Source organism: Mesorhizobium sp. CNPSo 4661, assembly GCF_057784215.1.
The window spans coordinates 57,002-164,456 of sequence record NZ_JBWGIO010000005.1; the positions used below are offsets into that span (position 1 = coordinate 57,002).

Below are 107,455 nucleotides of genomic sequence, written 5' to 3' on the forward strand. Positions count from 1 at the left end.
CCATCTTGCGGCCGGGGCGTGACTCGGCCTTGCCGTAGAGATGCAGCATCAGATCGGGCTCGTTAAGCAGCGCCGGCACCTTCAGCATGTCGTCGCCGATCAGGTTTTCCATCACGCAGTCAAAATGCCGGGCGGGCGAGCCCAGCGGCAGGCCGGCGACGGCGCGGATATGCTGCTCGAACTGCGAGATGACGCAGGCGGCTTCCGTCCAGTGGCCGGAATTGTGCACGCGCGGCGCCAGCTCGTTGGCCAGAAGCGAACCGTCGGCAAGCACGAAGAACTCGACGCCGATGACGCCGACATAGTCGAGCGCGGACAGGATTTTCGCGGCCGCGTCCTTGGCGGCGGCCGCCGTTTCCGGGCGGATGGCGGCCGGCAAGGTCGAGCTGCGCAATATGCCTTCGCTGTGGACGTTTTCGGCCGGATCGAAGGCGGCAACGGTTCCGTCGAGGCCGCGCGCGGCGATCACCGAAATCTCGCGCTCGAAAGCGACGAGCGATTCCAGGATGAGCGGCACATTGCCCATCGCATCACAGACGCCGGCAAAGCCGGCCGTTTCCATGTTGCGGAAGACGCGCTGGCCCTTGCCGTCATAACCCATGCGGCGGGTTTTCAGCACGCCGCTGCCATTGAACACCTTGAGGGCCTCGGTCAGCTGATCGTCATTGTCGATCGGGCGGAATGCCGCCGTGGGAATGCCAATGCCGTTGAGGAAGCTCTTCTCGGTGACGCGATCCTGCGCCACTTCGAGCGCGCGTGCCGGCGGATAGACCGGAACCTTTGCCGCGAGCGTTTCGGCGGCGGCGACCGGGACATTCTCGAATTCATAGGTGACGACGGCGCTGGCGGCGGCCAGGTCGGCGAGCGCTGCCGGATCGTCATAGGCGGCGACGATCTGGCGGTTGGCGACCTGTGCGGCCGGGCAGTCGGCCTGCGGTTCCAACACGACGATACGGTAGCCGAGACGCGCTGCGGCCATCGCCAGCATGCGGCCGAGTTGGCCGCCGCCGATGATGCCGATGGTCGAACCCGGAGCCAGGCTCACGGCGCGTCCGTCGGCTCGGTGGCGACCTTGGCGGTTTGCGCCGAACGCCAGGCGTCGAGCCGAGCGGCGAGCTTGTCGTCGTTCAGCGCCAGCACGGCGGCGGCGAGAAGGGCGGCGTTGGCTGCACCCGCCTTGCCGATGGCCAAAGTGCCGACCGGGATGCCGGCCGGCATCTGCACGATGGAGAGAAGCGAGTCCTGGCCCGACAGCGCCTTGGACTCGACCGGAACGCCGAACACGGGCAGCGGCGTCATCGCCGCCGTCATGCCGGGCAGATGCGCCGCGCCGCCGGCGCCGGCGATGATGACCTTGAAGCCTGCGGCCTTGGCGCCCTTGGCGAACTCATAGAGGCGGTCGGGCGTGCGGTGCGCGGAGACGATCAGCCTCTTGTGCGGGATGCCCAGCGCTTCAAGCGTTTCCGCCGCCTGGCGCATCGTCGCCCAGTCGGACTGGCTGCCCATGATGATGGCGACGTCGGCACGCTGATCGGTCAAGGGTTCGCTCCCGGCGGCAAAGGCGCGCCTTAGCGGAATTCGCTGGCAGCCGCAAGGATTGTCGACGCCGCGAACCTAGTCCGGCCAGCGCAGCGAGCCCGCCGAATCCTTGCGGGCGATCTTCATCGCATCGGCGGGACGCTCCTTGGCCGTCAGCACGGCCCGCAGCTGCTCGGCGACGATTTCGGCCTCGCCCGGATGCAGGTTGCAGGGGTCGAGGAAGAAATGGCCGCGCTCGACCTCGTGGTTGCGCACAATGACCGGCGGCGAGCCGGCGGCCAGTGCCGATGCGAGGCCGGCGGCGGTGAAGCGGCTTTCCGGCCGCACGAAGACCTGCAGGCGGTCGAGCGGATTGCTGGTCGGGTCGGGAATGATCTCAGCACCGACGCCGGGAATGCCTTGCAGGGCATCCTTCCAGAGATTGAGCGCCGCCTCCTCGCGCCGGCGGATGCCGGCGTGGTCGCGTTTCTCCCAGGCGTCGAGCGCGGCCATGGTGCCGGCAATGCTTTCCTTGCCGACCTTCATGGCGCGCGCCACGCCGCGGTTCTGCAGATAGGCTGCGCGCACCAGGTCTTTCCGGCCGGTGACGATGCCGCTGGTCGGGCCTGAAAGGAATTTGTGGCCGCTATAGACGACGATGTCGGCGCCGCGCGCCAGGAAGCTGCGCAGATCGTATTCCGAAGCCGCGTCGACGATCACCGGCACGCCCTTGGCGTGGCAGATCTCGCAAAATTCCTCCAGCGAAAGCATGCCGTATTGCACCGTGTGATGCGCGACGACATAGAGGGCTGCCGCCGTGCGCTCGTTGATCGCCTCGCGCACGTGATAGTCCTGGGTGACGCTGACCGTTCCCGACGGAATGACCTTGGCGCCGGCGACACGGATCGACTGGTCGATCGGCGCACCATAGTTGACGATATGGCCGAGCTGGATGACAACTTCCGACTTCAGCCCTTCGGTGTCGTCCGGCAGCCGCTCGATCGCCAGCAGGTTGGTGCCGGTCATCGCGCCGGCGATCGCCATGGTGATGCCCGAGGCGCAGCAAGCGGTGATGAAACCGGCCTCGCCGCCGGTGAGGCGTGCGACGACCGCGCTCGCGGCGCGCTGCAGATCGTCCATCTCCACCCATTGCGAAGCGATCTCGGCCATGGCGCTGATCGCCTCGGGAACGATGATCGAAGCGCCCAGCGTCGTCATTGTGCCGGAGACGTTGATGATCGGTCTCAGGCCGAGGCGCTCGCGGATCGTGGTGTTGGAGCCGGCGTCAGAATAGGTTTTCATGTGAATGGACTCCGTTAAATCAGGCCGCGATCTCGACGACCGCTTCGATTTCGACAGTGATGTTGCGTGGCAGTGAGCCGACGCCGATCGCCGAGCGGGCATGGCCGCCGATGTTGTCGAAGACGTCGGCGAAGAGGTCGGAGCAGCCATTGACCACTTTGGGGTGTTCGCTGAAGGTCGGGGTCGCGTTGACGAAGCCGAGCAGTTTCACCACGCGCACGATGCGGCCGAGATCGCCTGCCGCCGCATGCATGACGGCGAGCAGATTGAGGCCGGTGAGGCGGGCATGCTCATAGGCCTGCTCGACGGTGACGTCGTCGCCGACCTTGCCGGTGCAGAGCGTGCCGTCGGCGCGCAGCGGGCCCTGTCCTGAAAGAAAGATCAGCCGGCCGCTTTCGGCATGGGTAACGAAATTGGCGATCGGCATCGGCGGCTCCGGCAGTGTCAGGCCGAGTTCGGCGAGCCGTATGTAAGGCGACATGGAAGGGTACTCCTTGGATGGCTTAAGGCCATCCGCTTTCAGAAATGCGAGGCGCGGAAGCGCGCCAGAAATGTGCGGAGGCGCTCATTGGTGGTCTCCGCGGCAAGGACTTCCTTCGGCGGTCCAACGGCCGAAACGCCGCCATCGGCCATGAAGACGATGCGGCTCGACGCATCGCGGGCGAAGGCCATCTCGTGCGTCACCATCACCATGGTCATGCCGTCCTCGGCGAGGCTGCGCACCACCGCCAGCACCTCGCCGACGAGCTCCGGGTCGAGCGCCGAGGTGATCTCGTCCAGCAGCAGGATCTTCGGTTCCATGGCGACCGCGCGGGCAATGCCGACGCGCTGCTGCTGGCCGCCGGACAATTCGGCCGGCAGGCTGTCGGCCTTGTGGGCGAGGCCGACGCGGCCCAGCCAATGCTCGGCGATCGAGCGCGCCTCCGTGCTGCTCTTGCCGCGCACCTTGGTGAGGCCGAGCATGATGTTGCCGGCCGCCGTCAGATGCGGGAAAAGATTGAAGCTCTGGAACACCATGCCGGTTTCGGCGCGCATCGCGGCCAGGTCGCGCTCGCTGCGCCGCTGGCGCGTGCCGGAGTCGCGAGCAGGGCCGGGGCGAAAACCGACTTCCTTGCCGTCGATGCGGATCGAGCCGCTGTCATAGCTCTCAAGGAAGTTGACGCAGCGCAGCAGCGTGGTCTTGCCGCTGCCGGACGGGCCGATGACGGTGACCACCTCGCCCTTCGCAACTTGCAGGCTGACCGAGCGCAGCACCTCGACCGAGCCGAAGGATTTCGAGACCTCGGCAATATCCAGAAGTGCTGGGCTGTCGTTCGAACTTTTGGCCATCGCGTTAGTCCCGGATGAAAGCGAAGCGCCGTTCCAGCCGCCGGCTGGCGTATGAAAGCGCGTAGTTGACGGCGAAATAGATCAGGGCGCCGAGGATATAGAGCGGCATCGCCTCATAGGTGCGGCCGATGACCTGGTTGATCGCCTGCATCAGATCGGTGATGCCGAGAAGCGACACCAGGGCGCTGCCCTTCACCGCGTCGGTGACGCCGTTGATCCAGGGCGGCAGGAAGCGTCGGAAGGCCTGCGGGAAGATGACGTAGGCAAGGCGCTGGCGGAAGGTAAGGCCGATCGCCATCGCCGCCTCCGACTGGCCCTTCGGGATGGAAGCGACGGCGCCGCGCAGATATTCGACGACCTGGGCGGTCTTGAACAGCGTCAGCGCCAGCACGGCGGCCCAGAAGGACTGGAGGTGCACGCCGATCGCCGGCAGGCCGTAATAGACGAAGAACATCAGCACCAGGATCGGAATGCCGCGGATGGTGTCGCTGAAGATGCGCACCGCCCAGCGCACCGGCGCGGGGCCATAGACGAGGCCAACGCCGAGGATGACGCCGGCGATCAGCGACAGCACCACGACGAGGAGGGATACCCACAGCGTCAGCGCGAAGCCTTCGGCGAGGAACGGCAGGGCATAGGCGATCTGGCCGAGCATCTCAGCGTGCCGTCCTGAACCGACGCTCGACGAGGCGGAGCGCAAAGAGAAGAGCGTAGCCCGTGACCAGATACATCGCCGTCGTCACCAGGTAGACCTCGACGATGCGGAATGTGTTGAAGTTGATCCACTGGGCGCCGTAGGTGAGCTCGGGCACCGAGATGACCGAGGCAATCGAGGTGTCCTTGAACAGCGAGATGAAGGTGTTGGACAGCGCCGGCAGCGTGATGCGCAACATCGTCGGCAGGCGCACATGGATCAGCCGCTGCCATGGGGTAAGACCGATCGCCTTGCCGGCGTCGAGCTGGCCGCGCGGCACGGCCTCCAGGCCGGAGCGGAACACCTCGACCAGATAGGCGCCGCTATAGACCGATAGCGTGACGACAAACGAGGTCTGCGCGCTATAGGCAAGGTCGACGACGGTCGGCAGGCCGTAGAAGACCAGATAGACCAGCAGGATCAGCGGCACGTTGCGGATGAACTCGACGTAAGCGGCGATGATGGCGCGCACGACGCGCCCGGCCGAGACATACCAGACTGCCAGCACCAGGCCGATGACGATGCCGATGGCGATCGAGATGACGGCAAGCTCGAGGCTGAGCAGCAGGCCGCCCCACAGCTTGTCGAAATGCCGCCAGATCAGGTTGAAATTGAGCGTATAGCCCATGCGTCCATCTCAATGGCTCGCGGTGACGAACGATCTCTTTGTTCGACGCAATTTCAGACGGAAAACCGCTTCACACTTTTCCTGAAATTGCTCTTCGTCATCCGCATGGCCGGTGTCGAGGAGAAACAGGCGGAAGAGCGCTTTTCCGCGCGCTTCCGCCGGCCTGGTCAGATGACCGGGAAGCCCGGATGGCGTGGCGGCGGCTCCTGGCCGAAATACTCCTTGAAGGCGGCGTCGTAGAGCGCCGTCTCATGGCCGAACATCGCAATGGTGAAGGTCTGGTTGACGAAGGTCAGCCAGTCGAGATCGCCCTGTCGGACGGCAGCGCCGTACAGCATCGAGTACCAGCTCTTGCCGGCGTCGAAATATTTGTCCGGATTGCGCGAGGCGAGCCAGCGCACCGTCGACAGATCGACCGCAGCGGCGTCGGCGCGTTTCGATTCCAGCGCCTGCAATACGTTGGCCTGGGTGTCGATCTGCAGCACCTGCGCCTGCGGCAGGGCGAAGTGCACCGAGCTCTCGGCGTCGACATTCTGCAGGATCGAGATGCGGGTGGCGGCGCCGTTCGCCAGGAGCTTGTCGAACGTCTTGTTCTCGGAGCCAGGCAGCGTGAGCAGCGCGACGCCTTCGACATAGTAAGGCCGCGAGAAATGGATCAGCTGCGAGCGCTGCGCCGTCATGGTCATGAACTGGATGGTGATGTCGACCTTGTTGGTCGTCACGTTCGGGATGCGCTGCGCCGGATCCTGGGTGACGAACTCGACCTTGGTCGGGTCGTCGAAGAGGCCCTTGGCGAGGATGCGGCCCATGGTGATGTCCATGCCGACCAGCTCTCCGGCATCGTTCTCGAAGTGCCACGGCGCATTGGTGCTGCCGGTGCCGACGATCAGCTTGCCGCGATCGAGCGCGGTGCGCAGCACGCTGTCGGACGCAGCCTGCGCCGCCGCCTTCTCGGCGCCGACTGCGGTGAGCGCACCGGCGGTGGCCAGCCCCGCCATACCCAATTTCAGAAAATCACGTCTTCCGGATGTGTCGTTCACGGCGACCTCCTTTCGTGTTGTGTTCCCCTTGTGAATACACGCGCCGGTAATCGACAAAGTATTTGTCTCTTACAAGAGACGTGTGTATCCTGTACAGGACAGATACTAACACCAGGAATGAGCAATGCAAGATAGTGAAACGTTGACCGGGTGGCCGGGCGAAGGCGCGGACGAAGAGCGGCCGGCGGGCTCGCGCGAGAAGGGCCTCAACAGAGTCTTGAACATGCTGGAATTCCTGCATGCCAACCAGCGCGCGATCGGCATCGGCGAGCTGGCCAGGGGGCTGAATGCCCCGCGCTCGACGACCTACACGCTGGTGCGCGAACTGGTCGAAGCCGGGCTCCTGGAAATGGCCGGCGACGGCAACCGCGTCTATTTCGGCAAGAAGCTCTACCTCTATGGAATGGCCTATATGCGGGGCAATGATCTGCTCAGGCGCGGCCGTCAGGAGGTCGACACGCTGTCGCGCGAGACCGGCGAGACGTCGGAACTCTGCATGCTGCAGAGCGGCCGTTACACGATCATCCATTCGAGCCCGGGCACAAGGCCGTTCCGCATCAGCTCGGCCACCGGCCTGCAGATCCCGCTGCCCTGGACAGCCTCCGGCCGACTGCTGCTTGCCGGCCTCGACCGAAGCCGGATCGAAGCGATGGTCTCTGAAGACGATCTCGTGCTGCCCGACGGCCGCAAGCTCCTGCTCGACGATTTCATCGACGACATCGCGCGGGCCCGCGTCACCGGCTATTGCGTCACGTCAGGCCTGGTCGATGCCTACACCAAATGCCTTGCGGCGCCGGTGTTCTCGGCCCCTGGCACGGTCGAGGCGACGATGTGCCTGGTGGTGCCGATCGACACATCCGGGGAGCGGACCGACGAACTCGTTGCCGTGCTGCGCGAGCGCGCGGCCAGGCTTTCGATCTCTTAGTGAGTGAGCTTTGCTCTAGGGCATTTCACCGTTTCACGGAAACGGCGAAATGCCCTATCTCTTTGTTTTTACGCAATTCCGGGCGGAAAACCGCTCACACTTTTCCCGGAATTGCTCTAGGCGATGATGTCGGGAATGATGCGGTCTTCCAGCGCCGACAACCGGTCTTTCAGCAGCAGCTTCTTCTTTTTCATGCGCTGGATCTGAAGCGGGTCGCAGCCCGTGGCGATCATCGCGTTGATGGCGGCGTCGAAATCGGCGTGTTCTTGTTTGAGCCGGGAATATTCGAGGCGTATTTCAGCCTGTTCCTGTTCGGACATTATCTACCGTTTAGCGTATGCATCGCCCAATCGGGCTGTTTGGGCGGGACCGGTTGGGTTGTCTGTTGTGGCCGGCGCGCGGCTCATATCACATTTCACTTTGCCGTGGAATGCTACCACGTGGCATTCGACATCGAGATCGCTTGGTGGCAAACTGTCATTGTGCCGTCACAGTCGCAACCTGCGGTGGAGGCGTCCGCGATGGCTGCAATCGAGGAAACCATGAAAGGGAGAACCAATCATGTCTCTTGCGTCCCATCTTGATGAGTTGCAGCGGAAACACGGTGACATCGAGCGCGAGCTCACCGATGCGATGAACCATCCTTCGGTCGACGACCTCGAAATCGTGAATCTCAAGCGACGCAAGCTGGCAATCAAGGACGAGATTGAAAAGCTGAAGGGTAGCCCAACGACACACTGAAGCTCTTCCAGGCACCATCACCGCAACCCGCCGCGGTGAGACTGCCGGTGGCAAGAAATGCCACCGGCGTGGTGCTTTTTAACTGAAATCGATGGAAAGTTCGGTCGCAGATCTTGCGATCGGCAGAGTCGGCGTTTTTCGCACGGCTGCAGCCGATTTGCCGGCCTTGCCCGCCGCTTGCCATTGACAAGCCATCTTTGCTCCGCCACCTCATGCCCGGAACTCCCAGATGAAGGCGGCCGGCATGACCGGATATTTTTCCTCTCCCTTCCCGCGGCGCACGTCGGTCGGCGTATCGGTCGGCGGCGTGATCGTCGGCGGCGGCGCGCCGGTCGTCGTGCAGTCGATGACCAACACCGACACCGCCGACGTCGACCAGACCGTCGCCCAGGTCGCGGCGCTGCATCGCGCAGGCTCGGAAATCGTGCGCATCACGGTCGACCGCGACGAGAGCGCGGCGGCGGTTCCACGCATCCATGAGCGGCTGCTGAGGCTCGGCATCGACGTGCCGCTGGTCGGCGACTTCCACTATATCGGCCACAAGCTTCTGGCCGATCATCCGGCTTGCGCCGAGGCGCTGGCCAAATACCGCATCAATCCCGGCAATGTCGGCTTCAAGGACAAGAAGGACCGGCAGTTCGCGGCGATCGTCGGGATGGCGATCAGATATGACAAGCCGGTTCGCATCGGCGTCAACTGGGGCTCGCTCGACCAGGAGCTTTTGACCCGGCTGATGGACGACAACCAGGCTAAGGGCTTTCCGCTTACCGCGCAGGAAGTGACGCGCGAGGCGATCGTGCAGTCTGCGATCCTGTCGGCCGAGATGGCGGAAGAGATCGGGCTTGGTCGCGACAAGATCATCCTGTCGGCCAAGGTCAGCGGCGTGCAGGACCTGATCGCCGTCTACACCGAGCTCGCCACCCGCTCCGACCATGCGCTGCATCTGGGTCTCACCGAAGCCGGCATGGGCACCAAGGGCATTGTCGCCTCTTCCGCGGCGATGGGCATCCTGTTGCAGCAGGGCATAGGCGACACGATCCGAATCTCGCTGACGCCGGAGCCGAATGGCGACCGCACCCGGGAGGTGCAGGTGTCGCAGGAATTGCTGCAGACCATGGGCTTCCGGCAGTTCGTGCCGATCGTCGCGGCCTGCCCCGGCTGCGGGCGAACGACGTCAACCGTATTCCAGGAACTCGCCCAGAGCATCCAGGCCGATATCCGCAAGAACATGCCGGTGTGGCGCGAGAAATATCCGGGCGTCGAGAACCTCAAGGTCGCGGTGATGGGCTGCATCGTCAACGGTCCGGGCGAATCCAAGCATGCCGATATCGGCATATCCTTGCCCGGCACCGGCGAGACGCCGACGGCGCCCGTCTTCATCGACGGCAAGAAGGCGGCGACGCTGCGCGGTCCGTCGATCGCGCAGGATTTCGAGAAGATGGTCGGCGACTATATCGAGCAGCGCTACGGACACGGCAAGGCAGCGGCCGAGTAGGCCGATGCCGCTTTTGCCGCGCGCGACGCTGATCCTGATCTGCGTGCTGATCCTTGCCGCTCAAGCGCTGGCGGACCCGCCGCAGTCGCGGTCCGCCGGCAAACGGCTGATCAACCGTGTCTGCGATCTGATCGAGACCCAGGCCCTGGAGAGCGGACTGCCCAGGGATTTCTTCGCCCGGCTGATCTGGAAGGAAAGCCGCTTCGATCCGAACGCGGTCAGCCCGGTCGGCGCCGAAGGCATCGCGCAATTCATGCCGGGCACCGCCAAGATGCGCGGTCTTGCCGATCCCTTTGACATCGAGCAGGCCATTCCGGCTTCGGCGAAATATCTCGCCGAGATGAAGGCCGGCTACGGCAATCTCGGGCTTGCCGCCGCAGCCTACAATGCCGGCGAGAACCGCGTGTCGCGCTGGCTGAGTTCGGGCGGCTTCCTGCCGATGGAGACGGAAAGCTATGTCTTCGACGTCATGGGCGAGCCCGTCGACAAGTTCTCGGACAAGTCCTATGCCGGGACCGTCCAGCCGCTCGATCCCAAGATGAGCTTCGCGGTTGCCTGCCGCCGGTTGCCAGTGATCATGTCGCGAACCGTCGCCATGGCCTCGATCAACGTCAAGCCGTGGGGCGTGCAGGTGGCGGGCAATTTCCGCCGCTCCGCGGCGATCGGCCAATGGCTGAAGGTCAGGGGCCGGTTCCCGGCCTTGCTCGCCAGCCATGACCCGGTGGTGAGCCGGGTGCGCACGCCGATCGGCCGGCGCGGCATCTACGCAGTCAGGATCGGCGCCAACTCGCGCGGCGAGGCCGACGGCATCTGCAACAAGCTGCAAAGCGTCGGCGGCGCCTGCGTGGTGTTGCGCAACCGTTGATGCCGGGGCGTGCGCGCGCCACATCCAGCAGACATTCAGCTTGTAGCGACATGCATTCCTTGCAGGGGCTCGAGCTTCCCCTGCCGCCAACAACGCCGGTAGCCAATTGCTAATGTTGCGACGAGAATCTGCTTGTCAGGGCGGCGGCGGTTAAATCTTAATGCGCTTTGCGGTAGTAAGGGCGGGGTCAGTTATTTCCGCGCGTATTTTTATTCGCGGTCTTACAAGGGAGGCATCATGCCGGAGGGGAATTTCCTTAAAAGGGTTGTCGGCGAGCTCGAAACGCCGCGCACCAAGCGACCGTTCGGCTCCGGTTGGCTGTCCGGCTCGATCGCATTGCTCGCCGGTATCACCGCCCTCCTGATGGTCATCGTGTTGCGCTACCCGACGCTGACCTCGATGCCGGACCTGGCGCCCATCCACCAGATGCTGTTCTTCAAGCCGGTCCTCTATTTCGTGCTTATCTCCGGCTACATCCTGGCCATCCTGAGCATGATGCTGCGAAGGGAAAAGACGCTCGGCGCGGCGGCGATGGTCACCGTGCTCCTGGCCTCGCTCATCGGCATGCTGCCGGCGCGTCACGAGCTGCGGATCGAAGGGGTCTTCTTCGGCCTCGACTTCTTCATCCTGAACGCCCTGTTCATGGGGGTCCTGTTCGTTCCGCTGGAGCGCATTTTCGCCCGCAACAGGGCTCAGACAGTGTTCCGCGACGAATGGCGCGAAGACCTGTTCTACTATCTGGTCTCGTCGCTGCTGGTGCAGATACTGACCTACCTGACGCTCGCGCCGTCCAATTTCGTCAACGCGCAAGGCGGCCTCGGTTCGGTGCGTGCCTGGGTCCACGACCTGCCCTGGATCGTGCAACTGCTGGCGGTGATGTTCCTGACCGATCTTGCCCAATATTGGGTGCATAGGGCTTTCCATCGCATCCCGTTCCTGTGGAATTTCCATGCCGTGCATCATTCGGCCAAGTCGATGGACTGGATTGCCGGCGCGCGGATGCATTTCCTGGAAATCATCGTGCTGCGCAGCCTGACGGCCACGCCGATGTTCGTGCTCGGCTTCGATGAATCGGCGATCCAGACCTATATCCTGATCGTCTACGTCTATTCGTCCTTCATCCATTCCAACATCGGAACCAGTTTCGGCCCGGTCGAAAAGGTGCTGGTGTCGCCGCGCTTCCATCACTGGCATCACGGCCTCGAGAAGGAGGCGATCGACGTCAACTTCGCCATCCATTTCCCGTTGCTCGATCGGCTGTTCGGCACCTATCACCTGCCCGAGGGACGCTGGCCAAAGGGCTATGGCATTCATGGCCATCCGGTGCCGAAAGGATATTGGCGGCAATTCCTCTATCCGTTCCGGCGCGCGTAGAAGCTCGAAAACAAATATTCAGAGTCGGCGGGACAGCACCCCCCTGTCCTGCCGGACATCTCCCCCGCAAGGGGGGAGATCAGATGTCGCGCCGGCCTTCGCCGATCGCCAACGTTGCAAGGCCGGGCGAAGCGCCGAAACTGCCAATCTCCCCCCTTGCGGGGGAGATGGCCGGCAGGCCAGAGGGGGGTTGGCGGGAACTCGGCAGTCGATCCTATCGAGAGCCGCCCTTGTTCGGCAGAACGCTCAAGCCGTCTTCGCCGCCACGGTCTCGCTGAGCCAGGTGCCGATCTTGGCGCCGAGGCGGTCGGGTGAGACAGGCTTCGGCAGATAGTCGTCCATGCCGGCCTCGATGCATTTTTCGCGGTCGCCCTTGAGCGCATGCGCGGTGACGCCGATGATCGGCGTGCGATTGCCGTTCTGCTGTTCGATCGCGCGGATGGCGCGGGTCGCCTCATAGCCGTTCATCTCCGGCATGGAGACGTCCATCAGCACCAGGCGGGGGCGCAGCGAGCGGTACATCTCGACCGCGGTGCGGCCATTGCCGGCGATGCGGTAGCTGAGACCGAAACCGTTGAGGATCTGGCCGAAGACCAGCTGGTTCACGTCATTGTCCTCGGCGATCAGGATGTCGATCGGGCCGCTCGGCGCCACCGTCGATTCCGGCGTGGCGGGCATAGGCACCGCCGGGCCGCGGATGACGGTGAATGCCGGCGGGGCCGCCTGGGCCGCGACCGGCTCGCGCACGAAATGCGCCTTCGCGCCCTGCGTGCGCGCCTTCTGGATGGCGGAGATCACCGTGCCCAGCAGCACCGCCGAGCGCGCCGGCTTGGTGAGATGTGCGACGATGCCGAAATCGATCACCATCCTGCCGAAATCGACCTGGTCGACCGAGGTCAGCAGCACCACCGGGATGGAGGAGAGGCGGCTGTCGGCGGCGATGGCCCTGGCGACATCGGCGCCGTTCATGCCGGGCATCTGGTAATCGAGGATGATGCAGTCGACAGAGGCGCCGAGCTGGCAGGCGCGGTCGAGGAAGGCGAGGCCGACCGCGCCGCTTTCGGCGGCCGCGCAGTCGAAGCTCCAGCTTCTGAGCTGCTCCAGCAGGATGTCGCGGTTGACAGGGTTGTCGTCGATGACCAGCACCCGGGCGCCGGTGACGTCGACCGGCACGAGCTCGTCGCGCGACTGCTGGTCGTGCGCCGGCAGCGGCACGGCGAACCAGAAGACGGAACCGCGGCCGATCTCGCTTTCGACGCCGATCTTGCCGCCCATCAGGTCGACAAGCCGCGCGCCGATCGCCAGGCCAAGCCCGGTGCCTTCGTGGCGGCGGGTAGAGGAGCCGTCGACCTGGGCGAATTTCTCGAACACGCTTTGCAGTTTCTCGGCCGGAATGCCGATGCCGGTGTCCTCGACGCGGACCTTGAGCTGGACCACGCCGTCGACGACGTCGCCGCCGACATCGACCAGGACATGGCCCTTCTCGGTGAACTTGACGGCGTTGCCGAGCAGGTTGGTGACGATCTGGCGGAAGCGCCCGGCATCGCCGACGACGAAGGCCGGCAGGCGCGGGTCGACGCGCACGATGAGTTCGAGGTTCTTTTCGGCGACACGCGCCGACACCAGCGTCGCCACGTCCTCGACCGCTTCCGCCAGGCGGAAGGGGGCGGGGTCGAGGGTCAGCTGGCCGGCATTGATCTTCGAGAAATCGAGGATGTCGTTGATGATGGTGAGCAGCGCGTTGCCGGATTTGACGATGACGTCGGTGAAAGTCTTCTGGCGCGGCGTCAGCTCCGTCTTGGCAAGCAGCTCGGCCATGCCGAGCACGCCGTTCATCGGCGTGCGGATCTCATGGCTCATATTGGCGAGGAATTCGGATTTGGCGCGGTCGGCGGCCTCGGCCTTGAACAAGGATGCGGCGGTCTCGGCGAAGGCGCGCCGGATCGCATTCTCCATCGGCCGGAAGATCAGAGCCGCCGCGATGGCGAGCACGGCGAACAAAAGGCCGCTCGCCCATAGCAGCAGCCGGTCGTTTGAAGCATCGGCGAGGCGGCGCTCCTCGTCGAATGCGGTGCGCACCTTCACCAGCATCGGCTGAGCGAAGAGGTCGTTCTGGTTGCGGATCTCGCGGTAGCTCCACTCGTCGACCTTCTGGGCGACCGCCATCAGGTTGAAGTTGCGCACCATATCGCGCGCCGACCAGAACAGGTCGTCATTGACCGAAGCGGTGTCCAATGCGTTGAGAGTGTTCGTCGACAGGCGCGGCCTTATCGCGGCAAGCTGGGCGTTCAGGATGCCGATCTCGGCCATCAGGCGTTCGGAATGGCCGCGCGCGGCGGTCGCCAACGCGTCGCGTGTCTCGCTGCGCCAGGCGGTGCCGGTCGTCTCGGCGAAATTGGTGGCGTTGCGCAGGTCGCGGGCAAAGATGACGAAATTGCCGCTGAGGGCATCGACCTCGTGACGGTACGAATTCACACGGTTGAGCGCGAACATGACGGCGGCCGAGGCCAGCGCGAAGACAAGCAGTCCCGAAATGTAGCGGATCCGGATCGACCGGATGAAGGAAGAATATTCCGGCATGCGCAACCCCAACACATACGCACAATTTTAATGGTCGGGATTACGCTTGATTTACATTAAGATTTCGTTGGTGGGACAAGATCACCAGCATTGACCGATCAAGTCGGGCGGGTCGCCCTGCAAGCGGCCCGCCCAGCTCAAATCAGACCCCTATCCAAATCAGCCTCTATCCTGGGCGCGGTAGGCGTCGGGAAGAACGAAGACTTCGTCGGCGCGGCCGTAGCCGCCGTCGCGAACTTCCTCGATCAGCACCATGGTGTAAGGGCGCACGCCTTCGCCGAAATAGTCGACGAACATCTGCGTGGTCTTGTGGATGAGCTCTTCCTTCTGCGCCTTTGTCAGGGCGGCTTCGGGCGTCTTGAAGTTGGCGAAGGGCATTTCGGGGTCCTTTCGGGCTGGTTGTTCTACAGCGATGGGTGGAGAAGATCGGCGAGACCGATGCGCTCGAGAAGCTGCGCCCGGACGCGGTCGGCGACGCCGTTGACGATGGTCGCGCCGTCATCCGACGGATCGATGTGGACGCGGAACGGCCGGCGGCCATGCGCCATGGCGACAAGGTCGACGATGGCCTCGGCGACTTTCGAGGGATCGGCATCGGCCGGCTCCAGACCGGCAAGGCCCTTCAGCGCTTGGCCGTCGACGCCGGCATAGGGTCCCGACCAATAGGCGTCGACGCGCCCGGTGTCGGCCGGCTTGCCGGAATGGGCGAAATGCTCGGTGCCTTTGGTGAACGCGCCGGGCACGACGATGGTCGTCTCGATGCCGAAACGGGCAAGCTCCAGCGCGTAGCTCTGCGCCAGCGCGTCCATGCCCGCCTTGGCGGCGAAGTAGGGCGCCAGGAATGGCGGCGTGCCGCCGCGCGTGCTGCTCGATCCGACCCAGATCATCAGGGCTCGACCGAGCCCGCGCATATGCGGAAGCACCGCCCGGTTAACACGTTGGGTGCCCAGCACATTGACGTCGTAGAGCGCCGCCAATTGCTCCGGCGTGAAGGCTTCGGTCGGTCCGAACATCATGTGGCCGGCATTGTGGATGACGACGTCGATGCGGCCGGCTTCGTCGAGGATGGTTTTGACGGCCGCCTCGATCGAGGGTTCCGACAGCACGTCGAGCGCAATGGCGCGGATCGCCAGTTTCTCCTCGCGCGCCAGCCTTTCGACTTCGGCCGCTGCGGCGCCGCCGCGCGCCTGCGGGTCGCGCATCGAGGCATAGACCCGATGACCCGCCCTGGCGAGCGCTTTGGACGTCATGGCGCCGAAGCCGCTCGATGCGCCGGTGATGAGTATCGTCTGCTGCATGATCGCCTCCTTGTTCGAAAATCAGATTGCGCCGCCATTGGCGCGGATGACCTGGCCGTTGACCCACTGGCTGGCGGGACCGGCGAGGAAGGCGACGAGCCCGGCGATGTCGTCGGGCTGGCCGAGGCGGCCGAGCGGGATCAATCTCGTTATCGCTTCGATCTGCTGGGCGCTCTTGCCGTCGGTGAAGAGTTCCGTGTCGACCGGGCCGGGCGCGACGGCGTTGACCGTGATGCGGCGCGGGCCGAGCTCCTTGGCCAGGATATGCGTCATGGCTTCGACGCCGGCCTTGGTCGCGGCATAGACGCCATAGGCGGGCTGGTAGAAGCCGACGACACTTGAAGAAAAGTTGATGATGCGACCGCCATCCTTCAGGCGTCTTGCAGCTTCGCGCATGCCGCGGAACGGGCCGCCGAGATTGATCGCGACCTGGCGTTCGAACGCGGCGTCGTCGGTTTCGGCGACCGGCGAAAGCCTCATCATGCCGGCGTTGTTGACGAGAATGTCAACGCCGCTGAAAGCCTTCTCTGCCGCATCGAACAACGCGGCCATGCCGGCCGGTTCGCCGATATCGGCCTGGACGGCCACGGCAGTGCCGCCGGCGGCTTGAATGGCCGAGACGACCGCGTCGGCCGCGTCCTTGCCGCGCGCGTAGTTGACGATGACGGCGATGCCGTCCTCAGCGAGCCGTTTGGCGATTGCCGCGCCGATGCCTCTCGAGGCGCCGGTCACGATCGCTGTTCTTGTCTTCTGCATGATCGATCTCCGTTCGGTGTTGTGAGGCGGATATAGATCGCCGAGCCAGCCGGATAATCAGCCCTCCATTGACAGCAGTATTCGGATTAGGCGAACAATCGCGCATGGATCGACTCGACAGGATGCGGCTCTTCGTTCGCGTGGTGGAGCGGCGCAGTTTCACGGCCGCGGCGGCGGATCTCGGCCTGCCGCGCTCGACCGCAACCGAAGCGGTCAAGCAGTTGGAAGACCATCTGGGCGCGCGGCTGCTGGACCGGACCACGCGCCACGTCGCTACCACGCTCGATGGCCAGGCCTATTACGAGCGTTGCCTTTCGATCCTGGGCGAGGTGGAGGACGCCGAGGCCGGCTTTCGCAGCGCCGAACCGCGCGGCCTGCTGCGCATCGACGCGCATCCGCTGCTGACGCAGAGGTTCCTGCTGCCGCAATTGCCAGCGTTCCTCGACCGCTATCCCGAGATCGATCTGCATATCGGCCAGGGCGACCGGCTGGTCGACCTGGTGCGCGAGGGCGTCGATTGCGTCATCCGCGCCGGCGAGCTGCAGGACAGCGGCATGATCATGCGGCGGCTGGCGACGATCGAAGAAATCACCTGCGCCAGCCCGGACTATCTGAAGCGGCATGGCGTGCCGGCATCACCGGAAGCGCTGGAAGGCCACCAAGCAGTCGGCTTCGTCTCCTCGCGCACGGGCGAGGTGCTGCCGCTGGAATTCACGATCGGCGCAACGGTGCGCCAGGTCACGTTGCCGGGCCGGGTTCGGGTCAACAATTCCGACACCGCGGCCGATCTGGCGCGGCTGGGTTTCGGGCTTCTGCAGGCGCCACGCTACCGGCTGGAAAAAGATATCGCGGATGGCTCGCTCATCGAGGTTCTCAAGGATTTCCCGCCGACGCCGACGCCGCTGTCGGCGCTCTATCCGCAGAACCGGCAGCTCGCGCCGCGGCTGCGCGTCTTTCTGGAATGGGCATCGCGCATTTTCGCCGAGGCGAGGCTGTGAGGATCATCGATGCCTGGTGCCGCAGCTATCGCCGACGGTCGGTTGGCTCGACCGCACCGGCTCGCCGTCCAGACGTCGGACGCACGATCTCGAGCCGGCATATCGGCCGCTCTCGGTTGCACCCGGTCGCGCGTGACCGTTGACAAGCATGCGCCTGCTCGTGTTCTATTTCGCTAGCGCATATTTTCCAGCGTAACAAATCGCGTCCGGCAAGGCCGGGCAAAGGGCAGCATGGCCCCGCCGCGTCTCATGGAAGCATGGGGTGCGTGCGGGGCCTTTGTTTTTGAGGTCCGGGTGAAGACGTTCAGGGTCGGGATCCTATATTCGACCACCGGTCCCTACGGGGCGATCGGCCGCGACTGCCGCGCCGGCGCCGAGCTTGCCATCGAGGAGCTGGAGAAAGCCGGCAGCCCCGTGCGCATCGAGCCGGTCTTCGGCGATCCCGGCGAGGGCGCCCCACCTATCCGCTTTATAGAACCTTAACTGTTCGGCAACCGCCAGATGAAATCGAGAGACCGTTACGAATTCTGCGCATAGTGTCGGTGTCCCGCGCCGTCTGTCCTTGGCGTGACGACCTGCTGCGTCGCCTGCGACTGCACGGTTTGGAATGCGATGCTCCCTTCCTTCCCGATCGATTTCTTCTTAGTAGCGAGCCAGCAAATCATCCCCGCCCATGTGCGCTTTTTGGAAGCCGGTATTGCTTCCGGTCTGGCCGGTACGGGTGATAATGAAACGCTCGATCGGGCGGCGTCATCACGGCTTTGGTATCTCCCGGCATGGCTCAGACCTCCGGATGCTCTGCCGAGAGCATGCCCGTAATCCCAGCCGCCTTGGCGGCTTCCACGAAGGTAGAGGAGGCATAGAAGTTCTGATGCACAAGCAAATGAGGGTTGACCCACAGATGCATGTCACCAATTTTCTCTTTCGAGAAAAAAAGCTTTGAGTCGGGGTGGGCTCTATCATCCCAGAAGCCCGTTACGCCTGAGTAGTCGGTGATCCATTCAAATTTCGATCGGACAGGATCGACACAATCTTTCCGACGGCACACATTCAACCAATAGCGGCGCGAGAAGGTCGTCCCACCCACCTTGTCGTAAATATCGACGGGAATAAATTGGTGGACGCCCGGCTCATAATTCTCGACAAGCAGCCTGAATTTCTCGCTGACGACGGTTTGCCCCAGAACCGACGCAATATCAGTAATTGCATACTCGGCCCCCCGCTCCTGCCATAAAGCTTTTTTAGGGGCGTGATCCGTTATGACCCGGTAGCCGTGGCCGATCGTATACTTATGCTCTTTCTCCGGCGCGGTAAGCTTCACCTCATCAGGGTTAGCATAGGGCAAATTGTCGAACGGCTGATCGATATCAGCGTCAAGGAAGGCGCGCTTCGCGTGTGCCCCCCACGCCATCGTCGCATCAGTCATAAAGTAAGCCATTGCCTAGCCTCCCGATCATTCATGGCCGGTGCACGGCCGCTCGACTTTGTCATTATCTTGTAAATCCGGTGCATGCGACTAACGGCGCTTGTTCGACCCGCGACCGGGAGCTCACTGGCGTTCTTGACCGATCTCCAAACGCTTCACTCAGAATATCCGAGCGTCGAATGCGCTCATCAATGCCTATTTGGTTTTCGGACCTGCCTCAGATTCACTAACCGGCCGCACCTTCATCTTCTCAAGCACCGCGGGATCGACGAGTTGGCTGACGATCGGATGGATTCGGACGGGCTTGTCCTTGACGACCTGCTTGAAGCTCGCGAGCACGGCGGTGGCGACCTTCTGCGAGGGCGCCACGTCACTACCACGCTCGATGGCCAGGCCTATTACGAGCGTTGCCTTTCGATCCTGGGCGAGTCGGAGGACGCCGAGGCCGGCTTTCGCAGCGCCGAACCGCGCGGCCTGCTGCGCATCGACGCGCATCCGCTGCTGACGCAGAGGTTCCTGCTGCCGCAATTGCCCGCGTTCCTCGACCGCTATCCCGAGATCGATCTGCATATCGGCCAAGGCGACCGGCTGGTCGACCTGGTGCGCGAGGGCGTCGATTGCGTCATCCGCGCCGGCGAGCTGCAGGACAGCGGCATGATCATGCGGCTCCTGGCGACGATCGAAGAAATCACCTGCGCCAGCCCGAGCTATCTGAAGCGGCATGGCGTGCCGGCATCACCGGAAGCGCTGGAAGGCCACCAAGCAGTCGGCTTCGTCTCCTCGCGCACAGGCGAGGTGCCGCCGCTGCGCGGGCCCCTTGATTTCGGCAAGACGCGTGCGGTGCCTCCGCATCGGCCGGGCTGACGAAGGGATTCAATTTCCGGCCAGGGGAAACTCGTTTGCGATAGTGACGTGGTGGTGGATTCGGCCTTCGAAATACTTGGCCAATACCGCCTCGGTCGCGGCCCGCGATTCGGCGCGGGCCGGGCTCGCGAGCGCTGCTTCGACCGCGGCCATGTCGCGGTAGTTGATTGCCAGGATCATCGGGTACTCAGGTGCGCCGTCGTCGCGCTTCTCGGCAAAGCTGACACGCACGTCGAGCGCGCCGGGGAACGCCTTCCATTTCGGCAGAACGGTCCTGATCACGTCCTCGCGGAACGCTTGGGTCTGGCCGTCCTTCACCTTGCCTTCAAACAGCGCATAGCGTGTGATCATGTCCCGGGCTCCTCGTCCTTGCGTCGGAAAAATTCCATCAGTGCGGCCTGATCCTCGCCGCCAAGTCCGGCGGCCGTCAGCAGCCGGTGCACCTCGGCGCAGACGGCCGTCAGCGGCATTGCGGTGTGCGTGCGCCGCGCCAGATCCTGCGCAGCGTTGAGATCCTTCACCATGTTGTCGATGCGGCCGGTGCGCCGGTAGTCGCGGGTGGCGAAGCGCGGCAGGTATTCCTGCAAGATCGCGCTGTCGGCGCGGCCGCCCTTCAGCGCCTGAGGGATCTTGAGCGCGTCCACGCCGGCGTCGAGCGCCAGCCGCGTCGCTTCAGCCACGGCCATGAAGTTCAGAGCGCACAGCACCTGGTTGATCAGCTTGGTCGTCTGGCCCGCGCCGGCCGGGCCCATATGGGTGTAGTTGGTAGCGACGTCGCGCAGCAGCTCGTGAGCATCCGCGACGTCGTCCGGCTCACCGCCCGCCATCAGCGTCAGCTCGCCGACGAGCGCCTTCGGCGCACCGCCGGAAAGCGGGCTGTCGACCCAGCGCAATCCCTTGTCGCGGGCGTCGGCCGCCAGCTGGCGGGTCGCTTCGGGGTCGATCGACGACATGTCGATGAGCAGCGTGCCAGGTCTTGCCCCGGCCGCGACGCCACCGTCGCCGAACACGGCGCGACGCACGATCGCCGCCGAATTGAGGCTGAGGATGACGTAGTCCGCTGCGCCGGCTGCCTCGGCCGCGCTGGGCGCGGCGCTGGCGCCTTTGGCGACCAGCGTCTCCACCTTGGCCTTGTCGAGATCGAACACAAAGAGGGCGTTGCCGGTGGCAAGCAGGCGTTCGCCGATCGCTCCGCCCATGGCGCCGGCGCCGATCAGTGCGACTATGCGGATCATGACTGTCGCTCCTCAAATGTGGCTGTTATGTCCGAGACGATCTTCTCCAGCGGCGCGTCGATCGCCACCACCACTGCGTTCTCGTCCTTTCCCGGCACTTCCAGCGTCTCGAATTGGCTGTAGAGCAGGCTGGTCGGCATGAAGTGGCCGGTGCGCTCGCGCATGCGCCGGGAAATCAGGTCGCGCGACCCATCGAGATAGATGAACAGCACGGGCGCGCCGGCCTGTTCGGCGATGAAATCGCGATACGCGCGCTTCAGCGCCGAGCAGCCGACTATGATCGGCGTGCTCTCCTGCCTCAGCGTTTCGCCGACTTTTGCCAGCCACGGCCACCTGTCGGCGTCGTCGAGCGGAATGCCCGCGCTCATCTTGGCGATGTTGGCCTCGGGGTGCAGCTTGTCGCCATCCACATATGTTGCGTGGATCGCATGGGCCAGCGCCTCGCCGACCGTCGTCTTGCCCGAACCGGTGACGCCCATGACGACCATGCGCCGTGGCGGGTCAGATCGAAGCTGTGATGCCGCCATCGACATAGAGGACATGACCGTTAACAAAAGAGGAGGCGTCGGACGCCAGGAAGATGCAGGCGCCGACCAGTTCTTCGACCTTGCCCCACCGGCCGGCAGGCGTGCGCTTTTCGAGCCAGGCGCTGAAGGCCGGGTCGGCGACGAGGGCTGCGTTGAGCGGCGTGTCGAAATAGCCGGGCGCGATCGCGTTGCATTGCAGGCCGTGCCGGGCCCAATCGGTCGCCATGCCCTTGGTCAGGTTGCCGACCGCGCCCTTGGTCGCCGTGTAGGGTGCGATGCCGGGGCGGGCGAGTGCAGTCTGCACGCTGGCGATGTTGATGATCTTGCCGTGGCCGCGCCTGATCATGTGGCGCGCGACGGCTTGGCCGACATGGAAGACGCTGGCGACGTTGGTCTGCAACAGGCGCTCGAACGCATCGGCGGGGAAATCCTCGAGCGGCGTGCGGAACTGCATACCGGCATTGTTGACAAGGATGTCGATCGGCCCGTGGGCCTGCTCGAAAGCATCGATCGCGGCGCGCACGGCGCCGTGGTCAGTCGCATCGAAGGCGAGCGTCGCGGCGCCGGGAATCTGCGCAGCCGCGGCGCCGAGCTTTGCCTCGTCGCGGCCGTTGAGCACCACTTTGGCGCCTGCTTCGGCCAGCCCTCTGGCCAAGGCAAATCCAATGCCTTGCGAAGAGCCGGTGACGAGCGCGGTGCGCCCGGTGAGATCGAACAAGGTGGACGACATTTTCCCGATTGCCTCTCGTCGCTGCCCGCTTTATGTTATCGATAACATCTGCTGTCAAGTCAAGTGGAGCAAAACCGATGCAGCGGCCTCACATCCTTCAGGTTGGACCCTATCCCGCATGGGACGAGGAGTTGCTCAACGAAGCCTTCGTGGTGCATCGCTATTTCGCGGCGGACGACAAGCCGTCCTTTCTCACCGAGGTCGGGCCGCACGTGCGCGCCATCGCCACGCGCGGCGAGCTCGGCGCCAGCCGCGCCATGATCGAGGCTTGCCCGGCGCTCGAGGTCGTCTCCGTCTACGGCGTCGGCTTCGACGCGGTCGATCTCGCGGCGTGCCGGGAGCGCGGTGTGCGTGTCACCAATACCCCGGACGTGCTGACCAACGACGTCGCCGATCTCGGCATCGCCATGATGCTGTGCCTGTCGCGCGGCATGATCGGCGCCGAGCGCTGGGTGCGTGACGGCAGTTGGGCGGCCAAGGGCCTCTACCCGCTCAAGCGCCGCGTCTGGGGTCGGCGGGCCGGTGTGCTGGGCCTCGGCCGTATCGGCTATGAGGTGGCCAAGCGTCTCGCCGGCTTCGGTATGGACATCGCCTACAGCGACGTTGCGCCGAAGGATTTCGCCGCGGATTGGACGTTCGTCGCCGACCCCATCGCGCTGGCCCGTCGTTCGGATTTCCTGTTCGTCACGCTCGCCGCGTCGGCCGCCACGCGCCACATCGTCGACAAGGATGTGATCGCGGCGCTCGGCGAGGACGGCATGCTGATCAACATTTCGCGCGCTTCCAACATCGACGAGGACGCGCTGCTCGACGCGCTCGAAAAGAAGGTGATGGGGTCCGCCGCGCTCGACGTCTTCGAAGGCGAACCGAAGCTCAATCCGCGGTTCCTGGCGCTCGACAATGTGCTTCTGCAGCCGCACCACGCGTCGGGCACCATCGAAACGCGCAAAGCGATGGGCAAGCTGGTGCGCGACAACCTTGCTGCTCATTTTGCCGGCCAGCCGCTGCTGACGCCGGTGCTCTGAAACTGTTTCGCGCAATTTTTCACGGGAAGCCGTTGCTTGCCTGAACCGCAAGAGGAGTTCGCCTGCCATGAAGTCGATCGTCATACACGCCGCCAAGGACCTGCGCATCGAGGACCACCCGGTCGAGGAGCCAGGTCCAGGCCAGGTGCTGCTCCGTCTTGCCGCCGGCGGCATCTGCGGCAGCGACCTGCACTACTACAATCATGGCGGCTTCGGAACGGTGCGTCTGAAGGAGCCGATGATCCTTGGCCACGAAGTCTCCGGCGTAATCGAGAAGCTCGGGCCGGGTGTCGGTGGACTGGAAGCGGGACAACTCGTCGCCGTCTCGCCGTCGCGGCCCTGCTACAGCTGCCGTTACTGCCGCGAAGGCATGCACAACCAGTGCCTCAACATGCGCTTCTATGGCAGCGCCATGCCGTTTCCGCATATCCAGGGCGCGTTCCGCGAAATGCTGGTGGCGGACGCAACACAATGCGTGCCGGCCGACGGGTTGAGCGCAGGGGAAGCCGCGATGGCCGAACCGCTGGCGGTTTGTCTGCACGCGACGCGTCGGGCCGGAGAGATGCTTGGCAAGCGGGTGCTGGTCACAGGCTGCGGACCGATCGGCCTGCTGTCGATCATCAGCGCGCGGCGCGCCGGCGCCGCCGAAATCGTCGCCGTCGACATCGCCGATTTCACGCTGTCGATGGCGATGCGCGTCGGCGCCGACAGGACAATCAACACCCGAAGCGACCCGGAGGGGTTGGCGCCCTATTTTGCAGACAAGGGAAGCTTCGACATCCTTTATGAATGCTCCGGCGCCGCGGCGGCGCTGGCGCAAGGCATTGCGGCGCTGCGCCCGCGCGGCGCCATCGTCCAACTCGGCCTCGGCGGTGCCGAGATGGCGCTGCCGATGACGGCGATCACCACCAAGGAACTGTCGATCAACGGCTCGTTCCGCTTCCATCCCGAATTCGCCGTCGGGGTCGAATTGATGCGCAAGGGGCTGATCGACGTGAAGCCGCTGATCACCCACACCGTGGCCTGCGACGAGGTTCTATCGGGCTTCGATCTCGCCAATGACCGCAGCCGAGCGATGAAGGTTCAGATCGCCTTCGCATAAGCCGCGAGGGCGCGTTGCATTCCGTTGTGATATCGATAACGTACGGATATGCAATCTTCGCCAAAACGCCCGACCATGGCCGATGTAGCGCATCGCGCCAACGTCTCGACGATGACAGTGTCGCGTGCCTTCAAGCGCGACGCCTCGGTCAGCGCCGACACGCGCGACCGGATACTCAAGGCGGCGGAGGAGCTCGGCTACGTCTTTGACAGCATCGCCGCAAATCTGTCGTCGCGGCGCTCCGGTTTCGTGGCGGCGACGATCCCCTCGATCAACAACGCCAATTTCGCCGACACCGTGCGTGGCATGACCGAGGGCCTGCGCGACAGCGGGCTGGAGATCCTGCTCGGCTTCACCGACTACAATGTCGAGGAGGAAGAGCGTCTGGTTGGTCAGCTGCTGCAGCGACGGCCGGAAGCAATCATCGTCACCGGCGGCCGGCATACGCCGCGCTGCCGCAAGATGCTGGCCAATGCCGGCGTCCCGGTGGTGGAGACCTGGGACCTGCCGGCCGATCCGATCGGCCATGTCGTCGGCTTCTCCAACGCGGACGCCGGGCGCTTGATGGTCGATCATTTCGTCGAACGCGGCTACTTGAGGCTCGGTTTCATCGGCGGCGACACCTCGCGCGACACGCGCGGCCTGGACCGGCGGCGCGGCTTCGTCGCCGCATTGCAGGACCGCGGCCTCGATGCTTCGCGCGTCATCGCTTCCGGCGTGCCGCCGATCTCGATGCGCGAGGGTGCTGCCGCCATGATCGAGATGATCTCGCGCTGGCCCGACACACAGGCGGTGATGTGCGTGTCGGACCTTTCCGCCTTCGGCGCGCTGATGGAGTGCGTACGGCGCGGCATCCGCGTTCCCGATGACGTCGCGATCGCCGGCTTCGGCGCCTATGACCTTGCCGAGCAGTCGGTGCCCTCGATCACGACGATCGACGTCGGGGCGCACGAGATCGGCATCCGCGTCGCCGAACTGGTGCTCGACCTGCTCAACGGGCGGCGAGCGCCCGACGACCGGGTCGTCCTCGGCATGACGCCCAAGGTGATCGTTCGCCGCACGGCCTGATCGGTTCGGAGAAAACAAACGGCCGGCGGGATGATCGCCGGCCGCTTGCCTGTCCTGATCCTGTAGTGCTTACTTGCCCCAGACCTTCTTGTACTCGTCGCGGTAGCCGTTACCGGGATCGAAACGGTTGTCCGGGCCGCCGTCGAATTCGACATTGTCCGACGTCACCACATGCAGCGGCGAGATGTAGCCCGACCACTTCTCGCCGGCCATGGCGCGGTTGAGCTCGTCGACGAGCTGCCAGCCCTGCAGGTTCAACGGTTCGGCCACCGTCACCTTCTGGAACTGGCTCGAGCGGATGCGCTGGTAGGCCGATTCCGAGCCGTCGCCCGCCGCCACGTTGATCGGCGCGTCGGTGCCGGACTTGCCGGCCGCCGCCAGCGACGGTCCCATGAAGTCGAAATAGAGATCGTTGATCGCCAGGGAGTGGGTCCACGCATCGCCGTATTTCTGCAGGAGCGAGGTGGTGAGCTGCGGCATGCGCTGCGAGGTCTCGGCAATCGGCGTATCGACATATTCGAGCACCTTGCCTCCGAGATCCTCGATCTCCTTCTTCATCCGGTCCGCCTTGGCGATGGCGATCTGGTAGGTGGAATCAGTGAAGATGATGACGCCGGGCTTGCCCTTGGCGTCGACGAAGGCCCAGTCGGCGGCCGCCTTCGACACTTCCATCGGATCGGTCGAGACATTGGCGACGATGCCGAGATCGTCGATGGGCCCGACCGTCGGCGCGGCATGCCATGCCACCATGGGGATCTTGGCGGCCTTGGCCTGTTCCATCGCCGGCTTCTGCTCGACCGCGTCGAAGCCGTTGATGATGATGCCGTCGGGATTGAGCGCCAGCGCCTGGCCGAAGGCCGCCGTGCGGCCGCCGATGGAGCCTGCGCCATCAAGGGTCTTGACCGTCCAGCCGAGTGCCGCCGCGGCTTCCTCCACACCCTTGGTGACGCCGAGGATGCCGCCATTCTTCATGTCGGCGCCGAGCACGACGATGGTCTTGCCGGCAGCGCCCTTCGGCCCTGTCGTCGGGCCGTCCCACTTCTCGACCTTGCTGGCGTATTTGTCGACGACCGCCTTGGCGGCGGCCATGGGGTCGGCCAGGGTCGGCGAGGCGATGCCAAACGCCAGGCAGGCGACGCCGAGCTGGAGGAATGTTCTGCGCTGCATATCGTTTCTCCCATTAAGCATTGTCGGTTGTCTTTGTTGGTTGGCTGGTGGGTGGTTGATCAGTCGGTGCTCGGGGCGGCACGACCGCGCCGCGGCGGCGCTGCGCGTAGCCGGCGATGCCGATCGCCACGAGCAGGGTGACGCCGTTGAACAGCGGCTCGACCCAGAACGAGCCGCCGAACTGCTGGATGCCGGAAATGCCGACTGCAAGGATGACGACGCCGACGATCGTGCCCCAGACATTGACCCGACCGGGCTTGATGGTGGTCGATCCGAGGAAGGCGCCGACCAGCGCCGGCAGGAGGTATTCGAGGCCGACGCTGGCTTGGCCGATCCGCAGCTTCGAGGCGAGCAGCACGCCGCCGAGCGCGGTCAGCGCGCCGGAGGCGACGAAGGCGCCCATGACGAATTTCTGCACCGGAATGCCGTTGAGCGCGGCCGCCTTCGGGTTGGCGCCGATGGCGTAGAGGTAGCGGCCGATCGGCAGATATTCGAGCACCAGCCACATCGCCAGCGCCAGGATAATCACGTAGTAGCCGGTGATCGGCAGGCCGAACAGCATCGTGCCGTTGAGCGCAAGGAAGCCGTCAGGCAGCACGCCGACGACCTGGCGGCCGCCGGTGTACCACATGGCTAAAGCATAGAGCACGGTGCCGGTGCCGAGCGTTGCGATGAAGGAATCGATGCGCGCCACCTCGACCAGCAGGCCGTTGATGAAGCCGGTGAGGACGCCGAGCGCGATGACGATCAGCACCGCGATCGGCCACGGAATGCCGAAGGCGGTCTGCAGGCTGATCGCAAGGATGTGCCACAGCACGATTCCGTAGCCGACGGTGAGGTCGATGCGGCCCGCGGCCATCGGGATCATGGCGGCCAGCGACAGGATGGCGATGATCGCCTTGTCGGAGACGATCGAGCGCAGGTTGAGCAGCGTCGGAAACGTTCGCGGCAGGAGCAGCGAGAACAGCACGATCAGAAGCAGCATCAGGATCGGCAGGCCGTAGACCGGCAGATAGCGCGCCGCCTTCTGGGCAGGGCTCAATCCGGAGAGTTCCGAACGGGTCGGCTCCAGCGCCGTCGACTTGATCGAGTTCATGGATTCTCCTCAGGCGGCTTCGGACACGGAGGCGGCGCTGATCAGCGCCGCCGTCGTCAGGGCATCGCCGGCCAGCTCGCGCACGATGCGGTTATGTGAGAAGACGAGCGCGCGGTGGCAGATATGGGCGACCTCCTCGAAATCGGTCGACACGACGATGACCGCCAGCCCGGCTTCGACGGCGGTTGCGATCAGCCGGTAGATCTCGGCCTTGGCGCCGACATCGACGCCGGCCGTCGGATCCTCGGCGATCAAAAGCTTGCGGCCCGTCGCCAGCCAGCGGCCGACGACCACCTTCTGCTGGTTGCCGCCGGACAGCGCCTCGATGGGCAAATGCGGGTCGTTGGGGCGCAGCCCCAGCCGGGCGCCGAGCTCCCGGGTAAGCTCGCTTTCCCGCGCCGGCTTCATGAAGGAGAAAAGCCCGCGGCCGACGGCCGACGGATTGAGATACATGTTCTCGCGCACGGAGAGCGACAGCGCCACAGACTCCTCGGTGCGGTCGCGGGCGATCAGCCCGACGCCCGCGGCAAGGGCGGCGCCGACCGAGGACAGGTCGAGGCGCTTGCCGTCGAGCAGCACCGTGCCGTCGAAACGCTCGGCGCCGAACAGCGCGCGCCCGACGGCTTCCTGGCCGGCACCGCGCAGGCCGACCAGTCCGAGCAATTCACCCGAGCGCGCCTCGAAACCTACTGGGCCGACATTGCCGCTGGTAAGCTTTTCGACCTTGAGCCGCTCCGCCCCATCCTGCCAGCGCGACTTGGCGAACATCTGGTGCGCCGGCCGGCCGACGATGAGATCGACCAGTTCCTGCGGCGTGGTCTCGTCGACCGGCTTGACCGCGACCATTCGGCCGTCGCGCATGACCGCGACGCGGTCGGCGATGCGGAACACCTCGTCCAGCCGGTGCGAGACGTAGATCATTCCGACCCCGCGCTGGCGCAGCGGCCGCAGCGCCTCGAACAGGCGCTCGACCTCGTCCGCAGGCAGGCTTGCCGTCGGCTCGTCGAGCACCAGGACGTCGGCCTCGGTGGCCAAGGCGCGCGCAATGGCCACCAGTGACTTTTCGGTTCGTGACAGGTCCTGGACGCGCGTCGCCGGATCGAAGGCGCAGCCGACCAATGCCAGCGCGCGCTCGGCGCGACGCTCGGTGTCGCGCCAGTCGATCAGACCGGAACGCCGAGAAAAACCCTGCGCCATGCCGACATTTTCGGCCACCGTCATCCATTCGATCAGACCGAGGTCCTGATGGATGAAGGCGACTTTCTGCGGCTGGTTCGGACGCGGCGGGCGATGATGGTAGTCCTCGCCGCGGAAGCGGATCGTCCCCTGGTCGCGCTTGTGGATGCCGGCGAGCGTCTTGATGAGCGTCGACTTGCCCGCGCCATTCTCGCCGAGCAGAGCGACGATCTCGCCCTCGTGGATGTCGAGCGAGACCGACTTCAACGCCAAGGTGCCGCCGAAGCGCTTGGAGATGTCGATGAATTCGATGAGCTTGGGCCGCATTTTTTGGCCTCCTCCCAAGCCAAGCAAACGACTGAATTGCGATTGATGTTATCGCTAACATTTTTGCAGGTCAAGTCTTGAAAGCTGCGCGCCGCGAAGGCTATCGATGAGCCGGTTTTCGCGGAGAAGTGGTCATGTTCGGAGACATTGAAGGTGCCGGGTTCGAAGTTCTCGACGAGCGTTTCGAGAGCTGTTTCGTCGGTCACGTGGCGGTAGAGCGGCTGTGGACGGGCGGACGCTGGCTAGAGGGGCCGGCCTGGTTCGCGGCCGGCCGCTACCTGGTGTTCTCCGACATCCCGAACGACCGCATCATGCGCTATGACGACACCAATGGCGAGGTCTCGGTCTTCCGCGCGCCGTCCAACAACGCCAACGGGCATACGGTCGACACGCAGGGACGGCTGGTTACATGCGAGCACCGAACGCGGCGTGTCACGCGCACCGAGCACGACGGCTCGATCACGGTGATCGCCGATCGCTTCGAAGGCAAGCGCTTGAACTCGCCGAACGATGTCGTGGTGCGCTCGGACGGCACGGTGTGGTTTTCCGATCCGCCCTACGGCATCGCGACCGACTATGAGGGCGATCGCGCCGAGCAGGAGATCGACGGCTGCCATGTCTACCGCGCCGACCCCGTGAGCGGCGAGGTGGTGCGTGTTATCTCCACCATGGCCAAGCCCAACGGGCTCGCGTTCTCGCCGGACGAGAGCATTCTTTATGTGGGCGACACCGGCGTCACGCATCAGAAGGACGGGCCGAGGCACATCCGCAAATTCGCCGTGGCAGGCGGCGCGCTGCGCGAGCTTGGCGTGTTCGCAACTTGCACGGTCGGTTTGTTCGACGGGTTCAGGGTGGACACGGCCGGCCGCGTCTGGGCAGGCGCCGGCGACGGCGTCCACTGCTTCGACCCAGACGGCACGCTGATCGGCAAGATACGCATTGCGGAGACGGTGGCCAACCTCACCTTCGGCGGCCCCAAACGCAATCGCCTTTTCATCACGGCGCGGCAGTCGCTCTACGCGGTGTTCGTTGTCGCGAATGCGGCGGCAAGGGGATGAGATCCAGCCCTTGGGTCTGTTGCTATTTGGGGCAGCGTCAGCTGCTGCGCGTCGCCACGAAGGTCGCGGCTTCCTTGAGCAACTCAGCCGCTTCGCCATAGGGCTCGAGCAGCGCATGCGCCTGGTCGATCAGGCCGTGCAGCTGGTCGCGCGCCCAGTCGGGTCCGTGCAGCGCGGCAAGCGTCGCCTTGCCGGCGGCGGCGTCCTTGTTCGTCGCCTTGCCCATCTGCTTGGCGTCCGCCGTCAGGTCGAGCAGGTCGTCGGCGAGCTGGAAGGCAAGGCCGATCGCCGAGCCGAACTCGGCCAGTCTCTCGCGGTCCGCTGGCGGTGCGCCAGCAACGATCGCGCCGGCCTCGCAGGCGAAGCGGATCAGCGCGCCGGTCTTCATCGCCTGCAAGGTGATGATGCCGGCCTCGTCCGGCCGCTTGCGCTCGGCCTCGAGGTCCAGCATCTGGCCGCCGACCATGCCGCCGGCGCCGGCCGCGCGGGCAAGTGCGAGAACGAGGGTGGCGCGGCGCTCGGCCGACAGCGCGGTCGCTTCGTCGGCGATGATGTCGAAGGCCAAAGTCAGCAGCGCGTCGCCGGCAAGGATCGCAGTCGCCTCGTCGAAGGCCTTGTGCACCGTCGGCTGGCCGCGCCGCAAATCGTCGTCGTCCATGGCCGGCAGATCGTCATGGATGAGCGAATAGCAATGCACGCATTCCAGCGCCGCCGCGACGCGCAGCGCCGCGTCATTGTCGGCCGAAAACAGCGCAGCGCTTTCCAGGACCAGAAAAGGACGCAGCCGCTTGCCGCCGTTGAGCACGCCGTGGCGCATGGCCGCCATCAGGCGATCGGGTCGCGCGATCTCGCCCGAAAGCGGACGCGCGTCGAGGATCCGCCGCAGCTCAGTCTCGACCGCGGCGGCGCGCATGAAAAGCACGGATTCGAAGGCGATCTGGTCGTCTTTGCTCATGGTCGGGAGCGGTAGCCGACACACAGACATTGCGCAAGAAGCCTTGCGCCTTTATGCCGGAGGGGGCGAGGCACGGGTTGGGCGGCTTGACGGAACCGATCGTCGAATATGAAAGCGAAGGGCTGGACATGGCGCGACGTCGGCGCCTGAACCGCGCCGGTGTGGCGCGCATCGCCCGGCGCTGCCTGGTCGTGGCGCTAGCGCTGGCGGCCATCCCGGTCGTGCTCACCTTCCTTTACCTGCCGCCCTTCGTGCATCCGGTCTCGACGCTGATGCTGAAGGACCTCGTGACGTTTTCCGGCTACGACCGGCGCTGGGTGTCGATCGACGATGTGGCGCCGGTGCTGGCGCATTCGGTGATCATGTCGGAAGACGGGCAGTTCTGTTTCCACCGCGGCGTCGATCTCGGCGAGTTGCGCGGCGTGGTCGATGACGCACTGGCCGGCGAGGCGACGCGCGGCGCTTCGACCATCACCATGCAGACGGTGAAGAACCTTTTTCTGTGGTCACGGCCGCTGGGCAGCGTGCGCAAGGTGGTCGAGCTGCCTTTGGCCGTCTACTTCGATGCGGTGATGTCGAAGCGGCGGATCATGGAGATCTATCTCAACATCGCCGAATGGGGACCGGGCATCTACGGCATCGAGGCTGCCGCCCAACACCATTTCGGCGTCTCGGCCAAGCAATTGTCGCGAAGGCAGGCGGCGTTGCTGGCCGTCAGCCTGCCCAACCCGATCGCGCGCAATCCGGCCAAGCCGGGGCCGGGCTTACGACGTCTTGCGAGCTTGATCGAACGCCGTGCGAGCCGGTCCGGCGCCTATGTCGGTTGCCTTGACTAAAGGCCGTTGACGTTCATTCGCTCAAGGGGGATTCTTGCGGCGCTGACGGAGTGGCATAACGAACCTCGTGTCAGCCTTATCCGCGATCAGAAGGAGCGGATCGATGAATCCCACCAATGATCTCGAACAAGTCGTCGAGCAATACCACCGGGCGCTCGGCGCGTTCATGCGGGGAGATTACGAGCCCGCCAAGCGGCTGTTCTCTGAACAAGACGATGTCACCCTCGGCAACCCCTTCGGACCTTTCGCGCGCGGATTGACGCAGGTCGTCGAGACCATGAAGCGTGCGGCATCGAATTACCGGGATGGCGATGCGATCGGCTTCGACGCCATATCGAAATACGTAACCCCCGGTCTCGCCTACATCGTCGAGGTGGAGCGGCTCGAATCCAAGGTCGGCGGGCGCAAGGATGTCACCCCAGTGCATCTTCGGGCTACGAGCATCTTTCGCCACGAGGAAGGCGGCTGGAAGCTCATCCATCGGCACGCCGATCCGATAACCGCCGCGCAGCCAGCGGACTCTGTCCTGCGGAAGGGTTAGGGCGAAGCGGCGCCGGCTCAAAAAAATTCGCGGCCACCGCTGGCCAAAACTGCGCAAGGCGTGTATAGGCACCCGACTTTCTCAGATTATGGCCTCGATGCGGCCCTTTCGCGAGGGTTGCCGGGGCATTTTGACCATGTAGTGGAGCATATCCATGGCCGTTCCAAAAAGAAAAACCTCTCCGTCGAAGCGCGGCATGCGCCGCTCGGCCGACGCCCTCAAGGCCCCGACCTATGTCGAGGACAAGAATTCCGGCGAAATGCGCCGTCCGCATCACATCGACCTGAAGACCGGCATGTATCGCGGCCGCCAGGTTCTGGAGCCGAAGGAAAGCTGAGAAGCTTCCATAGGTTTGTGACGTTTTCAAAAGACCGGCCCCTGGCCGGTCTTTTTGTTTTGGCGACAGGGCTGCTGTGGCGTGTGGCGGCCATACCTGGCCGGCTTTGCCGAAAGCATGACAACCGGCTGACACCGTTATTTCATTAGGTCTTAGAGCGTGTTCGCCGTCGCCGGCGAAAACCCTTGACGGCGCGCCGGCGGCGGATTTTACAAAAGGGTGCCCCATTGGAGTCGCCCAGATGTTCGGTGCCATCCCGCTGCTGATCGTGCCTTTCGTCCTCTACAATCTCGGCCTGCTCGGATTGTTCGGCGGCGGCGACGATCCCTGGATGACCGAGATGTTCTCCTTCCGCATGATGTCGGGCGGCGTGTTCTCGATGACGCTCGGCGACCTTATGGTGCTGATCGGGCTGATCTTCCTCTTCATCGAGATCTCGAAATCGGTGCGCACGACCAATGCCTCGATCCTGGATCATCTTTTGTCGACGCTGGTCTTCATCGCCTTCCTGGTCGAATTCCTGCTGGTGAAGGGCGCGGCGCACTCCGTCTTCTTCACGCTGATGGTCATCGCGCTGTTCGACGTTCTGGCCGGCTTCTCGGTGTCGATGCGGTCGGCGAGCCGGGATATCAATCTGAACTGAGATACGGCATAGAATTTCTGATCGTATGACTTCGCGATTGGCGAAGCACATTGATCGCATCGTCATTCTATCGTCTGCGCGCGTCGCTTCGCTCCTGCTTCGCCCTGGAATGACGAAATTTCTTCGCCCCGCCTCAACCTGCCGTCGTTTCAGCCTTTCGCGCGACCACGGCATCGTAGGCAGCGCGCAATTGCTGGCGCACGGTCGGCGCGCCCTGCGGCGTCTTCGACGGTGCGCCGAGATGCTCGTGGCGCAACTCGTCCATGAACTGCTCCCATAGCGGCGGGCCGCCCTTTTCGAGCAGTTCGGCGCGGATCGACAATTCTTCCGTGACCGGCAGCCAGACGCGTCCCCATGCGCCGAGCTGCGCCATGATCGGCACCAGCGTGATCGCCATCTCGGTCAGGCTGTAGATCGCCTTCTGCTTGTGGCTGGGGTCGTCGGCCTTGGTCAGCAGCCCGAGCTCCATCAGCCGCTTCAGCCGGTCGGCCAGGATGTTGGAGGCGATGCCTTCCAGCGAGCCGTTGAGCAGCTCGCGAAAATGGCGCCGGCCGCCAAAGATCATGTCGCGCAGGATGATCAGGCTCCAGCGGTCGCCGAACACCTCGAGCGACAGATTGATCGGGCAGCCGGACCGACGGTCGATGCTCATGGCAGTCCCTCCAGAAAAACCAGTTGCATTATGATATCAGTTTGATTATCGTGCAACTGATTGCAAAATGCAATCGGATTGGAGGAGCAGATGACCGCCGCAGCACAGCGCCCCGACATCGTTTCGGAGACTTTCGGCAGCCCGAAAGATCCAGCGATCCTTTTGATCATGGGCGCCATGGCCTCTATGCAATGGTGGCCCGAAGCCTTCTGCCGGCAACTCGCCGAGCGCGGCCGCTTTGTCATCCGCTACGACAACCGCGACACCGGCCTTTCGAGCAAATATCCGCCTGGAGCGCCGACCTACACGTTCGAGGACATGGTGGACGATGCCATGCGCGTGCTCGACGACCATGGCGTCGCCAAGGCGCATGTCGTCGGCATGTCGATGGGCGGCATGCTGGCGCAGAGCGTGGCGCTGAAATATCCCGAACGCGTCGGCGCGCTCACCGTGATCTCCTCTTCGCCGCTCGGCGTCGATACATCCGGCCTGCCGGGAATGACCGAAGCCTATAAGGAACATTCTGCCGAGGGCGCCAATGTCGACTGGTCGAAGCGGGGGCAGGTACTCGACTTCATGCTCAAGGACGCCCGCGCGATTGCCAGCACGCGCCATCCGTTCGACGAGGAACAGACGCGCGCGATGATCGAGGCGGATTACGATCGCTCCTGCGGCCTCGCCAGCGCGACCAACCATTTCCTGCTCGAAAGCGGCGGTCCGCAGCGTACGATACGGGAGCTGACCGTGCCGCTGCTCGTCATCCACGGCGGCGCCGATCCGCTCTTCCCGATCGAGCATGGCGAAGCGCTGGCAAGTGCGGTTCCCGGCGCAAGGCTGGTCAAGGTCGAGGGCGGCGGTCACGAACTGCATCGCGACGACTGGCCGCAAATCGTCGACGCCATCGCCGCACATCATTAGGCGTGGAGGTTCCGGCTTGACTCAACGGGTTTACGGAAATAGTGAAGCAGTTACTTCAGTATTACCCGATAGCCGAACGCGAAGAGAGCGCGAGAATGTCCCTGACGCTGCATTTCCACCCGCTGGCTTCGTTCTGCTGGAAGCCGCTGATCGCGTTCTACGAGAACGGCACGCCGTTCGAACCGGTGATCGTCGACCTTGGCGACGAAGCTTCGCGCGCGGCCTTCCTGAAGGTATCGCCGACCGGCAAGATGCCGGCGCTGCATGACGATGCGCGGGACCGCACGGTGCTGGAATCGACCATCGTCGTCGAATATCTCGCCGCGCATTATCCGGGGCCGGTCGAGCTCGTTCCCGCCGACGTTGATCTCGCCCTCAAGGTCCGCCAAGCCGACCGCTTCTATGATTTCTACGTGCAGCATCCGATGCATAAGATCGTCGGCGACAGGCTGCGGCCAAGGGACAAGACCGATCCGTTCGGCGTCGAGGAGGCCCGCGCGCAGCTGCGCAACTCCTACGCCATCATAGAAGAGGAGATGCAGGGCAAGACCTGGGCTGTAGGCGAGACCTTCACCATGGCTGACTGCGCCGCATCGCCGGCACTGTTTTATGCCAACAAGGTCGAGCCGTTCGGCGACAAGTTCCCGGCGGTGAAACGCTACCACGACCGGTTGCTCGCGCGTGCGTCCTTCGCCCGCGTCATCGAGGAAGCGGGACCTTACTTCAAGCTCTTTCCGTACAATAACGGCTAGCCGGCATGCTGCACGATCCCGCCCAGCTCGACCTGATGTTCCAAGCGCTCGCCGATCCAGCCCGGCGCAGCATGGTGGAACGGTTGTCGCGCGGGCCGGCATCGGTCAGCCAGCTGGCGGAACCGCTGGCGATGTCATTGTCGGCCGTCGTCCAGCATCTCAACGTGCTCGAGGCGAGCGGCCTGGTCAGGACGGAAAAGCTCGGCCGGGTGCGGACCTGCCAGATCGAGCCGCAGGCGCTTCGGGCTGCCGAGTATTGGATCAACGAGCGGCGGCTCGCCTGGGAGGGCCGGCTCGACCGTCTCGGCGATTTCCTCGCTGAAACCAAGGATGAAACCTGAAGGAGCCCGCCATGAGCGAACGATCCGTCGTCCATTCCACCTTCGTCATCGAGCGCGTCTATCCGGTGGAGCCCCAGAAGGTCTTTTTCGCGCTGAGCGATCCGGCCGCCAAAAAGCGCTGGTTCTTCGACCCCGACAACCCCATGCCCAGCCGGCATGAGATGGATTTTCGCGTCGGCGGCAAGGAGGTGAATGCCGGCTGCCCCAGCGATGGGCAGATGCATTTCTACAACGCCGTCTATCAGGACATCGTGCCCAACCGGCGCATCGTCTACAGCTACGAGCTCTTGTTCGGCGAAACCCGGGTCTCGGTTTCGCTCGCGACGATCGAGCTGATCGCCGAAGGCAACGGGACGCGGCTTATCCTCACGGAGCAGGGGGCCTTCTTCGACGGCATCGACACGCCGGCTACCCGCGAGCATGGGACCGGCGAACTGCTCGACGCGCTCGGCGCAGCCCTGGCGGCGAACTAAGGCCCGGTGTCCAAGACACGATCACCTTCTCGCGCGCCTGCGGCTCGGCGCCCTCAAGTCATTCCCCCGGCGCCGTTTCCCAGAACTGGTCGAGCCAGATGTTGAGCCTGAGGAAGCCGGCGCTGCTGACGGCATAGACGCGCCTCGTGCCTTCGGCCCTGGCATTGACCAGGCCGGCGTCAAGCAGGACCTTCAGATGCTGGGAAACCGCAGGGCGTGAGACGGGCAGCCCGGCCGCCAGTTCGTTCACCGTCTTCGGGCCGCGCCGGAGTTCTTCCAAGAGATAGCGCCGGTTGGGATCGGCTATCGCCACGAAGGCGTCAGAAAACATCATGCCTTTATTTGTGAGGCAAAGTCTTCAGAATCTCAACTATTGGTTTCAATCTTTCTGCGCGGATCGAGCCGCGTGGCCTCGGGCGTGACCGCGCGGTCCGCGGGCTGCGTCTTGAAGGCATCGCGGTTCTCGATCGGCACCGGCGCGCGGGCGCGGATACGCAGCAGCGTGTAGCCGGCAAGGCTGAGATGTGCGAGCGCGGTTGCAAGGAAAAGCCCCTCTGGACGCACCGAGCCCATCAGCGCCGCGGCCAAAAGCGGGCCGATCATCGTGCCGAAGCCGTAGAGCAAGAGCAGGCCGCCGGAAACCTTGACGAAGTCCTCGGAGCGGGCGTGATCGTTGGCATGCGCGACGGCGATCGAATAGAGCGTATAGGCGAAAGCGCCATAGGCGGCGGTCATCACGATGACGAAGACACCCGAACGCGGCGCGATCAGGAAGATCAGCACCGCGACCAGGGCCGCGCCGAAGGCCGCGCCGGCCAGCACGAAGCGGCGGTCGGTTGTATCCGACAGGCGTCCGGCCGGAAGCTGCATGGCGGCGCCGGCGACGACGACAAGGCTCATCATCAGCGCGATCTCGGCGGTCGATATGCCGATACGCGCGCCATAGACGGCGCCAAGCGTGCCCCAGGCGCCGTTGGCGATGCCGATCAGGACGCAGGCCACCGCCGACACCGGCGAATTGGCGTACAGGCCTTTGACGTCGAGCTTGACGTCCTGCAGGGGCTTGGGATGCGACTGCGTCGACACCGCCGTCGGAATGAGCGACAGGCAAAACAGGATGCCGGTGATCATGAACAGCGAGGCCGACCGCACGTCGCCGCCGGCGACGATCATCTGGCCGCCCATGATCGAGGCATAGGTGACCATCATGTAGAGGCCGAAGACGGTGCCGCGGTTTTCGTTGGTCGCCTTCTCGTTCAGCCAGCTTTCGATGACCATGAACGCGCCGGCCATGGTGAAGCCGGTGAACGCGCGCAAAAGGATCCAGAAATACTCGTCGATTATGAGGCCGGTGAGCAGCGCGATGATAGCGCCCGACGCGGCGAAGGCGCCGAAAGCCCTGACATGGCCGGCGCGGCGCACGAGCCGCGGCGCGAAGAAGCAGCCGGTAACGAAGCCGCCCGCCCAGGCCGTGCCCATGAGGCCGAGCGATGCCGTCGAAAAACCCTCCACCTGGCCGCGCAGCGGCAGGAGCAGGCCGTGCAGGCCGGATGCTGCGAGCAGGAAGGCCGTGCCGCGCAGCAGCGAGAGTATCGGTCGATAGGTTGCAAACATCGCTTGATCCGGGTTCGAGACGCAGGGTCTGAAGACAGATGCATTCGGGCTTTTCGGCGGCGAGCGAGCACGCCGAAAAATTTATCCGCGGCGGAACAGCGACTCGGCGGCGGATTTGGTGGCGCCTTTGGCGGTGCGCTCGGCTTCCAGCCTGGCGATCTCGTCGCGCAGCAATGCGATGCGCTCTGACAATTCGTCCACGGAAAGCAGCGACAGGTCCTGGCCGATCTCGTGCGGGCGCGGCTTCTTCCTGGGTTCGTCGTCGAAGATCGCCATCCGTCGCTCCTCCCTTACTTGGCCATTTGCCTGATTTGGCAATCAGCATACATAGGGCAGGGGCGCCGATGCAAACCACGAGCGACGACACGCATCCGAGGAGACGAGAAAGCCATGGCAAACGGACAGAAGATACCGGCCACGATGACGGCCATCGCGATCTCGCAACCCGGCGGGCCAAAGGTGCTCAAGCCGGAAACCCGTGACATGCCCGTACCCGGCCCCGGCGAAGTGTTGATCCGGGTGCACGCGGCCGGCGTCAACCGGCCGGACGTCCAACAGCGCAACGGCGCCTATCCGCCGCCGCCCGGCGCCTCCGACCTGCCCGGCCTCGAGGTGGGCGGCGAAATCGCGGCGCTCGGCGACGAGATATCGCGCTGGCGCATCGGCGACCGGGTCTGCGCGCTGACGCCGGGCGGCGGTTATGCTGAATATGTCAAGGTGCATGCCGGCAGCGTGCTGCCGATCCCGGCCGGCTTCACCTATTCGGAGGCCGCCGCGGTTCCGGAAAACTACTTCACCGTCTGGCACAATGTGTTCGAGCGCGGCGGCCTGAAGAAGGGCGAGACGCTGCTTGTCCATGGCGGCTCGTCGGGCATAGGCACCACCGCCATCCAGCTTGCCTCGGCCTTCGGTGCCTATGTGATCACCACCGCCGGCAGCAAGGAGAAATGCGACGCCTGCCTGAAGCTCGGCGCCGACCGGGCCATCAACTACCGCGAGGAGGATTTCGTCGCCGCGGTGAAGGACGCGACCGGCGGCAAGGGCGCGGACGTCATCCTCGACATGGTCGGTGGCGATTATGTCGCGCGCAACTACGATGCCGCGGCCGTCGAGGGGCGCATCGTGCAGATTGCCGTGCAGGCCGGCGCTGTCGCAAGCACCAATTTCGCAACGCTCATGGTCAAGCGCCTGACCCATACCGGCTCGACGCTCAGGCCGCGCACCGTCGAGTTCAAGGCGGCCATCGCCGCCGCGCTTGAGGCCCAGGTGTGGCCGCTGCTCGGCACGCGCAAGGTTGCCCCCGTCATGGACATGATCTTTCCGCTGACCGAAGCCTGGCGCGCGCATGAGCGCATGGAAGAGGGCGAGCACATAGGCAAGATCGTCCTCGACGTCGGGTGAGATGTATCGAGTTTCAGGTGAGGCCGGTCTGCAAATGCCGGTCTTCTGCGCTTCTGGTGCTCACGTACTTTAAGTACGCTCCGCTCCGGTTCTCGAAGCCCACCATTTTCGACTCGGCCTGACCTGAAACTCGATACATCTCGGCCCTCGCGCGTCCCCGGTTCCAAGCTGAACGAAGGCTTAATGGTGCAATGCACAAAACGCATTGCGGCCATGCAAAAGCGTCCGTTCATTTCTTGGGCAGTCATGCCTATTTACACGGCATCAAACGATTTCATCAAACGACTGGAGAAATTCAAATGAACCCGATCCGTGCTTTCCGTAAGTGGCGCATGTACAACGAGACCGTGCGCGAGCTGAACAAGCTCAATTCCCGCCAGCTGAGCGATCTCGGCATCAACCGCGCCGACATCGAGCGCATCGCCCGCCAGGCGGTGTAATCAGACACGGCCCGACCGCAAGGCCGGGCTGGACATGCAAGCCAGAGCCGTCGAGACGCTTGCTTTGTTTCCGGTTCCAAGCCCGCTGGACCTCGTCCAGCGGGTTTTGTCTTTTTCGGGCCTTAAAGCGCGTCGCGCCGAAACGGATTCGGGCGACGCGCTTTAAGACTTTGTTTTGTGCACGTCGTTCTCCCAAAACCGCCGAACACTTTTTGGGCGACATGCATTGGACCAGCCCTTTCCCAAAAACATTGCGAAAATTTGAGGGAGCGTTTATACAGGCCGCGAATTTCCCATTTTGGTGGCTCTAAAACCACCGCCCGCGCGGGAACGCGGGCGAACGAGAAGGATTTTTGATATGGCCAATTCGCTGCTGATGCCCAAGGCGACCGCCGTCTGGCTGGTCGACAACACCGCGCTCTCCTTCGAGCAGATCGCGCAGTTCTGCGGGCTGCATCCGCTTGAGGTCAAGGCGATCGCCGACGGCGAGTCGGCGCAGGGCATCAAGGGCATGGACCCGATCATCACCGGCCAGCTGACGCGCGACGAGATCGCGCGCGGCGAGAAGGACATCAACCATCGGCTGAAGCTGTCGGACCCGAAGGTGCGGGTGCCGGAATCGAAGCGCAAGGGCCCGCGCTACACGCCGCTGTCGAAGCGCCAGGACCGGCCGAACGCCATCCTGTGGCTAGTGCGCAACCATCCCGAGCTCAAGGACGCGCAGATCTCGCGTCTTGTCGGCACCACCAAGTCGACGATCGAGCAGATCCGCGAGCGCAAGCACTGGAACTCGGCCAATCTGCAGCCGATGGATCCGGTGACGCTCGGCCTCACCTCGCAGATCGACCTCGACCTCGAAGTCAACCGCGCCTCGCGTGGCCGCGAGCCGGCGCAGCCCGTCGGCGATACGCTGCTGCCCGCCGCGCTCACCGAACGGCTGGTGCCGGCGCCGGAGAAGCCGAAGGACGAGGATCAGGAGCTCGACGCCAATGCCGTCTTTGCCAAGCTTTCGGCACTCAAGTCGAAGGACAAGGACGAAGACGACCAGGAGTAAGCCTTCCCGGCGCTCAACAAAAAAGCCCGCTTCGAGCGGGCTTTTCTGTTGGACAATGGCTTGGGAGGAAGTCACGTCCGCGCGGCGCGGTCGGGCGCCATGCCGTAATCCTCGCTGCGCTCGACTGCGCGATAGAAATCGGCGAGCTGCTTGCCGCGCTCCGGCTTGAAGATGCGGCCGGCAATGACGACCGAGGCGATGCGGTCGATGCGGAAGGCGCGGAAGTCGTCGCGCATCTCGCACCAGGCGACCAGGGTCCAGACCTTGCCCCAGAACCACAGGCCCAAAGGCCTGATGTCGCGAGCGGTGCCGCGGCCGGCCTCGTCGGAATAGTCGATGGTCAGCACCTGGCGTTTCTCGACGGCGCGCTCGATGAGGTCGATGGCCTCGCGCGCGGCGTCGCTCACCACCCACATCGGCGTGTGGATCTCGGTGCGGGCGATGCGGTCCTTCTCGGTGTCGGGCAGCACGGCGCCGATCTTGACCAGCGCCTCGTCAGCGGCCCTTGCCATTGCGGCGCCGCCGAAGGCGCGCACCATGCGGGCGCCGGCAACCAGCGCCACGATCTCGTCACGTGTGAACATCAGGGGCGGAAGGTCGAAACCCTCCCTCATCATGTAGCCGACGCCCGCTTCGCCGTCGATCGGCACGCCGGTCGACTGCAGGTCGGCTATGTCGCGGTAAATGGTACGTTCGGAAACCTCGAGCCACGCGCCGAGCTTCTGCGCGGTGACCAGCCGGCCGCCCCGCAAATGCTGCACGATCTGAAAAAGCCTGTCGGCACGACGCATCGATAGATCCCCCGGGGTTTATGGCTTCAGCCCTTCGCGCTTGCGCTGCGCGGCAACGAATTTCGCGCCGAAGGACAATCTGCCCGTGGTTGGCGTCTCGGCATCCAGTACACGCCAGAACGGCGCGATGTCGCTCAGCGCCATGCCGTGCTCTAGATCCTCGTGAGCAGCCTCGGCAACCGTGCGCAGATGATAGCCGATCGTCACCGGGCATGTCACTTCGGCGCCGTGCTCGATGGCCAAAGCGGTACGCAGCGCGCGCACATCCATCTCGACCCCTTCTGGGATCGAGCGGATGAAGTCGTCGACCTGGCGCGCGGTCGGCACCAGCATCGGCTGGCCTTCGACGACATCGCCGACCGTGCGCGGCGACGGCTTGATGCCGTTGATGCCCGCTGTGTTCAGCTTGTCGTTCCAGCTTTTCACCATGCGCGGATTACTCCGGATCGTCGGATCATGTTCGTTGCTGTCAGGATCGAAGCTGTTCCAATTACCGCATTCCTCCTGACAACATACTGTCAGGAGGCTGCGGCGAAACTACCGGCAGACAAAGGCTTCTTCCTGAACTCAACATCACTGGCCGCCATTACATCTGGGCGCGGTGCCGCCACAATCCAAGTCGCGGGCGGCAAAATTTCAGTTTTCGCGGACGCGGCCGGTGTAAAGGTCCGGCCAGCCGATGTCCTTGCGGATGTCCGCCGGCAAGGTGTTCAGGAAACGCTGGGTGCGGATCTCGTTGCGCACGGTGCGAATCCTGCCGACATAATGCTGCACGCTACGCAGAATGGTAAAACCGTTCATGACCTGACTCCTCTCTGTTTGATGAGGAGAGTATCTCACACCCCTCCTGACAGCAGTCTGTCAGGAGGTTGGCAGGGTGCCGAAGAAGGCGATGCGGTGCCGCTTCGGGGGTTCGAGCGAGCCCGATTCCTGTCAGGAGTGTTCCGCCCGAAAGGCGCCTTAAGAACGGCTTTGACAGCCGCCATCGATGCTGGTCAAAGGCGGCATGACGAAACTGCTCGCCCTAGTCATCTGCGGCATCATGCTGATCCAGGTCATCAAGCCGCTGGGATGGCCGGGACTGAAGCGGCGCGGCGATTTCTGGAAGCTGGCGCTGCTTGCGATGGCCGCGATCTCACTGGCGGCGGTGCTTGGGCACTGGGCTTAGTCCCTTAACGCAGAAGTTTTGACCGGTTGGGTAGTGTGCCTTGGCAGATCCCAGGCCTTGGCGATTGGCCGAGACGCCTATCGCGGTCGTCATCCACGGGCGGAGCAAGGAGCGTAGCGACGCGCGCAGACCCGAGGATCCATGCCGCGACTTGGAAGCGCCGCGGCGGTCCAGAATTCTGCACCGTTGCACGCTTCGGTCTCGGTAACGGAATGGATTCCAGGGTCTGCGCGCGTCGCTACGCTCCTTGCTCCGCCCTAGAATGACGAGGTTCAGGAGCCTTCAGCTCGTCACCAGCGTTTGCGCTGACTATCCCAAACGGACGTTGATAGCCTTGCCCGACAAACCGACAATCTCGGAAGCCGCAATTCTCGGCTCGCCCTGACCTGAATCTCAACGTACCTCAGCGCAGTTGGCCCAGCACGAAATCCAGCAGATGCTCCGCCCAGGCGCGATAGCCTGCTTCGGAGGCGTGGAAGCCGTCGGAGGCGAAACCGGCCTCGGGATTGGTGATCGGCAGGCGCGCGGCGGCAATGGCGCCGCGCTCGTTGCAGAGCCGCACGCCCATGCGGTTCATTTCCGTGGCGCGTATATCGAGGATCCTGCCGAGCAATGGCGGCATTGCCGGCGCGCGGGTGAACTCCAGCACCGGCGACCACACGACACGCGCTTCCGGCCATTTGGCGCGCAGCGCGTAGAGCAGGCCGCCGAACTCCTTCTTGAAGCGCGGCACGGAGTGAAAATTCTTGGTGTCGTTGGTGCCGATGGCAAGCACGATATGCGTCCAGGGATCGGCCGAAAGGTTGGGCAGGACATGGTCGCGGATCTGGCCGGAGGTCGCCGAATTGAAGCCGGCGGCGCGCCAGCGCACGGCGCTGCCGGTGCGTTCAGCGATCAGGCCGGCAAGCTGCGCGGCAAGCCCGTATTCGGATTGCTCGATGCCGACCGACGCCGCCGAGGAGTCGCCCAGGACCAGCAACGCGACCGGTGGCGCCTCGCCCGGTATTTCGTGCAGGACCGGGCCTCGCGCCGGCAGCATGCGGCTGGTGCGCCGGCGCACGCCGAGGCCCTGCCAGACATAGACCGGGAAAGCGAGCCAGGTGAGAAGGGCAAGCAGACGCTGCATGGCGGTTCCGTTACCGTAAAGACAAAGCCATTAGATCGTGATGGCGTTTCGTTGAATCGCCATCACGATCTAACTCTTTGTTGGAGCATGATCTTCTCCGAAAACCGGTTCCCACTTTTCGGGATCATGCTCTAGCGCATGTTTCGGCTGAGGTGAACGAGGCCGATTACCCGCAGCAGTCTGGTCGCTCTCCACTCTTGTCCAGGTATTCGTCGTGGAGATGCACCCAGTCCATCAGGTTGTGATACGGGCCGGTCTCGTTGCGGCCCTTCGGCGTCATGTCGAGATAATGATAGGCGCCGATCAGCGCGTCGCCGCCGCGAGCGCGCGACAGGAAGGTGAGGAAGATGTCGCCGCACTCGCTGCGATAGAAGATGCTGGTGCCGGGCAGGTCTTTCGAGCGCAGCGGTCGCTTCTCGAAGTTGTAGGTGGTTTCGCCGCTAGCGATCTGCTTGTCGGTGAAGGAGACCTGCAGGTCGAAGTTGAAGTCGGACGCGTAGGACGACACCCAGTCGAACTTCCAGCCCATGCGCTGCCTGTAAGGCAGGATCTCGGCCAGCGGCGCGCGCGAGACAACGACCAGCGATACGTCATAATGCTTCAGATGCTGGTCGGCGCCGTCGATATGGTCGGCGAGGAACGAACAGCCCTGGCAGCGGTGATCGCAGCCCGGCGCCATCATGAAATGGTAGACGATGAGCTGGCTCTTGCCGGCGAACAGGTCGCCAAAGCGCCTCGGCCCTGCTTCGGTTTCGAAGACGTAGTCCTTGCGCAGCTTGAACCAGGGCAACTGCCGCCGTTCGGCGGCGATAAGGTCTCGGAACCGTGTCAGTTCCTTCTCGCGCTCGAGGTGCTTGCGATGCGCCTCAAACCAGTCCTCCCGCGAAACCACGGCATTGCGATGCATGACCATCTCCTGTCCTCTCCTGCCAAGGACGTTCGACATCGGCGCGATCCGACATGGTCGATAGCGGTCGCAGCCCCACAAGTGGGAACGCGGCTCGCAAAAAGCAAAACCCGGGCCATCGGCCCGGGTTTCTTAAGCGCTGCGAAGGGATAGCGTCAGGCGGCTTTCTCCAGCGCCGGCTTCCATTTCCCGAGTGCCGCCAGATGGTTCATGTGGGCGCGGTGGGTGAAGGCGGCCTGGCCGGCGGCGACGTTCGAGGCCTTGCCGCTCCATGCCTTCTGCGGCGCGGCCTGCAGCGCGCGGCCATAGGAGAAGGTCAGTTTCCACGGATGCGGCCCGATGGCGTTGATGGCGTTGAGGTTGGCGGTCGCCTCCTCGTCCTCCTGCCCGCCGGAGAGGAAGGCGATTCCCGGCACGGCGGCCGGCACCACTTCGCGGAACAGTTTTATCGTCTTCTCGGCGATTTCCTCGGGGCTGTCGGTCCTGCCCGACTTCTTGCCGGAGATGACCATGTTGGGCTTCAGGATCGAGCCTTCCAGGACGACGCGCGCCGCGTAAAGCTCGTCGTAGAGCTTGACCAGTGTCGCCTTCGAGACGTCGTAGCAGGTGTCGATCGAATGGGCGCCGTCCATCAGCACCTCCGGCTCGACGATCGGCACGATGCCGGCCTCCTGGCAAAGCGCGGCGTAGCGGGCCAGCGCGTGGGTGTTCGAGGCGATCGAATTGGCCGAAGGCACGCCCTTGCCGGTGTCGATATCGATCACCGCGCGCCATTTGGCGAAGCGGGCGCCGAGCTTGTAATAGTCGGCAAGCCGCTCGCGCAGCCCGTCCAGGCCCTCGGTGATGGTGTCGCCCGGGAAACCGGCCAGCGGCTTGGCGCCGGCGTCGACCTTGATGCCCGGGATCGAGCCGGCGGCCTTGATGATATCGACCAGCGGCGTGCCGTCGGCGGCCTTCTGGCGGATGGTCTCGTCATAGAGAATGACGCCGGAAATGTACTTCGTCATCGCGTCGGAGGCGCGGAACATCATCTCGCGGTAGTCGCGCCGATTGTCGGCGGTCGACTCGACGCCGATGACGTCGAAGCGCTTCTTGATGGTGCCGGAGCTTTCATCGGCGGCCAAAAGGCCTTTGCCATCGGCCACGATCGCGGCGGCGATATCTTCGAGACGTTCGCTCATGGGGCTTCTCCTACGGTGCGTTTGTTCCGCGCTAGCAGAACACTACTGCCAAAGGAATGATCCCGAAAAGCTCGAATCGATTGAAAGTCCTCGATCGCTGTGCCCGCTCGCCAAGTCTTGACGGCTCAGCGCTTCAGCACCTCGACGCCGGGCAGCGGCTTGCCTTCCATCCATTCGAGGAAAGCGCCGCCGGCGGTCGAGACATAGGTGAAGTCGTCGGCGACGCCGGCATGGTTGAGCGCGGCCACCGTGTCGCCGCCGCCGGCGACCGACACAAGCTTGCCCGCCTTGGTGCGGGCCGCCGCATGTTTTGCCGCCGCCACCGTGGCGCGGTCGAAGGGCTCGATCTCGAAGGCGCCGAGCGGCCCGTTCCAGACCAGCGTCGCGGCGCGGTCGATCCAGTCGTTGACGCTCTGCACGGTCTTTGCGCCGACATCGAGGATCATGCTGTCGGCGGGCACGTCCGAGATGGCGACGGTCTCGCTGGCGGCACCCGCCTTGAATTCCTTGGCCACCACGCCGTCGGCGGGCAGGATGATGGCGCAGCCGGCTTCGGCCGCCTCGATCATGATCTGCTTGGCGGTGCCGGCGAGGTCATGCTCGCAGAGCGACTTGCCTACATCGGTGCCGCGCGCTGCCAGGAAGGTGTTGGCCATGCCGCCGCCGATCACCAGCGCGTCGACCTTCTTCACGAGGTTCATCAAAAGGTCGATCTTGCTCGAGACCTTGGCGCCGCCGACGATGGCCACCACCGGGCGGACCGGATTGCCGAGACCTTTTTCCAGCGCGTCGAGCTCGGCCTGCATGGTGCGGCCGGCATAGGCCGGCAAATGACGCGCCAGGCCTTCGGTCGAGGCATGCGCGCGGTGCGCGGCGGAAAAGGCGTCGTTGACATAGATGTCGCCATTGGCGGCGAGCTTTTCGGTGAAGCCCGGCTCGTTCTTCTCCTCGGCCTTGTAGAAGCGGGTGTTTTCGAGCAGCAGCACGTCGCCGTCCTTCATGGCGGCGACGGCATCCGCAGCCTTGTCGCCGACGCAGTCGGCGGCGAAGCCGACCGGGCGGCCGAGAACGTCAGCCGCGGCCCTGGCGATCGGCTCGAGCGAGAACTCGGCAGAGGGGCCGTCCTTGGGGCGGCCGAAATGGGCAAGCAGGATCACCTTGGCGCCCTTTTTCGAGAGCTCGGCGATGGTTGGCGCGATGCGCTCGATGCGGGTGGCGTCGGTCACCTTGCCGTCGGCGACGGGAACGTTGAGGTCGACGCGCACCAGGACGCGCTTGCCGCTGACGGCGCCGATATCGTCGAGTGTCTTGAAGCCGGCCATGGTCGTTCCTTCTTAGTGCGTTTGACGCAATTCCAGACGGAAAATCGCCTACACTTTTCCTGGAATTGCTCTAGCGAAAACGCGGCGACCATACCCGGCGCGAAGGACGATGCAAGGGTCGCGTTGACGGCGCACGCGCAAAAATGATGTCGCCGTGAGACATCAGCCTTCGCCGGTTGCCTTCCGCCCGTCCGGCCCGGACGCCACGGTCTCGATTGGCAGGTCCTCGACCGCCTGTTCTTCCGCCGGCCTGCGCCAGTTGCGGATGATGGCCGCGATGCGGTCGCCGATCTCGCCGGCGCTCATGAAAACCGGCACGCGCGCCACCGGCGCGGTCGGCTCGAAGGATAGGCCAAGCCCGGTGATCCTGCCTTTTTCATCGACATCGCGCACGATCAGCTCGATCGGGCCGATCACCACGCGGTCGGCATATTCGGGATGGCCGCCGAGCCGGTCCGAAACCAGCGCGGCGACGGTGAGCTTCTGCTCGGCTTCGGTCAGGCCTGGCCCATAGGCTGCTTCCAGTTCGGCTGCCGAGCGGGCCGGATCGAGGGCGAAGGCGCCGAAGAAATCGGCATCCTCGGGGTCGACCACGGCGCGGCTGGCGAAAAGCTTGTCGAGCAGACGCGGATAGCGATCCGGCACGAAGATGTAGACCTGATCGCCGGCCGCCAGCCGGCCCATGTCCTGGAAGCGCATCGAGCGGCCGTCGCGTAGCACCAGGGAGGGCCTGGCCCAGCGCGGGATGCGCTCGCCGCGCGCCACCGGGCTGCCGGGCGCGACGCGATAGGCGAGCAGCTCATGATGCGCCGAGCCCGGCAATTCGAGCTCCACCTTGTCCAGCGGCCCGAGACGCGCCGGCACGATCAGGCCAAGGCGGCGCGCCAGCGGACCGACCGTCCAGCCCTGCACCACCAGCGACACGAGCACGATGATGAAGGCGGCGTTGAAGATCAGGCGGCCATGTTCGAGGCCGCCAAGCAAGGGCGTGATGGCAAGCAGGATCGAGACCGCGCCGCGCAGGCCGACCCAGGAGACGAAGGCGACCTCCGGCCGCGGCAGGCGAAACGGGACCAGGCAGAGCCACACCGCCACCGGGCGCGCCACGAAGATCAGGAACAGGCCGAGCAGTACCGCGGGCACCAGGATTGCCGGGAATTGCGAGGGCGTGGCGAACAGGCCGAGGATCAGGAACATGATGATCTGCGCCAGCCACGACATGCCGTCCTGGAAACGCTTCAGGATGGTGACGGCGCGGATGTCGGAATTGCCGGCGATCAGCCCGGCAAGGTAGACGGCAAGGAAGCCCGAGCCGCCGATGGCGCCGGCTGCCGCGAACACCATCAGCGACAGCGTCAGCACGAAGATCGGCAGCAGGCCGTGGTCGAGATTGAGCCGCTCGACAAGCCGCACGATGCCGAAGCCGCCGAGGACGCCGATGACGGCGCCGAGCCCCATATTGGCGAGGAAGCCGAGCAAAAGGTTGGTGGCCAGCACATTGGCTTCGGGGTTGGCATGCGCGGCGATGATCTCGACCAGGGTGATGGTGAGGAAGATGGCGATCGGGTCGTTGGTGCCGGATTCCACTTCGAGCGTCGCACGCACGCGCTCGCGCAGATGGATTTCGCCGGCGCGCAGCAGGAAGAACACGGCGGCCGCGTCGGTGGAGGCGACCGCGGCGCCGAGCAGGGAGGATTCCAGCCAGCTGAGCTTGAAAACATAGGAGGCGGCGGTGCTGAAGATGGCTGTGGTCAGGATAACGCCGATCGTCGCCAGCGACAGCGCCGGCCCGGCCGCTTGCCTGAGCGCGTTGAGCGGCGTGCCGAAACCGGAATCGAACAGGATGACGGCCAAGGCCAGTGAGCCGGCAAAATAAGCCAGCCGGGCATTGTCAAATTCGATACCGAGGCCGTCGACGCCGGTGGCAAGCCCGATGCAGAGGAAGAGCAGCAGCAGGGGAGCGCCGAAGCGGAAGGCGATCAGGCTCGAAAACGCGGCGGCGACAATGAGCGCCGTACCGACCAGCGTCACGAGATAGATCGCATGCTCCATCCGCTATTGCCCCTCCAGAATCCCTCTATCCGTGGCTTTGCGGGAGAGTGGGGCGAAGACGTGACCAGTGCAAGGCAACAGCGTGGTTTTTCGCCTTATGCCGCTGATTTTCGGTAAGTTTAGCGGTCGGGGCCGTACAAACGAAAACGCCCGGCCGAAGCCGGGCGCTTTGAACTGTAAATTGACGGCAGCGATCAGGCGATGGTCTTGCCGAAGGCGACGGCGGTGTCGCCCATGCGGTTCGAGAAGCCCCATTCGTTGTCGTACCAGGACAGCACCGAAACGAAGTTTCCGTCCATCACCTTGGTCTGGTCGAGCGCGACGATCGAGGAATGCGGATCGTGGTTGAAGTCGATCGACACGTTCGGGTGATGGGTGACGGACAGAACACCCTTCAGCTTGCCCTTGGAGGCGGCGATGACCGCCTCGTTGATTTCCTGCGCGGTGGTCGAGCGCTTGGCGATGAACTTGAAGTCGACGACCGAGACGTTCGGGGTCGGCACGCGGATCGAAATGCCGTCGAGCTTGCCCTTGAGCTCGGGCAGCACGAGGCCGATCGCCTTGGCAGCACCGGTCGAGGTCGGGATCTGCGAGAGCGCAGCGGCGCGGGCGCGGTAGAGGTCCTTGTGCATGGTGTCCAGCGTCGGCTGGTCGCCGGTATAGGAGTGGATCGTCGTCATCATGCCCTTCTCGATGCCGACGGTCTCGTGCAGCACCGCCGCCAGCGGCGCCAGGCAGTTGGTGGTGCAGGACGCGTTCGAGATGACGATGTGGTCCTTGGTCAGCTTGTCGTGGTTGATGCCGTAGACGACGGTGAGGTCGGCGCCTTCGGCCGGAGCCGAAACGAGGACGCGCTTGGCGCCGGCGGTCAGATGCGCGGCGGCCTTGTCGCGGGCGGTGAAGATGCCCGTGCATTCGAGCGCGATGTCGACGCCGAGCTCCTTCCACGGCAGCTGGGTCGGATCCTTGATCGCGGTGACCTTGAACTTCTCCTTGCCGACCGAGATCTGGTCGCCATCGACACTCACCTCATGCGGGAAGCGGCCATGCACGCTGTCGTAGCGCAACAGGTGCGCGTTGGTCTCGACCGGGCCGAGGTCGTTGACGGCGACCACGTCTATATCCTTGCGGCCGGATTCATGGATGGCGCGCAGGATGTTGCGGCCGATGCGGCCAAATCCGTTGATGGCAACTCTGACGGTCATTGTTCTCTCCCTTGGGGCTGGAAAGCGGATGGGTCCGCAGCTTCATAACGGCGGAAGGCCCAAGAATCCAGCCGCAGAACGTCGCATTTAAATCGATTAGGTTGGTCCAGCCCGGCAAAACCGTCTATCGGCGCTGCCGGGCCCGAGGCAATTCCTACTCGCCGTGCAGCCGGGCTTCGACCGCCTTGGCCGCGGCATCGGCGGTGATGCCGAAATGCGGATAGAGCTGTTCGATCGTGCCCGAGGCGCCGAAGCCGTGCATGCCGACGAAGATGCCGTCGGTGCCGATCAGGTGGTCCCAGCCCTGGCGGATGCCGGCTTCGATCGCGACCTTCACCTTGGCGTTGCCGATCGTCTTCTTGCGATAATCCTCGCTCTGCTGGTCGAACAGCTCGAAGCAGGGCACCGAGACGACGCGGGTCGGATGGCCGTGCTTTTCGAGCAGGTCGCGCGCGCCGAGGGCGATCTCGACCTCGGAGCCGGTGGCGAAGATCGTCACCACGGCCTCGCCGCTGGCGGCGGCCAGCTCGTAGGCGCCCTGGTTGGAGAGGTTTTTCGCCGAATGCTCGGTGCGCACCGTCGGCAGGTTCTGGCGGGTCAGCGCCAGCGTCGACGGCGTCTTTTCGGATTCGAGCGCGATCTGCCAGCATTCGGCCGTCTCGACCGCGTCGGCCGGACGGAAGACATTGTGGTTCGGGATGGCGCGCAGCGCCGCCAGATGCTCGACCGGCTGGTGGGTCGGGCCGTCCTCGCCGAGGCCGATCGAGTCATGCGTCATGACGAAGATCGAGCGGATGCCCATCAGCGAGGCCAGTCGCATCGAGGGGCGGGCATAGTCGGAGAAGCATAGGAAGGTGCCGCCATAGGCGATCAGGCCGCCATGCAGCGTCAGGCCGTTGATCGCCGCCGCCATGCCATGCTCGCGGATGCCGTAATGGACATAGCGCTGGCCGTAATCGTCGGGCGTGATGTTCTTGGTCTGGCTGGTCTTGGTGTTGTTGGAGCCGGTCAAGTCGGCCGAGCCGCCGATGGTTTCCGGCACCGCGCCGTTGATGACTTCCAGCGCCATTTCCGACGATTTGCGGGTGGCGACCTTGGGCTTGTCGGCCGAGAGCTTCTTCTTGTAGTCGGCGATGACGGCGTCGAAATTCGACGGCAGCTTGCCGGCGAGGCGACGTTCGAACTCAGCCTTCAGCGTCGGCTCGGCCTTGGCCAGGCGGCCTTCCCAGTCGGCGCGCGCCTTGGTGCTGTTTTTGCCCACGGCGCGCCAGGCGTCGAGGATGTCGGCGGGAATTTCGAAGGGCGGTGATTCCCAGTTGAAGAATTTGCGCGCGCCGGCGATTTCCTCGGCACCCAGCGGCGAGCCATGCGCCTTGTTGGTGCCGGCCTTGGTCGGAGCGCCGAAGCCGATGGTGGTCTTGCAGGCGATCATCGTCGGCTTGTCGGAATGGCGCGCCGCCTCGATGGCGTAGGCGATCGCTTCCGGATCGGTACCGTCGATGTGGCTGGCGTTCCAGCCGGAAGCCTGGAAGCGGGCGACCTGGTCGGTGTTGTCGGCCAGCGAGACCGGGCCGTCGATCGAGATGTTGTTGTTGTCCCAGAAGACGATCAGCTTGTTCAGCTTCAGATGCCCGGCCAGCGCGATGGCTTCCTGGGAGACGCCTTCCATCAGGCAACCGTCGCCGGCCAGCACATAGGTGTAGTGGTTGACAAGGTCGTTGCCGAAGGCGGCGTTCATGATGCGCTCGCCGAGCGCGAAGCCGACCGAATTGGCAAGGCCCTGACCGAGCGGACCGGTGGTGGTCTCGATACCGGCGGCATGGCCGTATTCGGGATGGCCGGCGGTCTTGGAGCCGAGCTGGCGGAAATGCTTGATCTGGTCGATCGTCATATCCTCATAGCCGGTGAGGTAGAGGAGCGAATAGAGCAGCATCGAGCCGTGGCCGGCGGAGAGGATGAAGCGGTCGCGGTCGGCCCAGTGCGGCGCCTTGGCGTCGAATTTCAGGAAACGGCTGAACAGCACCGTGGCGATGTCGGCGCAGCCCATCGGCAGGCCGGGGTGACCGGAGTTCGCCTTCTCGACGGCATCCATGGAAAGGAAACGGATCGCGTTGGCCATCCGATCATGTTGTTCACGCGACGTCATGCTTCCTCCGGAAGTGGGTTGGAGCCTGGGGAGAGCCCTTGGAAAAGATGCCGCGACACATAGCAGGCACGGCCTTTTAGTCAACAAATCGGGGTGGATTTTGCCGGGCTTGTGATGGCATCGAGCGCCTTACATTAGCGATAGCGGGGGACAGTCGCGAGAGCTTTGTTGACGCGCCCTTCACCCGGTGCCTAATCTTTCCGAGGTAACGCGTTCTGAACGCGAGCGATTCGGTGATGGGCAGGGCATAGGACGAGGCCATGACCGGGGAAACGACCCTCAAGGAAGTCATCGCCAGGCTGGGCAAAGCCATGGAAGGGCTGGAAAACGCCGTGGCGGCGAAGCTCGAGCATGAGCGCGATTATTCGGAAGCCGAGGCCGAGGTGCAGCGCATGAACGCCGACCGTTCGCGCCTGGCACAGGAGCTCGACAATTCCGAAGCGCGCGCCGAGCGGCTGGAAGATGCCAACAAGGAAGTGTCGCGCCGGCTGGTGACCGCCATGGAAACCATCCGGGCGGTTCTGGACAGGTAGGGTCAATGGCACAGGTCACCGTTTCCATCGACGGCAAGCAGTACCGGATGGCCTGCGACGAGGGCCAGGAAGAGCATCTGATCGACCTTGCCGAGCGCTTCGACCGCTATGTCTCGCATCTGAAGGATTCCTTTGGCGAGATCGGCGACCAGCGGCTCACCGTCATGGCCGGCATCATGGTGATGGACGAGCTCTCGGAGCTCACCAAGCGCGTCAAGGGCATGGAGAGCGAAGTGCTGACCTTGCGCAAGACCCGCGACGAGGCGCTGACCAAGGCCGACAAAAGCGACAGCGTGCTGACCACGGCACTCGGCGCGCTGGCGCAGCGCATGGAAGATCTCGCGGCGACGCTGGCGTTAAAGAAGGCCTGAGCGGCTTCTCCTCTATCGGAAGTAGAAAATCCTGCCGCGGCTCACCGATGGCAGCGAAAATTTTTGTTCCGTGAGGGCCGCCGCCATCGTGTGCGGCGTTTTACCGGTGCCGTGATGGTGCTAGGCTTCGGAGCCGGCAACGGCCAGCCGCAAGCCGGCTACAATTTTTCAAAATAGGGTAGGGATAGGCCATGAGTCTTCGTATCAACGATATCGCGCCGGATTTCACGGCCGAGACCACGCAGGGCACCATCAAGTTCCACGACTGGATCGGCGACGGCTGGGCGGTGCTGTTCAGCCACCCAAAGAATTTCACGCCGGTCTGCACCACCGAGCTCGGCACCATGGCCGGTCTCGAAAGCGACTTCAAAAAGCGCAACGTCAAGATCATCGGCATCTCGGTCGATCCGGTGTCCAGCCACGACAAGTGGCAGGCCGACATCAAGACCGCCACCGGCCATACGGTGAACTATCCGCTGATCGGCGACAAAGACCTCCATGTCGCCAAGCTCTATGAAATGCTGCCGGCCGGTGCCGGCGAGAGCTCGGAGGGCCGCACGCCGGCCGACAACGCCACCGTGCGCTCGGTCTACGTCATCGGCCCGGACAAGAAGATCAAGCTGGTGCTGACCTACCCGATGACCACGGGCCGCAACTTCGACGAGATCCTGCGCGTCATCGATTCCATCCAGCTGACGGCCAAGCACCAGGTGGCGACGCCGGCCAACTGGAAGCAGGGCGACGACGTCATCATCACCGCCGCCGTCTCCAACGAGGACGCGATCAAGCGTTTTGGGGCGTACGAGACGGTGCTGCCTTATCTGAGGAAGACCAAGCAGCCGGCGGCGTGAGCCTTTCCTTCTCCCCGTTCCACGGGGAGAAGGTGCCCGAAGGGCGGATGAGGGGCGGCGCGGCGGTCGAGGATGGAGCGCGCCTGCCTCGCGAAGGCAATTACTAGAAAAGACAACCTCGCAGCCTCGGCGCTGCCCCTATTGCCCTGCCCTCCTTCGCAGCAGCTGCGCTGCAGCTACGGAGGATGAACCGGGCATTTCTCCCCGTATAGTGACGGGGAGAAAGGGCTAATTCGCCGCCTTCGCCAAAAACAAAAAAGGCGGCGCCGAAGCGCCGCCTTTTTCCATTGATACCTTGAGCTGATTACGCCGCCGGCTGCGCTTCGATGGTGCGCAGCGCCTGGGTCTGGCGCTTGGCGGCGGCCTTGACCGCGTCCTGCACCTTCTCGAAAGCGCGCACCTCGATCTGGCGCACGCGCTCGCGGCTGATATCGAACTCGGCCGACAGCTCTTCGAGGGTCAGCGGCTCCTCGGCGAGGCGACGTGCCTCGAAGATGCGCCGCTCGCGCTCGTTGAGCACCGACAGAGCGCCCGACAGCATGGAGCGCCGGTTTTCCAGCTCGTCCTGCTCGATCAGCATCTCTTCCTGGCTTTCGTGGTCGTCGACCAGCCAGTCCTGCCATTCGCCGGACTCGCCCTCGCTCGCCCGGATCGGGGCGTTGAGCGAAGCGTCGCCCGACAGGCGGCGGTTCATCGACACCACTTCCGCCTCGGAAACATTGAGGCGGGTGGCGATCTCGGCGATCTGGTCGGGCTTCAAGTCGCCATCGTCGAGCGCCTGGATCTTGCCCTTCACCTTGCGCAGGTTGAAGAACAGGCGCTTCTGATTGGCGGTCGTGCCCATCTTGACCAGGCTCCACGAGCGTAGGATGTATTCCTGGATCGAGGCCTTGATCCACCACATGGCATAGGTGGCGAGCCGGAAACCACGCTCCGGTTCGAATTTCTTAACGGCCTGCATGAGGCCGACATTGCCTTCCGAGATCACCTCGCCGATCGGCAGGCCGTAGCCGCGATAGCCCATGGCGATCTTGGCGACGAGCCGCAAATGGCTGGTGACGAGCTTGTGGGCAGCCGTAGTGTCCTGATGCTCGGCATAACGCTTGGCGAGCATGTACTCTTCCTGCGGCTGAAGCATGGGAAAGCGGCGGATTTCTTCCAGGTAGCGGGCGAGACCGCCTTCACCGGAAACGATACTGGGTAATGATTGGGCCATGATAGCGCCCCCTCTCTCTTTGGAGTGGATGCCCCCGAAACGCGGCGGGCATTCGTCACGGATGCCAAAGGCTCATCCATGACAACCTCTATATATAGGAACAAAACCAGAAAAGACAGGCATTTGTTCAACGCTAAACAGTCTGTCACGCTGAAGTGAACAACGCCGGTCAGGTTTTTTGATGGCTGGTTTGCAGCTTGTTGGTGGCGGGTCGGTTCAAATTTTTCGGAAGTCGCCGACGAGTTCCTCCATGTCTCCCGGCATCGGCGCTTCGAACCTCATCGTCAGATGGGTGGTCGGATGCCGGAATTCAAGGAGCCAGGCATGCAAGGCCTGCCGCGGAAAGGCGGTGACCTTGGTTTTCAAGGGTTCGGGCAGACGGTTGGCCTTGGTGCGGAAGGCCTGCCCGTAATCCGGGTCGCCGATCACGGGGTGGCCGATATGGGCCATGTGGACGCGGATCTGGTGGGTACGGCCGGTCTCCAGCCGGCATTCGACCAGGCTTGCGCTGGCGAAAGCCTGCTGGTCCTCGCCGAAGCGTTCGACGACGCTGAAATGGGTGACGGCATGGCGGGCATCGTCGCGGGTTTCGGGAACGACGGCGCGTCGCACGCGGTCGGCGGCGCGGCCGAGCGCGGCGTCGATGGTGCCGGCCGGCCGTTGCGGGATGCCCCAGACCAGCGCCAGATAGGCGCGTTCGAGATCGCCGGTGCGGCCGTGGTCGGCAAATGCCTCCGACAAGGCCTTGTGCGCCCGGTCGGTCTTGGCCACGACCATGACGCCGCTGGTCTCTTTATCCAGCCGGTGGACGATGCCCGGCCGCCTGACGCCGCCTATGCCGGACAGGCTGTCGCCGCAGTGATGGATCAGCGCGTTGACCAGCGTGCCGGTCCAGTTGCCGGCGCCGGGATGGACGACCAGCCCCGCGGGCTTGTCGATCACGATGAGCTCGTCGTCCTCGTAGAGGATGTCGAGGGGAATGTCCTCGCCTTGCGGCTCGGCCGGCTCCGGCGCGGGCACCAGGATCTCAATCCGCTCACCGGCGATCAGCTTGCGCTTGGCTTCCAGCACCGGCTTGCCGGCGATGGAGACCGCGCCTTGCTTGATCAGCGCCTGCACGCGGCTGCGCGAGAGCTCCGGTCCGAGCCGGCCGGCAAGCCACTGGTCGAGCCGCTGGCCGGCGGCGTCCGTGCCGGCTTCGAGCACGACGGCTTCGCCGGATTCCTCGTCCGCCAATTCGTCCTCTATCAATATCGGGGTCTCTTCGTTATGAGCGCTCATCGAAACCCGTTGCGGATTGTTTAGCCATGGCCCGGCCGATCGCCGATGAAGATGAGGAAAAGCCGCTCGACCCCGCGGCCGAGAACGTGCGCCGCAAGCTCGTCCGCTTCATGATCGTCAATCTCGGCCTTCTGTTCCTCGCCCTTATGGTGGTGATCGGGGCGCTTGTCTACAAAGCCCGCAACGCCCCTGTCGCCGGCCCGGCGCCGGCCGGCGAGGTCCAGGCGCCCGCTGGAGCGCCGCTCTCCGGCGACATCGTGCTGCCGGTCGGCGCCAAGGTGGTCAGCCAGTCGCTCTCCGGCAACCGCCTGTCGATCGACGCCGAGCTTGCCGACGGCAGTCGTTCGATCTTCGTCTACGACATCGCAGAGCGCCGCATCATCGGCCAGTTCCCAATCCGAAACAAATGAGCCCGCAACAAATGAGCCCGCAATGCGGACAAACGAGTTTGCCGCGGACATGAGCGGCTTTGCCGGAAACCGCAGCGTCGCGACCGTCGCGCTGGTCGTCGGCAATTACGACGAGGCGATCGCCTGGTATGTCGAGCGGCTCGGCTTCGTGCTCACCGAGGATGTCGATCTCGGCGACGGCAAGCGCTGGGTCACCGTCGCGCCGGCGAACGGCCAGGGCGCGCGGCTGCTCCTGGCGGAAGCATCCGGCGAGGAGCAGGCAAGCCGCATCGGCAACCAGACCGGCGGCCGGGTCTTCCTGTTCCTGGAAACCGACGATTTTTCCCGCGACCACCAAGCGATGCTCGGCAGGGGTGTCGAGTTCCGCGAAGCGCCGCGCCACGAGGCCTATGGCACGGTGGCGGTGTTCGCCGATCTCCACGGCAATCTCTGGGACCTGATCGAGCCGAAGCGGCAGGGCTGACCAAGGCCACTCGTCAAAGCGCAAAGCGGTCGAAAGCCCAAGCGGGGCATTCCTTGGCAAGCCAACGAATGCCCCGCTTGGGTCTTTTTGTTTGTCGCGGATTTCTGTCGGAAAACCGCACGACACTTTTCCGGAATCTGCTCGGTTGCTTTTTCCCCGCCGCCAGCCTATGTAGCCGGTTCTTGAGCGCGCCCATCGTCTAGCGGTCAGGACACCGCCCTCTCACGGCGGGAACAGGGGTTCGATTCCCCTTGGGCGTACCATTTTTTCGCATCCCTCCTATCATTTCAATCGGTTGCGGGCGATTTGTGCTAACCGGGCGTCAGGGTTAGCAGATTTCCGTTCTCCCGCCGTTCTCACGCTGCACCGTGTAGCTTGGTGATAGCGCTTGCTCCCATCGCTTTGTTGTTCACCGCTGCGACGTAGGTCTGCACTTCGTTGATGTCCTTGTGGCCTGTGATGGCCATGATCTCCCACACTGTGCAACCCGCCTCGGCAAGGCGGCGGCATGCGGCCTTTCGCAGGCCATGCGGGGAACGGTGCGGGGGAAGTCCGGCCTTGTTCGCTGCCTCAATCATCCAATTCGTAAATCCGAACTCGGATCGCGCCGCGCCGCGTTCGGTGGCGATAAACACAAGGTGCTTGTGCGGGATGGTTTTCAGAACCGCCCGGAACTCGGCGTGGACGGGAATGGAAAGCTCCGCACCCGTCTTTCGGGCAGTGATGACGATATAGTCACCCTGAACATGCTGAGGGCCAAGGCGTGCGGCATCGCTACGGCGGAGGCCGGTGTAAAGCAGGATTTCCATTGCGATACGCTGCGGCGTCCCGTCCTTCCACTTGGCACGGAATTTGGCGATGTCAGCTTCGGTCCAAGTCTCGTAGCCCTTGGCCTTATGTTGAACCCGGTCGGCAAGGAGCATGGGGTTGTCGTTTCGGAAATCCCACTTCACCGCCAACCGGAAAAGCAGGAACAGGCGCTTGCGCAGATTGTGAGCGGATGACGTGGAACGCTTCGCCACGTTTCCAAGGATGGCATCAAGGTGGATGGTCTGCACGCCAGCGACGGGACCGTCGCCATGCTCCATACGGAATGGCTCCAGCACGGATTTGTAGTTCCGTTGCGTGGCAGGGGCCTTCGACGTGAAGCCTGCCGATGCATAGTAGCGAGCGATCAGATCATTGAAGGTGCCCTTGATTGTCTTCGCCGCCCCTGCCCCTTCCTTTGCCAGTACGACGCCAGCAAGGGCTTTCTGGTACGCAACCATGAACGGTTCGCTGTAGATTGGTCCCGGCAATGGGATTTGCGGCTGTCCGGGGCGGTTGAAGTAAATGCGTAGCTTGCCGTGACGGTCCTTATAGTCGCGTACGTATTTCGGCTTCTTATGGCGAGCCATTTTTCAGCACCTTGTCATCCCAATAGATGGTGGATGCGGCCTTTGCCGGGGTTTGGTTTGGGTTTGAAGCGATGACCGTGAATGAGCCGTCCGGGTGATGCTCGACACCCGTCACGGTCTTCCCCTGCGCTGCGAGCGCCTTACTGATCTGCTTGAAGGCAACAACGCTGAACTTTCCTTTCTTGGCCGCTGCCGAAGCCTTCATGGCGGCTACAAAATTCAGGGCCATCGTCTCACCTCGCTGCTGCGCGACAGACTTCGCTCATCTTCACGCGGCCTTTGTATTTTCCGGGGTCAGAACGGCCTTTAGGATTTGAAGCACCTCGCCGTTGATAGTCCGATCATTGCGGTTCGCTCGATCCAAAAGCGTTTGTTTTAGGTCAGCAGGGAGACGAATTTTCATGTCTTTGATGTCCATAGCGTGCCCTCTTTTTGGGTTGTTGTTACTGTACCCACAATGGGTATCAGAGCCAAGGATTGAAGCCCGTGGCGGGGTAGAGAGTGCCCCAAGGCCATTTCTCAACTTTGAGCGGAACTACGTCTCAGAAAGAGTTTGCAGCTCTCACGGAGTACGTTGGTCTCGCGTTCGTACGGAAGTGAAATTGATTTCACAGCGGTTGGGCGGGAGCGGATAGCCTCCGGGGACAACGTACGCCTGCAAGACCGAATGTACTCGCTCGTCTCCGCCGATTGTGGTTCCCGTCAACTGGACGGAATGTTGCAGGTTTCACTTGCGTAGCTGACAGCGTAGCCGCCAAAGCCATTCTTCGCCCGATACTTCACAACCAAACCGAGGTAGCCGCCATCGTCTGTGTAACGGGTTTCTATGTACTGGAAACTGTCGGGGTCTCGCAGGTCGCGCTTCACTTTTTCTTCCAACGACAAATAGCAACTTCGGATGGCTGAAATTCGATCATTGGCAGCATCCGGGCGAGAGCAACTGTACACGCCCAAAGCTACGGCAGCGATGACTGCGGCCAGCCGAGCAAAAAGCCCGAAGTTCCTCAGCGAGTAGGGAACGTCTTCGAATGCATCCCTCGCCATCGCCACTGTCTGTGCAATGTCTAATTTGAATAGAACACGGATCGTGAACAAGACCATGAGAACCAAGGGGACGAGGTAGAGCAAAAAGGATAGATGCCCGACGCTATAGCCCGCTGCCCCCGATGGGTCAGTTGTGCCTGCATTCGGAACAGACCCATCACTTCCCGCGAGCCTAGCAATGAAATTAACAGCAGCGAATGACAACGGAGCTGCCGAGCCAATCGCCACCACTAATGCGACCTTGCCAAACACGCGACTAAGGCGAGGGAACGACTGCATGACCCACCCCAAATTGATCCCCAAGAGCGTAGATATCTGATTTTTGGATAATCCGATATCCGAATTAACCGCATGTCGAAGCGCAATTGCTCGACGGGCGGATGGCCAAAACGCTACACTCTACGCGGCATCGGAGGCTGGCAGAATTGCTCGCCGAGAAGCGGAAAGCTGCTGGGTTGACGCAGGCAGCCGTAGCCCACGCTTTAGGACGCCATCAGCCATTCATTGCCAACATTGAGAATGGAGACCGCCGACTGGACTTGATCGAGCTTATTGCACTTTCGGAAATCATCGGCTTCGACCTTCACGAAATTGTCCGCGAGGTAGAAGCGATTGGGAGCCTCAACTAGTCAGCCCTGATAGTCTCGGATGTTGAGGTGAGATGGACACCCTAATCAGAATTTCTGTCCGTTGAATTTTGCAACTACGACCTCAAACAGGTCAGTTCGTTCATCATCGAGGGTGGCAATGTCGCTGCAAAAATCGAAGCGGGGATAGAGCATCATGAACGTTATTCCGACGGTGCCTCGGTCAAGTATGCCAACAAGATAGCTTCCCTGATATTTTCCATCCAACTGGTAGTAGACTGAAACATCTCCGAAGGAGGGTGTGGCTTCGGGCCTGCCACGTTGCACGGCATAGCTATCCGCCGTCCTACGAGCGTTGTTTGCAATCCATTTCCAGCCATCCTGCTCGTTTGCAGCATGACCCAGAGGGCACTCCTTCGCGCCAGCTTGGGCACTTACAAGCAGGGCAATGGCAACAGCCATGCTTGCATACACAATGGCAAAAGGTTTCTTCGAAAACGACGCCGGACAAACTGGCCACAAAAGTTTCGCAGGCCCCCAGCTACTCATCCGTTGCTCAGCAAGGCAACAGAAAAGCCGTCGAAAAATCCGGCGACGTCTATCCAAGATACCGGCTCTCATTGTGCCACCTCAGCGCTTCTTTATCCGGTTTCGCATTTTGGATCGCTGGCAATGCGATAGCTGAGCCATGCAGTTCGTAGTAGTGCCGACCATTGTCGAACTCTTCGCGGATGCGGCGGCTGACCTCAAACCGGTGCTCGGGTGTGACGGTCACGTAGCCCTGGTCAAAGAGGCTGTGGATGTCCCGCCGCATGAGGATGCCATTGCTCGGGGAATGCTCTCCGCCTTCCGCGTATGGTCGTATGTGGGCAGCTTCCAAGGCTGGTAGGGTGCGCTCCTTGGTGATCGCGCACCGACGGCCATAGAGGTCTGTGACGACGAGGCGGAATGCTCCTTGGCCAAGGCGTGGGCGGATCAACGTCGGTTCACCGTAACGCGCTTGCTCCTCTGCAAGCGAATGTGGACCAACCAAAGGGGTCACAGACGCCTGGGCGGCCTCCCACAGCGCTTTCCCTTCTGGTTCCGTCGTGTCATAGCCACGAAGGCTTACGATGTTTTGTGACCACGATGCTGGCGGCGAAAACCATCGACTTTCAGGGAGGAAGAACGGCTGCGTAAGGATACGGCACCCGATCTCTATCGGTCCCGCCGTCGCGGGATCGATCTTGCGATATCTTAGGATGCGAGACCGCATCTCCGTGAGGCTGGTAACGCCGTTCGCGATCCCGAATGCTTCCCATGCGAGCGATAAAGGCATGATCGTCGATGAGGCAAAGACGCCGCCGCCGACGATCATGTTGATTGGGGCGTGGAGCTTGAACAAGAATAGCTCGCCGGGTTGAAGCGCGCGAAACGACTTCGGCGATGGCGACCAGAAATTCACTTCCACCAGTTGTGGTTGACGGCGCAACTGGTTGAACCAGTCACCATCTGTCACTGCGACCACAAGCTTGATGCCCATAGATATCCCAATTCAGGTCAGGATGCCTTTCGCGCACTTAGAGGCGAGGGTTCGGCCACAGGCCCTTGAGTTGCTTGATCTCCACCGATGATCCGATAGACCGGGGCAACTTCCTTGCTGCATTGCTGGGCGAACTCACTCAAAGTCATGCTGTTGCCCGCTTCGAGGTACCCATTTTGGGTGGTGACAGCTCGCAGTACGGTTTCGTCCGTCTCCTCACAGGTCAAAGTCATCTCAGCGACTGCACAGTACATGATGTTCGTGTCACCGACCTGGATGGTCTGAACCATAATGCCCGGTTTAGGCACTCCAATCAGTTCCTCGACGGACGCCTTCTTGGCGTCGAGCCTGGCGTGGAAGGGCTTTCCGATCTCATCAATCAGCGACAGTACGGCCTGCACGCCTATATCAGCCGCCTCTATGTCCGCAAGACTAAGCTGGGAGTTGGTAACGCCGATCCTCGCAGTGATACGCTCTATTCGCTCCAGCGCCCGCAAAACTGCTGCAAAGTGCTTGGCGTCGTCCCGATCAATTTGGGCACCAGTACCCAGATTGGAGTTGAATACCTTCTTGCCATCCGGCGAATACAATTCGAGGAAGAACTCCTCAGATGCCATCATATTGAGAATTTGATAGACCTCGATCCACCAGCCTACGGGCCTTTTCTCGGCCTGCAAATCTGCGACCGTTAGGGTAAAGGTGCCAGCAAAATTAACGTCAAGCGAAACCGGCGGTGACGAGATGACAAATCGTATCTTCTGAGGCGCAGAGGGCAAGAATGGCGGAGTAACAGCGGTTCCTAGCCTAACGACTGGAAATCCATTTCTGGCGCGACGGAAGATTATCTTGCAGTCCGGCTTATCAATCGGTGTGACCGACATCTCGCCAATGCCAGAAAACTGAAAATGGTGCGGCCGCTCGATACCGAACCGCTTCTCAAAACTCGCAAATTTGGTCACCCGCAGTGGCCTGAGGCCAAGGAAGCCCTCGACCATTTCCTCCTCCGTCTTAGCCTGGATAGATATCTTCAGAGAAATCCGGCTTCCATCATAACCGGACGTTTCGCGTTGTAGGCGCTTAGTCTCGTAGTAGTCATGACCTGTCGCATACTCGCCGCACATTCTTTGAATACATTGTAGTAATTTATCGGTGTTGGCCTCATACGGAACGGAATGCCAATCAGCGTTCTTCGTAAACGTGATCGTCTGCTTGTTGGTAACAGGTCGTCCGCTGCTACTTTCCTTCGTCAACCTTTTCAGGACGTGGTCTAGCGGAGCACCTGCGAGATGCACCACAAATGTGTCGCGAATGGAGAGATCGGAGTTAAATCGCATCACGAATACGAACGAGGGGTCGGTCGCCTTTGCCAGCCGCTCCATTGACAGAAGCGGGGCTGAGAACTTTTTGGCGGGTGCCCACATCGATTTGATTTGAAAATTGAACGCAGGTAGGGGAGGTCTTTTATCGGCGTAGGTTGAGGTGTCGAGATACTTGTTTGTGAGTTCTACCCGATAGTCCCAGCCGGTAAGGTCTTGATTGGCCTTATTAACTGCCAGCCCTGAGCACAGAGGCGGGAAGAGATTTTCACCATGACGCCCTAGCTCTTCAGAAGTCAGTCGTTGGGTCATTTCGTTGGCCGTATTCATGTGCTGTGGTGCTGCGCCCCCTAATCTCGCAGGGCGGTCCAATCAATCAGTACGTCGGTGACCTCTACCGGTCGGCTCTCATAGAGGGCCGAAATCCTTTGCAAGCGCTCCAGCTTGTCCGGCTCAAGCTCGATCTCCACATCGAATTCGCGCCTTAGGCGAGCCTTTGCATCCTGCCAGACCGCGAGCAGATGACCTGCAAGATTGCTCCTTGCAGAGATTTTGAACGGGTCGTCTACTTTTCCCACAATCTCATGATAGGCAGCTATCCTCTTATTATAGCCGTCCACATCCTTCACAGGGCTACCAAACTCCTCGTCAATCTTGCGCATGGCCCTCGCTCTCCCACCGTCCACCTGCTTACGAATGTGGTTGACGAGAGGCATGGACATGTCGAACAAGAAATAGTCGTCCATTACCTTTTTCACGCCGGAGAAGTCGATCTTCTGGCCGAGGACACTATGCTGAGTAACAAGATCATCATACAGTTGCCAATGTGATCTCCAATCGACGCCATTAGCCATGCGACCTGCCTTTACTCTGCCGAGGATCACTTCTCGCGTGTAAATGGCAACGACGTTCTTAAGCCGTTCGATTAGGTCAGCCGCCTCCTTCTGCTTGTCCTCCCAAAGCTCAGCCTCGAAGCCCAACCCCTTGAACCGTTTGAAGCGGGAAACATTCGCGTAGATGAAGCTTAAAAATCCCAGGCCAAAGACGATGCCGCCGTTTGCTATTTGATCGGCGTACACCAGGCGCAGCGAGTAGGCGATTAGGATAAGGCCCACTACAGAGAAGACAACCCGTTCCCAATTCTCAGAGCTGAACTTCCAGAAGCCCTTTGCAGTCATCGCCACCCACCCCGTACGCATCACCTAACGTATAGTCGAAATGGCGATTTCGCCATAACCACGTCTGCGGGGCCGTTTGGAGGGAGAGCCGTAGACGGCTCGGCTCTGGGCCAAGCGCAATTTGTTACTGCCGGGCCAGCTACCTGCCCAGGATCGGCACGGCATCGCACGAGCCTTCAAAATCCGCCAGCGCTTCGTCCTAGGACCTGTCATCCCCGAAGGAGCTATTCCGTCTCCATAAAGATCAATTCCGAAATGTCCTCAAGGCTGCCAATCTCTAGGTCGATGTGGCTCAGCCGGGACACACGGGACTGAGGGAGCCAGCAAAAGCGATATTCATCCTGATAGGCGTAGCCAAAGTATTTGCTGAGCGGAACAAACGGACGCGCTGAGGTGGGAGCAAGGGGATCGACGTAGATCGCAGGCCCTTCCTGCATTTCCAGCTTAGGATCATAAGCAACCATTGCCCGCCTCAGGCGGTCGCGAAAAGCACCCCTATTGCGGATGACGACACATGCTTCCGCATTGAAGTCTACCACCAATCGCGGTTCAATTGAGGAGGTGATGCAGTAGAGGTAGTAGTCTGATTGCGCATCGAACCTGACATCAAGGCGATGCTCGATAGCGCCATCGGCTCGCGGCGAGTACGGAACGAGCTTTCCATTGTCATCGTGCACAATCGCTATGGAAAAGGACAGGGAAAGCTCGTCGTCGCGGATTGCCTGATTGTGGCTCGGTTCGGAAAAGAAGCTGGCAGGCTGGATGCGTAGTTGGCCGCGATGGTACAGCTGCTCCATGTGGACGCGCTTACCCAGTTTGATGAATACGTCGCCCCGCCGGAGGCCCAGTACCGAGATGCGTTCCACAGCTTGTTTGGCCAGATTGGACGCATAGCTAGGCAATTGGTCGCGCCGCAGAATATCCCGTCCCATGCCTGAGGGCCAAGGCCCATATCTAAGCTGCATTTCTTCGGCCACGTGCGTGAACTTTTGCCACATCGGGCCGTTTTGCTCGTCTACCGGGTGTACGCCGATCTTGGCATTTGGCGTCACCGTCAGGAGATTGCGCATAATGTCACGAAAACGGGTGCCTAGTTCGTCCCGCGACAGGTGACGGGCGTAACGATTTGCTCGATATTGCTCCCGAAAGCGTATGTGCAAAGGAGTTCTGTTTTCCACGGCTAGGTGCTCCTGCTGTTCGGCACACTGATAGCAAATCATAGCAAAACTGGCATTGCTGACGGTGGGTCTCTTTACTGTTATAGTCAGGTTCGATGCCAACGAGGTATCTTACTTGCATGCCACCCGAATTCAGCGAGCAAGCGCAGCAAATCTTTCCGCTATTTGGCATACTGCTGGCTGGCGTCTTCGCTGGTATGGCCTTGGAGCGTTTCCTTTCGAGAAGGCGGAGGCAGGCATGGAGGCAAAAGAACCGCTGGCGCTGGGCGAAAGAGCGCAGTGGGGGCGACATCCTTAGCGGCTTGTGGACCGCCCCGAAGCCAGTTCCCCCGCCACCGAAATTAACTGACCCTGCTGACCAGTTGCGGATTGTCATGGGTGCGAACTTCACTGTTCAACCGCTCCTCAACAGGAGCGAAGTGCGCGTTTTCAAGGAACTTGATCGCATGGTGATCAGCTGCAATCCGGGGTGGCAGGGAGCGCCAACGCCGACGCCTACAGCTGCATCAACTCGAAACGGGTGGACCTTCTGCTTGTGGACGAGAACTGTCTGCCTAGACATGCCCTCGAATACCAAGGTCATGCGCATCATCAGGGTACCGCAGCAGCGCGGGACGCCGTTAAAAAGGAGGCGCTGCGACGGGCTGGCATAAGCTATCATGAGATCGTAGGCGGTCACACAACACCTTCCGAACTTAGGCGCTTGGTCGAGAAACTCGTGCGAGGCCCGGTGCCGCCTACGAGCGAACCAACCGCCTGAGGCGATCTGTGAAATTGATTTCACAAGCCAGCAGAAGGCAGCCTCTGCCACTATTAGCAAATCGGGGCTGTAGCTGCCCATCTTTTGGGCCAGCGACAAATTCCCAAAAATTTCCTCGGCTACTGGCCACGGGATCAATGAGGGCATCGCCTGAGGCTTCCAAAATCCGCCATGCTATGCACCTGCCGATGCCCGAAAATGGCTCTCGATAATTGAAGTTATCCCGGTTGAAAACCTTGGGGAAGACGAACCGGCAGGGTTGTACAAGACAATGATTGCAAGCAAAATTATACATCCGCAAGACAGGGGTAGAAAATGGCGAGACGGGTCTTTTTTAGTTTTCACTACCAACGCGACGTTTGGCGTGTAAATCAAATACGAAACATCGGCGAAGTAGTTGGCAGCGCCGCTGCTGGCTTCCACGACGCGTCGCTTTGGGAGGAAGCAAAAAAGAAGGGGGACGCCGTTATCCAGCGGATGATAGACAACGCACTGGAGAACACCAGCGTCACCGTCATCTGCATCGGCGGCGCAACCGCAGGCCGCAAGTTCATCAACTATGAAATCAGGCAGTCCCTTGCACGACGCAACGGCATACTAGGCGTTCACATCCACGGCTTGAAGGACCGCCACGGACTGACCGATGTGCGCGGCACGGTACCGCCACTTCTGGCGAGTGCGGGGGCGCTTGTTTACGACTATCGAGATCACGCAAGTCTTGGCGCTTGGATCGAGCAGGCAGCTCGCGCTGCTGGCCGATAGAGGATGGCCGCCAGCGCCAAGAGGAGGCTCCTAAGAGAGTTTCCCTCTGCACTCATCGACGATGCGGGCTGTGTCTTCATCGGCGCAGGCGTCTCTATGGGTGCAGGTTACCCCTCTTGGGCAACACTGTTGCGTGAAATTGGGGATGAGCTGGGGGTGCGTTCTACAGACGTGCATGATCTTTCGGCGCTTGCTCAATGGAGTATCCAAGAGAGCGGCGGCGCAACACGGGTTCGTTCCGTGATTAAGGAGCAAATTGGCGTTGACCATCCGGTCCCATCAGTTTTGGAAACTATTGCGCGTCTACCCACGCGGCATATTTGGACAACAAATTACGATAGGCTTATTGAGCGAGCATTCGCATCAATCCGGCGTCCCCTGGACGTCGTTTCTGCTGCCAGTGACTTAGCACTCAGGATTACGCCGGGGGCAACACGCCTCTACAAGATGCACGGCTCGATTGACCGTCTGGACGATGTAGTTATTTCGACAGACGACTACGAACTCTTCCGAAAGCGTCGTGGCGCGTTCCTGCCGCTTCTACAGGCTCACCTGACGAGCATGTCGATGCTTTTCGTTGGTTTGAGCCTAACAGACCCTAACATCCGTCACGTGCTGTCGTTAATGCGGGAGAGCTTCACAGAAGCCCCACCCGAGCATTTCGCGATTGTGAGGCCGCCACAACGAGAAGACTTCGATACCGAGGCAGAACACGCCGCACGGCTCGCGCAACACAGGCTTTGGGCCAAGGACCTGAGGCGATACGGATTAGTGGCCGTCGAAATCGACAGCTATGACGAAGTGCCAGATTTGCTCCAAGAAATTGAACGTGAGGTGGCTGCCCACCGAGTATGGGTCAGCGGAAGCTGGCCGCTAGATGACGCTGGCACAGAGGCAGCGCGCTCATACGAGACTGCGAGCAGGATCGGGCGTGAAATCGCGAAGCTAGGGCGGACGCTGGTCAGCGGGTCCGGTTTTCTTGTGGGACCGGCATCAATCGCGGGTTTTCTAGATCAGATGAGAGAGGCGGGAACTTGGGATGTTGAGAGACGGCTGATCGCGAGGCCGTTTCCTCAACCGTTCGGCAAGAGAAAGGCCGACAAGGACCAGTGGACCAGTTTGAGACAGGAACTTTCTCGCCTATCCGGTGTCGTGGTCTTTGTAGGAGGTCAAAAGCCGGACGGCGTAGCAGATGGTGTTCTGGAAGAAGCTAAGCTCGCCGAAAACGCGGGATGCTTCTTGCTCCCCGTCGGAGCCACCGGAGGCGCGGCTGCTCAAATTTCAGCAGGACTTCTTGGCTCAACACTTGTCGCAAAGGGTGCACATGCTATTCGGCCCACTGATCAAGAGCTTGCCGCACTTTCGGAGCCGACAGCCAGCCCGAAAGAGCTGGCGCGCATCGTCAGTGAAATCCTTAAACGCGTCGGACCAATCAAGGGGTAATTCCCTTAAATCAGTCGAGCCGCTGCGCTGTCATCGAAGAGATCGACCGTTCGCAGGTAAGGCGCAAGCCCAGCCTCACTGCGGTGACCAGTGACCTGCCTGATCTTGTAGCTGGTGGCTCCCGCCATGGCTGCCGAGGTCGCGAAGCCGCTGCGTAGGGAGTGAGCGGAGAAGGCGGCGGGATCATAGCCCGCTGAACTGACACGGACTTTGACGACATCGCTGACGGCTTCACCGGAAATCCGTTCGGGAAGCATGTTGCCGTGCTTGTCCAAACCAAGGAAGATCGGTCCCGTCTCGATCCTCGCGACCCCCAGCCAGAGTTTCAGAGCGGCAATTGGGCAATGACGGGTGCGCCCGAACGGCATAGCAATTTCTCGTCCCGCCCCCTCTTGGTCAGTCTTGCTTTTGCGGATCGTGACCAGCGCGCCTTGACCCGTGAACGCGATGTCCTCCACATCCAGCGCAACCAGTTCGGAGCGGCGTAGCGCGCAGGCCCAACCCAACAACAGCATGGCCCGGTCCCTGACATCCTTTGTGCGGCTTCCAATCCGGTCGAGGATGGCAAACAGATCATCGCGGAGAAGCGCCTGCGCCTGCCGTTGCTTGACCCCGATGGTCCGGCGCACGCCGCGCAATGTTGCCTTCACCAACTCGCTCTTGGTCGGGTCTTCCGCACTGATCGCACGATGGGCCTTGCTGATCGAGGCCAGCCGCCGCTGTAAGGTGGCCACGGCATACGTCTCCGCGCCTTCGGCCAGATACGCCGCGACCATTTCAGGGGTCGCAGGGAGCCGCCTACCAGTCCCCTCGAAATGATCGATATCCAGCCGGTACGCCTTCTTCGTGGCATCGGCCAGCGAGGCAGTGACGAGCCGCTGAACATCGGCGGGCAGGTCCGGCAGTGCTTCATGGCTCGCCGCGACACGTGGTAGGTTTCCGGTAGAGGTGTGGCGCTCAGCGAACATTAGCGCGCTCCTCGTCCAGCGTGGGGAGGTCGGCGCGAACCATGGTGAGGAACCCGGCAGGATTGTGTAGCTTCATGCCGTGGAAGCCGTGGTCGGCGAGCCGCCTTAGGGTCGCCGCGCATGGCCATTGGGCACGCTGCCGAACCAGTCCACCGTCAACACGGAAGATCGCGCCATGCAACACCGCCACACGGCTCTCGGCGGGAACATGTTTACTCAGCCAGCGGCCCGTAGCCGTGTTCCGTTTCAGGAACCGGGTGAGCGCCGACTTGCCCTCATAGCTGAAGCCGTCGAGGCAATAGGTCGGAATGCCGTTACGCCCGACAACGGTGACTGGGAACTCATCATCTGCGATTGAAAGCTCTCCCGATGGAAGCGCGGGGGTCAGAAGCGGGAGGAGCACGGGAAGCGCCTCCCGCGTTTTGCGAAAGCCCCTCTCGGCCAGTGCAAGTATGTCATGCCCGACCCCGGCAGACCGCATGGCGGTGAATGTTGCTGTGGCGTCTGCTGCCTTCCCCGCGACATGTCCCGTCCATCGCGTCCCGGATGCGTGTAGCGCAGCGAGAGAGGCACCTAGAAGCGCGGCGCGCTCCCGGACGCGGGTAAGAAGCTGCACAAGCTCGTCGCGCGCCAAATCGCCCCGGAGAGCCTCAAGCTCATGGTGATACGACAGCGAGATCAGGAGGTCGTCGGCGGCTCTGCATTTCCTTGCCTCGCACATCTGCTTTACCAACAGCGATGCAACTGCCCATTCCCCGCCGCCGAACTGCTGGCGGACAGTCTTGCCTGCCGTACCAGCCATGACGAGGCCGACCGTTTGGATGGACGCCAATCCCACATCCTCGAACGCGATGCCCGCGAGCCTGCGCCATAGCTTAGCCGGATCGACCTTTAACAGGGTCGCGGCGGCGCGGGTGGCCAGATCGACATTACCCCGGCGGATGCCCTTCTGGAGTGCGCTCATCGCCACCCATGCAGATATTTGCAGCGGCTCGGTGGTTGGGACGTTGTGGTCGAAGGCCAACACCCGAAAGGCGGGATCGGCGGCGTTGAATAATGGTAGAGGTTGGAACATGTTCGGTCTCCCAGCTTCGGGAGGACCACAACCTGTATCCCACCATTAGGCATGACAGACTAGGACGAAGCCTGCGAACTAAATCGACCAAACCGTTCGCTATCTGCTGGACGCTATCGGCTAGATTACTAACGTCGAACCGTTAGAGATGACCAGTTCCAAAGCCGCCTCGGCGTGCAATTGGTTCATCATTGCACTAAGCGCTGCCCGTTTGTTTGGTCCTGAAGGCAGAGCTAAGCTTGGCGAGCCTTTAGAGCATTCCAGAATTGCGTCTATGTGGTCTACCATATCCTCCCGCTTGAGTTTGGTGACGCTGGTGTCTCGCCGCCCGAGTATGCTCGACGCCGAAACGATACGGACACCGTCCGGTTCATATACCCAGACGTAAGCTTCCCGATTGAGCCGTGTCATCTTTTCACACTGAGCTATAAGTCTTGATCCGCCCAGTGCGTTAGCCTTCTTGGCCTGTATCAGCAAACCCTTGGATATGTACCCGTCATCAAATATCTCGACGCCGAAATAGAGATCGATCCCTGTCCTTCTTTCCTGTGACAACTTCCCCATGGCCACTGCCTCACATCCGAAAACGGCAAGAGAATACCCCTCTACGTTCAGATCGCCGCGTTGAGACATCTCTTCAAGTTTGTTCCTAATTGAGGTCGTGATCACCGGCTCTTGCATGCCAGAGATGTATTCGTTGGTGACGGTGGCATTGATCGCATTTGCAATCATCTGCGCTATCTCGCGACGTCGTGTTGGGTTCTCACGAAGAGAACGCCGACGATGAGACTTTTCCTCGAATGTTGTGTCCGGCATCTACCCTCCGACCTGCCCGCTCGCTCTTTGTGGAGCATAGCATCCGGGCGGGCCTACCTTTTCACGACCCCGCCATTGCCCGACTTCCGCACAAGACATGCCTGAAAGTCCTAGTGCACAATCTGGTATCTGGCTTGTCTTAACTATTCCCCACCACTAAGTTCAACGTCGCTCTAGGGGGATAACAATGCGTTTGCTCCAAGTTTTTTACACAAGCGCGCTTGTGCTTGGGTGTTTTAACGGTGCCGCAATGGCCAAAACATGCAAATGCGACCAGCATCAGGCAGAGGCTGCGGGTTCTGGCACTTGCTCTCGGAGCGAGAGCGCTGATTATTGCACTATAACCTTCCCAACATCTGATGCCTCCGCCGATTTCAACGATCCGAACAAATGGCAGGCTGCAGGCTATAAAATTGATTTTGCGTCTTCGAAAACGGCATTTGGGGCACTCGATGCGTGGAGTAAGGAACCAGTAACTGGCAGCGTTCTGGCCACCGTGGCGGCCACAGCGGTGCCCCCGGAGCGGTTCAAGGAATTAGCCGACAAATTTGGAACCATCTTCACTAGTCCCGTGCTCCTGCAAAGCATGGTTCAAGATTTTAACAAAGATGGCTGTGTTGACGCCGGAGTAGGCGACTTTCACATAATGATAATCGCGCAAACCTCTGAAAAAAACGGAACTTGCAACTAGTAGGAACCCAATGGCTCAGACGATAACCGCACTGGTCAGCTTTGGCATCCCCGGCCTCGCGCTTTATCTGTTCTATCAATACGGCAGCGACAGGCTCGGCTTCTCGTTTTCACAGATAGGCCCCGTCCTTTCCGGGTTTATTGCGATATTGTTCATTCTTGTTTTCGGCGGCCTAATTTTCTACGCCTTATACAAGTTCAACGCGCCAAGTCAGCCAGCCTCCGTCTCGCATGGTGGTGAACTGAGGAATTTGGTAGCGCAGCTGGAGAAAGACACAAACGCACATCTTTCGATACAGCTCAAAGGCTCCGATCAGGACCAAGCCTCGCTAGGAAAGCTGTTCTTTTTGGACACGACCGCGCCAACCTATGCAACGCTGATCGACAAGTTGTGCGCCTCGAAACAGCAGTGCATGGGGTGCAAGACGAGCGCAAACGGCGACATAACTGTCGTTTCAATCACTAAAGTCGGCAATATCGAACCAAAGTGCGTGGATGAGGGGGAACGGGTGTACTGCTGTACTAGCAGCTAGTCCGGGCTGAGTGACATACAGAGACATCCCCGGACATTTGGCTTCGCGTGGATGTCTTTCTCGGACAATGCCCTCGCATTACCAACCCTGAGGACATACCGAAATCCGAAGATGCTGAAGTGGCCAACAGGCTGACATGCATAAGCTATCTGCTGGGATGGACACCTCTAGCCGAGATTTGCCGAGGTTGTCTCTATTCCGGGACGACCGTGTCTCGCTGCATCCCCGCGCTTTTGGCCATTTGACCTTGCATGTGAAATTGATTTCACAGGCGAAAGTTCGTCCTCGTAATAGAACAAGCATGGTCGAGAGGTCGCAGCTGGGACGTGAACCTCTTAAGCCGCCGTCCCGGCATTTGTGTGGCATTAACGTCTCATGGTCTGTTCCGGTTGCGGCCTGATCCGGTTACATCTGTGCGCTGAGCTGATCGTTCAAGGCGGTAAAAGTCTTCGCTGTGGCTTCATCCTGCATTGCCAGTTTCTGGAAACGTTGCTCCATCTTCGTCACCCACTCGGGGTAATGATCCCGGATTATTTCCCGATGGTGTGCGGATAGGTTCGGGAAATAGAGATGCGGGTTGCGGGTGACCGATCTCGCGAACTTCCAATCCACTCCATCGTCCTTCAGGCCCGCCAAAAGATGGCCGTCACCGCCCTTTAGCAGGGACCGGATCAGCTCGCCCTTGGTCGTGGGGATGTATTCGCCATCTCCATGCTGCCGATGCCACTGGAAGTTTCGGGCCTCCGTGGAAAAACGGTGGTCATCCATCGTGGGGTGGCAAATGCTTTGGCGCTGCTTGGCGCTGTAGATGCCAGCCGGGAAATCTAATCGAGGGTAGCCCCATAGTGGCGGGACCGAGAAGGCGATGAAGTTGGCATGGAGGTTCTTCACTGACGACGCGGGGATGTAGCCGGACGATTTGACCTTGGGAGATACGGGAACAGGCTTCGGCTCTTTTCCCCAGATGATCTCGTCATCCGTCCAGTCGCGTTTTCTGCGCTTCCGTATCGTGTCCAAACACACACCTTGAAGCTGCGCCAGTTCGGAGGTGGTGAACGTCTTGCCCGTTGTCGAGCATGTGTACGTGCCGGTGTCTGACTTGTTGTTGTTCTGGACCTTCTTCGTCGCCCAGCGCACCTTGTTCCACGCATATTGCGGATCATCGTTGTTGATGCGGTCGAGCGTCATTCCCGGCTGGGGCATCGGCCCCACGTAAAGCAGGAAGTCGCGGAAGTCCCGTAGCTCCGGGGAGAAGTTGCTTTTGGCCTGAGCCTTTCTGTTCCGGTGGGAGGTGGCTTCGGGGATGTAGCGGTGACGCAGTTCCATCTTTGACGCCGAGAGAATGAAACTGATTGCATCGTCGGTGAGGGACGGGTGCAACGGCAGGTCATACTGGCCACCGTGCCCAGCATGAGGGATTTTCTTGGCAGACGGACAAGGATTTACCGGGTTGCTTCCGAGGCCGACATCCGTTCCTGTCGGCTGAGAAAATGGTGCGGCTTTCGACATGGCGCATTCGATCCTTCGAGTTGTGATCGGATGCAAAACACGGTATGAATACACCGCTCAAGCAGAGCATCCGATTAGTTCAGCCGCTGCCCTTTGCCGAGGGTGGCGGCTTCTGCATTTCTATGAGGTGATGGGCGAGCGCCAATGAGCACTGAACGTTGATGGGCGCGAACCGGCTGGGTTAGCAGACAGTGGAAATTCGTATTTTCTTTCAATGCCGAGGTTTCGAAAGGTTAGCAAAGTTAAGGCATTGAAATTGAACGATTGTGACCCGTCCCTTGGGCGTACCAAATATTTTCAATCACTTAGCGTTACGGCGGACGGAACCGTCAAAAACGGTCAAATAAGCCTTCCGAGCGCTGCAATTTTGCAATGTAAGATGCGTCGCGACGACGCTGCCATTCCGGTGACGAAGGCGCTTGCAGCGGCTACGGCGACGAAGATCAGGCCACGCGGTACGCTCGCCAACCGCAGTCGGCGGGAGCACCTAGCACCGGTGCGCGTGAGCCATTGGTCGGAACCGGCTGTCGTACTTTGTCCAAGCCCTTTTCCCCGCGACGGAGAATGCTCCAAAAAATGTGGCGAGGGTCTAAAGCGCGTCGCGCTGGAACGGATTCAGGCGACGCGCTTTAGGTCCTTCGTTGATGCATGTCGTTGCCGCAAAACCGAGGTCACTTTTGCGCGACATGCATTAGTAGTAGACGGGCGAGGCATTCACCTAAGTCTGCCGAAGAATTGGCTAACGTACATATCCAGCAAGCTGCTGACGCGCCAACGGTACAGCCGCGCGGCCACTCTTTCGCGCCCCATAACCGTTTCCGCATGTTCTGTCGCGAGTTTGAGCAGCGTTTCGGAGACTTCCTGCGCCGACCAGCCTCTAACAAGGGAGGCCTTCACCAAAGCTTCAAACGCGGGCTCGAGGGCAACTTCGCAGTTGATGGGGCGGTCGGGGCTCCCATCAGGAAGCAGAGGCGATTGGATTGGTGGCAGCGGGGCCATGCACCCAGAAAGCGCAAACACGGAGAATCGTTCCGCCCGTCATTGGCGCTTTTTTAGTAGGCGCTAACGGAATGTCCATCCTATGGACTCTGGCACGGCAGGCGGCTTAGTCAAGAAATTGCTAATATTCACCGATAGCCCGCTGCAAGATGTGCCACCATCACCCGCAGCGGGCTAGGGGTGGCCGGCGCCTCTCGTTGGAGATTGCCTAAGGGTGCGCCGGCCTGGCGAACCGTGGTCCGCCGCATATGCAGTATGACTAAAGTGGCGGATGCCAGAAATGGTGTGATCGCGGAAGCCCTTGGCAAGCGCGCCGGTGGCTGGCGAGGCCGCATTCCAACTGTCATGCCTTTCTAGAATTTTGCTTTGCGGCCCTGTAGTCAGCTTCCCACGGCAATGCGTCAAAGTCCGGCTTGATCCCCCCAGCACGGTAGGCGTCCTGGGCCATGTAATTGCAGTTGGCCTTATCCAGGATGCAGGCAAAGGGCGGATTTCCAGGACATCGATAAAGGCCTACTGCGTCCATCTTAGAAATTCCCCGTGAATATTTCAGAATGGATCCCATAGCTGCCTGCGCATGTCGCCCTTCATTGTGATGAGGTGCTCGACCCAATAGTCGGGAACTGGACGAGTTGGCGATTAGCAACCCGAGAGCTTGAGCGGAAACAACGGGTGCGTACCCGTCTGCCGGCCCGTCGCGGGGCGCCCTCAAGCCGGCGGCGGGCTCCGCAAGGCCCGCCTTTTTCGTTCACGAAACGACCGGCATAAGATCACGCCGGGCGGTCTGCCTGCGCCACTGGCGAGCGCCCACACAAGCTTGTGCTGGACCGCAGCAGCTCAATCCTGGCCGCATGCGCGCCAGTGTGACGAAGCTTACAGTTGTAAAGGATCGTGTATGCGATCAATCCGAGCAAAGGTGTTGGGGTACGTGCTTGGCTGGGGATGGGGGATGCCCTTATCAAATGACCTGGGCGACAAGAACCTGATGTTTGATTGCCCGGAGTGCCATAGGAAGATTGTCAAGAAAGGCTCTTGGATCAAGAGCGTCGCAACCTTCAGATGTGAGGGTTGCTCTGCAACTGTGCGAATGACTTATAGGCACAAGCTCGCAATTTTCGAGCGACACTCGACCGCGCATCGGGTGGGCAGTCCATCGGGGTAACAGTAGCGGCCCCTAGGGCGGCCCGGCCGCGTAAGGCGGGGGGTGCCGCGCGCGAGCCGGGCCTGGCCGGCGCGGGGTTAGGGGTAGGAACAAAACGCCGACCTGAATGTCATTATATCAGTGACTGCTAATTCACTCGCCGTACGAACGGAGGACGTTACACTGCCGCCGCCCGATTGCAGAAAACCCCTGCAACGGCTTAGACAGACACTGGCAAAAGGGTTTGCCTGATGCGGCCCGGCAGTCCGCGTTGGGGTGAGTTGGGCTGACCGCCGAGCCTAGTCAACTCGGGGGCAAGACGGCTAAAACCAGACCGTAGTATTAGCGATCCCGCAACAATACCCTGCGCGGCGTTTTCGCCCGTTTTGGCCGGAGCCCTCGACGGGTTGGTCCGTCTCATAACATCGAACCTTGTGCTTGCGCCTGCTGCGGAAACTTGATCTGCGTCGCAGGCTTGTCGGCGATGACCAGCGCGTCATCAGGGGTCGTGCGCTGGAGCGCCTTTGCTTCCGACCATGCCGCTGTCATCCACGTCTCGATCTCTTCCTGCGTAGTCAGGATCACCGGCATGGCCTTCTCGTGGATCGGCGCTACCAAAGCATTCGGTTTGGAGGTCATGAAGCCGCAACGCTGCGCGAACTGCCTACGCAGGAACAGCGTCAGCGGAGCCCTTCCGAGTAGCTCGCCAAGCACCAAGCTGTTATCTCGAACAATCGAGCCGCGTCATGAACGCCCGGCCCTGAATCCATTCCCGTCACCGAGAACTGCATGGATAGGTCAAGGGCAACTTTGTTATGTTATACACGCCGCGTTCTCGGGGCGGATACGGGTCGATGGATCAGGAAAGACTTCTAGCCGCAGTCCTCTTGGCTGATGTCGTGGGCAGCACGCCGCTCTATGAGCGCATCGGCGACGATGCCGCCCTGCAGCAGGTGTCGGATTGCCTGGACGTGATACGCGAGATCGCCGGCCGGCACGGTGGTGATTTCATTTACTCGAAGGGCGATGACGTGCTCAGCCTGTTCGAGAGACCGGAGGCGGCGCTGGGGGCTGTCTGCCAAATCAGCAGCCAACTGACGAAAGGACCGTTGAGCGCCCGTATCGGTTTGCATTTCGGGGCGGTCATTCGCGCCCGGGGCGCGCTATTCGGCGACGTTGTCAATGTCACCGCAAGGTTGTCCAGCACGGCCAATCCCGGGGAGGTGTTGATCAGCCAGAGCTTCTTCGAAGCCCTTTCCGCAGGCAGCCGCGGTGCCTTGCGGCTTCTCGACAAAATGGCCTTCAAGGGGAAGCAAGAACTCTTCGATGTCTATACGCTGGGGAGAGACGACGGGGTTCCCAGCACGCACATCACCAGCCAGGGCACCTTTGTCGACAGGCGCTCCGCCCTGCCGCGGCAGATCAATCTGGTTATCCGCTATGGAGATCAGTTGCGAACCTGCCGAAACAACGAATCGGTGACGATCGGCCGATCTCCCGAATGCAATATCGTCGTCCAGCGGCCTTGGGTCTCACGGCACCACGCGACTTTCACCATTTCGAACGGCAAGGCCCGGTTCATCGAGCGAAGCTCGTCGGGCACATTCGTGTCGATGGGACCCGGCCATGAAGTATTCGTGCGCCGTGAAGATCTTCTCCTCTTCGGCTCCGGCGTCATCTCGCCTGGACGGACATCGTCGCTCGGCGACGCCCAGCTTCTTCACTACGAAATTGTCTCGAACTGACCCGGCTGAGGTCGTTAGCCGCGACCGTCAAGGCAAAGCCACACCGACCGATCTAAATTTAAAGCTGTCGGCGCCGTATCGTTTCGGCGAGCTCGGCAAAGGCCTCCACGATTCCCTCGCCGTTCTTGGCGCTCACGAACTTGACGCTCGATCGCGGCAGCTGGCCGATCTCTTCGGCACTGCCGGGGGCTTCGGCGAGATCGATCTTGTTCACGAGGGCCCTGTACGGCCTGCCCGGAAACCTCGTCTCGAAGCTGCGAACCAGCTCGACCATGCGCGTCACGGTTTGCGGGCGCGTCACGTCCGACACGACGATGGCGGCCGACGCGCCGGTCACGTAGACGGTGTCGAAGATGCGCGTCCCGAAATCGCCGTCGGTGTCCCATAGCACGAGGCGCGCCGCGTCGCCGCCGCGGACCGGATCGGCCGGAACATCGTAGCTGAGCACCTCGACACCGAGCGTCGATTTGTATTCGCCGTCGAAGCGATCGTGCACGAGGCGATACATGATGGACGTCTTGCCCACACCCATGTCGCCAAGCAGCATGACCTTTGCGCTGAGCATCATTGAGGGCGCTCGGCGCGGAACACGTTTTCGAAGGTGACGCGGCGGTTGCCTTCGCTCGGCACGTCGGAAATCGGCATCGATGACGAGCGCGAAACCACGAACAACCGCGACGGCTCGATCCCGAGCGAGGTCAATTTCCTCACCACCTGATCCGCTCTCTTGCGGGCGACCGCGCGGTTGGTCGTTTCCGTTCCGGTGTCATCCGCGTGCCCGACGACCCGGATCCTCAGGTCGTTGCCCGCAAGAAGTCCGGCCAGATCGCGGATCTGCTGGTCGGCCGCCTTGTCATCGGCAAAGGCGTCGGCGTCGCCAAAGAAGATTGCCGTCGCGGTCATGAAGCGATCGAGCCGCTCGGCGGGGCCGTCGGCGATCGACCGCATGGCATCATATTGCTGGTTCCTGGATTTTGTTTCCTCGGTGAGCGCTGCCCGTGTCTGGTCAAGGCCTGCCTGCAGGCCGGCAAGGGATTTCGCCTCTTCTTCACTCGGCACGCGCGCCTGATCGATGCGGGCCTGCAAGCTGGCGAGGGACTGCCGCTGACCGGCAACCGCTTCGCCGGTTTCGCCGGCGGACCTCTGCAAGCCGGCGAGAGATTGCCGCAGTTCAGCGAGCGCCCGGCGGTTTTCGTCGATGCCCGCCTGGAGGCCGGTCGCCGATTGCCGCAGGGCGTCGATGTCGGCGCTGAGCGTCGCCAATTGTTCCGTGCCCGGCACGACGCCGATCCGGCCGACGACCCGATAGGGCGTGGCGGCCTTGGCCAGGGCGTCGATCAGCGGAGTCGTCTGCACCTGGCTTGGCTCTATGCCGGAGACCGAGACGCTGCGGTTGCCGTGGTCGAAATCCAGACGCAGCGGAAACGTTTCCAGCAGCGGTTCCTTGCCTGCCAGTTCCTGGAGCGCATCGTTGGTGCGGCGCTCCAGCATCGTGCGGGTCCAATAGACGCTCGCCAGCCATGCCAACCCGGCGGCGACGAGAGCCGCGAGCACGAACAGGACGACCTTTGCGCTCCGACGCGGCTTCGGCTCCACTGCAGGACCCGCTTCTATGGAGGAGGCCAGCGACGCCAGCATGGCCGCGTCGCAGCCGATGCCGCCATCCATGGTCTCGATCGTGTCGAAGAAAAGCGAATTGATCCTGGCGTCGTCGGTGGGGCGAAGGGGGCCGATGCATTCCGCCGCCAGGATGAACCGGGGCGAGGCGCGCAGTACGATCTCGCGTCCGCCGAAATCGAGCTGCTGCAGATTGCCCTCTCCCGCCAGGGCCTGGACGGAAAATTCCAGGATCGCCGCGACCATCGCGCTCAGCAGGTCGGCCCGCTCGTCAGAGGTCTCTTGGCGCTTCCAGTCCGCGACGAGGCGTCCGTTGCCGCGCTCGATCATGAGCAGCCGGTTGACGCGCGGCGGACTGGCATTTGCCAGAACGAACTCGCTGATCGGACGGCCCGTCGCCAGCGACTTGATGCGCCCGATCCACAGCTCCGTGGATGTCAGGGCGTTGAGGCGCTGCTCCAGCCGCGCGACGAGTTCCTTGAAAGCGTTTGCCACGGCCGCGCTGACCAGCCTGCCCGTGATCGGGTAGAGCGCATCGACCATGAGGTCGCGTGAGTTCCTGATCTCGCTGCGGATCGCGGAGACCACCGATGGCGCGATGACGTTCGCCAGTTCGCGCGGCCGAACGACCTCGGCGCGCTCCAGCGCTGCGACGAGGATGTCGGCCGTTGCCGTTTCCAGGCGGGAGGGGCTGCCTATATACTGCTGAAGCAGGGCGACGTCCGCCCCCAGCGCCTCGAGACGCGCCGCCTCCGTTTGAAAGAGCAGTTTTCTAAGCTGCTCGATCTCACGGTTCTGGCCGGCGGCGGACGTCATGCTACTTTCCCGCGCGGCCGGACCCTAGCCCGCTGATGGTTGCTCCAAGCTCCGAAATCGCGGCGCCGATGTCCCTTTGCGAGGCGAGCCGCTTCTGTTCGGTCTCCCGCTCAAGTTCCAGGACGTGCGCCTGCAGGGTCGCGAGCTCTTTGGCAAAGTCCGCCTGGAGCTGCTTGATGGTGGCCTGCATTTCCTCGCGCAGGCCGGCAAGGTTGCTCTCGATCGATCGCTGCGCGCCTCCGAACAGGAGATTGCGAACCTGATCGATCGTCGCGTCGGGATGGATTGTCGCTTCCGATCCGTTGGCGGATGCGGCTCCATCCTTGGCTTTTCCAGCTTGCTCGGCGGCTTTCATGTTCGTTCCCCGGTTTTCCACGCTCACTGACACTGTGACGATCGTTATATCAAATCCTAATTCGTGCGACAGGCAATCGACTTATTGCCGTCGCCGGGCTGTCATAGGTCGAGCGTGGCATTCGCGCCGCCATGTCCATCGTCACCTATCGCAATGACTACCCTCACGCCAGTCATCCTTCGAGCCTGATCGGATCGAGGCTGTCCGGCTGCCGCCGAATATGACCTTCGTCATCTCCGGTCCTGACCTTCGTCAGGTGTCGCGACCCGACGAAACGACCTAGATCAGCACGTCTGAACGTTGCGCGACGGCGGACGTGATTTTCGACGGGAGGTTTCCGGATGGGATTTTTGGACAGTCTGCAAAGCGCGTTGCAGGGCGGGCAGCAGGGCGGAGGCTCGAACCTCCTGGCCGATGCGCTGACCAGTGTTGGCGGTTATCAGGGCGTGCTTGCCATGCTGCAGAAGTCGGGTCTCGGCGACCGCGTCGAATCCTGGCTGAGCACCAACGGCGCCAATCTTCCGATCGCGCCCGACGAGATCAAGTCGGCGCTTGGCGACCAACGTCTTCAGCAACTGGCGAGCCAGTTCGGGATTCCGCTGGATCAGGTGGCCGCCGTGTTGGCGCAGCATCTTCCGGCCGCGGTCGACCAGGCCAGCCCCGACGGGGTGCTCGCGACGCGCCGCGGCTGACACCTACGGGCGACAAGACAAATCCAGACATGGCTTTGCGGCAACCAGGCCGCGCGGCTCAATGGCAACGTCGCTGTTCAGCCGGAAACGAGAGGGCAAGCGTGTGAGCAAGCAAGACGAACTGATCGGCAAATATGCGGCGGACCTGAGGGTGAAGTGCGGCCTTACGGCGGATATGGATCTGTTGACGAAGGTGACGAAGGGCTGCGGCCCGGCGATCTACGATAAGGATGCATCCACCGTTTCGGCTTCGGACAAGGAGGAGCTGGAACGGGTCAAGCAGAATTTTCTCGTCAAAAAACTGGGGCTGGCGGCCGATGCCGGCCTGGACGCGGGGCTCGCCAGGGTCATCGACCAGTACGGCCGCACCAACCGCAACAAACATCGCGCGGTCTTCTACTATCTGCTCGTCAAGCATTTCAGGCGCGAGAGCGCCTTCGCCTGACGGCGCGAACAGGCAAATGGGCTAAGAGGAGTTGGGGATGCTCAAAGAATTCCAGGAATTCATTTCCAAGGGCAATGTGATGGACCTGGCCGTCGGCGTCATCATCGGCGCCGCCTTTGGCAAGATCGTCGATTCACTCGTCAACGACATCATCATGCCGATCGTCGGCGCGATCTTCGGCGGGCTGGACTTCAACAATTATTTCATAGGGCTTTCATCGAACGTCCATTCGGCCGCGCTGGCCGATGCCAAGAAGGAAGGCGCGGTCTTTGCCTATGGCAGCTTCATCACCGTGGTGCTGAACTTCCTGATCCTTGCCTTCATCATCTTCCTGATGGTCAAGGCGGTGAACAATATGCGCAAGCGGCTTGAACGCGAGAAGCCCGCCGCCGCGTCGGCCCCGCCGGCCGCCGACGTGCAGCTTCTGACCGAAATCCGCGACCTGCTCGCGAGAAAATAGCAGAATCGTTCGAGGCGGCCGGACCCTGGTCCGGCCGCCTTAATCCCGCTCCAGACTGCGTCGTTTCTCAATCCGCAAGCCCTCTCGGCCGATCAGCGGAAATCTTCAGCACAGCGTTCCGCCTCTAACAAAATCGCCCGCGAACCATGGGCAAGGCTTCGGACATGACGATCGTTGCGGAATTGCTGACGAAGCTCGACGAGACCATGCGGACCGTGAAAGGCCATTTGGCTGAAATGGACGCCGAGCAGCTCAACGCGCTCATACGCCTGCTTGCGCCACGACCGTCGGTTGGCAGCGCCGAGATGGTCCTGACCATACTGGCGCTTCGTGAAATCGAAGCTCGCAATCAGGCAAGGAAATAGCTGTCGAGGGCCTCAGCGAGGCACCGGCTGCCGTCGCCATCCCCTGACCTGCCGCCAAGAGCAGGAACTCAGGCAACCAGACTGCCCGTGGCTTCCCCTAAACCCCGAGCCGCGGGCCTTTCTGAGCATCGACGGCCCTGCCGTGCCGGACGGGTGTTAACCCGCAAGATCGTTCAGCCTATCGTTTTGATGGCCAGCTCGGTCCGGTTCTTGGCCCCGCACTTCTCGAGGATCGTGCTGACGTAGTTCTTTATCGTCCCCTCGGCCAAATGCAGTTGTGCGCCGATCTCGCCATTGCTCTTGCCTTCGATGATCAGTTTGAGGATTTCGTTCTCGCGCGCTGTGAGGTCGCCGCGCGCCGGCGCGCTCGCCGGGGCGTGGCGCGGACGCAATCGCTTGAATTCCTCGAGGATTTTCGCGGCGACACCGGGTGAAAGCGCGGATTGGCCGTTCGCCACGGTTCGGATCGTCGCCGCGATCTCGTCGATCCTGGAGTCCTTCAGCAGATACGCCTTGGCTCCGGCGCTGACGGCCTCGAAAATCAGGTCGTTGGTCTCGAAGGTGGTCAGGACCACGATGCCGGTTCCCGGAAATTCGCGCAGGATACGCTGGGTTGCCGTGACGCCGTCGGCGCGCGGCATCTGCAGATCCATCAGGACGACGTTCGGACGGTACCGGCGCGCGAACTCGATCGCCTGCTCGCCGTCGGCGGCGGCGCCGACGATTTCGAAATCGTCGTTTTGCTGGGCAAGGAGCGTGGCAAGGCCTTCCCGGATCAATGTCTGATCCTCGGCGATCAGCACGCGTATCCTTTCGGGTTTGAGGTGCGGATCGGTCATCTGGCTATACGCTCGCCGCTGCTGGGTCGGTCGTTCGTCGCCGACGCGGTCACGGGCAGGGATGTCCGAACCAGCGTACCTGCCCCCGGCGCGCTTTCGACCGCGCATTGTCCCCCCGCGAGCTCGGCGAATTCGGCCATTCCAATCAGCCCGAAATGCCCCTGTTTGGGAACGGTCCCGTCAAAGCCGCGTCCGTCGTCGCGGACATCGACAATGAGCCTTCCGCCAGCTTCGGTTCTCTCCACGACCGCGTCGAACCGGACCCGTCGCGCCTTCGCATGCGCCTCGACGTTACGCAACGCCTCGCCGACGATGCGCCGAATCGTCGTCTCGTGATCCTGCAGCCCGGGGCGAGCTCCGTCATCGATTTGCGTGGAGACCTCGATGCCGGTCTGCTGCGCGAAGTCCGACAGCATCTTCTCGATATCCGAACCCGGTTCGAGGTCGTCGGGCATCCTGAGCCGGGCGATGGCGTCGCGCGCCCGCGCCAGGCCGGCTATCGCGGCTTCCTCGGCAATCGCGAGCCCGTCCGCAACGCGGGCTGGATCGGTCGCCAGGAAATGCCGCGTCAACCGGATCTGCGTCAGCAACGCGATGATGGAATGCACGAGCGTGTCGTGGAGGTCGCGCGCCAGGCGAAGGCGGGTGCGGGCGAGCGTCGCGAAGCGCACCTCGGAATTGGCGGCTTCGAGCTGCTGCTCCATCAAGCGTCGGGCGCGCCGCTCGCTTTCGAACATGATCTCGGCCTGGCGCGCCGTGAAGTCCGGCATCGCGATCACGACGTAGTGCGATCGATCGCCATTCCACAGGATCACAGCGGTGACGGGGCGGTCCAGCCCCGGCAATTCGGCCCGCACGCCCGACAAGGCGATCAGGTCGCGGCGTCCCTCGGACAAGGCCGCCATCTCGGCCTCCATGCCGACCAGCAGCGTGCACAGGCAGCAGTCCGCTCCAAGGGCGGGGAGCCACTCGACCAAGCGCCCCACTTTTTGCTGAACTGTCCTGTCGGCCCGCAAAACAGCAAGCCCGATGACTTCCGCTCGCGCGGCCGGCAGTAATTCTGTGCCGATATCGATCATTCGTTCTCGCAAAAACAACCGCGGGGCGCGGCAGTCCACTTTGACGTAAGCCCGAACCGACCGCAAACGAATATGACTTTCGTCATCGTCGCCCTGACTTTCGGCAGATGTCCCTTCCTCGCCCAAGAAGGTAGGTTGAAGGTTGCCATGAAGCTAAACGTTCAATTCATCAAGCACCCGGGCTCGAAAGAGCGCATGGTCGTGCTGCCGGAATCCCAGTTCCGCATACTCAAGCGGACCGCGATGGCGGGTGTGAGCGAGCTTGACGAGCCTGCCGCCACCAGTCCTTTGCCCAAGCGCGTCCTCGACAGGATCGCCGCTGGCGAGAACCCGGTTCGCGCCGTCAGGGTCCTGCGCGGCCTGAGCGGAAGGCAGCTCGCCGCCCAGGCCGGAATAACCCCGAGCATGCTGTCGCAGATTGAGCGCTCCGGAAAGACGGCCTCCGCCAAGACCCTCAAGGCAATCGCGCACATCCTGGAAGTACCCCTGGGTGCTATTTCGCCTCATTTATCCGCCGGAATCGGGGGTGTTCCGAGCGATACCGGCAGGACCGTGGCCTGGATCCCGACCTGAGGGGTCGAGACGCCCGCGCCAATCCCGTGAAGCGTCAGCGCTTCTGGCGCAACGCCTCGGATTGAATTAGCATCCCCTCATCGACGCTCCGGCCGCGATCCGACAAGATGCGGAATTCGGGGCGCGACGAGAACCGGGCGGCGGTCGCGTGCCTAGGGCTGGTCCGAGCGCGGCCAGGCCCTTGGAAATCCGCCAGCCGGCAAGGCGCGGGAGCAGGCGGGAGGAGCCAATGCAAAAGCTGCAGTCGCAAGGCGTTCATCACATCACGCTGGTCGGTGCCGGGCGCCAGACCTCGATCGACTTCTGGGAGGGCGTGCTCGGCATGCCTTTCATCTTCGAGCAGCCCAATCTCGACAAGGCGAGCGAAAGCCATCTCTATTTCGATCCGGGCGACGGGCGGCTGATCACCGTCTTCACCGACGAAAGCCGGACCCCGGTCAGGCGGCGGACACCGACCGATATCGGCTGCGTCCACCACATCGCGTTCTCGGTGTCGCGGGTCACCTTCCTGCAGGCGGTCGCGCGGCTCGACGAGCGCGGCATCAAGCACAGCGGCGTCAAGGATCGCGGTTTCATGGACTCGATCTATTTCGAGGATCCGCTGGGACTGTTGATCGAGCTTGCCTCCTACCGCTTCGACCCGCCGGCCGGCTTCACCCATGCCGACGTGCTGATGGAGGCGCACAAGATCCGCGTGGCGCGCGGCGACTACAACATCGCCGAACTGCATCTGGCCGACGCCATCCAGGCGCTGGTCGAGCGGTCACGCGAAACCCTGTCGGAAAACAGGGCGGCAAAAAATCCTTATTAACCGGGCCAGAGGGAGGACCGACATGGCAAAAGCTGCAACGAAGAGTGCAAAGAAACCCGCGGCCAAGGCGGCCGCGAAGGTGACGGCAAAGGCCGCGCCCAAAGCGACGGCGAAGGCCGCACCCAAAGCGACGGCAAAAGCCGCGCCTAAAGCGACGGCAAAAGCCGCGCCTAAAGCGACGGCAAAGGCCGCGCCTAAAGCGACGGCAAAGGCCGTGCCTAAGGCCAAAGTGAAGCCGGCTAAGAAGCCGGGTGTAAAACTCAGCATGCTGAGGCCGAGCGTCAACAACATGACCGTGCGGGTGTTCGCGCGCGCGGCCGGGCTCGATCCGGCGGAGACCGATGCCTGGGGCCATACGCGTTCGCCCGAGTTCCTGGCGCGCAATCCGGCGCATCTGACGCCGATGATCGAGGACAAGGGCCTGCCGCGCGGCGTGCTGTGGGAAAGCTGTGCCATCATGCAGTACCTCGCCAACAAGCACGGGCTGGATAAGTTCTATCCCAAGGCGCCGGCCAAGCGGGCGATGGTCGACAGCGCCATGTTCTATCTGGTCGGCACGCTTTACCCTTACGTCGCGCGCGCGACCTACCCGGCGCTCGGCTTCCCGCAATATGCCGGCGAGGTCGGTCACAGCGACGCCCACCCCGACAAGAAATCGGAAGCGCAGAAGGCGGCAATGGCCGCGATCGCCGAGCCGCTCGAGGTGTTTCACTCTTTCTTTCGCGACGGCAAGCCGTTCATCGGCGGCAACAACCCGTCGATCGCCGATATAAGGCTGGCGGCAACGCTCGAATTCCTGGCGGTCATCGACTACGCGCTGCCCAAATGGGCGAAGGAATACATGGCGGCGCTGGAGAAGAAGCTCGGCAAGGCTTACGCCGAACCCGCCGGCGACGTGCGCGGCTACATCGCGCATGTGAAATCGCAGGCCAGGGCGTAACAGTCCTTCGGGGTTAAGGTTTCGTTTACCTAAGGCCTGTCTACTGGTCGCAGTCCTCGCCGCGACCACGGATGTACTGGCGCCATGACGAGGCAAGGGAAAGGTCGGCTCCGTGCCGGCCTTTTGCTTTTCCGGCCATCGCGCCGCAATCACGACAGTATGATTGCGGCGCCGACGGGCAGGCTGAAATCCTGTTTTCATCCTCGTCATGGATCGTACGATGCCGCCAGGCGGTTGAGCGATGGCAACGAGGAACCCGCGATGAACATGGCAAGATCCTTGGTGATGGCGGTCACGCTGTCGATTGCGCCCTTTCCATCGGCCGCCGCGTCGCTCAACAGCATGAACGAGGTCGGCGGCGCCTTGCTCGCCTGCTGGACACCGCCGGCCAATTCCGACAATTCCTCGGTCACGCTCAGCTTCAGCTTCAAGCGCGACGGCACGCTGATCGGGCCGCCGAGGACGACCGCCATCCATGTCGGCGGCGACGACAAGGCGCGCAAGGCCTATGTCGATGCGGCGACCAAGGCCCTGAACGATTGCCTGCCGCTCAGCTTTTCGCCGTCGCTGGCGCAAGGCGTTGCCGGAAACGTCTTCACGTTGCAGTTCGACTCGCCGAAGAAGTAGCAGCAGGCTTGACTATTTGTTCCAACGCAATTCCGGACGATAGGCTACGGCGAAGGCGCCGACCCTAAAGCGCGTCGCGCTGAAACGGATTCAGGCGATGCGCTTTAGGTCCTTTGTTTGATGCATGTCGTTGCCGCAAAACCGAGGTCACTTTTGCGCGACATGCATTAACCGCTCACACCTTTCCTGTAATTGCTTTCAGGTCAAACCGCGTGCGCGCCGAATCTGGGCGTGCTTTTCCAGTTCCGGCATCTCGAAGACGTAATCGCTCCAGGCGGAGTCCGGGATCTGCCCGGCAAGGTAACAATCCAAGAGAAGGCTTTGTTCGGGGGTAAGGGGTCTCGGCGCCTGCTCATGATCCAGCCCAAGCGAATGGATCAGGTTCCTGGTCAGGCCAGAGACGGTGAAGTGGATGGACATCTTCAGTCTCCTCCGCGCAGCGCGGCTCACATCAACGCCAACAACGCTTGTCGCCCATCAAAGGTTTCATCAGTGATCCGTGATCGCGCCGCGGGTTTGGCCATCGCCGACCTAAAGCGCGTCGCGCTGAAACGGATTCAGGCGACGCGCTTTAGGTCCTTTGTTTGATGCATGTCGTTGCCGCAAAACCGAGGTCACTTTTGCGCGACATGCATTAGTCGGAGGCCCTCGTCCCGGCAGACGCGAAGCCGGTGTGCGTGGTCGGGCCGGCCTTCTTCCCCGCGACTTGATCGGGCCGCCGTTCCCTGCCTTGCGGCAGAGGCGCCCGGCTGTGTTGACCAGGCAAATTTACTCGCAGACGACGCGGTAGCGCTTGCCAGTTTCGCCGACATTCCGGCAGGTCAGGGGGGGCTGCTCGCCGGAAGACGGGCCGGGCAAATCCCGGCTGTAGGAGGGCCTTGCCGAAGCGGGCCTGGAATGACGCCGGACAGCGGGATCCGGCGGCGGGCCTGGCGGCAGAGGAAACACGTCCGAGGCCATTTGCCGCGACGCGGTCGTTCCCGGCGGCGCCTCGTCCCACACACGCCTGACATCCATCCGGCTAGGTACGATCACCGTGCCGTCGTCGCTGCGCACGCAGCCGCCCGCCGCAAGCAGCACCGGGCACAAGACGAAAGCCGTGATTCGACCAAACATTAGCAACACCTCAGGCACCTTATAATGCGTCATTGCCTTAATCGCCAACGGGCGGATTACCGCAGCCGGCGGCGACCGGAATTTGCGGCAACGGCACCGGGGGCAGGCGGTTGCAATAATTATGGTTAGCGGATCGTTAATGCTTGTCGGGCACATTCCGTCGACGAACCGGCGCGGTTCGGCCTTGGGGGTAGGAATGGCGGATACGGACGGGACTGTCGGGGCGGACAGCGCGCGGAATTTCGACAAGGCGGATATGAGCGGCAACGGGGCTTTTCCCAGTGACGTCCACGACATGGCCGGGCCTTCGGAGGCGCTTGCCAATCTGAGCCTGATGGTCGATTCGATGCCGATCGGCGTCATCGTTCTCGATGCCGAATTGCGGGCGGAGGTGGTCAACCGGGCGTTCTACGATTTCTGGAAGATCGATCCGCGGCGCGCTCCGGCCGGCAGCCGCTTTCGCGACCTCATGGAAGCCAGCCGCGATGCCGATCCGTTCGGCGGCGAGGAACAGGCCTGGCAAAGCCATGTGGCCGAGCGGGAGGCTGAAATCCGGGCTGGAACCTCGGGATCCAGGCAGTTGCCGCGCAAGGACGGCCGCACGCTGATCGCCTCGTTGGCGCCGCTTCCCGGCGGCAAGCGGCTGATCTCCTATGTCGACATCACCGACATGAAACAGCGCGAGACAGAAGCGGAGGACGCGCACAGGAACCTTGCCATCGTGCTGGAGTCGCTGCCGGCGGGCGTCATCATCTACGATCGCGACGACCGCTTCGTCTTCGCCAACCGCAAGCTGCAGGATACGCTGCCGGCGCTGAAGCCGGCCTGGCAGCCGGGCCGCACATTCCGCGAGGCGTTGTCGCTCGGCCATTCGGTCGGCTACTTCCGCTCGAGCGGCGACGCCGAGATCGACGGTCTGTATGGCGTCGACACCGAGCGCTGGCTTGACGCCATGCTCAAGCGGTACCGTTTGCCGAGTTCCGCCTACGAACGCCTCAACGCCGACGGGCGCTGGTACCAGGTCTATGACATGCGCACCGACGACGGGACGTTCATCGGCGTGCGCGTCGACATCACCGACATCAAGACGCGCGAGAAGGCGTTGGGCGACTCCATGCGCCAGATCGACCTCTACCGGCACGTGATGGACGAGCTGCCGGTGGCCGCCTTCATCAAGGCCGACGATCTCAGCATCGAATTCGTCAACAAGGCCTGGTGCGCGCTGACCGGCCTCGCCAAGGACGAAGTGTTCTGCAAGACGGATCGCGAGCTCTTCGCGACGGAAGAGGCGGACGGTTTCAGCAATGACGACACCGAAGTCGTGACGACCGGCGCGGGGCGCGAGATCGAGGAAGCCGTCACCCACCGCGACGGCACGGTGCGGCAGCTGATGACGCGCAAGAGCCGGCTGGTGGCGATCGACGGCTCCGTGCATCTGGTCGGCTCCAGCACCGACATCACCGACGTCAAGGCGCGCGAGCAGGTGCTCCGGCAGAGCATGAGCGAGAACGAGGTGTTCCGCAGCCTTATCGACAACGTGCCGGTGTCGATCTACGCCAAGCGCTCGGATCTCAGGCAGTTCTACGTCAACAAGGGCTGGTGCGATCTCACCGGCTTCAGCAGGGAAGAAGCCATCGGCAAGACCGATGTCGAGATTTTCGGCGCGGACGGCGAAGCCTTCGTCGCCAGCGACCTTGCCGTGCTGCGCACCGGCGAGACGCAGGAGATCGAGGAGACGGTGACGATGCCGGACGGCAGCGTCAGGCACCAGTTCGCGCGCAAGGGCGCGATGATCGCCTCGGACGGCTCGCTCTATCTCATCGGCTCCACCACCGACATCACCGAGCTCAAGCAGCGCGAGGCCGAGCTCGGCGAGGCGCGCCGGCGCGCCGTGCTTGCCGACCGGGCCAAGTCGGAGTTCCTCGCCAATATGAGCCACGAGATCCGCACGCCGATGAATGGGGTTCTTGGAATGGCAGAGCTGCTGGCAAAGTCGGACCTCGATCCGAAGCAGAAGACGTTCACCGACATCATCGTCAAATCCGGCAACGCGCTGCTCACCATCATCAACGACATCCTCGACTTTTCCAAGATCGATGCCGGCCAGCTGGTGCTCGACCCGGCGCCCTTCAATCTCGCCGAGGCGATCGAGGACGTGGCGACGCTGGTATCGACGCGCGCCAAGGAGAAGGACCTCGAGCTCATCGTCCGTGTCCAGCCCGGGCTCGACGGCCAGTTCGTCGGCGATGTCGGCCGGATCAGGCAGATCGTCACCAACCTGCTCGGCAACGCCGTGAAGTTCACCGACGAGGGCCATGTTCTGGTCGATGTGACGGGCGACCGGATCCCCGCGGGGACGAAGCTCACCATTTCCGTGACCGATACCGGCATCGGCATTCCGGAAGACAAGCTGAAGCTGGTGTTCGAGAAATTCAGCCAGGTCGACACCTCCTCGACCAGGCGGCATGAGGGGACCGGTCTTGGCCTTGCCATCACCTCGCGGCTGGTCGAGATGATGGGCGGCGAGATCGGCGTCGACAGCGCCGAAGGCAAGGGTTCGACCTTCTGGTTCACGGTTACGCTGCCCAGGGCCGAGCAGGGCGGACAGCGCATCATGCCGATCGACGTCACCGGCGCGCGCGTGCTCGTCGTCGACGACAATGCCGTCAACCGCTCGATCCTGAGCGAGCAGATGGCGTCGTGGACGTTCGATTCCTGCGCGGCCGAAAGCGGCGCCGAAGGGTTGAAGGTGCTGATTGCCGCCGCCGCCTATGGCGTGCCGGTCGACTGCGTCGTGCTCGACTACCAGATGCCCGGCATGACCGGCGCCGAGATGGCGCGCATCGTGCGCAACACGGCGGGCCTGGCGCATACGCCCATCATCATGCTGACCTCGGTCGACCAGTCGCTCGCCAACACGGCCTATCGCGACCTCGGCATCGACGCGCAGCTGATCAAGCCGGCGCGCTCCTCCATCCTCCTGGAAACGCTGGTCGCGACCATCCAGCGCCATCGCCACAGCAGCGCCGCGGGGCAACCCGCCATTGGCGGCGGCAGCCTCCCGCAAGCCGCGCCGGCGCCGACGGCGGCATCGGATCGCGCAATGCTGCAGCCGCCGCCGGGGCGGGCGCGTCCGCGCCCCGCCGATGCGGAGCGCGGGCTCGACATCCTGGTGGCCGAGGACAATGAGGTGAACCAGCTGGTGTTCACCCAGATCCTCGGCGAGACCGGTTACCGATTCGAGATCGTCGGCAACGGCCGCAAGGCGCTCGACGCCTTCAGCAAGCTCAATCCACGCATGATCCTGATGGATGTGTCGATGCCGGAAATGAACGGGCTGGAGGCGACGGGCGCTATCCGCCGGCTCGAGGAGGACATGGGCACGCATGTGCCGATCGTCGGCGTTACCGCGCATGCGCTGAAGGGCGACCGCGAACGCTGCCTGGAAGCCGGCATGGACGATTACCTGCCGAAGCCGATCAGCCCGCGCGCGCTGCTGGAAAAGCTCGAGCGCTGGCTGAGCGCCGAAGCGGAAGTCCGGCGCAGCGCCGGCTAAGCGCGAGACAGACCGGCGGCACCCCGCGAGGAGCATTGACGCATACGTATGGTGCGATCGCACCATATCAAAGCATGTGCCAAGCCAGGACAATGGGCGTATCGATTCCGCCTTTCAGTTACGGGCGGGAGCGGCGACCGCCAACAAGAAACAGCGTCGACTCTACCCCAACGGACCCTGTTTTCGGCGATGGCCAGGCCATGATCCGCTCTGGCGTACAGGCAACGCGCTCTCGTCCGGATTTTATTTCCCGGCGGCCGTGACCCGGCCGCCGGGATAATTTTGATTCAAAAGTCAGACAAGTTACTGATTCCCGCGGCAAACTCCGGCCGGTCCCGCGAGGCCGCCGCGGACCTCTCCAGACATCCCCGTTCGGGCGTTACTGGGCTGACACGAAACTGTCATGCGACTGTAATAATCGAGAGCTATTGCCCTCACCGGGCGCCGATACAACGGGTGCCGAGAGACCATCTTCCGAACAGGAGCAGGCCACATGAGACATTTCATCCGCTCGGCGGCCGTTGCGATTGCAATGGCTGCGGCATCAACCCTTAGCATCTCCGCCGCGATGGCAGCCGACATTTCCGGCGCCGGCGCCACCTTCCCCTATCCGATCTATGCGAAGTGGGCTGACGCCTACAAGAAGGAGACCGGCATCGGTCTCAACTACCAGTCGATCGGCTCCGGCGGCGGCATCAAGCAGATCAAGGCCAAGACCGTGACCTTCGGCGCTTCCGACGCGCCGCTGAAGGGCGAGGATCTCAACTCCACCGGGCTGGCGCAGTTCCCGATGGTGATGGGCGGCATCGTTCCGGTCGTCAACCTCGAGGGCATCAAGCCGGGCGAACTGGTTCTCGACGGTCCGACGCTGGCCGACATCTTCTCCGGCAAGATCACCAACTGGAACGACGAAGCGATCAAGAAGCTCAACCCCGACGCCAAGCTGCCCGACCAGGCGATCGCCGTCGTGCACCGCTCGGACGGCTCGGGCACCACGTTCAACTTCAGCTACTACCTAGCCGACGTCAGCGCCGACTGGAAGTCGAAGGTCGGCGTCAACACCGCGCTCGAATGGCCGGTGGGCATCGGCGCCAAGGGCAACGAAGGCGTCGCCAACAACGTCTCGCAGACCGGCGGCGCGATCGGCTACGTCGAATACGCCTATGCCAAGCAGAACAAGCTGACCTACACCGACCTGGTCAACAAGGACGGCAAGAAGGTCGAGCCGACCGCCGCTGCCTTCTCGGCCGCCGCGGCCAATGCCGACTGGAGCTCGCAGCCGGGCTACGGCGTCATCCTGGCCAACCAGGCCGGCGCTGAATCCTGGCCGATGACGTCGGCCACCTGGATCCTCGTCTACAAGAAGCCCGACGACGCCGCGGCCACGACCGAAGCGCTCAAGTTCTTCGCCTGGTCCTACGCCAAGGGCGACGAGCTGGCCGCCAGCCTGGACTATGTTCCGATGCCCGACGCCGTCGTGAAGAGTGTCGAGGCGATGTGGGGCAAGGACATCGTCGACGCGAACGGCAAGCCGCTCTACTCCGGCATGTAATTCCTAGCGAATAAGGAGGGCGCCTTTGGGCGCCCTCCTGTCTCTTTCGAAATGCGAGGGGGTAAATGACAGCCGTTTCCGAAGCCGCGACATCGTCCGCCCTGCGGACCAGAGAAGCGACAGTGCGCCGCTTCGCCTTCACCGACATGGCCTTCCGGACGGCCACCCGCCTTTCCGCCATCCTCGTGCTGGTTCTGCTCGGCGGCGTCGCGATCTCGCTGGTCGCCGGCTCGTGGGAGGCGCTGTCGAAGTTCGGCTTCTCCTTCCTCACCACCGAATCCTGGAACCCGGTCACCGAGAATTTCGGCGCGCTGGCGCCCATCTACGGCACCATCGTCACCTCGGCCATCGCCATCCTCATCGCCGTGCCGATCGGCATCGGCATCGCCGTCTTCCTGACCGAGCTTTGCCCGCGCCCGCTACGGCGCCCGATCGGCATTGCGGTCGAGCTGCTTGCCGGCATTCCCTCGATCATCTACGGCATCTGGGGCCTGTTCGTCTTCGCGCCGTTCCTGCAGACGACGGTGCAGCCCTTCATCATCTATATTTTCCACGGCATACCGGGGCTCTCCAGCCTGTTTGCCGGCCCGCCCTACGGCATCGGCCTGCTGACCTCGTCGCTGATCCTCGCCATCATGGTGCTGCCCTTCATCACCTCGATCACCAAGGACGTGTTCGACACGGTGCCGGCGGTGCTGAAGGAATCGGCCTACGGCATCGGCTGCACGACCTGGGAAGTGACCCGGCGCGTGACCATCCCCTATACCCGCGTCGGCATCATGGGCGGCGTCATGCTCGGCCTCGGCCGCGCGCTCGGCGAGACGATGGCCGTCACCTTCGTTATCGGCAACGCGCACCGCATCAGCGCCTCGCTGTTTGCGCCGGGCACGACGATCTCGGCGACCATCGCCAACGAATTCACCGAGGCCGACGGCGATCTCTATACGTCCTCGCTGGTATCGCTCGGCCTGATCCTGTTCATCATCACCTTCATCATCCTCGCGCTCGCACGCTACATGCTGTTGCGCATCGATAGCCGCACGGGAGCCTGACCGATGTCGACTGCCGCATCGCTTCACCAAAGCCGCAAACGCAAGAACGCCGTGATGATGGCGCTGTGCGTCGTCGCGGCTGGCATCGGCCTCGCCTGGCTGGCGTTGATCCTCGGAGCGCTGCTCTATAAGGGGCTCTCCGGGGTGAACCTGGCCGTGTTCACGCAGATGACGCCGCCGCCCGGCGACGCCGGCGGCCTGCTCAACGCCATCTACGGCAGCATCGTCATGACCATCATCGGCATTATCGTCGGCACGCCGATCGGCGTGCTGGCCGGCACCTACATGGCCGAGTACGGGCGCTTCTCGAAGCTCACGACGATCGTGCGCTTCATCAACGACATCCTGCTGTCGGCGCCATCGATCATCATCGGCCTGTTCGTCTATGAGCTGATGGTACGGCCGATGGGGCACTTCTCGGCGATTGCCGGCGCCGTCGCGCTGTCGATCCTGGTGATCCCCGTCGTGGTGCGCACCACCGAGGACATGCTGAACCTCGTGCCCAACGCGCTGCGCGAAGCGGGCACCGCCATCGGCGCGCCGCGCTGGGTGGTGATCCGCTCGGTCGCCTATCGCGCGGCCCTGTCCGGCATCGTGACCGGCATCCTGCTGGCGATCGCCCGCATCTCCGGCGAAACCGCGCCGCTTCTCTTCACCGCGCTCAACAACCAGTTCTGGTCGAGCAATCTCAATGCCCCGATGGCCAGCCTGCCGGTGACCATCTTCCAGTTCGCCCTCAGCCCCTACGAGGAATGGCAGCAACTGGCCTGGACGGGCGCACTCATAATCACCCTTACGGTTCTCGGGCTGAGCATCATCGCCCGCAGCCTGACCGGACGCAGAGAGGACAGATGAAACCGATGTTGTCCACCGACCTGAACGTAGCCGACACGACCGTCGAGAAGGCCAAGATCGAGGTCAAGAACCTCAATTTCTACTATGGCCAATCGAAGGCGCTGAAGGACATCAACCTGTCCTTGCCGGAGCGCAGCGTGACCGCCTTCATCGGCCCGTCGGGCTGCGGGAAGTCGACGCTGCTGCGCGTGCTCAACCGCATCTACGAGCTCTATCCGAAGCAGAGCGCCGAGGGCCAGGTACTGCTCGACGGCAAGAACATCCTCGACCGCTCGCAGGACCTCAACCTGCTGCGCACCAAGATCGGCATGGTGTTCCAGAAGCCGACGCCGTTCCCGATGTCGATCTACGAGAACATCGCCTTCGGCGTCAGGCTGTATGAGAAGATCAGCAAGGCCGAGATGGACAGCCGCGTCGAGTCGGCGCTGAAGCGCGCCGCGCTGTGGAACGAGGTCAAGGACAAGCTCAACGCCAGCGGCCTCAGCCTTTCCGGCGGCCAACAGCAGCGCCTGTGCATCGCCCGCACCGTGGCGGTGAAGCCCGAGGTCATCCTGCTCGACGAGCCGGCCTCGGCGCTCGATCCGCTGTCGACCGCCAAGATCGAGGAACTGATCGACGAGTTGCAGGCCGACTATACGATCGTCATCGTCACCCACAACATGCAGCAGGCGGCGCGCGTGTCGAGGCAGACGGCGTTCATGTATCTGGGCGAGCTGGTGGAGTTCGACCGGACCGAGAAGATCTTCACCTCGCCCCGCGAAAAGCGCACGCAGGACTACATCACCGGCCGCTTCGGCTGAGTTCATACGAGGACATCATCATGGCCGAACATACCGTCGCCTCCTTCGACGAGGATCTGAGGCAGATCAGCCGGCTTATCAACGACATGGGCGATCTGGCCGGCTCCATGGTCGGCGGCGCGACCAGGGCCCTGCTCGAAACCGACAATGCGCTGGCGCAGCGCGTCGTCTCCGACGACGCCATCATGGACGCGCGCCAGCGCGAGCTTGACGACCGCGCCATCACGCTGATCGCCAAGCGGCAGCCGATGGCGGACGACCTGCGCAACGTTGTCGGCTCGATCCGCATGGCGGGCGATCTCGAACGCATCGGCGATCTTGCCAAGAACATCGCCAAGCGCGTTGGCGCGGTCGGCGTCAGCACCGCGCCGCGCGACCTCACGCATTCGATCGATTCCATGGCGCAGCTGGTGCTGATCCAGGTCCAGGCCGTGACCCAGGAATATATGGTGGGCGACGCCACTGCGCTGGCCAAGCTGCGCAACGACGACGAGCGCATCGACGTCAAATACACGTCCGTCTTCCGCGAGCTGTTGACCTACATGATGGAAGATCCGCGCAACATCACCGCTTGCACGCATCTTCTGTTCTGCGCCAAGAATCTCGAGCGCATCGGCGACCATGTGACCAACATCGCCGAGAACGCCTATTATGTGCTCACCGGTACGCAATTGCCCGCCAACCGTCCCAAGCAGGACGAGACGGCAATGTCGGCGCCGGCGGCCTGACGAGAAGGTTACCCCGATGATCGCGCCACGCATCATGGTGGTGGAGGATGAGGAGCCGCTGGGGGTGCTGCTCCGCTACAATCTCGAATCCGAGGGTTACCAGGTGGAAGTGGTGACCCGCGGCGACGAGGCCGAAATCCGCCTTCAGGAAAACGTTCCCGACCTGCTCGTGCTCGACTGGATGGTGCCGGCGGTTTCCGGCATCGAGCTCTGCCGGCGCCTCAGGATGCGGCCCGAGACCGAGCGGCTGCCGATCATCATGCTGACGGCGCGGGGCGAGGAAAGCGACCGCGTGCGCGGGCTCTCGACCGGCGCCGACGACTACCTGGTCAAGCCGTTCTCGACGCCGGAATTCATGGCGCGCGTCAAGGCGCTGCTGCGCCGCGCCAAGCCGGAGGTGCTGTCCAGCGTGCTCAAGGTCGGCGACATCGTGCTCGACCGCGAGTCGCATCGCGTCTACCGCAAGAAGAGCGAGATAAGGCTCGGCCCGACCGAGTTCCGCCTGCTCGAATTCATGATGCGGCATCCTGGCCGCGTGTTCTCGCGCAGCCAACTGCTCGACAATGTCTGGGGCGAGACGATCTATATCGACGAGCGCACGGTGGACGTCCATGTCGGCCGCTTGCGCAAGGCGGTCAACAACGGCCGCATGCCCGACGTCATCCGAACCATTCGCGGGGCGGGTTACGCGATCAGGGAGGATTAGGGATAGGGCGCGGAAGCGCTGACGGCTCCGCTCCCGGCATCTGCGATGGTGATTAGCCGAGACGCTTCTAGCGTCGTCATCCACGGGCGGAGCAAGGAGCGTAGCGACGCAGCGCAGACCCGAGGATCCATTCCGTGACTTCGACGTGCCGGGGCGGTGCAGAATTCTGCTCCGCTGCGCCTACGATCGAAGTAACGGCATGGATTCCAGGGTCTTCGCGACGGAGCTTCGCTCCTGCTTCGCCCTGGAATGACGAAGCTGCGGGGCCATCGCTAATCTCAAGCGTCTGCTGCTGTCCTCAGCGACCAGCGGTCACTTCAAAGCCGCTCAGGCCACGTTTTTTCCGCTGCCCGCTCTTGCCTGCATGCCCGGCGCGAAAATCTCCTGGTCGACGAAGGTCAGCGCGCGCATGGCGCAGCCTTCGCGGATCAGCGGCAGCTCGTTAGGCTCGGTGTCGAAGGAGATCGATTCCGAGTGCTGGCCGCCCGCGGTCTGGGCGATCGCCGCCCTTAGCGCCGGCTCGATCAGGTCGAAGGCGGCCGCGCTGACGCCGACCATGGCCACGGGCGCCGGGTCGATGAGGGCGAACAGGCTGCCGAGACCGAAACCAAGCGCCTCGCCGGCCCGACGGTAAGCCTCCCGCTCGGGGCCGTCCTTCTCGCGCGCCTTGGCGGCGAGGGCTCGCATGTCGGCGTCGCCGACGTCGACCGGCTCGGCGTCCTCGCTCATTTTCATGGCGCTGCGCCAGATCGCGTAATTGCCGGCATAGGCCTCGACGCAGCCGCGCCGGCCGCAGCGGCAAAGCGCGCCGCCCGGGCGGTGGATCATGTGGCCGAATTCGCCGCCCGAGGAATGCGTGCCGGTGAACAGCGCGCCCTTCAGCACCAGACCCATGCCGATGCCGTGCGACAGGAGGATGGCGATGAAGTCGTCGCGATAGCGCTCGGGGTCGCGCCATTGCAGCGCCACCGCCATCATGTTGCAGTCGTTCTCCATGGTGGCGGGGATGCCGAATTCCTGCTCGAGGATGTCGGCGAAAGGAATGCCGGTCAGCGGCGTTATCGGCGACCACAGCATGGCGCGTGCGTGGGAATCGGTGATGCCCTGGATGCCCATGGCGATGCGGGCGACGCTGCTCACCTCGAGGTCGGGATCCTGCAGTCGGCGCCGGACGATCGCCACGCATTCGCCGATCAAGTCGTCGCGGGGCATGACAAGCGTGTCCAAGCGCTGCTGCTCCTCGGCGACCACCTGGCCGGCATAATCGATCACGGCGACCGACAGGAAGTTCAGCGACAAGACCACGGTCAGCACCGCGGCGGCTTCAGGGTTCAGCGCCAGGCCGATCTGCGGCCGGCCGCGTTTCAGCGCCGTCGGCTCGCTGGCCTTGCTCTCGGTGAGAATGCCTTCCTGGATCAGATCGGCGGAGATCGCCGAAATGGTCGAGTGGCTGAGCCCGGTGGTGGCGGCAATCTCCGTGCGCGAAGGCTGGCCGGCGCGGCGCACGGCCGAAATCACCATGGCGCGGTTGCGCCGGCGCAAATCGTCGTGACGGATTCCGACCGACATGTCTTCGCACGTCCTCCCCGGTCATCGCGGCCTTGTGATGATGCCATGGCCTAGCGTTGACACGCCAGACGGTTCACCATTTGCGGAAACGGCGAACCGTCTGTCTTTTGTTCTGACGCAATTCCGGGCGGAAAACCGCTGCGCACTTTTCCTGGAATTGCTTCTGGATACTGGCAGAAGCCAAGGTCCATGTCATTATTTATTGCGGGTGTCGAAAAAAATGTTCGGACCCATCAAAACCCATCAGAATCGCAGTTGACAGCGTCGTTTTGCTGGATCACTATTTTTTTGAGGCTCGAAAAAAAGCCTCTCTACCGGCCTTCGGGCCAGTCTGGGTCGCGCCGCACAGAGCGCAGGGAGGATATCATGAAGAAATTCGCAGCCGCCATCCTGGCGGGCGTTGCCATGTCGCTGACGTTGGCGTCGGTCGCCGAGGCGAAGGACAAGGTGATCGGCGTCTCTTGGTCGAATTTCCAGGAAGAGCGCTGGAAGACCGACGAAGCGGCGATGAAGGCAGCCATCGAGGCCGCCGGCGACAAGTATATTTCGGCCGACGCGCAGTCCAATCCGGGCAAGCAGCTGACCGATGTCGAAAGCCTGATCTCGCAGGGCGCCAATTCGCTGATCATCCTGGCTCAGGATGCCTCGGCCATCGGTCCGGCGGTGCAGAAGGCGCTCGACGAAGGCATTCCGGTCGTCGGCTATGACCGCCTGATCGAGAACAAGGACGTCTTCTACCTGACCTTCGACAACAAGGAAGTCGGCCGCATGCAGGCCCGCGAGGTGTTCAAGGCCAAGCCGGAAGGCAACTACGTCTTCATCAAGGGCTCGGGTTCCGATCCGAACGCCGACTTCCTGTTCTCGGGCTCCATGGAAGTGCTCAAGGCGGCGATCGACAGCGGCAAGATCAAGAATGTCGGCGAGGCCTATACCGACGGCTGGCTGCCGGCCAACGCGCAGAAGAACATGGAGCAGTTCCTGACCGCCAACGACAACAAGGTCGACGCGGTCGTGGCGGCCAATGACGGCACCGCCGGCGGCGTCGTCGCGGCGCTGACGGCGCAAGGCCTGGCCGGCACCGTTCCGGTCTCGGGTCAGGACGGCGATCACGCGGCGCTCAACCGCATCGCGCTCGGCACGCAGACCGTGTCGGTGTGGAAGGACGCGCGCGAGCTTGGCAAGAACGCCGCCGAGATCGCCTCGCAGCTCGCCAACGGCAAGAAGATGGGCGACATCGCCGGCGCCAAGGACTTCACGACGCCTGGCGGCAACACCGTCAAGTCGCTGTTCCTGACCCCGATCGCGATCACCAAGGACAATCTCAACGTCGTCATCGACGCCGGCTGGATCAAGAAGGACGAAGTTTGCGCTGGCGTTGCCGCCGGCAGCGTCAAGGTCTGCAACTAAGTTTGCCGGCTCTCGATCAAAATCCTGCGCCGCGGCCTGGAGCGGTTCGATGAACCGCTCCAGTTCCTTGTTGCCGCAATCCCGGACGGGAAGCCACGGCGAAGTCGCCGATCCCAACCGCCACGCACTTTTCCTGGGATTGCGTTGAAGCCGCGGCGTTTTCTCAAAAAGTTTTGTGTTTCCGCCTCTGGCGGATAGCTTCTAGGCTTGGCCAGGCATCCGCGTCAGACGGGCAGGCCGGCGGGAGGAAATCATGACCGACACGACGTCTACCCAATCGGCGGACACCGCGCGTGCGTCGGAACTTGGCGCTGTCGCCAGGTTCCTGAAGGCAACCGAGATCGATACCCGCATGCTCGGCATGATAGGCGCGCTGCTGCTGATCTGGGTCGGGCTGCACGTGATTTCCAGCCTGCGCCTCGGCGTCAATCCGCTCGACTTCGACAGCCGCACCTTCCTGACGCCGCGCAATCTGTGGAACCTGTCGGTTCAGACTTCGGCCGTGGCGATCATGGCCTCAGGCATGGTGCTGGTCATCGTCATGCGCAACATCGACCTGTCGGTCGGATCGGCCGAAGGGGTGATCGGCATGGTCATGGGCTTTGCCCAAGTGCATTTCCTGGTTCGCTTCGTCGGGCTTGAATTGGGCAATCCCTGGATCTGGGTCCTGGCATTGCTGATCGGCCTGGCGCTCGGCCTCATCATCGGCGCCTTCCAGGGCTTCATCATCGCCTATCTCGAAGTGCCGGCCTTCATCGTCACGCTGGGCGGATTGCTGGTATGGCGGGGCGCTGCCTGGTGGGTCACCAGCGGCCAGACCGTGGCGCCGCTCGACGCCACGTTCCAGCTGATGGGCGGCGGCCCGGCGGGCTCGATCGGCGCCAAGTGGAGCTGGGCCGTCGGCATCGCCGCCTGCCTGGCGGTCATCTTCATGCATTTCAACGGCCGCGTGCAGCGCAAGCGCTTCCGCTTCCCGCTGCGTCCGGTCTGGGCCGAGACGCTGCTCGCCACCGTCACCTGCGCGGTCATCCTGGGCGCAGTGTGGCTCGCCAATTCCTATCCCTGGCCGGTCGGCATCGTGAACCGCTACGCCGCCGCCAACAACATCACCGTTCCCGAAGGCGGGCTGTTCATCGCGCATGGCATCGCCATTCCGGTGCTGATGGCCGTCGCCGTCGGCCTGATCATGACCTTCGTCACCAAGCGCACGCGCTTCGGCCGCTATGTCTTTGCCATCGGCGGCAATCCGGAAGCAGCCAACCTCGCCGGCATCAACACGCGCTGGATCACCATGAAGGTGTTCATGATCATGGGCGTGCTGGCGACGATCGCGGCGGCGATCTCGTCGGCCAGGCAGAACTCCTCGACAAACGTGCTCGGAACGCTGGACGAGCTTCTGGTCATCGCCGCGGCGGTCATCGGCGGCACCTCGCTCGCCGGCGGCTCCGGAACCGTGCTCGGCGCGATGCTCGGCGCGCTTCTGATGCAGTCGCTGCAGTCCGGCATGGTGCTGCTCGGCGTCGATTCGCCGCTGCAGAGCATCGTCGTGGGCGCCGTGCTGGTCGTCGCGGTGTGGCTCGACACCATCTATCGCAAGCGGGTCTGAGGAGAACGAGCATGGCTGAAAAATCCGCTCCCGCCGGCGTTCCGCTGGTCGACATGCGCAACATCTCGATCGCCTTCGGCGGCATCCGCGCCGTCGACGACGCCTCGGTCGATCTTTTCCCCGGCGAAGTGATGGCGCTGCTCGGCCACAATGGCGCGGGCAAATCGACGCTGATCAAGATCCTGTCCGGCGCCTACAAGCGCGACAGCGGGCAGATCTTCATCAATGGCGAGGAGGCTTCGATCTCCAATCCGCGCGACGCCAAGAAATACGGCGTCGAGACGATCTACCAGACGCTGGCGCTGGCCGACAATGTCGATGCCGCCGCCAATCTGTTCCTCGGCCGCGAGCTGATGACGGGTTGGGGCACGCTGGACGACGTCGCCATGGAAGCTGAGGCGCGCAAGGTGATGGGCCGGCTCAATCCACGCTTCCAGCGCTTCAAGGAGCCTGTCATCAAGCTGTCGGGCGGACAGCGGCAGTCGGTGGCGATCGCGCGCGCGATCCTGTTCAACGCCCGCATCCTGATCATGGACGAGCCGACGGCGGCGCTCGGCCCGCAAGAGACGGCGCAGGTCGGCGAGCTGGTCAAGCAGCTCAAGGCCGACGGCATCGGCATCTTCCTGATCAGCCACGACATCCACGACGTGTTCGAACTCGCCGACCGGGTCTGCGTGATGAAGAACGGCCAGGTGGTCGGCACCGCGCGCACGACCGACGTCACCCAGGACGAGGTGCTCGGCATGATCATCCTGGGCAAATGCCCGCCAGGCGCCATCCCGGGTCCAGGCGCGCTGAAGATCGCGGCATGAACGGATAGCCGGCTAATTAACGGCTGCGTGATGGACCAGCCCCTGTGATGATTTGGCCGCGCCATTGTGTTGGCGCGGAGACTTGCCCATAAAGGTCGTCGACCGTCCACGGGCCGCATCGCTGATTTGAAGAAGCTCTTTCCGATCGTTGCCTTCGTCGCCGTCGCGCTGATCAGCCTGACGATGGCGGGGTTCGCTTATTTCGCGACGCAGGAGGCGGCGCGGATCAAGTTCGAGGGGACCGCCGACGACGCGCTCAACCGCATCGAAAGCCGCATCGACCTGCATCTGTCGCTGCTGCGTTCGACGCAGGCACTGTTCGATGCCCGCAACGGCGACATCACGCGCGGCGAATTCAAAGCCTTCTTCACCGCGCTCGACATAAGCGACAATTTCGCGGGGCTGCGCGGGATCGGCTTCCTGAGGCTCGCCAAGACCGGCGACGAGGCGGCGGTCGAACGCGACATCCTGCACGACCTCGGGACGGCGCATCCGGTCTATCCCGCAACGACCGAGCAATGGCGCACGCCCATCGTGCTGTTCGAGCCGCTCGATACGTCCAACCAGTCGATCATCGGCTTCGACATGTTCACCGAGCCGGTGCGGCGCGCGGCGATCGAAAAGGCGATGGCCGACGACCGGCAGCATGCGAGCGGCGTGGTCCAGCTCGGACAGGGCGCCGGCGTGGCGCAGACCTTCACGGGCTTCCTGGTCTTCGTGCGGCTGAACGTCGAAACCGCGCCCGAGGTCATCAATGCAAGCCGCTCTTCGACCGCCGGCTTCCTCTACGCGGCGTTCCGAGCCCAGGACCTGTTCCAGGTCGCGCTCAGCCGCTCGCCGCTGCTGCCGGTCAATGTCGAGGTCTATGACGGCAAGCCGGAGGGCGGTAATCTGCTTTTCCGTTCTGAAGCACCGCCGGCGGAACGCATCGGCGCGAAACTTCTGGCGCGTCGCGATATCGTCGTCGCGGGCCGGCCCTGGACCGTGCTGTTCAGGCCGACAAGCGCCTTCGAGCCGCCGTCCTCACGCGCCATTCCGGTGATGCTCGGGTTGTTCGGCCTTCTGGCTGCCGGCGCTATCGCGTTGGTGGCGCGCTACCAGGAACGTGCCTATGACGCGAAATCGGCGCTGCACGAGGCGACCGAAAAGAGCCTGCTGGAGAAGGATCTGATCCTGCAGGAGATGAAGCACCGCATCAAGAATTCGATCACCCGCGTGCTGGCGATCGCGCGGCAGACGGCCTCGCAGGCCACCGACGTCAAGGAGTTTTCGGCATCGTTCTCGGCGCGCCTCCAGGCCATGGCGGCTTCGCAAGACATGCTCACCCGCTCGCGCTGGCAGAAAGCCGATCTCGGCGACCTGCTGCGCATCGAGCTCGGGCAGGTGTTCGGCAAGGACCTTCCCGCAGGTGTCTTGTCAGGCCCGGAAGTACTGCTCGACGAGACGACGACGCAGGCGCTCGGGCTGACCTTCCACGAACTCGCCACCAACGCGCTGAAATATGGCGAAGCCGGCAGTTCCGTCGGCGCCCTCAAGGTCGACTGGAGCGTCGACGAAGGTCGCGGCCGGGAGCGGACGCTGGTCCTGAACTGGCGCGAGGCGGGTCAGAAGAAACTGGAAGCGCCGGCCAAGACCGGCTTCGGCACCAAGCTGATCGATCTCAACGTCACGCGCGAGTTGCGCGGAACGATCGCGCGCGACTATCAGGCCGAAGGATTGAAGGTGGAAATCAAAATTCCGCTGACCGCGTCAGCGGCCAAAATGTCCCCGATGGCGAGCCAACCAGCGGTTTGAAACCGGAGGCCGGTTGCCGGCCTCCGGTTCTCTTCCGGTATTAGTTACAGCGAGCCGTGTAGATCCGGCCGCGATGATCGCGATACTGGCAATAGCCGTTGCGCAGGTTGCGAACCAGGAGGCCAGACCCGGCGCCGACGGCCGCGCCGATCAGCGCACCCTTGCCGCCACCGACCAGGCCGCCCACGCCGGCGCCGATCAGGCCGCCACCGACGACATCCTGCTCGGTCGTGGTGCAGCCGCTGACAGCAACCACGGCAACCATGGCAATGATCATCTTCCGCATAGAATTGCTCCTCACTTTTGTCCTCACTTTTGGCAGTGCCAGCAATCATTTAGCATGAAAAACCGGGCTTTGCCTGTCCGATTTTACTGTTGCCTAACATAGTCTTTTTCGGGGCGCTCACGGTTCGACGCGACAAGCATGCCGGAAACCTCCAGGGATGCGACCAGCGTGCCGTCGGGTTTCACGTTCCAGACGATCTGGTCGTAATCATCCTCCCGCGCCGGATCGACGGCGAGGCATTTGCCGATGATGCGGGGAGCCTGGCCCTGCAGGTCGCCGAGGGCGAAAGGCCTTTCGGCCGTACAGGCCTGCTCGGTCTCGAAGACGCTGACCGGCACCTGGAGTTCGCGGCAGTCGGTCATCGAGCTGGAACAGCCGACGACGAAGAGCAATGCGGCGATGTGTTCCATGGGCTCCAAACCTCTCGCCGCAGACAACGATTCTCGGCGGACAAAAGTTCCGGGGGCCGGAGCCTGAAGCGCTCCTCAAGCCGGTCGCGTGAAAAAAGATTCACGCGACCTGCTTTAGTTTTTGATTTTAAGCATGTCTTTGTCCCGAAACCGGCCCACTTTCGGGAGACATGCTTTAAAGCCTGGGCGTCAAAGCCGCATGCGGGTCAGAACAATTGCCAGGCCGCGGTCAAGGCCACGGCGGCCAGAAGCGCGATCGCGCCAAGGCGGAGAAGAAGAAGGGATGAATGTGGCGCCGGCGGCGGCTCGGCTTCCTGGAAGCCGCTCATCGAGACGCGGGCGGCCTGCTCCAGCCTGTTCATGTCGGCAACCATCATTCCACTCTCCCAGATCGCGCGCCGGGGGCGCGGACGGGTTTCCGGCAAATCGTTAGCCGGATACACAGGATCGGACTTTATGGTGAACAGCCGGTTAAGACCTTGGCCGGCAAGGCTCCGTTTCGGCGCAATTCCGGGCGGATAGCTACGGCGAAGCCGCCGAGCCTGATCGCCAAGCGCCTTTCCTGGGAGCTGCTCTCGCGCCGTCGGCGGCGCCATCAAT

The 107,455-nt window shown here is 62.8% G+C and carries 115 protein-coding genes, 1 tRNA gene and 4 pseudogenes (2 of these 120 cut by a window edge); 56 read left to right on the top strand and 64 right to left on the bottom strand.

What is annotated here, in order from left to right:
• The 8 genes from AC0YKC_RS08685 to AC0YKC_RS08720 form a co-directional block, all read right to left on the bottom strand.
• On the bottom strand, nt 1-1,045 hold the 5' portion of the coding sequence (locus AC0YKC_RS08685) for a 5-(carboxyamino)imidazole ribonucleotide synthase (protein ID WP_488510808.1). 32 nt of this gene lie to the left of the window's left edge; only the first 1,045 of its 1,077 coding nucleotides appear in the window; it begins with the start codon at nt 1,043-1,045; the stop codon falls past the left edge of the window.
• Nucleotides 1,042-1,539, bottom strand: a complete 498-nt coding sequence (gene purE / locus AC0YKC_RS08690; protein ID WP_320216736.1) for a 5-(carboxyamino)imidazole ribonucleotide mutase — start codon at nt 1,537-1,539, stop codon at nt 1,042-1,044. The genes AC0YKC_RS08685 and purE overlap by 4 nt, the downstream gene beginning before the upstream one ends.
• A gap of 75 nt (nt 1,540-1,614) precedes the next feature.
• Nucleotides 1,615-2,820: an aminotransferase class V-fold PLP-dependent enzyme gene (locus AC0YKC_RS08695; protein ID WP_488510809.1), complete on the bottom strand. Its 1,206-nt coding sequence runs from the start codon at nt 2,818-2,820 to the stop codon at nt 1,615-1,617.
• Between the two features lie 19 nt (nt 2,821-2,839).
• Entirely contained in the window at nt 2,840-3,301 is a 462-nt protein-coding gene (locus AC0YKC_RS08700; RefSeq protein ID WP_320296497.1) for a RidA family protein, read from the bottom strand.
• 38 nt (nt 3,302-3,339) lie between these two features.
• Nucleotides 3,340-4,149, bottom strand: coding sequence for an amino acid ABC transporter ATP-binding protein (locus AC0YKC_RS08705; protein WP_320296498.1), 810 nt, complete (start codon nt 4,147-4,149; stop codon nt 3,340-3,342).
• A 4-nt stretch (nt 4,150-4,153) separates the two neighbouring features.
• Nucleotides 4,154-4,804, bottom strand: coding sequence for an amino acid ABC transporter permease (locus AC0YKC_RS08710; protein WP_320296499.1), 651 nt, complete (start codon nt 4,802-4,804; stop codon nt 4,154-4,156).
• 1 nt (nt 4,805) lies between these two features.
• On the bottom strand, nt 4,806-5,471 hold the full coding sequence (locus AC0YKC_RS08715) for an amino acid ABC transporter permease (protein WP_434724308.1): 666 nt from the start codon (nt 5,469-5,471) through the stop codon (nt 4,806-4,808).
• A 167-nt stretch (nt 5,472-5,638) separates the two neighbouring features.
• Entirely contained in the window at nt 5,639-6,511 is an 873-nt protein-coding gene (locus tag AC0YKC_RS08720; RefSeq protein WP_488510810.1) for a transporter substrate-binding protein, read from the bottom strand.
• A gap of 124 nt (nt 6,512-6,635) precedes the next feature.
• Between AC0YKC_RS08720 and AC0YKC_RS08725 the strand changes: the two genes are divergently transcribed.
• On the top strand, nt 6,636-7,436 hold the full coding sequence (locus tag AC0YKC_RS08725; protein WP_488510811.1) for an IclR family transcriptional regulator: 801 nt from the start codon (nt 6,636-6,638) through the stop codon (nt 7,434-7,436).
• Nucleotides 7,437-7,552: 116 nt separating this feature from the next.
• Here the strand turns inward: AC0YKC_RS08725 and AC0YKC_RS08730 are convergent, their stop codons facing one another.
• The gene (locus tag AC0YKC_RS08730) at nt 7,553-7,756 is read right to left on the bottom strand and encodes a YdcH family protein (RefSeq protein ID WP_320230990.1); all 204 of its coding nucleotides are present in this window, start codon (nt 7,754-7,756) and stop codon (nt 7,553-7,555) included.
• 241 nt (nt 7,757-7,997) lie between these two features.
• Here AC0YKC_RS08730 and AC0YKC_RS08735 point away from each other — a divergent pair, with 241 nt between their 5' ends.
• The 4 genes from AC0YKC_RS08735 to AC0YKC_RS08750 all read left to right on the top strand — a co-directional run bounded on the left by AC0YKC_RS08735 (nt 7,998) and on the right by AC0YKC_RS08750 (nt 11,911).
• Nucleotides 7,998-8,177 (top strand): YdcH family protein, encoded by a 180-nt coding sequence (locus AC0YKC_RS08735; RefSeq protein ID WP_027166662.1) that lies wholly within the window; start codon nt 7,998-8,000, stop codon nt 8,175-8,177.
• Between the two features lie 244 nt (nt 8,178-8,421).
• The gene (gene ispG, locus AC0YKC_RS08740) at nt 8,422-9,672 is read left to right on the top strand and encodes a flavodoxin-dependent (E)-4-hydroxy-3-methylbut-2-enyl-diphosphate synthase (RefSeq protein WP_488510812.1); all 1,251 of its coding nucleotides are present in this window, start codon (nt 8,422-8,424) and stop codon (nt 9,670-9,672) included.
• Between the two features lie 4 nt (nt 9,673-9,676).
• The gene (locus AC0YKC_RS08745; RefSeq protein ID WP_434724305.1) at nt 9,677-10,537 is read left to right on the top strand and encodes a transglycosylase SLT domain-containing protein; all 861 of its coding nucleotides are present in this window, start codon (nt 9,677-9,679) and stop codon (nt 10,535-10,537) included.
• 237 nt (nt 10,538-10,774) lie between these two features.
• Nucleotides 10,775-11,911, top strand: coding sequence for a sterol desaturase family protein (locus tag AC0YKC_RS08750; protein ID WP_320296504.1), 1,137 nt, complete (start codon nt 10,775-10,777; stop codon nt 11,909-11,911).
• Nucleotides 11,912-12,157: 246 nt separating this feature from the next.
• Here AC0YKC_RS08750 and AC0YKC_RS08755 read toward each other — a convergent pair whose 3' ends face one another.
• The 4 genes from AC0YKC_RS08755 to AC0YKC_RS08770 all read right to left on the bottom strand — a co-directional run bounded on the left by AC0YKC_RS08755 (nt 12,158) and on the right by AC0YKC_RS08770 (nt 16,545).
• Nucleotides 12,158-14,491 carry a response regulator gene (locus tag AC0YKC_RS08755; RefSeq protein WP_488510813.1) on the bottom strand — a complete coding sequence of 778 codons (2,334 nt, stop codon included), beginning with the start codon at nt 14,489-14,491 and terminating at the stop codon, nt 12,158-12,160.
• A 159-nt stretch (nt 14,492-14,650) separates the two neighbouring features.
• A complete protein-coding gene (locus AC0YKC_RS08760) occupies nt 14,651-14,869 on the bottom strand; it encodes a tautomerase family protein (protein ID WP_488510814.1) in 219 nt (72 codons plus the stop codon).
• A 26-nt stretch (nt 14,870-14,895) separates the two neighbouring features.
• Nucleotides 14,896-15,789, bottom strand: a complete 894-nt coding sequence (locus tag AC0YKC_RS08765; protein ID WP_488510815.1) for an SDR family oxidoreductase — start codon at nt 15,787-15,789, stop codon at nt 14,896-14,898.
• 21 nt (nt 15,790-15,810) lie between these two features.
• Nucleotides 15,811-16,545: an SDR family oxidoreductase gene (locus tag AC0YKC_RS08770; protein WP_488510816.1), complete on the bottom strand. Its 735-nt coding sequence runs from the start codon at nt 16,543-16,545 to the stop codon at nt 15,811-15,813.
• Between the two features lie 104 nt (nt 16,546-16,649).
• On the opposite strand from AC0YKC_RS08770, the gene AC0YKC_RS08775 reads away from it, so the two are divergent.
• Nucleotides 16,650-17,543: a LysR family transcriptional regulator gene (locus tag AC0YKC_RS08775; protein ID WP_488510817.1), complete on the top strand. Its 894-nt coding sequence runs from the start codon at nt 16,650-16,652 to the stop codon at nt 17,541-17,543.
• A 294-nt stretch (nt 17,544-17,837) separates the two neighbouring features.
• The gene (locus AC0YKC_RS08780) at nt 17,838-18,026 is read left to right on the top strand and encodes an ABC transporter substrate-binding protein (protein WP_488510818.1); all 189 of its coding nucleotides are present in this window, start codon (nt 17,838-17,840) and stop codon (nt 18,024-18,026) included.
• A gap of 298 nt (nt 18,027-18,324) precedes the next feature.
• Here AC0YKC_RS08780 and AC0YKC_RS08785 read toward each other — a convergent pair whose 3' ends face one another.
• Entirely contained in the window at nt 18,325-18,981 is a 657-nt protein-coding gene (locus AC0YKC_RS08785; RefSeq protein ID WP_488510819.1) for an imm11 family protein, read from the bottom strand.
• A 321-nt stretch (nt 18,982-19,302) separates the two neighbouring features.
• Between AC0YKC_RS08785 and AC0YKC_RS08790 the strand changes: the two are divergent.
• A pseudogene (locus AC0YKC_RS08790) lies at nt 19,303-19,773 on the top strand (LysR substrate-binding domain-containing protein); the annotation flags it as partial.
• Nucleotides 19,774-19,842: 69 nt separating this feature from the next.
• On the opposite strand, the gene AC0YKC_RS08795 reads toward AC0YKC_RS08790, so the two are convergent.
• Genes AC0YKC_RS08795 through AC0YKC_RS08810 form a run of 4 tightly spaced genes read right to left on the bottom strand, consistent with a single transcriptional unit; the run spans nt 19,843 to nt 22,325 of the window.
• Nucleotides 19,843-20,184 (bottom strand): hypothetical protein, encoded by a 342-nt coding sequence (locus AC0YKC_RS08795; RefSeq protein ID WP_320296506.1) that lies wholly within the window; start codon nt 20,182-20,184, stop codon nt 19,843-19,845.
• Nucleotides 20,181-21,068 carry an NAD(P)-dependent oxidoreductase gene (locus tag AC0YKC_RS08800; RefSeq protein WP_488510820.1) on the bottom strand — a complete coding sequence of 296 codons (888 nt, stop codon included), beginning with the start codon at nt 21,066-21,068 and terminating at the stop codon, nt 20,181-20,183. Before AC0YKC_RS08800 ends, AC0YKC_RS08795 begins: the two co-directional genes overlap by 4 nt.
• A complete protein-coding gene (locus tag AC0YKC_RS08805; RefSeq protein ID WP_488510821.1) occupies nt 21,065-21,556 on the bottom strand; it encodes a gluconokinase in 492 nt (163 codons plus the stop codon). The genes AC0YKC_RS08800 and AC0YKC_RS08805 overlap by 4 nt, the downstream gene beginning before the upstream one ends.
• Before the next feature lie 13 nt (nt 21,557-21,569).
• Nucleotides 21,570-22,325, bottom strand: coding sequence for an SDR family oxidoreductase (locus AC0YKC_RS08810; protein ID WP_320296509.1), 756 nt, complete (start codon nt 22,323-22,325; stop codon nt 21,570-21,572).
• A 77-nt stretch (nt 22,326-22,402) separates the two neighbouring features.
• Here AC0YKC_RS08810 and AC0YKC_RS08815 point away from each other — a divergent pair, with 77 nt between their 5' ends.
• The 3 genes from AC0YKC_RS08815 (at nt 22,403) to AC0YKC_RS08825 (ending at nt 25,520) form a co-directional block, all read left to right on the top strand.
• Nucleotides 22,403-23,350 (top strand): 2-hydroxyacid dehydrogenase, encoded by a 948-nt coding sequence (locus AC0YKC_RS08815; protein ID WP_488510822.1) that lies wholly within the window; start codon nt 22,403-22,405, stop codon nt 23,348-23,350.
• Nucleotides 23,351-23,417: 67 nt separating this feature from the next.
• Nucleotides 23,418-24,452, top strand: coding sequence for an L-idonate 5-dehydrogenase (locus AC0YKC_RS08820; RefSeq protein WP_488510824.1), 1,035 nt, complete (start codon nt 23,418-23,420; stop codon nt 24,450-24,452).
• Nucleotides 24,453-24,527: 75 nt separating this feature from the next.
• Nucleotides 24,528-25,520, top strand: a complete 993-nt coding sequence (locus AC0YKC_RS08825; protein WP_488510825.1) for a LacI family DNA-binding transcriptional regulator — start codon at nt 24,528-24,530, stop codon at nt 25,518-25,520.
• Between the two features lie 69 nt (nt 25,521-25,589).
• Here AC0YKC_RS08825 and AC0YKC_RS08830 read toward each other — a convergent pair whose 3' ends face one another.
• From AC0YKC_RS08830 to AC0YKC_RS08840, 3 genes are read right to left on the bottom strand one after another with little or no spacing between them, the layout of a single operon-like run.
• Nucleotides 25,590-26,687: an ABC transporter substrate-binding protein gene (locus tag AC0YKC_RS08830; RefSeq protein ID WP_320296513.1), complete on the bottom strand. Its 1,098-nt coding sequence runs from the start codon at nt 26,685-26,687 to the stop codon at nt 25,590-25,592.
• 13 nt (nt 26,688-26,700) lie between these two features.
• Nucleotides 26,701-27,783 (bottom strand): ABC transporter permease, encoded by a 1,083-nt coding sequence (locus AC0YKC_RS08835; protein WP_488510826.1) that lies wholly within the window; start codon nt 27,781-27,783, stop codon nt 26,701-26,703.
• A gap of 9 nt (nt 27,784-27,792) precedes the next feature.
• Nucleotides 27,793-29,286, bottom strand: a complete 1,494-nt coding sequence (locus AC0YKC_RS08840) for a sugar ABC transporter ATP-binding protein (protein ID WP_320296515.1) — start codon at nt 29,284-29,286, stop codon at nt 27,793-27,795.
• Nucleotides 29,287-29,420: 134 nt separating this feature from the next.
• On the opposite strand from AC0YKC_RS08840, the gene AC0YKC_RS08845 reads away from it, so the two are divergent.
• Complete coding sequence (locus tag AC0YKC_RS08845; protein ID WP_488510827.1) at nt 29,421-30,344, top strand: SMP-30/gluconolactonase/LRE family protein; 924 nt, start codon at nt 29,421-29,423, stop codon at nt 30,342-30,344.
• Between the two features lie 37 nt (nt 30,345-30,381).
• On the opposite strand, the gene AC0YKC_RS08850 is transcribed toward AC0YKC_RS08845, so the two are convergent.
• Complete coding sequence (locus tag AC0YKC_RS08850; RefSeq protein WP_488510828.1) at nt 30,382-31,299, bottom strand: polyprenyl synthetase family protein; 918 nt, start codon at nt 31,297-31,299, stop codon at nt 30,382-30,384.
• A gap of 77 nt (nt 31,300-31,376) precedes the next feature.
• Here AC0YKC_RS08850 and AC0YKC_RS08855 point away from each other — a divergent pair, with 77 nt between their 5' ends.
• The 4 genes from AC0YKC_RS08855 to AC0YKC_RS08870 all read left to right on the top strand — a co-directional run bounded on the left by AC0YKC_RS08855 (nt 31,377) and on the right by AC0YKC_RS08870 (nt 33,656).
• Nucleotides 31,377-32,135, top strand: a complete 759-nt coding sequence (locus AC0YKC_RS08855) for a biosynthetic peptidoglycan transglycosylase (RefSeq protein ID WP_488510829.1) — start codon at nt 31,377-31,379, stop codon at nt 32,133-32,135.
• Nucleotides 32,136-32,238: 103 nt separating this feature from the next.
• Complete coding sequence (locus AC0YKC_RS08860) at nt 32,239-32,676, top strand: YybH family protein (protein WP_320296519.1); 438 nt, start codon at nt 32,239-32,241, stop codon at nt 32,674-32,676.
• Between the two features lie 154 nt (nt 32,677-32,830).
• Nucleotides 32,831-33,013: a 50S ribosomal protein L32 gene (gene rpmF / locus AC0YKC_RS08865; RefSeq protein WP_006203806.1), complete on the top strand. Its 183-nt coding sequence runs from the start codon at nt 32,831-32,833 to the stop codon at nt 33,011-33,013.
• 241 nt (nt 33,014-33,254) lie between these two features.
• A complete protein-coding gene (locus tag AC0YKC_RS08870; RefSeq protein WP_217573078.1) occupies nt 33,255-33,656 on the top strand; it encodes a hypothetical protein in 402 nt (133 codons plus the stop codon).
• A 133-nt stretch (nt 33,657-33,789) separates the two neighbouring features.
• Here the strand turns inward: AC0YKC_RS08870 and AC0YKC_RS08875 are convergent, their stop codons facing one another.
• Nucleotides 33,790-34,308, bottom strand: a complete 519-nt coding sequence (locus tag AC0YKC_RS08875) for a winged helix-turn-helix transcriptional regulator (protein ID WP_488510830.1) — start codon at nt 34,306-34,308, stop codon at nt 33,790-33,792.
• Between the two features lie 90 nt (nt 34,309-34,398).
• Between AC0YKC_RS08875 and AC0YKC_RS08880 the strand changes: the two genes are divergently transcribed.
• The 4 genes from AC0YKC_RS08880 to AC0YKC_RS08895 all read left to right on the top strand — a co-directional run bounded on the left by AC0YKC_RS08880 (nt 34,399) and on the right by AC0YKC_RS08895 (nt 36,792).
• Nucleotides 34,399-35,226, top strand: coding sequence for an alpha/beta fold hydrolase (locus tag AC0YKC_RS08880; RefSeq protein ID WP_488510831.1), 828 nt, complete (start codon nt 34,399-34,401; stop codon nt 35,224-35,226).
• A gap of 95 nt (nt 35,227-35,321) precedes the next feature.
• Nucleotides 35,322-35,978 carry a glutathione S-transferase family protein gene (locus tag AC0YKC_RS08885; RefSeq protein WP_488510832.1) on the top strand — a complete coding sequence of 219 codons (657 nt, stop codon included), beginning with the start codon at nt 35,322-35,324 and terminating at the stop codon, nt 35,976-35,978.
• 5 nt (nt 35,979-35,983) lie between these two features.
• Nucleotides 35,984-36,319, top strand: coding sequence for an ArsR/SmtB family transcription factor (locus tag AC0YKC_RS08890; protein WP_488510833.1), 336 nt, complete (start codon nt 35,984-35,986; stop codon nt 36,317-36,319).
• Nucleotides 36,320-36,330: 11 nt separating this feature from the next.
• On the top strand, nt 36,331-36,792 hold the full coding sequence (locus AC0YKC_RS08895) for an SRPBCC family protein (protein ID WP_488510834.1): 462 nt from the start codon (nt 36,331-36,333) through the stop codon (nt 36,790-36,792).
• A 58-nt stretch (nt 36,793-36,850) separates the two neighbouring features.
• Here the strand turns inward: AC0YKC_RS08895 and AC0YKC_RS08900 are convergent, their stop codons facing one another.
• The 3 genes from AC0YKC_RS08900 to AC0YKC_RS08910 form a co-directional block, all read right to left on the bottom strand.
• The gene (locus AC0YKC_RS08900) at nt 36,851-37,126 is read right to left on the bottom strand and encodes an ArsR/SmtB family transcription factor (protein WP_320296530.1); all 276 of its coding nucleotides are present in this window, start codon (nt 37,124-37,126) and stop codon (nt 36,851-36,853) included.
• 32 nt (nt 37,127-37,158) lie between these two features.
• Nucleotides 37,159-38,406 (bottom strand): MFS transporter, encoded by a 1,248-nt coding sequence (locus tag AC0YKC_RS08905; protein WP_320296531.1) that lies wholly within the window; start codon nt 38,404-38,406, stop codon nt 37,159-37,161.
• Nucleotides 38,407-38,487: 81 nt separating this feature from the next.
• Nucleotides 38,488-38,682 (bottom strand): DUF1192 domain-containing protein, encoded by a 195-nt coding sequence (locus tag AC0YKC_RS08910; protein WP_140645782.1) that lies wholly within the window; start codon nt 38,680-38,682, stop codon nt 38,488-38,490.
• A gap of 114 nt (nt 38,683-38,796) precedes the next feature.
• Here AC0YKC_RS08910 and AC0YKC_RS08915 point away from each other — a divergent pair, with 114 nt between their 5' ends.
• The 3 genes from AC0YKC_RS08915 (at nt 38,797) to AC0YKC_RS08925 (ending at nt 41,301) form a co-directional block, all read left to right on the top strand.
• On the top strand, nt 38,797-39,807 hold the full coding sequence (locus AC0YKC_RS08915; RefSeq protein ID WP_320296532.1) for an NAD(P)H-quinone oxidoreductase: 1,011 nt from the start codon (nt 38,797-38,799) through the stop codon (nt 39,805-39,807).
• A gap of 299 nt (nt 39,808-40,106) precedes the next feature.
• Entirely contained in the window at nt 40,107-40,247 is a 141-nt protein-coding gene (locus AC0YKC_RS08920) for a DUF1127 domain-containing protein (RefSeq protein WP_292587512.1), read from the top strand.
• A 358-nt stretch (nt 40,248-40,605) separates the two neighbouring features.
• The gene (locus AC0YKC_RS08925; protein WP_320296533.1) at nt 40,606-41,301 is read left to right on the top strand and encodes a DUF1013 domain-containing protein; all 696 of its coding nucleotides are present in this window, start codon (nt 40,606-40,608) and stop codon (nt 41,299-41,301) included.
• A gap of 71 nt (nt 41,302-41,372) precedes the next feature.
• Here the strand turns inward: AC0YKC_RS08925 and AC0YKC_RS08930 are convergent, their stop codons facing one another.
• The 3 genes from AC0YKC_RS08930 to AC0YKC_RS08940 form a co-directional block, all read right to left on the bottom strand.
• On the bottom strand, nt 41,373-42,092 hold the full coding sequence (locus AC0YKC_RS08930; protein ID WP_224668401.1) for a helix-turn-helix transcriptional regulator: 720 nt from the start codon (nt 42,090-42,092) through the stop codon (nt 41,373-41,375).
• An 18-nt stretch (nt 42,093-42,110) separates the two neighbouring features.
• Nucleotides 42,111-42,521 (bottom strand): hypothetical protein, encoded by a 411-nt coding sequence (locus tag AC0YKC_RS08935; protein ID WP_488510835.1) that lies wholly within the window; start codon nt 42,519-42,521, stop codon nt 42,111-42,113.
• 207 nt (nt 42,522-42,728) lie between these two features.
• Nucleotides 42,729-42,893, bottom strand: coding sequence for a hypothetical protein (locus tag AC0YKC_RS08940; protein ID WP_116397974.1), 165 nt, complete (start codon nt 42,891-42,893; stop codon nt 42,729-42,731).
• A gap of 187 nt (nt 42,894-43,080) precedes the next feature.
• Between AC0YKC_RS08940 and AC0YKC_RS08945 the strand changes: the two genes are divergently transcribed.
• Complete coding sequence (locus tag AC0YKC_RS08945) at nt 43,081-43,260, top strand: hypothetical protein (RefSeq protein WP_042641561.1); 180 nt, start codon at nt 43,081-43,083, stop codon at nt 43,258-43,260.
• A 403-nt stretch (nt 43,261-43,663) separates the two neighbouring features.
• Here AC0YKC_RS08945 and AC0YKC_RS08950 read toward each other — a convergent pair whose 3' ends face one another.
• From AC0YKC_RS08950 to tkt, 7 genes are all read right to left on the bottom strand, one after another.
• Entirely contained in the window at nt 43,664-44,386 is a 723-nt protein-coding gene (locus AC0YKC_RS08950; RefSeq protein WP_488510836.1) for an SGNH/GDSL hydrolase family protein, read from the bottom strand.
• A 166-nt stretch (nt 44,387-44,552) separates the two neighbouring features.
• The gene (locus AC0YKC_RS08955; protein WP_488510837.1) at nt 44,553-45,293 is read right to left on the bottom strand and encodes a DUF899 domain-containing protein; all 741 of its coding nucleotides are present in this window, start codon (nt 45,291-45,293) and stop codon (nt 44,553-44,555) included.
• Nucleotides 45,294-45,448: 155 nt separating this feature from the next.
• Entirely contained in the window at nt 45,449-46,474 is a 1,026-nt protein-coding gene (locus AC0YKC_RS08960; RefSeq protein WP_320296537.1) for a class I fructose-bisphosphate aldolase, read from the bottom strand.
• A 125-nt stretch (nt 46,475-46,599) separates the two neighbouring features.
• Nucleotides 46,600-47,796 (bottom strand): phosphoglycerate kinase, encoded by a 1,197-nt coding sequence (locus tag AC0YKC_RS08965; RefSeq protein WP_488510838.1) that lies wholly within the window; start codon nt 47,794-47,796, stop codon nt 46,600-46,602.
• Between the two features lie 162 nt (nt 47,797-47,958).
• Nucleotides 47,959-49,848, bottom strand: a complete 1,890-nt coding sequence (locus tag AC0YKC_RS08970) for a potassium/proton antiporter (protein ID WP_488510839.1) — start codon at nt 49,846-49,848, stop codon at nt 47,959-47,961.
• A 194-nt stretch (nt 49,849-50,042) separates the two neighbouring features.
• Nucleotides 50,043-51,053, bottom strand: coding sequence for a type I glyceraldehyde-3-phosphate dehydrogenase (gene gap, locus AC0YKC_RS08975; protein ID WP_320296540.1), 1,011 nt, complete (start codon nt 51,051-51,053; stop codon nt 50,043-50,045).
• A 154-nt stretch (nt 51,054-51,207) separates the two neighbouring features.
• Nucleotides 51,208-53,199: a transketolase gene (gene tkt / locus AC0YKC_RS08980; RefSeq protein ID WP_488510840.1), complete on the bottom strand. Its 1,992-nt coding sequence runs from the start codon at nt 53,197-53,199 to the stop codon at nt 51,208-51,210.
• 260 nt (nt 53,200-53,459) lie between these two features.
• On the opposite strand from tkt, the gene AC0YKC_RS08985 reads away from it, so the two are divergent.
• The 3 genes from AC0YKC_RS08985 to AC0YKC_RS08995 all read left to right on the top strand — a co-directional run bounded on the left by AC0YKC_RS08985 (nt 53,460) and on the right by AC0YKC_RS08995 (nt 54,954).
• Entirely contained in the window at nt 53,460-53,732 is a 273-nt protein-coding gene (locus tag AC0YKC_RS08985) for a DUF4164 domain-containing protein (protein WP_023763725.1), read from the top strand.
• A 5-nt stretch (nt 53,733-53,737) separates the two neighbouring features.
• Nucleotides 53,738-54,103 (top strand): cell division protein ZapA, encoded by a 366-nt coding sequence (locus AC0YKC_RS08990; RefSeq protein WP_140647887.1) that lies wholly within the window; start codon nt 53,738-53,740, stop codon nt 54,101-54,103.
• A gap of 191 nt (nt 54,104-54,294) precedes the next feature.
• Nucleotides 54,295-54,954, top strand: coding sequence for a peroxiredoxin (locus tag AC0YKC_RS08995; protein WP_488510841.1), 660 nt, complete (start codon nt 54,295-54,297; stop codon nt 54,952-54,954).
• Nucleotides 54,955-55,258: 304 nt separating this feature from the next.
• Here AC0YKC_RS08995 and rpoH read toward each other — a convergent pair whose 3' ends face one another.
• Nucleotides 55,259-56,170, bottom strand: coding sequence for an RNA polymerase sigma factor RpoH (gene rpoH, locus AC0YKC_RS09000; RefSeq protein ID WP_112100827.1), 912 nt, complete (start codon nt 56,168-56,170; stop codon nt 55,259-55,261).
• Between the two features lie 216 nt (nt 56,171-56,386).
• Nucleotides 56,387-57,451, bottom strand: a complete 1,065-nt coding sequence (locus AC0YKC_RS09005; RefSeq protein WP_488510842.1) for an RluA family pseudouridine synthase — start codon at nt 57,449-57,451, stop codon at nt 56,387-56,389.
• A 26-nt stretch (nt 57,452-57,477) separates the two neighbouring features.
• Here AC0YKC_RS09005 and AC0YKC_RS09010 point away from each other — a divergent pair, with 26 nt between their 5' ends.
• The 3 genes from AC0YKC_RS09010 to AC0YKC_RS09020 all read left to right on the top strand — a co-directional run bounded on the left by AC0YKC_RS09010 (nt 57,478) and on the right by AC0YKC_RS09020 (nt 58,587).
• Nucleotides 57,478-57,861 carry a fimbrial protein gene (locus AC0YKC_RS09010; protein ID WP_488510843.1) on the top strand — a complete coding sequence of 128 codons (384 nt, stop codon included), beginning with the start codon at nt 57,478-57,480 and terminating at the stop codon, nt 57,859-57,861.
• Nucleotides 57,862-57,910: 49 nt separating this feature from the next.
• Nucleotides 57,911-58,324 carry a VOC family protein gene (locus tag AC0YKC_RS09015; protein ID WP_488510965.1) on the top strand — a complete coding sequence of 138 codons (414 nt, stop codon included), beginning with the start codon at nt 57,911-57,913 and terminating at the stop codon, nt 58,322-58,324.
• A gap of 188 nt (nt 58,325-58,512) precedes the next feature.
• Nucleotides 58,513-58,587, top strand: a tRNA-Glu gene (locus AC0YKC_RS09020).
• Nucleotides 58,588-58,680: 93 nt separating this feature from the next.
• Here AC0YKC_RS09020 and AC0YKC_RS09025 read toward each other — a convergent pair.
• The 4 genes from AC0YKC_RS09025 to AC0YKC_RS09040 form a co-directional block, all read right to left on the bottom strand.
• The gene (locus AC0YKC_RS09025; RefSeq protein ID WP_488510844.1) at nt 58,681-59,721 is read right to left on the bottom strand and encodes a tyrosine-type recombinase/integrase; all 1,041 of its coding nucleotides are present in this window, start codon (nt 59,719-59,721) and stop codon (nt 58,681-58,683) included.
• Nucleotides 59,708-59,950 carry a hypothetical protein gene (locus AC0YKC_RS09030; protein ID WP_488510845.1) on the bottom strand — a complete coding sequence of 81 codons (243 nt, stop codon included), beginning with the start codon at nt 59,948-59,950 and terminating at the stop codon, nt 59,708-59,710. Before AC0YKC_RS09030 ends, AC0YKC_RS09025 begins: the two co-directional genes overlap by 14 nt.
• A gap of 39 nt (nt 59,951-59,989) precedes the next feature.
• Complete coding sequence (locus AC0YKC_RS09035; protein ID WP_488510846.1) at nt 59,990-60,139, bottom strand: Arc family DNA-binding protein; 150 nt, start codon at nt 60,137-60,139, stop codon at nt 59,990-59,992.
• 284 nt (nt 60,140-60,423) lie between these two features.
• On the bottom strand, nt 60,424-61,044 hold the full coding sequence (locus tag AC0YKC_RS09040; protein WP_488510847.1) for a hypothetical protein: 621 nt from the start codon (nt 61,042-61,044) through the stop codon (nt 60,424-60,426).
• A gap of 146 nt (nt 61,045-61,190) precedes the next feature.
• On the opposite strand from AC0YKC_RS09040, the gene AC0YKC_RS09045 reads away from it, so the two are divergent.
• Nucleotides 61,191-61,394: a helix-turn-helix domain-containing protein gene (locus AC0YKC_RS09045; protein WP_488510848.1), complete on the top strand. Its 204-nt coding sequence runs from the start codon at nt 61,191-61,193 to the stop codon at nt 61,392-61,394.
• 45 nt (nt 61,395-61,439) lie between these two features.
• On the opposite strand, the gene AC0YKC_RS09050 is transcribed toward AC0YKC_RS09045, so the two are convergent.
• The 5 genes from AC0YKC_RS09050 to AC0YKC_RS09070 form a co-directional block, all read right to left on the bottom strand.
• Nucleotides 61,440-61,814 (bottom strand): hypothetical protein, encoded by a 375-nt coding sequence (locus AC0YKC_RS09050; RefSeq protein WP_488510849.1) that lies wholly within the window; start codon nt 61,812-61,814, stop codon nt 61,440-61,442.
• Between the two features lie 136 nt (nt 61,815-61,950).
• Entirely contained in the window at nt 61,951-62,874 is a 924-nt protein-coding gene (locus AC0YKC_RS09055; RefSeq protein WP_488510850.1) for an HNH endonuclease, read from the bottom strand.
• A gap of 17 nt (nt 62,875-62,891) precedes the next feature.
• On the bottom strand, nt 62,892-64,520 hold the full coding sequence (locus AC0YKC_RS09060; protein ID WP_488510851.1) for a hypothetical protein: 1,629 nt from the start codon (nt 64,518-64,520) through the stop codon (nt 62,892-62,894).
• 20 nt (nt 64,521-64,540) lie between these two features.
• Nucleotides 64,541-65,368: a hypothetical protein gene (locus AC0YKC_RS09065; RefSeq protein ID WP_488510852.1), complete on the bottom strand. Its 828-nt coding sequence runs from the start codon at nt 65,366-65,368 to the stop codon at nt 64,541-64,543.
• 224 nt (nt 65,369-65,592) lie between these two features.
• A complete protein-coding gene (locus AC0YKC_RS09070) occupies nt 65,593-66,648 on the bottom strand; it encodes a hypothetical protein (RefSeq protein ID WP_488510853.1) in 1,056 nt (351 codons plus the stop codon).
• 17 nt (nt 66,649-66,665) lie between these two features.
• On the opposite strand from AC0YKC_RS09070, the pseudogene AC0YKC_RS09075 reads away from it, so the two are divergent.
• From AC0YKC_RS09075 to AC0YKC_RS09085, 3 genes and pseudogenes are all read left to right on the top strand, one after another.
• Nucleotides 66,666-67,306: pseudogene (locus tag AC0YKC_RS09075) on the top strand (DUF2726 domain-containing protein).
• A 315-nt stretch (nt 67,307-67,621) separates the two neighbouring features.
• The gene (locus tag AC0YKC_RS09080; RefSeq protein WP_184874762.1) at nt 67,622-68,068 is read left to right on the top strand and encodes a TIR domain-containing protein; all 447 of its coding nucleotides are present in this window, start codon (nt 67,622-67,624) and stop codon (nt 68,066-68,068) included.
• Between the two features lie 3 nt (nt 68,069-68,071).
• On the top strand, nt 68,072-69,511 hold the full coding sequence (locus AC0YKC_RS09085) for an SIR2 family protein (RefSeq protein WP_488510854.1): 1,440 nt from the start codon (nt 68,072-68,074) through the stop codon (nt 69,509-69,511).
• A 5-nt stretch (nt 69,512-69,516) separates the two neighbouring features.
• Here the strand turns inward: AC0YKC_RS09085 and AC0YKC_RS09090 are convergent, their stop codons facing one another.
• The 3 genes from AC0YKC_RS09090 to AC0YKC_RS09100 all read right to left on the bottom strand — a co-directional run bounded on the left by AC0YKC_RS09090 (nt 69,517) and on the right by AC0YKC_RS09100 (nt 72,370).
• Nucleotides 69,517-70,479 carry a site-specific integrase gene (locus AC0YKC_RS09090; protein WP_488510855.1) on the bottom strand — a complete coding sequence of 321 codons (963 nt, stop codon included), beginning with the start codon at nt 70,477-70,479 and terminating at the stop codon, nt 69,517-69,519.
• A complete protein-coding gene (locus AC0YKC_RS09095) occupies nt 70,469-71,554 on the bottom strand; it encodes a hypothetical protein (RefSeq protein ID WP_488510856.1) in 1,086 nt (361 codons plus the stop codon). The genes AC0YKC_RS09090 and AC0YKC_RS09095 overlap by 11 nt, the downstream gene beginning before the upstream one ends.
• Nucleotides 71,555-71,674: 120 nt before the next feature.
• Nucleotides 71,675-72,370, bottom strand: coding sequence for a hypothetical protein (locus tag AC0YKC_RS09100; protein WP_488510857.1), 696 nt, complete (start codon nt 72,368-72,370; stop codon nt 71,675-71,677).
• Between the two features lie 187 nt (nt 72,371-72,557).
• Here AC0YKC_RS09100 and AC0YKC_RS09105 point away from each other — a divergent pair, with 187 nt between their 5' ends.
• Together AC0YKC_RS09105 and AC0YKC_RS09110 are read left to right on the top strand one after the other, a co-directional pair.
• Entirely contained in the window at nt 72,558-73,061 is a 504-nt protein-coding gene (locus tag AC0YKC_RS09105; RefSeq protein WP_488510858.1) for a hypothetical protein, read from the top strand.
• A 10-nt stretch (nt 73,062-73,071) separates the two neighbouring features.
• Entirely contained in the window at nt 73,072-73,593 is a 522-nt protein-coding gene (locus tag AC0YKC_RS09110) for a hypothetical protein (protein WP_488510859.1), read from the top strand.
• 405 nt (nt 73,594-73,998) lie between these two features.
• Here the strand turns inward: AC0YKC_RS09110 and AC0YKC_RS09115 are convergent, their stop codons facing one another.
• Complete coding sequence (locus AC0YKC_RS09115) at nt 73,999-75,102, bottom strand: hypothetical protein (protein ID WP_488510860.1); 1,104 nt, start codon at nt 75,100-75,102, stop codon at nt 73,999-74,001.
• A 2,557-nt stretch (nt 75,103-77,659) separates the two neighbouring features.
• Nucleotides 77,660-77,884: pseudogene (locus AC0YKC_RS09120) on the bottom strand (SOS response-associated peptidase); the annotation flags it as partial.
• Nucleotides 77,885-78,096: 212 nt separating this feature from the next.
• Between AC0YKC_RS09120 and AC0YKC_RS09125 the strand changes: the two are divergent.
• Nucleotides 78,097-78,987 carry an FHA domain-containing protein gene (locus tag AC0YKC_RS09125; protein ID WP_488510861.1) on the top strand — a complete coding sequence of 297 codons (891 nt, stop codon included), beginning with the start codon at nt 78,097-78,099 and terminating at the stop codon, nt 78,985-78,987.
• Between the two features lie 58 nt (nt 78,988-79,045).
• Here the strand turns inward: AC0YKC_RS09125 and AC0YKC_RS09130 are convergent, their stop codons facing one another.
• The 3 genes from AC0YKC_RS09130 to AC0YKC_RS09140 all read right to left on the bottom strand — a co-directional run bounded on the left by AC0YKC_RS09130 (nt 79,046) and on the right by AC0YKC_RS09140 (nt 81,775).
• Nucleotides 79,046-79,534 (bottom strand): P-loop NTPase family protein, encoded by a 489-nt coding sequence (locus tag AC0YKC_RS09130; RefSeq protein ID WP_320296546.1) that lies wholly within the window; start codon nt 79,532-79,534, stop codon nt 79,046-79,048.
• Between the two features lie 17 nt (nt 79,535-79,551).
• Nucleotides 79,552-81,147 carry an OmpA family protein gene (locus tag AC0YKC_RS09135; protein WP_488510862.1) on the bottom strand — a complete coding sequence of 532 codons (1,596 nt, stop codon included), beginning with the start codon at nt 81,145-81,147 and terminating at the stop codon, nt 79,552-79,554.
• Nucleotides 81,148-81,421: 274 nt separating this feature from the next.
• A complete protein-coding gene (locus AC0YKC_RS09140; protein ID WP_488510863.1) occupies nt 81,422-81,775 on the bottom strand; it encodes a hypothetical protein in 354 nt (117 codons plus the stop codon).
• A gap of 338 nt (nt 81,776-82,113) precedes the next feature.
• On the opposite strand from AC0YKC_RS09140, the pseudogene AC0YKC_RS09145 reads away from it, so the two are divergent.
• The 4 genes and pseudogenes from AC0YKC_RS09145 to AC0YKC_RS09160 form a co-directional block, all read left to right on the top strand.
• Nucleotides 82,114-82,467, top strand: a pseudogene (locus AC0YKC_RS09145) (YidB family protein); the annotation flags it as partial.
• Nucleotides 82,468-82,570: 103 nt separating this feature from the next.
• Nucleotides 82,571-82,912 carry a DUF2853 family protein gene (locus tag AC0YKC_RS09150; protein ID WP_488510864.1) on the top strand — a complete coding sequence of 114 codons (342 nt, stop codon included), beginning with the start codon at nt 82,571-82,573 and terminating at the stop codon, nt 82,910-82,912.
• A gap of 37 nt (nt 82,913-82,949) precedes the next feature.
• The gene (gene mscL, locus AC0YKC_RS09155) at nt 82,950-83,372 is read left to right on the top strand and encodes a large conductance mechanosensitive channel protein MscL (protein WP_488510865.1); all 423 of its coding nucleotides are present in this window, start codon (nt 82,950-82,952) and stop codon (nt 83,370-83,372) included.
• Nucleotides 83,373-83,536: 164 nt separating this feature from the next.
• Nucleotides 83,537-83,737, top strand: a complete 201-nt coding sequence (locus AC0YKC_RS09160) for a hypothetical protein (RefSeq protein ID WP_488510866.1) — start codon at nt 83,537-83,539, stop codon at nt 83,735-83,737.
• A 173-nt stretch (nt 83,738-83,910) separates the two neighbouring features.
• Here AC0YKC_RS09160 and AC0YKC_RS09165 read toward each other — a convergent pair whose 3' ends face one another.
• Nucleotides 83,911-84,540 carry a response regulator transcription factor gene (locus AC0YKC_RS09165; RefSeq protein ID WP_488510867.1) on the bottom strand — a complete coding sequence of 210 codons (630 nt, stop codon included), beginning with the start codon at nt 84,538-84,540 and terminating at the stop codon, nt 83,911-83,913.
• A gap of 32 nt (nt 84,541-84,572) precedes the next feature.
• Nucleotides 84,573-85,655 (bottom strand): sensor histidine kinase, encoded by a 1,083-nt coding sequence (locus AC0YKC_RS09170; protein ID WP_488510868.1) that lies wholly within the window; start codon nt 85,653-85,655, stop codon nt 84,573-84,575.
• Nucleotides 85,656-85,727: 72 nt separating this feature from the next.
• Here AC0YKC_RS09170 and AC0YKC_RS09175 point away from each other — a divergent pair, with 72 nt between their 5' ends.
• From AC0YKC_RS09175 to AC0YKC_RS09190, 4 genes are all read left to right on the top strand, one after another.
• Nucleotides 85,728-86,228 (top strand): helix-turn-helix domain-containing protein, encoded by a 501-nt coding sequence (locus AC0YKC_RS09175; RefSeq protein ID WP_488510869.1) that lies wholly within the window; start codon nt 85,728-85,730, stop codon nt 86,226-86,228.
• Between the two features lie 229 nt (nt 86,229-86,457).
• Complete coding sequence (locus AC0YKC_RS09180) at nt 86,458-87,039, top strand: VOC family protein (protein WP_320296556.1); 582 nt, start codon at nt 86,458-86,460, stop codon at nt 87,037-87,039.
• A 22-nt stretch (nt 87,040-87,061) separates the two neighbouring features.
• Nucleotides 87,062-87,979 (top strand): glutathione S-transferase family protein, encoded by a 918-nt coding sequence (locus AC0YKC_RS09185; RefSeq protein WP_488510870.1) that lies wholly within the window; start codon nt 87,062-87,064, stop codon nt 87,977-87,979.
• A 267-nt stretch (nt 87,980-88,246) separates the two neighbouring features.
• Nucleotides 88,247-88,606: a hypothetical protein gene (locus AC0YKC_RS09190; protein WP_488510966.1), complete on the top strand. Its 360-nt coding sequence runs from the start codon at nt 88,247-88,249 to the stop codon at nt 88,604-88,606.
• A gap of 198 nt (nt 88,607-88,804) precedes the next feature.
• On the opposite strand, the gene AC0YKC_RS09195 is transcribed toward AC0YKC_RS09190, so the two are convergent.
• A complete protein-coding gene (locus AC0YKC_RS09195) occupies nt 88,805-89,026 on the bottom strand; it encodes a hypothetical protein (protein WP_488510871.1) in 222 nt (73 codons plus the stop codon).
• Nucleotides 89,027-89,374: 348 nt separating this feature from the next.
• Nucleotides 89,375-89,722, bottom strand: coding sequence for a hypothetical protein (locus AC0YKC_RS09200; RefSeq protein WP_320296560.1), 348 nt, complete (start codon nt 89,720-89,722; stop codon nt 89,375-89,377).
• A 196-nt stretch (nt 89,723-89,918) separates the two neighbouring features.
• Between AC0YKC_RS09200 and AC0YKC_RS09205 the strand changes: the two genes are divergently transcribed.
• The 7 genes from AC0YKC_RS09205 to phoB all read left to right on the top strand — a co-directional run bounded on the left by AC0YKC_RS09205 (nt 89,919) and on the right by phoB (nt 98,971).
• Nucleotides 89,919-93,278 carry a response regulator gene (locus AC0YKC_RS09205; RefSeq protein ID WP_488510872.1) on the top strand — a complete coding sequence of 1,120 codons (3,360 nt, stop codon included), beginning with the start codon at nt 89,919-89,921 and terminating at the stop codon, nt 93,276-93,278.
• A 493-nt stretch (nt 93,279-93,771) separates the two neighbouring features.
• The gene (gene pstS / locus AC0YKC_RS09210; RefSeq protein WP_488510873.1) at nt 93,772-94,830 is read left to right on the top strand and encodes a phosphate ABC transporter substrate-binding protein PstS; all 1,059 of its coding nucleotides are present in this window, start codon (nt 93,772-93,774) and stop codon (nt 94,828-94,830) included.
• A 65-nt stretch (nt 94,831-94,895) separates the two neighbouring features.
• Nucleotides 94,896-95,882, top strand: a complete 987-nt coding sequence (gene pstC / locus AC0YKC_RS09215; protein ID WP_320296563.1) for a phosphate ABC transporter permease subunit PstC — start codon at nt 94,896-94,898, stop codon at nt 95,880-95,882.
• Between the two features lie 3 nt (nt 95,883-95,885).
• Entirely contained in the window at nt 95,886-96,737 is an 852-nt protein-coding gene (gene pstA / locus AC0YKC_RS09220; protein ID WP_320296564.1) for a phosphate ABC transporter permease PstA, read from the top strand.
• Nucleotides 96,734-97,537, top strand: coding sequence for a phosphate ABC transporter ATP-binding protein PstB (gene pstB, locus AC0YKC_RS09225; RefSeq protein WP_320296565.1), 804 nt, complete (start codon nt 96,734-96,736; stop codon nt 97,535-97,537). The genes pstA and pstB overlap by 4 nt, the downstream gene beginning before the upstream one ends.
• Before the next feature lie 20 nt (nt 97,538-97,557).
• Nucleotides 97,558-98,265: a phosphate signaling complex protein PhoU gene (phoU, locus tag AC0YKC_RS09230; protein WP_320296566.1), complete on the top strand. Its 708-nt coding sequence runs from the start codon at nt 97,558-97,560 to the stop codon at nt 98,263-98,265.
• A gap of 16 nt (nt 98,266-98,281) precedes the next feature.
• Nucleotides 98,282-98,971, top strand: a complete 690-nt coding sequence (gene phoB / locus AC0YKC_RS09235; RefSeq protein WP_010911896.1) for a phosphate regulon transcriptional regulator PhoB — start codon at nt 98,282-98,284, stop codon at nt 98,969-98,971.
• Nucleotides 98,972-99,298: 327 nt separating this feature from the next.
• On the opposite strand, the gene AC0YKC_RS09240 is transcribed toward phoB, so the two are convergent.
• Nucleotides 99,299-100,540 (bottom strand): ROK family protein, encoded by a 1,242-nt coding sequence (locus AC0YKC_RS09240; RefSeq protein WP_488510874.1) that lies wholly within the window; start codon nt 100,538-100,540, stop codon nt 99,299-99,301.
• A gap of 366 nt (nt 100,541-100,906) precedes the next feature.
• Here AC0YKC_RS09240 and xylF point away from each other — a divergent pair, with 366 nt between their 5' ends.
• From xylF to AC0YKC_RS09260, 4 genes are all read left to right on the top strand, one after another.
• Nucleotides 100,907-101,947, top strand: coding sequence for a D-xylose ABC transporter substrate-binding protein (gene xylF, locus AC0YKC_RS09245; RefSeq protein WP_320296568.1), 1,041 nt, complete (start codon nt 100,907-100,909; stop codon nt 101,945-101,947).
• Nucleotides 101,948-102,200: 253 nt separating this feature from the next.
• Nucleotides 102,201-103,553: a sugar ABC transporter permease gene (locus AC0YKC_RS09250; RefSeq protein WP_320296569.1), complete on the top strand. Its 1,353-nt coding sequence runs from the start codon at nt 102,201-102,203 to the stop codon at nt 103,551-103,553.
• An 11-nt stretch (nt 103,554-103,564) separates the two neighbouring features.
• The gene (locus tag AC0YKC_RS09255) at nt 103,565-104,365 is read left to right on the top strand and encodes an ATP-binding cassette domain-containing protein (RefSeq protein ID WP_320296570.1); all 801 of its coding nucleotides are present in this window, start codon (nt 103,565-103,567) and stop codon (nt 104,363-104,365) included.
• 126 nt (nt 104,366-104,491) lie between these two features.
• A complete protein-coding gene (locus tag AC0YKC_RS09260; protein WP_488510875.1) occupies nt 104,492-106,159 on the top strand; it encodes a CHASE domain-containing protein in 1,668 nt (555 codons plus the stop codon).
• Nucleotides 106,160-106,199: 40 nt separating this feature from the next.
• Here the strand turns inward: AC0YKC_RS09260 and AC0YKC_RS09265 are convergent, their stop codons facing one another.
• From AC0YKC_RS09265 to AC0YKC_RS09280, 4 genes are all read right to left on the bottom strand, one after another.
• The gene (locus tag AC0YKC_RS09265; RefSeq protein WP_027166589.1) at nt 106,200-106,445 is read right to left on the bottom strand and encodes a YMGG-like glycine zipper-containing protein; all 246 of its coding nucleotides are present in this window, start codon (nt 106,443-106,445) and stop codon (nt 106,200-106,202) included.
• 83 nt (nt 106,446-106,528) lie between these two features.
• Nucleotides 106,529-106,855: a hypothetical protein gene (locus AC0YKC_RS09270; RefSeq protein WP_320296572.1), complete on the bottom strand. Its 327-nt coding sequence runs from the start codon at nt 106,853-106,855 to the stop codon at nt 106,529-106,531.
• 206 nt (nt 106,856-107,061) lie between these two features.
• On the bottom strand, nt 107,062-107,451 hold the full coding sequence (locus AC0YKC_RS09275) for a hypothetical protein (protein ID WP_488510876.1): 390 nt from the start codon (nt 107,449-107,451) through the stop codon (nt 107,062-107,064).
• Nucleotides 107,451-107,455: the final stretch of a sensor histidine kinase gene (locus AC0YKC_RS09280; RefSeq protein WP_488510967.1), read on the bottom strand. It continues 967 nt past the right edge of the window; the window shows 5 of its 972 coding nt (coding positions 968-972); its start codon lies off the right edge, out of view — the gene reads right to left on this strand; it ends in the stop codon at nt 107,451-107,453. The genes AC0YKC_RS09275 and AC0YKC_RS09280 overlap by 1 nt, the downstream gene beginning before the upstream one ends.

Coding starts and splice junctions, on each gene's coding strand:
- AC0YKC_RS09125 (WP_488510861.1), top strand. CDS start 78,097: ATGGATCAGGAAAGACTTCTAGCCGCAGTCCTCTTGGCTGATGTCGTG.
- AC0YKC_RS09035 (WP_488510846.1), bottom strand. CDS start 60,139: ATGGACATCAAAGACATGAAAATTCGTCTCCCTGCTGACCTAAAACAA.
- AC0YKC_RS09175 (WP_488510869.1), top strand. CDS start 85,728: ATGACTTTCGTCATCGTCGCCCTGACTTTCGGCAGATGTCCCTTCCTC.
- AC0YKC_RS08885 (WP_488510832.1), top strand. CDS start 35,322: ATGTCCCTGACGCTGCATTTCCACCCGCTGGCTTCGTTCTGCTGGAAG.
- gap (WP_320296540.1), bottom strand. CDS start 51,053: ATGACCGTCAGAGTTGCCATCAACGGATTTGGCCGCATCGGCCGCAAC.
- ispG (WP_488510812.1), top strand. CDS start 8,422: ATGACCGGATATTTTTCCTCTCCCTTCCCGCGGCGCACGTCGGTCGGC.
- tkt (WP_488510840.1), bottom strand. CDS start 53,199: ATGACGTCGCGTGAACAACATGATCGGATGGCCAACGCGATCCGTTTC.
- AC0YKC_RS08850 (WP_488510828.1), bottom strand. CDS start 31,299: ATGAGCAAAGACGACCAGATCGCCTTCGAATCCGTGCTTTTCATGCGC.
- AC0YKC_RS09010 (WP_488510843.1), top strand. CDS start 57,478: ATGGCCCGGCCGATCGCCGATGAAGATGAGGAAAAGCCGCTCGACCCC.
- AC0YKC_RS08970 (WP_488510839.1), bottom strand. CDS start 49,848: ATGGAGCATGCGATCTATCTCGTGACGCTGGTCGGTACGGCGCTCATT.
- AC0YKC_RS08770 (WP_488510816.1), bottom strand. CDS start 16,545: ATGCAGAAGACAAGAACAGCGATCGTGACCGGCGCCTCGAGAGGCATC.
- AC0YKC_RS08765 (WP_488510815.1), bottom strand. CDS start 15,789: ATGCAGCAGACGATACTCATCACCGGCGCATCGAGCGGCTTCGGCGCC.
- AC0YKC_RS09265 (WP_027166589.1), bottom strand. CDS start 106,445: ATGCGGAAGATGATCATTGCCATGGTTGCCGTGGTTGCTGTCAGCGGC.
- AC0YKC_RS09160 (WP_488510866.1), top strand. CDS start 83,537: ATGACGATCGTTGCGGAATTGCTGACGAAGCTCGACGAGACCATGCGG.
- pstB (WP_320296565.1), top strand. CDS start 96,734: ATGAAACCGATGTTGTCCACCGACCTGAACGTAGCCGACACGACCGTC.
- AC0YKC_RS09205 (WP_488510872.1), top strand. CDS start 89,919: ATGGCGGATACGGACGGGACTGTCGGGGCGGACAGCGCGCGGAATTTC.
- AC0YKC_RS08985 (WP_023763725.1), top strand. CDS start 53,460: ATGACCGGGGAAACGACCCTCAAGGAAGTCATCGCCAGGCTGGGCAAA.
- AC0YKC_RS08700 (WP_320296497.1), bottom strand. CDS start 3,301: ATGTCGCCTTACATACGGCTCGCCGAACTCGGCCTGACACTGCCGGAG.
- AC0YKC_RS09080 (WP_184874762.1), top strand. CDS start 67,622: ATGGCGAGACGGGTCTTTTTTAGTTTTCACTACCAACGCGACGTTTGG.
- AC0YKC_RS09060 (WP_488510851.1), bottom strand. CDS start 64,520: ATGAATACGGCCAACGAAATGACCCAACGACTGACTTCTGAAGAGCTA.
- rpoH (WP_112100827.1), bottom strand. CDS start 56,170: ATGGCCCAATCATTACCCAGTATCGTTTCCGGTGAAGGCGGTCTCGCC.
- AC0YKC_RS08945 (WP_042641561.1), top strand. CDS start 43,081: ATGCTGGTCAAAGGCGGCATGACGAAACTGCTCGCCCTAGTCATCTGC.
- AC0YKC_RS09135 (WP_488510862.1), bottom strand. CDS start 81,147: ATGGTCGATGCGCTCTACCCGATCACGGGCAGGCTGGTCAGCGCGGCC.
- rpmF (WP_006203806.1), top strand. CDS start 32,831: ATGGCCGTTCCAAAAAGAAAAACCTCTCCGTCGAAGCGCGGCATGCGC.
- AC0YKC_RS09270 (WP_320296572.1), bottom strand. CDS start 106,855: ATGGAACACATCGCCGCATTGCTCTTCGTCGTCGGCTGTTCCAGCTCG.
- AC0YKC_RS08920 (WP_292587512.1), top strand. CDS start 40,107: ATGAACCCGATCCGTGCTTTCCGTAAGTGGCGCATGTACAACGAGACC.
- AC0YKC_RS08875 (WP_488510830.1), bottom strand. CDS start 34,308: ATGAGCATCGACCGTCGGTCCGGCTGCCCGATCAATCTGTCGCTCGAG.
- AC0YKC_RS08895 (WP_488510834.1), top strand. CDS start 36,331: ATGAGCGAACGATCCGTCGTCCATTCCACCTTCGTCATCGAGCGCGTC.
- AC0YKC_RS08825 (WP_488510825.1), top strand. CDS start 24,528: ATGGCCGATGTAGCGCATCGCGCCAACGTCTCGACGATGACAGTGTCG.
- AC0YKC_RS08760 (WP_488510814.1), bottom strand. CDS start 14,869: ATGCCCTTCGCCAACTTCAAGACGCCCGAAGCCGCCCTGACAAAGGCG.
- pstS (WP_488510873.1), top strand. CDS start 93,772: ATGAGACATTTCATCCGCTCGGCGGCCGTTGCGATTGCAATGGCTGCG.
- AC0YKC_RS08805 (WP_488510821.1), bottom strand. CDS start 21,556: ATGGTCGTCATGGGCGTCACCGGTTCGGGCAAGACGACGGTCGGCGAG.
- AC0YKC_RS08775 (WP_488510817.1), top strand. CDS start 16,650: ATGGATCGACTCGACAGGATGCGGCTCTTCGTTCGCGTGGTGGAGCGG.
- AC0YKC_RS09005 (WP_488510842.1), bottom strand. CDS start 57,451: ATGAGCGCTCATAACGAAGAGACCCCGATATTGATAGAGGACGAATTG.
- AC0YKC_RS09100 (WP_488510857.1), bottom strand. CDS start 72,370: ATGCCGGACACAACATTCGAGGAAAAGTCTCATCGTCGGCGTTCTCTT.
- AC0YKC_RS08745 (WP_434724305.1), top strand. CDS start 9,677: ATGCCGCTTTTGCCGCGCGCGACGCTGATCCTGATCTGCGTGCTGATC.
- AC0YKC_RS08835 (WP_488510826.1), bottom strand. CDS start 27,783: ATGAACTCGATCAAGTCGACGGCGCTGGAGCCGACCCGTTCGGAACTC.
- AC0YKC_RS08955 (WP_488510837.1), bottom strand. CDS start 45,293: ATGCATCGCAATGCCGTGGTTTCGCGGGAGGACTGGTTTGAGGCGCAT.
- phoB (WP_010911896.1), top strand. CDS start 98,282: ATGATCGCGCCACGCATCATGGTGGTGGAGGATGAGGAGCCGCTGGGG.
- phoU (WP_320296566.1), top strand. CDS start 97,558: ATGGCCGAACATACCGTCGCCTCCTTCGACGAGGATCTGAGGCAGATC.
- AC0YKC_RS08785 (WP_488510819.1), bottom strand. CDS start 18,981: ATGGCTTACTTTATGACTGATGCGACGATGGCGTGGGGGGCACACGCG.
- AC0YKC_RS08695 (WP_488510809.1), bottom strand. CDS start 2,820: ATGAAAACCTATTCTGACGCCGGCTCCAACACCACGATCCGCGAGCGC.
- AC0YKC_RS08915 (WP_320296532.1), top strand. CDS start 38,797: ATGGCAAACGGACAGAAGATACCGGCCACGATGACGGCCATCGCGATC.
- AC0YKC_RS09170 (WP_488510868.1), bottom strand. CDS start 85,655: ATGATCGATATCGGCACAGAATTACTGCCGGCCGCGCGAGCGGAAGTC.
- AC0YKC_RS08710 (WP_320296499.1), bottom strand. CDS start 4,804: ATGCTCGGCCAGATCGCCTATGCCCTGCCGTTCCTCGCCGAAGGCTTC.
- AC0YKC_RS08730 (WP_320230990.1), bottom strand. CDS start 7,756: ATGTCCGAACAGGAACAGGCTGAAATACGCCTCGAATATTCCCGGCTC.
- pstA (WP_320296564.1), top strand. CDS start 95,886: ATGTCGACTGCCGCATCGCTTCACCAAAGCCGCAAACGCAAGAACGCC.
- AC0YKC_RS09255 (WP_320296570.1), top strand. CDS start 103,565: ATGGCTGAAAAATCCGCTCCCGCCGGCGTTCCGCTGGTCGACATGCGC.
- AC0YKC_RS08870 (WP_217573078.1), top strand. CDS start 33,255: ATGTTCGGTGCCATCCCGCTGCTGATCGTGCCTTTCGTCCTCTACAAT.
- AC0YKC_RS09140 (WP_488510863.1), bottom strand. CDS start 81,775: ATGAAAGCCGCCGAGCAAGCTGGAAAAGCCAAGGATGGAGCCGCATCC.
- AC0YKC_RS08810 (WP_320296509.1), bottom strand. CDS start 22,325: ATGTCGTCCACCTTGTTCGATCTCACCGGGCGCACCGCGCTCGTCACC.
- AC0YKC_RS08815 (WP_488510822.1), top strand. CDS start 22,403: ATGCAGCGGCCTCACATCCTTCAGGTTGGACCCTATCCCGCATGGGAC.
- AC0YKC_RS08960 (WP_320296537.1), bottom strand. CDS start 46,474: ATGAGCGAACGTCTCGAAGATATCGCCGCCGCGATCGTGGCCGATGGC.
- AC0YKC_RS08795 (WP_320296506.1), bottom strand. CDS start 20,184: ATGATCACACGCTATGCGCTGTTTGAAGGCAAGGTGAAGGACGGCCAG.
- AC0YKC_RS09200 (WP_320296560.1), bottom strand. CDS start 89,722: ATGTTTGGTCGAATCACGGCTTTCGTCTTGTGCCCGGTGCTGCTTGCG.
- AC0YKC_RS09085 (WP_488510854.1), top strand. CDS start 68,072: ATGGCCGCCAGCGCCAAGAGGAGGCTCCTAAGAGAGTTTCCCTCTGCA.
- AC0YKC_RS08830 (WP_320296513.1), bottom strand. CDS start 26,687: ATGCAGCGCAGAACATTCCTCCAGCTCGGCGTCGCCTGCCTGGCGTTT.
- AC0YKC_RS09275 (WP_488510876.1), bottom strand. CDS start 107,451: ATGGCGCCGCCGACGGCGCGAGAGCAGCTCCCAGGAAAGGCGCTTGGC.
- AC0YKC_RS08845 (WP_488510827.1), top strand. CDS start 29,421: ATGTTCGGAGACATTGAAGGTGCCGGGTTCGAAGTTCTCGACGAGCGT.
- AC0YKC_RS09195 (WP_488510871.1), bottom strand. CDS start 89,026: ATGTCCATCCACTTCACCGTCTCTGGCCTGACCAGGAACCTGATCCAT.
- AC0YKC_RS08880 (WP_488510831.1), top strand. CDS start 34,399: ATGACCGCCGCAGCACAGCGCCCCGACATCGTTTCGGAGACTTTCGGC.
- AC0YKC_RS09190 (WP_488510966.1), top strand. CDS start 88,247: ATGGCAAGATCCTTGGTGATGGCGGTCACGCTGTCGATTGCGCCCTTT.
- AC0YKC_RS09115 (WP_488510860.1), bottom strand. CDS start 75,102: ATGTCGAAAGCCGCACCATTTTCTCAGCCGACAGGAACGGATGTCGGC.
- AC0YKC_RS08950 (WP_488510836.1), bottom strand. CDS start 44,386: ATGCAGCGTCTGCTTGCCCTTCTCACCTGGCTCGCTTTCCCGGTCTAT.
- AC0YKC_RS09030 (WP_488510845.1), bottom strand. CDS start 59,950: ATGGCCCTGAATTTTGTAGCCGCCATGAAGGCTTCGGCAGCGGCCAAG.
- AC0YKC_RS09025 (WP_488510844.1), bottom strand. CDS start 59,721: ATGGCTCGCCATAAGAAGCCGAAATACGTACGCGACTATAAGGACCGT.
- AC0YKC_RS09250 (WP_320296569.1), top strand. CDS start 102,201: ATGACCGACACGACGTCTACCCAATCGGCGGACACCGCGCGTGCGTCG.
- AC0YKC_RS09090 (WP_488510855.1), bottom strand. CDS start 70,479: ATGTTCGCTGAGCGCCACACCTCTACCGGAAACCTACCACGTGTCGCG.
- AC0YKC_RS08750 (WP_320296504.1), top strand. CDS start 10,775: ATGCCGGAGGGGAATTTCCTTAAAAGGGTTGTCGGCGAGCTCGAAACG.
- AC0YKC_RS08705 (WP_320296498.1), bottom strand. CDS start 4,149: ATGGCCAAAAGTTCGAACGACAGCCCAGCACTTCTGGATATTGCCGAG.
- AC0YKC_RS08890 (WP_488510833.1), top strand. CDS start 35,984: ATGCTGCACGATCCCGCCCAGCTCGACCTGATGTTCCAAGCGCTCGCC.
- AC0YKC_RS09065 (WP_488510852.1), bottom strand. CDS start 65,368: ATGACTGCAAAGGGCTTCTGGAAGTTCAGCTCTGAGAATTGGGAACGG.
- AC0YKC_RS08735 (WP_027166662.1), top strand. CDS start 7,998: ATGTCTCTTGCGTCCCATCTTGATGAGTTGCAGCGGAAACACGGTGAC.
- AC0YKC_RS08990 (WP_140647887.1), top strand. CDS start 53,738: ATGGCACAGGTCACCGTTTCCATCGACGGCAAGCAGTACCGGATGGCC.
- AC0YKC_RS08820 (WP_488510824.1), top strand. CDS start 23,418: ATGAAGTCGATCGTCATACACGCCGCCAAGGACCTGCGCATCGAGGAC.
- AC0YKC_RS08725 (WP_488510811.1), top strand. CDS start 6,636: ATGCAAGATAGTGAAACGTTGACCGGGTGGCCGGGCGAAGGCGCGGAC.
- AC0YKC_RS09180 (WP_320296556.1), top strand. CDS start 86,458: ATGCAAAAGCTGCAGTCGCAAGGCGTTCATCACATCACGCTGGTCGGT.
- AC0YKC_RS08840 (WP_320296515.1), bottom strand. CDS start 29,286: ATGCGGCCCAAGCTCATCGAATTCATCGACATCTCCAAGCGCTTCGGC.
- AC0YKC_RS09105 (WP_488510858.1), top strand. CDS start 72,558: ATGCGTTTGCTCCAAGTTTTTTACACAAGCGCGCTTGTGCTTGGGTGT.
- AC0YKC_RS09055 (WP_488510850.1), bottom strand. CDS start 62,874: ATGGGCATCAAGCTTGTGGTCGCAGTGACAGATGGTGACTGGTTCAAC.
- AC0YKC_RS08905 (WP_320296531.1), bottom strand. CDS start 38,406: ATGTTTGCAACCTATCGACCGATACTCTCGCTGCTGCGCGGCACGGCC.
- mscL (WP_488510865.1), top strand. CDS start 82,950: ATGCTCAAAGAATTCCAGGAATTCATTTCCAAGGGCAATGTGATGGAC.
- AC0YKC_RS08935 (WP_488510835.1), bottom strand. CDS start 42,521: ATGGTGAAAAGCTGGAACGACAAGCTGAACACAGCGGGCATCAACGGC.
- AC0YKC_RS08900 (WP_320296530.1), bottom strand. CDS start 37,126: ATGATGTTTTCTGACGCCTTCGTGGCGATAGCCGATCCCAACCGGCGC.
- pstC (WP_320296563.1), top strand. CDS start 94,896: ATGACAGCCGTTTCCGAAGCCGCGACATCGTCCGCCCTGCGGACCAGA.
- AC0YKC_RS09040 (WP_488510847.1), bottom strand. CDS start 61,044: ATGCAGTCGTTCCCTCGCCTTAGTCGCGTGTTTGGCAAGGTCGCATTA.
- AC0YKC_RS09095 (WP_488510856.1), bottom strand. CDS start 71,554: ATGTTCCAACCTCTACCATTATTCAACGCCGCCGATCCCGCCTTTCGG.
- AC0YKC_RS09130 (WP_320296546.1), bottom strand. CDS start 79,534: ATGCTGCTTGGCGACATGGGTGTGGGCAAGACGTCCATCATGTATCGC.
- AC0YKC_RS08925 (WP_320296533.1), top strand. CDS start 40,606: ATGGCCAATTCGCTGCTGATGCCCAAGGCGACCGCCGTCTGGCTGGTC.
- AC0YKC_RS09185 (WP_488510870.1), top strand. CDS start 87,062: ATGGCAAAAGCTGCAACGAAGAGTGCAAAGAAACCCGCGGCCAAGGCG.
- AC0YKC_RS09240 (WP_488510874.1), bottom strand. CDS start 100,540: ATGTCGGTCGGAATCCGTCACGACGATTTGCGCCGGCGCAACCGCGCC.
- AC0YKC_RS09015 (WP_488510965.1), top strand. CDS start 57,911: ATGAGCGGCTTTGCCGGAAACCGCAGCGTCGCGACCGTCGCGCTGGTC.
- xylF (WP_320296568.1), top strand. CDS start 100,907: ATGAAGAAATTCGCAGCCGCCATCCTGGCGGGCGTTGCCATGTCGCTG.
- AC0YKC_RS08995 (WP_488510841.1), top strand. CDS start 54,295: ATGAGTCTTCGTATCAACGATATCGCGCCGGATTTCACGGCCGAGACC.
- AC0YKC_RS08940 (WP_116397974.1), bottom strand. CDS start 42,893: ATGAACGGTTTTACCATTCTGCGTAGCGTGCAGCATTATGTCGGCAGG.
- AC0YKC_RS08965 (WP_488510838.1), bottom strand. CDS start 47,796: ATGGCCGGCTTCAAGACACTCGACGATATCGGCGCCGTCAGCGGCAAG.
- AC0YKC_RS09110 (WP_488510859.1), top strand. CDS start 73,072: ATGGCTCAGACGATAACCGCACTGGTCAGCTTTGGCATCCCCGGCCTC.
- AC0YKC_RS08930 (WP_224668401.1), bottom strand. CDS start 42,092: ATGCGTCGTGCCGACAGGCTTTTTCAGATCGTGCAGCATTTGCGGGGC.
- AC0YKC_RS08715 (WP_434724308.1), bottom strand. CDS start 5,471: ATGGGCTATACGCTCAATTTCAACCTGATCTGGCGGCATTTCGACAAG.
- AC0YKC_RS08910 (WP_140645782.1), bottom strand. CDS start 38,682: ATGGCGATCTTCGACGACGAACCCAGGAAGAAGCCGCGCCCGCACGAG.
- AC0YKC_RS08800 (WP_488510820.1), bottom strand. CDS start 21,068: ATGATCCGCATAGTCGCACTGATCGGCGCCGGCGCCATGGGCGGAGCG.
- AC0YKC_RS09050 (WP_488510849.1), bottom strand. CDS start 61,814: ATGGCTGTTGCCATTGCCCTGCTTGTAAGTGCCCAAGCTGGCGCGAAG.
- AC0YKC_RS08755 (WP_488510813.1), bottom strand. CDS start 14,491: ATGCCGGAATATTCTTCCTTCATCCGGTCGATCCGGATCCGCTACATT.
- AC0YKC_RS08860 (WP_320296519.1), top strand. CDS start 32,239: ATGAATCCCACCAATGATCTCGAACAAGTCGTCGAGCAATACCACCGG.